This window comes from Desulfuromonas acetoxidans DSM 684 (genome assembly GCF_000167355.1).
In the GTDB taxonomy this organism is placed as follows: Bacteria; Desulfobacterota; Desulfuromonadia; order Desulfuromonadales; family Desulfuromonadaceae; genus Desulfuromonas; species Desulfuromonas acetoxidans.
The window spans coordinates 1-115,343 of sequence record NZ_AAEW02000004.1; the positions used below are offsets into that span (position 1 = coordinate 1).

A 115,343-nucleotide genomic window follows, 5' to 3' on the forward strand; every position below is an offset into this window, starting at 1 on the left:
CATTGTTTTCCCATTCGTGTGTTGTGGTTAAAAAAAGATGCTGGTGAGAGACCCGCCAGAGATCTCTTCTCATTCTTCAGGCTAATCTTGTGACCGTTGTAATCAGTATGTGATAAACCGTATGCACAGAGAGCACATCATACGCTGGCCTGCTTTGTTTGGCAATCCTAATAGTCTAAAACTAATTAATCTTATACATCCCTCTTGCACGGGCTTGAGCAGATAAACGAGTGAAATCATCTGGCTTTGTCCAAGACAATTAACGACATTTTTTGCCACGCACCGGCCAATAAATGTTAATCTCCATGCCATCATTTGATCTGAAAATAACCCTTTTTCAACGAGGATTTCATGTCGATAAAACCCATTGAATTCGAAAACGGCGTCTGCCGCATGATCGATCAACGCCTGCTTCCGGCGCAGGAGGTGTGGCTGGATTACCGGGATTACCGCAGCGTGGCAGAAGCCATTCAAACCATGGTGGTGCGCGGCGCTCCGGCCATTGGCGTGGCTGCTGCGTTTGGGGCGGCCTTCGCTGCGGCTGAGATTGAGGCGGAGGACTTCGCCATGTTTGAGTCGCAATTTGAGGAGTGCTGTGCGGTACTGGCCGCGACCCGGCCGACGGCGGTGAATCTGTTTTGGGCGTTGGATCGGATGAAATCCGTGGCGAAGGCCAACCAGAAATTGTCCTTGCCGGACCTGCGTCAGGTGCTGCTCGACGAAGCTCTGACCATTGCTGAAGACGATGATCAGATCAACCGCACCATGGGCGCGCATGGCCAGGTGCTGTTTCCCGACAAAGCCAATATTCTCACCCACTGCAATGCCGGGGCGTTGGCGACGGGTGGTTATGGCACGGCGCTGGGGGTGATCCGTGCGGCGGTGGAAGCGGGCAAGCAGATTGAGGTGTTTGCCGATGAGACGAGACCGTTTTGGCAGGGGGCGCGTTTGACCGCCTGGGAGCTGATGCAGGATGATATCCCGGTAACGGTGATCTGCGATAACATGGCCGGCTATCTGATGCAGCAGGGCCGCGTGGATGCGGTGATTGTTGGTGCTGACCGTATTACCGCCAACGGCGACGTGGCCAACAAGATCGGCACCTACACCGTGGCGGTGCTGGCCAAGGAGCATGGCATTCCGTTTTACGTGGCCGCACCCATGTCGACCATTGACCTGAGTTTGACGGACGGCTCGCAAATTCCCATTGAGGAGCGCGATCCGCGGGAGGTAACACATTGCGGTGATACCCAACTGGCTCCGGACGGCGTCAAAGTGTACAACCCGGCATTTGATGTGACGCCGTCGCATCTGGTGACGGCCATCATCACCGAACGCGGTGTGGTTCAAGGGGATTACCTTAACGGCTTGAAGGCGCTGGCACAGTAAAGGGGCTGATATGGACGAGCAGATGGAACGACTGACGACACTGTTGCAGCAGACTGATGAAGGAACCAAGGAACAACTGTGTGCCTGTATCACGGCCATGGGGTTTGCTGAACCGGAACGCAGCGTGACCAATCTGCAACTGCTGTTCGAGGTTTTGGACGATGCGCCGTTGGTGGCGCGTCAGGCTCAGGTGGCGTTGACCTGCGGTGATCCCGATCTGGCGCTGAACAATCTGGAGCGCTGCAGTAACACTGTTGATCCGCTGCAGTTGGCGCATTGTCTGTCCGATGAGATCAACAACCGCCAATTGATGGTGATGCTCGGAGCGTCGCCGTTTTTGACCGGTATTTTGTGCCGCGATGCCGAATATTTTATCGACCTGTTTATCCGTGGCGAAGTCGACCGTAAAAAAGACGTTGATCTCATGGTGGCCGAGCTGGGCCAGCGGCTTGATCCTGAAACGGATTTTGATGCGTTGCAACGCTGTCTGCGCCGTTACAAATATCGCGAAGTGCTGCGCATCAGTGCCCGTGATCTCAGTGAAACGGCTAATCTCGAAGAGGTGACAGCGGAACTCTCCAGCCTGGCCGCCGCCACACTACGCATTGCCTGCAATCATTGTGAACGGCTACTGCAACAGGAATTGGGGGCACCGCTCCTTGATGAACCGGATGAGCAGGGCCGCGAGCTGGCCACCTTTACTGTGCTCGGCATGGGTAAATTCGGTGGTTGGGAGCTCAATTTCTCATCTGACATCGATCTGATCTATTTCTATTCCGCCACCCAGGGCACAACCAGCGGCATCACCAATGAAAAAGGGGAAACCGAAAACCAGGTCACCCTGCATCAGTATTTCGTCAAACTGGCCGATATGGTGACCAAAGCCATTGGCCAGGTGACCGAAGATGGTTTTGTCTTTCGCGTTGATCTTGATTTGCGCCCCGAAGGACGTAGCGGCGAGATGGCCTGTTCTTTACTCGCGGCGGAGACCTATTATGAAAGCTGGGGGCAGAACTGGGAGCGCTCAGCCATGATGAAAGCACGGCCGGTGGCCGGTGATCTTGATCTTGGCGAACGTTTGTTGTGGGCTCTTGAGCCGTTTATCTATCGGCGCTACCTCGATTACGGCATGATCGAAGACCTCAAGGAGATGAAGCAGAAGATCGACTGCCGACAAGCTCAGCAGCGTGATTGCCAGAACAACCTCAAATTGGGGCGCGGCGGCATTCGTGAGATCGAATTCTTCATTCAGGCTTTGCAGTTGATCTTTGCCGGAAAAAATCCTCAAGTACGCCAGCGCAGCACCCTTAAGGCCATGGTGCTGTTGCGCGAAGCCGGACATTTGAGCGCTGAAGATGCGGCGACATTGCGCCAGGCGTATATCTTTTTGCGCACCGTAGAACATCGCATTCAGGTGGTGCAGGAGCGGCAGACCCATAATTTGCCCACGCACGATCATGACATGCTTTCTCTGGCACGTCGCAGTGGTTTTGACCGCCAGGATGCCTTTGAGGACCGCCTGCAACAACATCGTGACGACGTGGTGCGCATCTATCGCGAACTGTTTTACGCCGGAGAAGATCAGGCTGAAGATGTCATCAAACCGCAGGTGCGCGCGTTGCTCGATGATTCCGTTGACAGCGACTTTACCAAAGACTTGCTCGAGGAGGTCGGCTTTCAGGATGTGGAACAGGGCTTCGAAAGTTTGTGCCGGTTGCGTGAGGGCAAATACGGCTCGCCCATGACGCGGCGGGTACGGCGGTATTTTCAGCGGATTCTGCCAGTCTTGATTCAAGAGATTGTCGAATCGCCCGAACCGGATATGGCTCTGAACAATCTTGAAGAGTTTCTGATGCGGATTCGGGCTCACGGCACCTTTTATGCTCTGATGGCAGAGAACCACGCCATTGTCCGGTTGTTGATCTCACTGTTCAGCACCAGCAAATTTTTATCGCGGATTTTTATCCAGCGCCCGGAAATTCTCGATTCACTGGTGTCGAGTGGCTATGCTGTCGAATTCAAATCGCTTGAAGTGCTGCGCGATGAGCTGACCGAGCAATTGGAGCAGTCGCTGGATTATGAAGATCGCCTTGATCAGTTGCGCCGCTTCCGCAGTGAAGAGTTTTTGCGCATTGCCCTCAACGATCTGCGCGGCGACCAGTTGCAGGGGCGTACCACCATGCAGCTCAGTTGCCTGGCCGTCGTGTGCCTCGAAGCGGCGGTAGAGATGGCGCGCAATGAGCTGATCCCCCGCTTTGGTCTGCCCTATTGCCCTCTTGAACATGGCTGGAAAGAAGCCGAGTTTGCTGTGCTTGGCATGGGCAAATTGGGTGGTATGGAGATCAACTATCACTCCGATCTCGATATCATCTTTATCTACAGCGGACAGGGCAAGAATCGCCCGGCCAAAGGGACCGATCCCGATCGTTTTAAGGAGATCTCCAACCAGGAGTATTTCTCCAAGCTGGCCCAGCGGGTGATCTCCGTATTAACCCTGGCCACCCGTGAAGGGCGGGTCTATGAGATCGATACCCGGTTACGTCCTTCCGGCAATCAAGGACCGCTGGTCACCAGCTTGACCGCGTATCAGAACTACCATGAAGAATCGGCCCAATTGTGGGAGCGCCAGGCGTTGACCAAGGCACAGGTGGTGGTGGGGCCGCCGCGGATCACCGAACAGATCGAGGCGATTAACGACCAGGTGACCTGGGAAAAACCATTGCCCCAGGAGCTAAAAGCCGAAATTTACCGCCTGCGCAGTCGCATGGAGCGCGAAATCGCTAAGGAGGGGGAATCACAGTTCAATATCAAAACCGGCCGAGGCGGCATGGTTGATGTCGAGTTCCTCGTTCAGTACCTGCAGTTGGTGCATGGTAAAGATGTGCCGGAGATTCGCGTATGTAACACTTTGGCGGCTCTGCACGCCATTGGTGATAAGGGGTTGTTGCTCAAAGAGGTTGCTGATGAACTTGAGGACGGCTATAGATTCCTGAGGCGTTTGGAAAACAAACTGCGCCTGGTCCATGACCAGTCGTTTAATCAGATCTCAAAGGATAAAGTCAGCCTGCGTCGCCTGGCTCGGCGTCTTGGCTATACCAAAGAAACGGATTTGCCGGAGCGGCAGTTCCTGAGAGCCTATCGCAAGATGACCGAACAGATTCGTACCCATTTTGATCATTATCTTAAACCTGAAGCGGGTCAGTAAGCTCGGCTTGACTGACTGAAATAATAAGCCCTCTAACCGATGGAGATAACGCAATGAGTCGATTGAAAATTGTCGGCCTGATGCTGTTGGTAGCCTGTGTGCTCAGCGGCTGTGGTTGCCTGGATATTCCCTGCGTATAACACATGCAGATAAGAATGGCGCTGAAGAGGTTCAGCGCCGTTCTTGTTTTTATTTAGCGCTGCGGCTTTTTCGTTCAGCAGCACTGAACGTCAGCGCGTGAACCACTGAAGAGCAAGGTCAAGATCAAAGTCAAGGTCGCCGGGTTTCGTCCCGGCAGCCGACATATTTTTGACTGGCCGCTCAAAAGTATGGAAAAGCCGGCTTAAACTTCTCCTGAACCTGGATCAACCGACAATGTGTCAGTTTCACTGATTCGGCTTGCCGCCCTTTAGGTCGACGAATCGTGCAACTCATCATCTTTGGCGTAAAACGTTGATAACGGTTTGATGCAACTCCATATTCCTACCGTGGCACTGATCAAACGGGTGGGCAGTGCCCACCCTTCGACAGAGTGTTATTTAGCTCCCAAGCCCTCCCGTTCAGCAGCACCGAACGTAATGAACGTCAGCGCGATGGTTGTCGGCAACTTGTTTGAGCGCCAGCAAGTTTTGCCGACATCGCGATGTAAGTAAATGGAGTGAGGGAACCCGTAAGGGTGCAATGACGAGAGTCGATTTTGCCTCCCTTTTTTCGACGCAAAAGGGAGCCGACGGGCGGGCGCGGAAGCCCGCGTCATGTGCGTACCATCGTTGCGAACGGATGAAGTTTGCTAGAGCGATTAGTTTCGGATTGCGAACCACTTAAGGTCAAGATCAAAGTCAAGGTCGCCGGGTTTCGTCCCGGCAGCCGACATGCTTTTGACTGGCCGCTCAAAAGTATGCAAAAGCCGGCTTGAACTTCTCCTGAACCTGGATCAACCTATAATGGATTTGTTTCCGTTATGCCTCACTGATTCGGTTTTCCGCCCTTTAGGTCGGCAAATCGTGCGACTCATCACTATTGGCGTAAAACGTTGATAACATATTATGTCGCGTTCTATCTCTGGTGTGGCTCCGATCTAACGGGTGGGACGGAGCCCACCCTTGCAGTTGTGTGTTGTTTTGCACCTCTGCGCTCCCTTTCAGCAGCACCGACACCTACGTTGTGCATACTAACACTGTGAAAGAAAGAGGTTCGCCAGTGTGGTTTGTTCCAAATTTCTAACCACATAGACGGTCAAGCGCAGTCAAAAGTCCTTTAGGTTCTTATCCAGCAAATGACGCGGCTGCACATTGCGCATGGCATTGAGCAGACTGTTTTTGATCTGCGGAATCTCCCCCTGCAACTCTTCAATCAATACTTTCATCCGTTGGCGTTTTTGATCGCGGCGCACCAGCATCGGGCAGCTGCAGTCGACGCGGGGAATGTTGCGTAACGCCGTCCATTGGTCAATGAGGTGTTCTTCAACATACACCAGTGGCCGGATGACGGTTTGCTCGCCGTTGTCGGCCAGAAGCTTGGGACTCATGGCACTGATGGTGCCGGAGTAGAACTGATTGAGCAGCAGGGTTTCGATATGGTCGTCGAGATGGTGGCCGAGGGCGACCTTGTTGCAGCCGAGTTTTTGAGCCGTGGTGTAGAGTGCTCCACGACGCAACCGAGCACAGAACGCGCAGTACGACGAGCCGGGACGCAGGTGGGCGTTGATCACTTCTTCGCCATTGGTGGTTTCAAGATGGGCTGTGAAGCCCTGTTCGGTCAGATAGTGGGTGATGGTGGCGGTGTCAAAGCCATCAAAGCCGGGATTGATGGTTACCGGCACCAGCTCGTAGTGGATCGGCGCACGCCGACACAGCTCTTTGAGCACATGGAGCATGGTCCACGAGTCTTTACCGCCGGAGATGGCAACCAGAATGCGGTCGTTTTCCTCAATCAGGTTGAAATCGCCCACGGCCTTGCCGGCCAGGCGTTTGATTTTGTCAAAAAGTTTCTGTTCGTTCACTGGAGGATTCTTTTTGTGGAATAGGGGTCGTAGCGCTGACTATAGCGAGGTCGTGTCTCGGGATCAAGAGATGTCTTCAGGGAAATGCCTCATGAGTTAGCAAGATGCGATGCCGCGATTAAAAACGCGTGTTGCTTTTTCGGCTTGCGTCGTTAAAAAGCCCCCGGATGGGACTTTTTTCAACACCCTGTTAAGCAGCGTTCTTTTGTTTCTCCCGTTGGATCAGAGTGGCAGACAGGTTGGCTTTGGAGGGAAAATAGCGGTACACCATCTGCTTGGTTACGGTGGCCTGGCGGGCAACGGCATCCATGCTGGTGGCGTCGTAACCATGGGCAAGAAACAGTTGTTTCGCTGCGTTGAGGATTCCGACATTTTTTTTGTGTAGTTTTTATCCGCTTTTGCTTTAGGCGGAGGTTACTTCCTTGACCAAGCGGCTGTCAGGGTTTAGCCAGTCATGCTTGCCAGTATGAAGAAATAATACTTGCGGGTCTGATTTTGTGTGAGCTGTGAAAATGGTGTCAACGATGGAGAACTGTTTACGAATTATCAGCAGGCACAACGTATGGCCGAATCTCTTGGTGAGCAGGGACACGCAGAGTGGTGGATCGAGCCTAAGGTGCCTTTGTTAAAGGGATTCTTATCTTTCTAGCCACCAGAAAAAAGTAATTTCTCGGGTGAAAAAAAATCTACAATAGGATATTGTGATGAGAGTCATTTGGGTGGGTTATTTTTTTACCGTCGAGTTCTTATGGAAAAGCTGCCAGTAGAAAAAGCGATTGGTCGTTCTTTGGCCCATGATTTAACCGAAGTCAATCCGTGCTATCGACGGAAGTGTGTGGCCTTTTGCCGTGGGCATGTCATCCGCGAACAGGACTTGGATGTGCTCAAACAGATGGGCAAGCGCCATCTTTATGTCGGGCCCGTTGACACGGGACAGATTCATGAAGACCAGGTTGCTTTGGCTCTGGCACCTTATCTGGCTGGAGAGGGAATAGGGCACGACCGGGTCACCAAAGAGGGCAAGGTGAATTTTCGTGCATTGAATGCCGGGTTGTTCCGTGTCGATATCGAGCGATTGGCAGAGCTGAACCGGATGGCGGTTCCTTCCATGCCGACGATTCATGATCGTTTTCCTGTCGTCGAAGGAAAGGTTGTGGCGGCTTTTCGTATCATCCCACTGACGTGCAGTGAACGTGTTTTTGACCGGATGAAAGCCGTTGCCGAAACGCCGTTGATCTGGCTCGACCCGTACGTCATTCAGCGCGCGGCAATTGTTGTGACCGGGTCCGAGGTTTATTCGGGAGTTGTTGAGGATCGCTTTGTTCCACGGTTACGCTATAAGCTGCAGCAGTTGGGTGTTGAAACAACTTTTTCAGCCATTGTTCCTGATGACCGTCGCGCCATTGCCGAAGCCGTAACGAAGGCGGAACAGGCTGCAGAACTGGTGTTGGTGACTGGAGGAACATCGGTGGACCCGGATGATGTGACGTTTCAAGCCATGGCTGATGTGGGCGTCACGTTCCAACGCCGTGGTAATCCGGTGCAGCCGGGGAACCATATGAGCCTTGGCAGTAAATCGCAGCGCGTTTTTTGTTCCGTTCCTGCGGCAGCATTGCATTTTCAGACCACCGCATTGGATCTGTTTTTGCCGAGATTGCTGACCGGCGACATGCCAACAGATGAGGAGTTGGCCAGTGCCGGTCATGGTGGGCTGTGTCATTTTTGTGAACCCTGCGTTTATCCCGTGTGCCCCTTTGGCCGCTTTTAGGACCTGATCATGTCACCTGTCTCCTATCCTGATGCACTGCGTTCCCTGCTGACGGCTGTCTCACCGGTTGGTAAAGAAACGGTTTGCATTGGTGATGCGTTGCACCGCATTACGGCTGAAAGGGTGCTGGCACCACAGCCGTTACCCAACAGTCGGCGTAGTGCTGTGGATGGTTTTGCACTCGCTGACGTGACGCGTCGTCAGTGGCGGGTGGCTGGTAGCCGTGCTGCAGGCGAGTTAGCGACGGACCCTCTGGCCGAAGAAGATGCCTTAGCGGTGATGACCGGAGGCGGCGTTCCCGACAATGCCAAGGCTGTTGTGCGGGTCGAAGAGAGTCATCAGCTTGGCGATTCCCTGTGTTTGGCGGATGGTGTGGTTGCCAACGGGAATATCAATGAACTCGGTCATGAGCTGATGCCCGGATACTCGTTGTTGGATGCGGGGTGCCGGATGGATGCGATTCGTCATAGTACCTTGTGCTATGCCGGAGTGAGTGACCTTTGTGTCTATCGTCCACTACGGGTGGGGGTGATGTTGTCAGGGGGCGAATTGCTGACGCCCGGCACGCCACCGCGTCCTGGGAGCAGTTACGAATGTCATCGGGCCCTGTTGCAACCGACTCTGGAACAATTAGGCTGTCAGTGTACGTTTGCTGGTCCGGTCGCAGATGATCCTCAACGCATTCATGACACGGTTGAGCAATTGGCCGAGCATCATGACCTCATTGTCACCAGTGGCGGTGTATCGATGGGGAAGTATGATTTTGTTCGACCGTTGCTGAAACAGCAGGAGTTTGAGTTGGTGGTTGATCGGACAAAAATTAAACCGGGAAGCCCGTTGCTGGCGGCAAAGCGCGGTGAGCAGTTGTTTGTGGCTATGCCGGGGTATCCGGCAGCGTTCCTGATCAATTTGTTTTTATATCTGGTTCCGGTGATAAAACGACTGGCCGGTTGGCAACGTTATGCCCCCTTATGGCAACACGAAGTTTTAAATGCTCCGTTGCGTGGGCGAGTCGGGCGCAGCGATATGATTCGTATTCAAAAACGGGCCGAAAAAGTGGCTCCTCTGGCGGATCAACTCACCTCGCATTATTGCGGTTTTGCTCAAGCCGAGGGGCTGGCCTGGCTCGATGAAACCCGGTCACATGCCACTGCAGGTGAATCGGTGGCAGTGTGCTGGTTTGATGCGTTGGTCAATGATGGAGGGCAGTGATATGGCTCAACCGATTTTGTGTGCCCTGAGCGGCTGGTCCGGTAGCGGCAAAACCACGTTGGTCTGTGCCATTGTCCGTTACCTGGAGCGTCACCACCGGATGCGGGTCGGTGTGATTAAACATGATGGTCACAGGTTTCCTGCCGATGTCAGTGGTTCTGATACCTGTCGTTTGGCCGAAGCCGGAGCGGTGCGAACCGTATTGTGCGGCGAGGATGGTCTGGTGGTGCGCGAGACAGAAACCCCGCCGCCTTCCATGGAGGCGTTGATTGACCGGTTTGGCGCTGATCTGGATATCTTGCTGCTTGAGGGTTTCAAAAACGCCGATGTCGACAAAATTGAGGTCTACCGATCAAGTCAGGGGAAAACCCCTTTGTTTCTGCACCCGGATCGTTATCCCCGTGTCGTGGCTGTGGCCACCGATACCCCGCTTGATGATGGTACGGCACCGCAGCAATTGGATCTCAACTGTCCCGAGCAGATCGCCGAATTTATTCTTAAACGCAATAAAGCTGTTCTCAAGGTGAGCGCATGACTCTGATTGATCCGTACCAACGCACTATTAATTATCTGCGTCTGTCCATTACCGATCAGTGTAATTTGCGTTGCCGGTACTGCCAGCCGCATGGTCGGGCGGCAAATCGGACTCGCCGACTTTTGCGTGATCGGGAAATCATGTTTTTGGCTCAACAGGCGATTGATCTCGGGGTGGAGAAAATTCGTATCACCGGGGGCGAGCCGTTGGTACGCTCCGGGGTGATTCGTCTGCTGTCTGAATTGCGTGCTCTGGAAGGGTTGCAGCACCTGGTTTTGACCACCAATGGTCTGTTGTTGTCGCGTTATGCGCCCGATCTGGCTGCTGCCGGGGTCAAGCGGATCAATGTCAGTATTGATTCATTACGCCACGAGCGTTTTCGCGAGATAACCCGTGGTGGTTCGTTGGTGGAATGGTGTCGTGGCATCGATGCCGCAGAGAAAGCCGGGTTGACGGTTAAACTCAATGTGGTGGTCATGGCCGGTGTCAATGATGATGAAGTGGTCGATTTTGTTCGCTTTGCCAGTCAGCGGGACTGGACCGTGCGCTTTATTGAATATATGCCGTTTGCCGGCGACCACTATAAGGCGATGGATGAACAGGTGTTGCACGAACGTCTTGATCGGGCAGGTTTTTCACTGGCACCGCTGCCGTCCGGGAAAGTCGCCGGACCGGCGCGTGAATATGCTGTGGCTGGGCGAGCGGGAAAAGTTGGTTTTATCTCTGCGCGTTCCTGTCCGTTTTGCCAACAGTGCAACCGCTTACGCGTTACGGCTTACGGTGAAGGGCGCGGATGTCTGTTCAGCACTGAAGGAATCAATGTGAGACCGGCGCTGGAAGCGTTTGACTGTGAACTGTTGAAAGATCAGCTGATGCAACTGGCCTCTCAGAAGCCCCAGCAGTATGTGTCGCTGGATCGGGGAGAGCAGGTGGTTATGTCGGCCATTGGCGGGTAGGGAGCGATGTCAAAATCCGATGTCACCGGTATAATCCTTGCCGGAGGGAAAAGTCGCCGCATGGGACGGGAAAAATTGTTTCTCGATGTTGGTGGCCAGCCGTTGTTCGAGCGTGTTTTTTATCCCTTACGGATGGTGTTTGATGACATACTGATTGTTGCCAATGATCAGAAACGTTTTGAGCGCTATCAGGTTCCGCTGGTCAGCGATATTTATCCCGGTAGTGCTCTGGGGGGGCTCTACAGCGGTTTGATGCACGCTGCGACTCCTTGGGGCTTTGTCTGTGCTGCGGATATGCCGTTTGTCAATTTGAGTCTGATCCGTTATCTTTTAACACAGACGACGAATTACGATATTGTGGTGCCGGTCAGTGAGCAGGGTGTGGAACCACTGTTTGCCTGTTATTCGAAACGTTGCCTTCCCGCCATGGAGCAGGCGCTGGAAAACAGGCAGTATAAAATTATCGATGTTTGGGAAACACTGCGCGTATGCGAGGTCCCCATGACGAAATTTCGCCATCTTCCGGCAATAGAGACCGCGTTTATCAATCTCAACCGTGAAGAAGATGTCCATTACAGTCATCAATTGCTGACCCCGAAACGGGGATAAGAGGAAAGGAACTTACTATGTTCGGATTGGGGACGACGGAACTGCTGGTTATTCTCGGCATCGTTGTTGTTTTGTTCGGAGCGAAACGGCTACCTCAGCTGGGTTCGGGTCTGGGCAAGGGAATCAAAAATTTTAAACAGGGCATAAAAGAGAACGACACCGAAAGTCTTGAAGACAAACCGGATGACAAGTGAGATTATTGCCCAAAACTCAACTAATCTGTCATTCGTGTTAAAGGAGCTGCCATGTTTGGGATAGGAATGCCGGAACTGCTGGTGATTCTGGTCATCGCCCTGATTTTTATCGGTCCGGGCAAGCTACCCGAGGTTGCCCGATCTCTGGGCCGGGGGATGCGCGAATTTCGCCGCGCCACGCATGACATCAAACAGACCTTTGATGTTGAGGCTGAAGTGATCACGGAATCCCCTACACCGGAAAAAGTGACTGCTGCTGCCAAAAATACCGCTGACGAAGAACATCCGCGCAACGATAACGCCGAGAAAAAAGGTGACGCTCACCATGGCTGATCGTGAGCAATCTCTGGTCAGCCACCTCGAAGAGTTGCGCCGTCGCCTGGTTGTTGCCGTGTTGGCCTGGCTGATCGGTTTTGCTGCCTGTTATCACAAGGCTGAATGGTTGTTTGATCAGATTGCCCAACCGGTTCAGCAGGCGTTGCCCGATGGCAGTTCTCTGGTGTTTATCCACGCCACCGAGCCGTTTTTTGCCTATCTGAAAGTCGCGGCCCTGGCGGGTTTTATTGTCGCTTTGCCAATCATTCTCTGGCAATTGTGGATGTTTGTCTCGCCGGGGATGTACAGCCATGAACGACGGATGGCCATTCCCTTCGTGTTGCTCAGTTGTCTGTGCTTCGGCACCGGAACTTATTTCGGTTTTATCTATGTTTTCCCTGTCGTTTTTACCTTCCTGATCAACTTCGGTCTGGCCGCCGGTGATGTTAGTGCTATGCTGTCCATGGGCGCCTACCTGAGCATGGCCATCCATCTGCTGATGGCGTTCGGGGTGGTGTTTGAATTGCCCATTGTTCTCATGTTTCTCGCCCGCATCGGCTTGGTCGACTACCACTGGCTGGCTAAGCAGCGTCGTTACGCTCTGTTGCTGGGATTTATCGTCGGTGCCGTCCTCACGCCTCCTGACCTGTTTTCTCAGGTCTCCATTGCCCTGCCGTTTGTTGTGCTCTATGAACTGGGGATATGGGGGGCGCGTCTGGTGGGAAAGACACGGGACAGTGACGATGAAGATGCCGAGATTGATCAATAGAACGTTACGGTCGAGCTCTTATGTTTTACATCGTTCAATTTAAGCGGCACAGTCCTCACGTTCAGGCCATGTCACGTACGTACCAGGCTGTACTCACGAGAGTCAATGTGCTGATTGGTGTTGTCTCACCGGTAATGTGCGGTTGAGTGCCACTCGACTCTGATATCAGACGCAACAAAGCCGGTTCGGGGAGGCATCCGAACCGGCTTTGTTTATGTGTGTATCAAAACTAGGAAGAAAGGAGAACAAAACCTGCCTGCCACAACAAGCTTTGATGGTTATGACTCTACCAATGGATGTCAGCTTAAAACACCGCCAGACGCGTAAAAAATTGCACCCTGAGACACGAAACTGAACTGTGTATCTGCACAGCCTGTTTGCTGCTTTTTTCTTACATGACCGATCTTACTGCGATTTTTGAGTGGACCCTCCCTGCCTTCTTCATGCCTGATTTTTCTGCCCGCCTTGAGTAACGTTTTTTCTCTATTACGCTTTAAATAGCTTGCGTGGAAAAAGCCACGACTGCGTTCACGTTTTGATTATCAGAACAGGTGGGAAACAATGAAAACGACATTTTTTATTCTTGTGCTGAGCCTGATGCTGGTGCCAGCCGGCGCTTTTGCCGACAAAGCCATTTTCGCCGGCGGTTGTTTCTGGTGCATGGAATCCGATTTTGAAAAACTATCCGGTGTGACAGACGTTGTCAGCGGGTTTACCGGTGGAACCGTGGAAAACCCGACCTACAATGGCAGTCACGAAGGGCATTATGAAGCCGTTGAAATTGAGTACGATCCACGTGTTGTCAGTTATCAGGACTTGTTGGAGTATTACTGGGTCAATATCGACCCTTTTGACGCACGGGGCCAGTTCTGTGATAAAGGCACTAGTTACCGCAGTGCTATCTTTGTGGCAAATGACAAGCAGAGGACCTTGGCTGAGATATCCCGGCAGCGGGTTGTACAACAGTTCCCTGATCGGAAAATTGTGACGCCGGTACTTGATGCGACTACTTTTTATCCGATCCGTGGTGAGGAGAGCTATCATCAGGATTTTTACAAAAAGAGCCCGATAAAGTACAAATTTTACCGATGGAATTGTGGTCGCGACCAGCGCCTTAAAGAGATCTGGGGTGATAAAGCGACTGTACATTAAGTGATTGTCCTGCAAAGACACAATAAAGCCGGCTCGGGGAGGCATTCCGAACCGGCTTTATTGTGTGTATAACCAGGAAGAAAGGAGAACCAAAACCTGCCTGCCACAACAAGCTTTGATGGTTGCTACTCTAGCAAGGGGTGTCAGCTGATAACACCGCCAGACGCGTAAATGTTTGCATCTGGAGCCACGACAATAAACTGTGCAGTTGCACATGATTGTATGCGCATTGTTCTATGTTTTAGGTCGAATGGATGTTGCTTGTCTGCTGATTCCGATTGAGAATGCCCCATGGGCTGAAAAGTAGACACTTTGCCTGGTTGAAAAGCAAACTATTCAGTCTGTTAGCTCTCTGCGCGGTTGCCGCAACCCCGGAATGGTGATAGCATTTCACAACGATTAATATCTGGAATCTCCGATTAAAGTGCACCCTGAACCTGTAATGAGCCCGCGACGGCGTGGCGATGGATTTGGAGCCCTTCTATGAACCTTGCCGAACAGTTCCACGAAAACTGTGGTTTTGGCTTGCTTGCCCATATTCACAATCTTCCCTCTCACACGATGCTTGAAGATGCCATCAAGGCGTTGAGCCGTATGATGCACCGCGGCGCGATTGCTGCGGACGGCAAAACCGGTGACGGCAGTGGTCTGTTGTGCTCCATGCCGCATCGCTTTATGAACAATGTCTGCGAAGAGGCGGGTGTTTCCCTGCCGGAACAATATGCGGTGGCGACCTTGTTTCTCTCTGATGTTGAAGTGCAGAAAAATGCGTTTCGCGAACAGTGTGAAAGCAATGACCTGCAAGTGCTGTTGTTTCGTGAGGTGCCGCTGAATACCGAAGCACTGGGCGACTATGCTCTGTCGATGCTGCCGACCATTGTTCAGGCATTTGTTGTGCCGTCGGCATTGATTGCCACGCGTCGCTTTGATGCGCTGCTTTACCTGACCCGCAAGGAAGTGGAGAAGGCGTTTCGTGGTGACGAGGATTTTTATATTGCCTCGTTTTCACGCACGGTGGTGTCGTACAAAGGTCTGGTGATGCCGACCTATATTCGTATGCTGTTTCCTGATCTGCAGCGCGAGGATTTTGAGATCTCCTTTGCTCTGTTCCACCAGCGTTTTTCGACAAATACGTTACCCAAGTGGAAGCTGGCCCAGCCGTTGCGCACCATTGCTCACAATGGCGAAATCAACTCGATTCAGGGTAATCGTTTCAACGCGTCGTGCAAATTTGTAGATGCCCACAGCCCGGTATTTTCCGATGCCGAGCTGCAACGGCTGATGCCGATTCTGGAAGAAAAAGTCAGCGACAGCGGCAGCCTTGACAACATGATCGAGTTTCTGATGGTCAATGGTGTCGATTATTTCAAAGCGATCCGTTCGGTGGTGCCGCCGGCACGACACAATGTTGCTCACATGCCGGCCAAACTGCGTTCTTTCTATGAGTACACCTCAGCGGCGTTTGAGCCGTGGGACGGGCCAGCTGCGGTCAGTGTCACCAATGGTCGCTACATCGGTTGCGTGCTCGACCGGAACGGTCTGCGCCCGGCCAAGTATCAGATCACCACGGATGACCGGCTGATTATCTCCAGTGAGTACGGGGTTTTGGACCTTGATCCGCGTGAAGTGAAAGTGCGTGGTCGTTTGCAGAGTGGCCAGATGATTGCTGCCGATTTGCACCAGGGAGAGGTGTTTTTTACCGAGGACATTGATCGCTACCTGATGAATTCCCACCCCTATAACGAATGGCTGACCGAGCGTACCTTCTATCTGCAGGAATTTATCGAACGTCAGTTTGAGGATTTCTCCGATTGTGAGTGCAGCGAGCTGATTCGAAAGCAGCGTTATTTCAACGTGACCGGCGAAGTGGCTGATTTGGTGATCACGCCGATGCTTAAAGACGGCAAGGAACCGACCGGGTCCATGGGCGATGACACGCCGATGGCGGCGTTCTCCGAAAAACAGCGCAACTTTACCGATTTTTTCCGCCAGAAATTTGCCCAGGTGACCAATCCGCCCATTGATCCGTTGCGTGAAAAAGCGGTGATGTCCACCACCATCGGCGTCGGCGATGTCGGCAACCCGCTGATCGAAACGCCGGAGCGGGCTTTGCGCCTGAAGAGCATTTCGCCGGTGTTGTCACCGGATATCTTTCAGGCCTTGTTGTCGTTTGGAGATCCAGAGCGGCCCCGCTATGAATCGTGTTACCGCTACCAGAGCTTCAGCACCGGGTTTAAGGACGGTTTGCAGCGCAGCCTGACCGCCTTGTGTGATGACATTGTCGCAGCGGTGCGCGGCGGGGTCCATGTGATTGTGTTGGATGACCGTTGTATCGATGAGACGACGCGCATTATCCCCATGGCCATGGCTGTCGGTGCCGTCAATCAGCGCCTGGCCAGTGAAGGGCTGCGCCATAAGACCTCCATTGTCGCCTGCAGTGGTGAGGTGTTCGACTCCCATTCGGCCTGTGTGTTGCTCGGTTACGGGGCCGTGGCTATCTATCCCTGGCTGCTTTATGCCACCGGCTATGATATTTGCCGCCAGCACAGTGGCACCCCGCGTGAAATTCGCACCGGATTGCGCAATATGTACGATGCGGTGACCAAAGGGGTGCTGAAGATCATGTCGAAAATGGGTATCAGTACCGTGTCGAGTTATCGCAATGCCGCGCTGTTTGATGTGATCGGCCTGAGCCGCGACATGGTGGCGGATTGCTTTAACGGTTCCAGTGCCCTGTTGCCGGGGTTGAGTTACGATGACATTGAACAACGTATCGCCAAAGTCCATGACAAGGTGTTCCGCCGCAGCTACATGGAATCCGTCTACCCACTGGAGATCGGCGGGTTTTATCGCAACAACCCCGGTGGTGAATACCATGATTTTAACGCTCGGGTGATTACGACGCTGCACCAGTTTGCTGAACAGCGTACCCGGCAGGGCTATTTGGAATTCCGTGCGTTGATTGATAGCCGGGGACGCAAGTTTGTCCGTGATTTTCTCGAGTTTACCTCGCCCAATGCGGCGATCTCGCTGGATGAGGTGGAACCGGTAGAAGCTATCACCTGCCGCTTCGATTCTGCGGCCATGTCTCTGGGGGCGTTGTCCCCCGAGGCCCACGAAGCATTGGCTGAAGCGCTGAACCAGTTGGGTGGCCGCTCTAACTGCGGTGAGGGCGGGGAGGATGCCGCGCGTTTCCGTACCAACCGCAACAGCAAGATCAAACAGATTGCGTCAGGGCGTTTCGGTGTGACTCCGGCCTACCTGCGCAGTGCCAGTGAAATTCAAATCAAGCTGGCTCAGGGTGCCAAGCCGGGGGAAGGTGGGCAGCTACCGGGGGAAAAGGTGACGCCGTTGATCGCCGCGTTGCGTTTTACCGTACCCGGCGTTACGTTGATTTCACCGCCACCGCACCACGATATTTATTCTATTGAGGATCTGGCCCAGCTGATTTTTGACCTCAAGCAGATCAATCCGGAAGCCACCATCAGCGTCAAACTGGTCTCAACCGCCGGTGTCGGCACCATTGCCGCCGGGGTGGCCAAGGCGTACGCAGATAAAATTGTTATCTCCGGCAATGACGGCGGTACCGGTGCGGCTCAGCTCAATTCCATCAAGCATGCCGGGAATCCATGGGAGTTGGGTCTTTCCGAGGCGCACAACAGCCTCAAAGGTAACGGTTTGCGCGAGTTGGTGCAGTTGCAGACTGACGGCGGCTTGAAGATCGGTCGCGATATCGTCAAGGCCGCCATGCTCGGTGCGGAAAGCTACGGGTTCGGTACGCCGCTGCTGGTACTGCTCGGCTGCAAAATGTTGCGTGTCTGCCATCTCAATCGTTGCACCGTCGGTGTTGCCACCCAGGATGATTTCCTGCGCAGCCATTACCAGGGTACCGTCGACAAGGTGGTCAGTTATCTGACCAATGTCGCCGAAGATGTCCGCGAGATTCTCGCCGAACTCGGCTTCCGCAGTCTCAACGAGGTGATCGGTCGCAGTGATCTGCTCAAAGCTATTGACGATGAGGCTGTCGACAAATTTGATTTCTCTGCCGTGTTGCAGCACTGTAATGGTGTGGATATCAAACAGAAGGCCAACGATCCTTTCGATGACAACGCCTTTGAAAAAGATGTCCTCAAAGAGGTCTATTCCAGCCTGAAAAATCCCAAGGAAGAGATTGTCGTTGAGCGCGATATCATCAATACCTGCCGCAGCTTCGGCACTATGATCAGTGGTGAGATTGCCCGCTATTATGGCGATGAAGGACTGTCCAAAGATACCATCACCGTCAAGCTCACCGGTGTGGCTGGCCAATCCCTCGGGGCGTTTCTTGCCAATGGTCTGACGATTCATGTCGACGGCGTGGCCAATGACTATGTCGGTAAAGGGATGCACGCCGGCTTGATCAGCGTGGTGCCGCCCGAATACAAGCCGGGCATGTCGGCAGTTGGCAACACCTGCCTTTATGGTGCCACTGGCGGTAAGTTATTTGTCGCCGGAACTGCTGGCGAACGTTTTGGCGTGCGCAACTCCGGCGCTCTGGCCGTGGTGGAAGGCAGTGGTGACCATGCCTGTGAATACATGACCGGCGGTACCGTGGTGATTCTCGGTGAAACCGGCATCAATTTCGGTGCAGGGATGACCGGCGGCGCAGCCTTCGTCTACGATCGCAACAAGAACTTTATCGACAAGCTGAATCAGGAACTGGTTGAGGCACGGCGCATCGACGTTGATGATGACAATGAAGGCAAACTTTATCTCAAGCAGATTCTTACCAGTTACCACAATCGCACCCGTAGCCCTCTGGCGCGCTACGTGCTGGATAATTTCCGTGAAGAACTGGCGTATTTCTGGATGGTGGTGCCTAAAGATATGAAGGCACCCCTCAATCCGAAAGAGGGGGATTAGGAGCGGACTATGCAGAGTTTTATTCAGACATCACGAACCGAACCGGTCAAAAGCGAAGTCAGCGAGAGGATTCTGGATTTCGGCGAAATCTATACCCTCTATACCGCGAAAAAAGTGGCGTTGCAGGCTGAACGCTGTGTGCAATGCGGTGACCCGTTCTGCACTGTCATCGGCTGTCCGTTGAATAATGCCATCCCCCAATGGTTGCAGGCCATTGCTGAGCATGATCTGGAAAAGGCCTTTCGTTTGTCCAACGAAACCTCCCCGTTTCCCGAGGTGCTTGGTCGGGTGTGTCCCCAGGCCAACCTGTGTGAAGGGGCCTGTACTCTGGATGACGGCTACGGGGCGATCACCATTGGTGCTATTGAGGCCTCGATTACCGATCTGGCTTTGAAGGAAGGGCTGGAAATTCCGTTTCCCGGCGTCATCCGCGATAAAAAGGTAGCCGTGGTCGGCTCCGGTCCGGCGGGAATGTCCTGCGCCCATTTCCTGCTGCGTGCCGGTATTGAAGTCGAAATGTTCGAACGAGCTTCCAAGCCCGGCGGACTGCTGACCTATGGCATTCCCGGTTTCAAACTGGAAAAAGGCATTGTTGAGCGACGTTTCAAGATGCTCAAGAGGGCTGGATTGGTGCTCCGCCTCAACTGTGCGGTTGGCGAAGATATCACGTTGCAGGAGTTGCACGATCAGTACGATGCCGTGTTCCTCGGCACTGGTGCCACCGAAGGCAAAAGCGCCCGTCTCGACCACGAAAACAGCGATCAGGTGTTTTACGCCATGGATTACCTGACCCAGGTGCAACAGCGTCTTTACGGCCAGGAATGGGATGCGCGGTTCAATGTTGCCGAGCGCAATGTCATTGTTATCGGTGGCGGTGATACGGCCATGGACTGTGTGCGCACGGCCATTCGTGAGCAGGCCAAGAACGTCACTTGCCTCTACCGCCGTGACCAGGCCAACATGCCCGGCAGTGTCAAAGAGTATCGTAATGCCGTGGAGGAAGGGGTCGAGTTTTTATTCAATGAAACTCCTCACGCCATTGTTGTCGATGACAACGGCAAAATCATCGGCGTGGATGCCGTGCGCACTGAGTTGGGGGAACCCGGAGAAGACGGTCGCCAGCGGGTGCGGGAAATTGACGGCAGCGAGCACTGTGTGGCCGCAGATATTATCATTCTGGCTCTCGGCTTTGACGTGGCGGAAAACGATGCGCTGGAGACGTTAGGCGTCAAAGCCAATCAATGGCATGAGATTCAGACCGATGCCGAGAGCGGACAAACCGGTAACGGTAAAATTTTTGCCGGCGGCGATTGCTGTCGCGGTGCTGATTTGGTGGTGACGGCGGCGGCCGATGGCCGTAAGGCTGCCATGGCGATCATGGAGCAGTTGCTGGGGAAATAAAAATATAGTTATTTACCGCCAAGAGTTTCCTGGCGCGCGGGTGCGGAAGCCCGCGTCATGTGGGTACCACCATTGCGAGCGGATGAAGTTCGCTGGTGCGATTCGTTTCAAGTTGCAAACCACTGGAGGTCAAGATCACAGTCAACACCGCCGGGTTTCGTCCCGGCAGCCGACATCCTTTTGACTGGCCGCTCAAAAGTATGCAAAAACCAGCTGGAACACCTCCTGAACCTGGATCAACCGACAATGGGGCTATTTCCGTTTTGCTTCACGGATTCGGCTCGCCGCCCTTTAGCTCGGCAAATCATGCAACTCATCAGCTTTGGCGTAAAACGTTGATAACAATCTTAAGTCGCGCTCTATCTCTGGTGTGGCACCGATCAAACGGGCGGGCCGGTGCCCGCCCTGCAGTCGTGTGTTATTGAGCAGCCAAGCTCTCCCGTTCAGCAGCACCGAAAGCAATGAACGTCAGCGCAATGGTTGTCGGCAACCTGTTTGAGCGGTAGCGAGTTTTGCCGACATTGCGATGTAAGAGAATGGAGAGAGGGAACCCGATAGGGTGCAATGACGGGAGTCGATTTTGCGGTACTTTTGTCGACGCAAAAGTGCCCCGACGTGCGGGCGCGGAAGCCCGCGTCATGTGGGTACCACCTTCGCGAACGGATGAAGTTCGCCGGTACTGTCAGTTTCGAGTGACGAACCACTGAAGATCAAGATTAAAGTCAAGGTCGCCGGGATTCGCCCCGGCAGGCGACATCCTTTTGACTGGCCGCTCAAAAGTATGCAAAAACCAGCTGGAACACCTCCTGAACCTGGATCAACCGACAATGGGGCTATTTCCGTTTTGCTTCACGGATTCGGCTCGCCGCCCTTTAGCTCGGCAAATCATGCAACTCATCAGCTTTGGCGTAAAACGTTGATAACAATCTTAAGTCGCGCTCTATCTCTGGTGTGGCACCGATCAAACGGGCGGGCCGGTGCCCGCCCTGCAGTCGTGTGTTATTGAGCAGCCAAGCTCTCCCGTTCAGCAGCACCGAAAGCAATGAACGTCAGCGCAATGGTTGTCGGCAACCTGTTTGAGCGGTAGCGAGTTTTGCCGACATTGCGATGTAAGAGAATGGAGAGAGGGAACCCGATAGGGTGCAATGACGGGAGTCGATTTTGCGGTACTTTTGTCGACGCAAAAGTGCCCCGACGTGCGGGCGCGGAAGCCCGCGTCATGTGGGTACCAACATTGCGAACGGATGAAGTTCGCCGGTGCGATTCGTTTCAAATGACGAACCACTGAAGAGCAAAGTCAAAACCGCCGGGTTTCGTCCCGGCAGCCGACATCCTTTTGACTGGCCGCTCAAAAGGATGCAAAAACCAGCTGGAACACCTCCTGAACCTCAGATCAACCGACACTGTGTCTGTTTCCGTGATGCTTTGTAGATCCGGCTCGCCGCCCTTTAGGTCGGCGAAACGTGCAACTCATCATCTCTGGCGTAAAATGTTGATAACAATCTTAAGTCGCGCTCTATCTCTGGTGTGGCACCGATCAAACGGGCGGGACGGTGCTCGCCCTGCAATCGTGTGTTATTGAGCAGCCAAGCTCTCCCGTTCAGCAGCGCCGAACGGCAGTGCAATGCTCGTCGGCAACCTGTTTGAGTGATAGCCCGCGTCATGTGGGTACCACCATCGCGAATGGATGAAGTTCACTAGAGCGATCAGCTCCGAATGACGAACCACTGAAGTTCAAGATTATATAGGCAGGATTGCCGGGCTTTACCCACCCCATGGGTATTGAAATTAATCAGAGAGGATAACCGGTCAAGGTGTCGTTCTGTCGTATCGGACAACGGGTGACTGGCCTCTTGTTTTCTCCGTGTCTCACTGCTTCCGTTGAGATCCCTTTCCCTACAGCATCTCCGGCGTAAACGCCACCACCCCATCAATGGTTGTACTGTCCGTCAGCAGCATGGCCAAGCGGTCAATCCCTAAGGCAATCCCTGCCGATGGCGGCAGATGTTCCAGTTCCTGTAAAAACGGCTCTGGCAAAGGTGACGGCGCTTTGCCCATCTGCTCACGCAGCGCCTGCTCGGCAACGAATCGCTGGCGCTGTTCAGCCGGATCATTCAGTTCACTAAACGCATTGGCCAGCTCCATCCCGGCGATGTACAGCTCAAAGCGTTCGGCATGGTCGGGATCTTCGGGACACAGTCGGGCCAGGGCGGCCATGTCAGCCGGGTAATGGGTGATGAAGGTTGGCTGGTGCTTTCCGAGGTTGGGTTCGATGTGTTGAGTGTAAATTTCATCAAAGCACGTGTTGTCAATTGCTTCAGTCAGTGACATGGGGGCGTAACGGTCAAATGCGTCACTGAGTGTCAGACGTTCAAAAGGGTCTTGAAGCGTGATCGACATCCCTTGATAGCTGAGTGTCCCTTGTGGGCACAGCGCGCGCAGCAGTCCTTCACAGTCCTCCATCAGGTCGGTGTAATCGGCCTCGGCGCGATACCATTCCAGCATGGTGAATTCGCCAAGATGGCGTTGCCCACGCTCTTCGGCGCGCCAGCAATGGCAAAGTTGAAAAATGCGTTCATAGCCGGCGGCCAGGAGTCGTTTCATGCACAGTTCTGGGGATGTGTGCAAAACCTGGCCGCTGCTGGTGACCGGATCAATATGCGCTTCAGGAGCATTGCAGGGGATGCGGTACGGGGTGTCCACCTCAAGAAACTCCTGCGCGACGAAAAACGCCCGGATGGTTTGCATCATCCGGGCGCGTTCGTTTAAGCGGTGTTTCTTTTTCAGCAGACCCCAGTTTGGGTCGCTCATGATCTATTCCTTAACGCGGGTCACGTATTCACCGGTGCGTGTATCGATCTGAATCAGAATGCCTTCTTCAACAAAAGAGGGAACCTGCAGGTTGTATCCGGTTTCGACCGTGGCCGGTTTGTTGTTGCCAGCGGCTGTATCGCCTTTAACCCACGGCTCAGCCATGGTGACGCGCAGAGTAACAAAGTTGGGCAGCGTGATGCCGATGCCCAATTCGCCGAACATGAGAATTTTGACTTCCATGTTGTCGACCAGAAAGTAGCGATCGTCACCGAGAGTTTCCTCGCGAAGGGAGATCTGCTCGTAGGTTTTGTTATCCATAAACACGTAACCGGTCTCATCCTGATACAGGTACTGCATGTCGCGCTCTTCCAGGGGGGCGGGCTCAAAGTTCTCACCGCTGCGGTAGGTGCGGTCAAATAGAGCGCCGGTAATCATGTTGCGTAACTTGCATTTATACAGAGCCTGGCCTTTGCCGGGCTTGGTGAAGTCGAAACCGGCAATGACATGAGGCTCACCGTCGATCATCAATTTAAGACCTTTTTTCAGGTCAGAACAGGTATACATGTCAGTTGTACTCCTTGTATGTTTTTTTCTTCAATGAAAATGGCCCACATTTAACCATACCGGCTGCAAATTGTCATGGGAAAACCGCCCATTAGCAAATATCACCAAAGCAAAAAGCCACCCGGGCGGGGTGGCTTTTTGAAAATCCGGCGTTATGTGGTTTGGTATGGGTATGGGTTGTTTTGCAATAACGCCTGACGATGCCGATTGCTTTGGTAGAGCAATTCACGTTGTTCCCGGCGCGGTTGGTGTGGGTGCGGCGGGAGTGTGGGTAACGTGGGGGTACCGTCATGTTTTAATGATATTAGAATGCAGAGGATATGCCAAGAATTTCTTTTTGCAGCAAAAAACAAACAAGGTTCTGTTTTTTAAGAAGAATTTCCTTTAGCTGTGTTCGTTTCAGAGTGTCGTCGTCCGATAAGTGATTTGCACGCCTGCAAATAACTTGGAACACATTGTTCCTTTGTGGGGAACGGTGTGAGAAAAAGGCGCAACATTGAGTGGTTAAAACAGTTATGCCCGTTTTGCAATTTTGCAAAACGGGCATAACATAGTTCAGCATAATTGCAAGAATGAAAACGCTGTTATGTCTTTCACGCTTGCGGTACAGAACTACTTCTTGATGACAACGGCACCAAGAGGGGCAACTTCACGATCAAACACTTCGTTCATGACCTGAGCCAGACCGGTGTAGAAAGCAGACAGACCGCAGAAGATCCCTTCATAACCGGCAATCACTTTCAGGGCATGGTTTCCGGTGAAGTCGGCAGCGGCCAGCAGGGCAAACAGCAGAACCAGAGAACCAAAGACCACCTGAAGTGCACGGCTGAGACGGAAGGTGCCGAGGAACAGGAATGCGCTGAACAGGCCCCACATGCTCAGGTAGCAACCCATAGCAAAGGGAGAGGATGCTTCAACAACGCCGGTTTTCGGCAGCAGAATCAGGGCAACCAATGTCAGCCAGAACAGACCGTAAGAGGTGAATGCGGTGGCACCGAAGGTGTTGTTCTTTTTCCATTCCATAATGCCGACGAGGATTTGTCCAAGGCCGCCGTAGAAAATGCCCATGCCGAGAATCATGGCATCAAGGGGAAAGAAGCCTGCGTTGTGCAGATTCAGAAGGACAGTGGTCATGCCGAAGCCGAGCAGGCCCAGCGGTGCAGGGTTTGCAGTGGTGTCTTGCAGTGACAGATTTTGTGATTCGTTTGCCATGATCTTCTCCTTATTCATTCCATTGGTATGAGATTGAAAGGCTGCCTCTTTCGGCAGCATTCCGGGAAATCTCTCGCTTAGTTCGCCGTATTTGATGCACTGATCGTATTTGTCGGTGCAGTAAGTGATAATGGTTTTGATGTCGTGGTTCGACATGTATTCACAGCCCACATCGCAGATGTCTTCATCTTTTCTGAAAAATGGGCAAACGGTTTTATCGCGCATCACACGAATCCTGCAGAACGAGTTAACGTTGTGTATACGTTTAGCAAGCTGCGTGCCTTTTTTTTGATTTATTCTTTAAGTTACCGTTTTCTCAAGGATGTTTTGTTTTTCTCTGGAGGGAGCTGGTGGGCGTGGCGGTTTTTTTTTGCATTTTTGCAAAAATCTATCGAGGTAAATAGTCTTCTTTGCGAATCTGATATTTCTTCAGCTTGCGATAAATAGTGGCCATGTTCATGCCTGCCTGGCGGGCGGCTTCTTCGACATTGCCTCCGGTGGAGTTGAGCAGATTGATCAGATAGTTGGTTTCAAATTCCCCCAGTGCCTGGGCGTAGTCTTCCGAGGAGGTTGGGGCCGGAGTGGTCTGATTGGTGGCATCGACTGTGATGAACTGCGACAGTACCGATAAACTGATGAGGTCGGCACTCTCCAGCGTCATGCACGCTTCAACCACATTTTCCATCTGGCGGATATTGCCGGGCCAGTCGTAGGCGCACAAGAGCTGCATGGCCTCGGGGGTGAGCCCCTGGACGCTGGTGCCGAATTTCTTGTTTTGCTGGCGGATGAAATGGGCGGCCAGCAGAGGCAGATCTGCGGTGCGTTCGCGCAGCGGCGGCAAATGGATGTTGACGACATTGAGACGGTAGAACAGGTCCTCGCGATAGCGCCCTTCGTCCATCTCTTCCTGTAGGTCGGCGTTGGTGGCGGAGATCACCCGTACATCAACCTTGATCGGTTTGGTGTCGCCGATGCGCATGAACTCCTGTTCTTGAAGAAAACGCAGCAGGGTTTTCTGCACATTCATCGGCAGGTTGCCGATCTCATCGAGAAACAGGGTCCCGCCGTCGGCGGTTTCGAGAATGCCTTTGCGGTCACTGCCGGCACCGGTGAATGCTCCTTTTTTGTAGCCGAACAGTTCGCTTTCCAGTACCGATTCGGGTAGCGCGCCGCAGTTGATGGCCATGAAACGCTGGTTGCGGCGTGGCGAGTTATGATGGATGGCCTGGGCAATCAGCTCTTTGCCGGTCCCAGATTCGCCGGTGATCAGGACCGAGGTGTCGCGAACCGCAACCTTCTTGACCGTTTCCAGCACCGATTTGAGGCCGGAGGAGGCCCCGATGATATTGTCGAAGGAGAACTTGTCGGACAGTTCTTTCTTCAGTTCCTGATTCTCTTCTGCCAACAGGGTGTGATTAAGGGCGTTTTTGACCCGGTACAACAGCTCTTCGGGTTCGAACGGTTTGGTAAGCATGTCGTAGGCGCCTTTACGCAACGCCTGGATTGAGGTTTCCACCGTGGCATAAGCGGTGATCATGATAACGGGAACACGCTGGTCTTTGCTGCGAATCTTTTGCAGCACTTCCAAACCGTCCATACCGGGCATCTTAATGTCGCTGATTACCAGATCATAGGTTTCGGCTTCAAAATCTTCGACGGCTTCAAAGGAGCGGGTGTAGGATTTGACCTGATAGCCACTGTCCTTGAGGACCGCTTCCATCATGCGGCATAGCCCCTCTTCGTTGTCGATCAACAGGACACGTTGTCCTCCACTCATAACAGGTACTCCTCACTGTCCTGCGGCAGGCGCACTGTGACCGTCGTGCCCACGCCAGGGGTGCTGGTCATGTGAATGCTGCCGTGATGCTGTTCAATAATCTGTTTGGAGATCGCCAGGCCCAGTCCGGTTCCCTTCTCTTTGGTGGTGAAAAAGGGCTCAAAAATCCGCTCGAGGATCTCCTGCTCAATACCAACGCCGCTGTCGCGAAAAATGATCAGAATGTCTTCGTTGTCACGGCGTGTTTCTACCTCGAGGCGGCCATGGTCTTTGATGGCGCCACCGGCATTGAGAATCAGATTGATGGCCACCTGGCGCATCTGGTCGCCATCAATGTTCAGCTCAGGCAGGCCGGGGCTGAGATTTTTGACGATGGTGACGTGGTGCATATCAGTATGGTTGGCGGCGAAATCGACAATCTGATCAAGCAAGGCGTTGATGTCGGTTTTTTCCAGCACCGATTGCGGGGTGCGGGCATAGCTGAGCAGATCCTGAACGATTTTGCGGCAGCGTTTGCTCTCGCGCTTGATTTCGTGAATGTAATGGTAGTTTGGATCTTTTTCGCCGATCTTGTTTTCGATATAACCGGCATAGCCGAGGATGACACCAAGTGGGTTGTTGATCTCATGGGCGACGCCGGAGGACAACACACCGAGAGAGGCCATCTTGCCGTGCTGAGCCAGACTGGCCTGCATTTCCTGGTTCTGGGTGATGATTTCGGTCATGCGGTTGAAGGTGTGAGCCAGCTCTCCGAGTTCATCGTTGCTATCGATATCCATCTGTTCGTCAAGATGACCTTTTTTAACGCGGCGAATGACACGGATCATCTCGCGAATCGGATCAGTGAACACTTTGGAAGCGTAGCTGACCAGCAACACACAGATCAGGCTGGTGAGCAAGGTGACGGCCAACGTCAATTTGGCGCTGTTCCAACTGATGGTGTTGGCGGCTTCGTAAAATTCATCTTCATAGCAGCCGACGGCGACGATCCAATCCCACGGTTCAAAGTATTCGTAGCGGACAATTTTCATCCGTGCTGCGCCTTCGTCGCCCCACGGGTAGCGGATCCAACCCTGTTTTTTTTCACACATCTCGCGGATGAATTCGTGGCCGCTGCGGTCGCGGATGTCGATAAAGTTTTGCCCCTCATCCTGAGGATGAATGGTAAAGGTCCCCTTGCTGTTCATGCAGAAGATATAGCCGGTTAATCCGACTTTCTTTTGCTTGATTTTTTCTTTGAGGTCGTTGAGGGCCTGCTGCTCGAACATCATGTCGGTGTAGCTTTCCGAGATGTAACCGGCTGCGGCAATGACCCAGTCCCATTGGGGAAAATACAGATAAGCGGCGAGCTTTTCGCGGAACAATGTGTCGCCGAGAGCTTCATTGCGCCACGGATAGCGGATCAGGTTAAGTTCTCCCGGTTCCGTGGCCTTGGCGGTTTCGACCATCTGACGGATGAAAAAGCGACCGTCACCGTCCTGTTCGTTGAGAATGTTTTCCTGTTCGCGGGCTACATGTACCTGCAGAGTGCCGTCGCTGGTCAGGGCGTAAAGATAGCCTGTTTCGCCGATATTGACCTGTTTGAGTTGCTTGCGGACACGTTGTTGAGCAACTTTGAGGGTAATCTCGCCGTTTTCCACTAACCGCTGTTCGGCGGCCACCATGTTTTCTGCGATCTTGGCCAGGGTTTTTAAGTCGGTGATGAAGTCGTCTTTACGTTCCTTCTGGTAGACCTGAAACTGCTGATGATGGGATTCGAGCAAGTGGCGGGTAAAGGCCGCCATGTGTTCGAGATCGTCCATGCTGGCCTTGTTGATGCCCTGGCGGGCCAGATCGACAGAGGTGTAGCTGACAATGCCGCCGACAACGATCAACGGAATAAGTACCAGCGGCAGAACCACCACCAGCATTTTCCATCGCAAACGCAAACTTTTCATCAGCTTCATCACAGCCGTCCTATCCTCTTCGTGTTCTGATGCCGTCGCTACGGCGATGAATGGCGCTCACCGCCGGTTTCCGGCAGGGCAAAGGCGCGGCGGTAGTGACGGATCTCAATAAAGGCGATTTTAAAGGCGCTGGCAATGGGTACGCCGATGATCATACCGAGTACTCCGTAGAGCTTTCCGCCCATGACGATGGCTAGAATCACCAGCACCGGATGCAGGTTGGCCACGCGTGAGATCAAAATCGGAATCAGAATAAAGTTGTCGAGAATCACCTGGGCAATGAGGATGTAGAGGATAACGATCCACCAGAATTGTCCGCCGAGACCAAGGTCGACGGCGGCAATAAGGATGCCGGGGATCATGCCGACAATTGGGCCGATATAGGGGATCAGATTGGTGATTCCGGCAAACAGTCCAAGTAGTGGTGCATAGCGGATATCGGTCAGGCTGAGTCCGGTAGCCACGACAATGCCGATGATCGCTGCCTCGATAATGCGGCCACGAACAAAGTGGGCCATCTGGCGGCTGACCAGAAACGACAGGTCATGGGCCATCTCAAAATAGCGGTTGGGAGCCAGAGAGGTCAGCCCGCGCATGATGGTGGTGCCGTCGCGTAAAAAGAAAAAAGAGAAGATCGGCACTAGGATCATCAAGCTGCCCAGCTTTAAAGCGGATTTCGGCGTTTGCACCAGAATGAAGGATAGTACCTGCTCTGCCGTGGTCCGCACGGTCTGGGTCAGGTCGTATTGTTCCAAAAAGGGGAAACGACTCTGCCAGGACGCTTGTGCCTCGCGCAGATAGGTGATCAGTTGTGACGTGTAACGGGGAAAGTCGGACAGCAGGGAGTCCCACATGTTCTGCGTATAGGGAATCAGCCAACTGCCGAGCAATAGCAGTGTTGCCGAAATCATGAAAAATACACTGAAAATCGCCCGGGTGCGCGGGATGTGGCGTTTTTCCATGGCATTGACCAGCGGGTCGAGCAGGAAGGCGGCGATCAACGACAGCAGCAGGGGGACAAACAGTCCGGAGGCCGCAGAACGCAGCAGCACCGTGATGGTCGAAGCCGACGAAAAGATGGCCAGACCGCTGGCAATTGCTGCCGTCATGGTCAGATAAAACAGCAGAAAATGTGCTTTGTTGAGGCTCATAAACCCGACTCCGTCATGACGGTCATGACTGGGGAGATTCCTTCTCTTCAAGGCGCTGTTGCAGGTTGCGCAGTTGGAACGTTGCTGTTTGCAGACGTTCGCTGATCATTTTTGTCAGTCCGAACAGGATGCGGTTGGCGATCTCTGGATGCTTGTCCGACGTTGCCAACAGGTCCGAGCGAAACAGCCCCAGCAGTTCACAGGATTCCGTGGTTCGTGCTGAGACGGTCCGTGGTGCCGGAGAGGCCAGAGTGGTTTCGCCAAAAAAATCGCCGGGGCCGAGTAGTGCCAGTTCCTCTTCGCGGTCGTAATTATCGCGGGTGAAAATCGCCACATTCCCACTGCGGATGATATACAGACCGGAACCGGGATCGCCCTGCTCAAAAACCGTTTCGTGGGCTTTGTAGTTGCGGACGTGGACCAGGTTTTCCAGGTAGTTCAGGTCACGTTTACCCAGTTCGGTAAATACCGGGATTTTGGCTAGAAAACCGGCTAAGGTTTCCTCATCTGTCTTGGAACGGAAAATCGATTCCCACAGCCCGTTCATACGGTAACTCCTTGTATCTTCATGATTAACAGAGGGACAAAAGGTCTTCACTGTCGGAAAAAACTGAGTGGTGCTATTCCAACAGGTTGCGTCCAAACATCTGTTAATACAGAATCAATGTAAAACGTGATTATACCAACATGGCAAGTCAAGACCAGAAAAAACGTTTACATGTTTCGGGCCGGGTGAGCTGATCCCGCAGGTTGACAGCTTCAGACGGGGTTGCTAACGTCAGGACACCGTTTCTTTTCCCTGGAAGGCTCATGGACTCCATTCACGATCTTGATCTGTCTCTGGTTGCCACTCGCCCCGGCGTCTATCTGATGTTTGGCGAAGATGGCCGGGTACTTTATGTCGGTAAGGCGCGTAATTTGCGTGCTCGGTTGCGTAACTATGTGCGCGGTGAAGACACGCGCGCCCATGTTCAGTTTTTATTGCGCCGGGTGGTGCGGGTCGAAACGATTGTCACCGACACGGAAAAAGAGGCACTGATTCTTGAAAACACTCTGATCAAGAAACATAAACCCCGTTACAACATCAATTTGCGCGATGATAAAACCTATGTGTCGCTACGTATTGACATCACCGAGCCGTTTCCCGGTATTCAGATTGTCCGCCGGGTCAAGCGGGATGGAGCCCTGTATTTCGGGCCTTATTCCTCCGCCGGAGCCTTAAAGGAAACCCTCAAGGAGTTGTATCGGATCTTTCCGTTGCGTCATCACCGCTGGCAGCAGTGCCGACGTCGTGATCGGCCCTGCCTGTTTTATCAGATCGGTCAGTGCAGTGCGCCCTGTCATGGCAAGATCAGTCAGGAGGACTATCGCAAACTGGTCGATACAGTCATTGCCTTCCTCTCCGGGCGTCATGATGATGTGATTAACATGCTGCGCGACAAGATGGCTCAGGCCGCTCAAGAGATGAATTACGAAGAAGCCGCGCGGTTGCGTGACCAGATTCGGGCCATGGAGCAGACCATTGAGCAACAGAAAGTGGTCAGTGCCGACGGGACCGATAGCGATGTTGTCGGGCTGCATCGCGAAGGCGGCGAAGTGGAAGTGTGCCTGCTGTTTGTCCGTGCCGGTCGACTGGTGGGGCGGCGCAGTTATCTTTTAAGCTGGACCCTGGACGAAGATGAACTTCTGGCCGGATTTCTTCAGCAATACTACGGTCGCGATACGCTGATTCCGCCGAAGGTGCTGCTGCCGTTGTTGCCCAGCAGTGCCGAGACGTTACAGTTGTGGCTCAGTGAGCGGCGCGGCAGTAAAGTGCATCTGCAGGTGCCCAAGCGCGGGGCACGCAGTGAGTTGCTCGAACTGGCTAATAAAAATGCCACAGAAAGCTATCGTGAGCGAGGTGACCGCCGTGATGCCCGCACCGCAGTTCTTGAAGATATTCAGAAGTCGTTGGGGCTGTCCCGGCTGCCGCAACGGATGGAGTGTTACGATATCTCTAATGTTCAGGGTCAGTACAGTGTTGGTAGTATGGTGGTGACCACCGATGGTGAACCCGATAAAGCCGCGTACCGCCATTATCGCATTAAAACCGTGGAAGGCGCTGATGACTTTGCCTCATTGCATGAGGTCCTGACCCGCCGATTGTCGCGTGGCATCGAAGAGCAGGATCTGCCCGATATGGTGCTGATCGATGGCGGTAAAGGGCAACTGGCCATGGTGGACGATGTTTTGACCACACTCAACCTGCATTCCCGCATTGACCTGGTGTCTATTGCCAAGAGCCGTGTGAAACGCAATGTGCGTGGGCATGCCGTTGAACGCAGCGAGGAGCGATTCTTCCGCCCCGGGCGAAAAAATCCCGTTGTGTTACGCCAGGGGTCGCCAGCGCTGTTTATGCTTGAACGGCTGCGGGACGAAGCGCATCGTTTTGCTATTACTCACCATCGTAAGTTGCGCAATAAGGCGACCTTGGAATCGGAATTGGATAAAATTCCTGGGGTTGGACCGGGGCGGCGCAAAGCATTGCTCAAGCATTGCGGCAGTGTGACCAAGGTGAAAAAAGCGTCGTTGCAAGAGTTGCAACAGGTTCCAGGCGTGCCGGATAGTGTGGCACAGGCTGTGTACGATTATTTCCATTCTGCGCAATGATGGGAGTCGATTTTACGTCTCTTTTGTCGACACAAAAGGGGGCTGACGTGCGAGCGCGGCAGCCCGCGTCATGTGGGCGTCACCATCGCGGACAGATGAAGTTTGCCAGAGCTGTCCGTTTCGGATTTCGAACCACCGAAGAGCAAGATCAAAGTCAAAGTCAAAGTCAAAGTCAAAGTCAAGGTCGCCGGGTTTCGTCCCGGCAGCCGACATACTTTTGACTAGCCGCTCAAAAGTATGCAAAAGCCAGCTTGAACACCTCCTGAACCTGGACTCACCGACAATGCATCTGTTTCCGTGATGCTTCACGGATTCGGCTCGCCGCCCTTTAGGTCGGCAAATTCTGCAACGCATCACCTTTGACGTAAAACGTTGATAACAATATGATGTCTCGCTCCATTTCTTCCGTGGTACCGATAAAACGGGTGGGCAATGCCTACCCTGCCAGAGTTTGTTATTTAGCAGCCAAGCTCTCCCGTTCAGCAGCACCGAACGAAATGAACGTCAGCGCGATGTTTGTCGGCAACCTGTTTGAGCGCTAGCGAGTTTTGCCGACATCGCGGTGTAAGAGAATGGAGAGAGGGAACCCGTAGGGTGCAATGGTCGGGAGTCGATTTTGCGCCACTTTTGTCGACGCAAAATGTGGCCCGAGGTGTGGGCGCGGAAGCCCAAGTCACGTGGGTACCAACATTACGAGCGGATGAAGTTTGCCAGCGCGATCAGTTCCGTATAGCGAACCACTAAAGATCAAGATTAAAGTCAAGGTCGCCGGGTTTCGTCCCGGCAGCCGACATACTTTTGACAGGCCGCTCAAAAGTATGCAAAAGCCAGCTTGAACACCTCCTGAACCTGGATCAACCGACAATGCGTCTGTTTCCGTGATGCTTCACGGATTCGGCTCGCCGCCCTTTAGGTCGGCAAATTCTGCAACGCATCACCTTTGATGTAAAACGTTGATAACATGCTCATGTCTCTCTCTATTCCTTCCGTGGTACGTGTAAAGCGGGTGGGCAGTGCCCACCCTACTGAAGTGTGTTATTTAGCAACTAAGCTCTCCCGTTCAGCAGCACCGAACGCAATGAACGTCAGCGCGATGTTTGTCGGCAACCTGTCTGAGCGGTAGCGAGTTTTGCCGACATCGCGATGTAAGAGAATGGAGAGAGGGAACCCGCAAGGGTGCAATGGTCGGGAGTCGATTTTGCGCCACTTTTGTCGACGCAAAATGTGGCCCGAGGTGTGGGCGCGGAAGCCCAAGTCACGTGGGTACCAACATTACGAGCGGATGAAGTTTGCCAGCGCGATCAGTTCCGTATAGCGAACCACTAAAGATCAAGATTAAAGTCAAGGTCGCCGGGTTTCGTCCCGGCAGCCGACATACTTTTGACAGGCCGCTCAAAAGTATGCAAAAGCCAGCTTGAACACCTCCTGGACCTGGATTAACCGACAATGCATCTGTTTCCGTGATGCTTCACGGATTCGGCTCGCCGCCCTTTAGGTCGACGAATCGTGCAACGCATCATTTTTGGCGTAAAACGTTGATAACATGCTCATGTCTCTCTCTATTCCTTCCGTGGTACGTGTAAAGCGGGTGGGCAGTGCCCACCCTACAGAAGTGTGTTATTTAGCAACTAAGCTCTCCCGTTCAGCAGCACCGAACGCAATGAACGTCAGCGCGATGTTTGTCGGCAACCTGTCTGAGCGGTAGCGAGTTTTGCCGACATCGCGATGTAAGAGAATGGAGAGAGGGAACCCGCAAGGGTGCAATGGTCGGGAGTCGATTTTGCCTCCCTTTTGTCGACGCAAAAGGGAGCCGACGTGTGGGCGCGGAAGCCCACGTCATGTGGGTACCAACATTGCGAACGGAAGATGTCTGCCAGAGCAATTCGTTCAAGAACAGGAACCACAGATGGTCATAATCTCCGCCTCTGCCGCATCAAAGAGGCCCGTAAACAAAAAAGCCCCCGCAGAAATCTCTGCAGGGGCTTTTAAGTGTTGCTTTAGCGCCTTTTAGCGCGGGCTACCAAGACCATCTGACTTGATCGTGATAGTTTCTTCCCACTCTTTCCACAATTGAGCAGAAGTCCGCTTGTTGCCGAAAGGCAGGTACCACAGCTCAACGGTGACGTCCATCTCGCGCTCGAGAGTTTCTCGTACCATTTTGCCGGCAGCATTTTTTACGTCATCCGTGGGGAAGAAGATGTCGAAACGCTCTTCAACTTCTTTTCCTGGAGGAAGACAGGTGTCTTCGATGATGCCGCTCTTTTCGTAAGGTCCACGACCCATGATGTCGCTGCGACCGAACTGCTGAGGCGTCGGCATGTAGATGATGTCTTTGGTGAAAATTTCCCCTTCTTCTTCAGTTGTTGCACGTACCGACAGAACCAGTCGGTTAGGGGTCGGTCAGCCATCAGGGATTGCGTGGCCGGCACGGTTGGTCATTTTCACTTTCAGGACGGTTTTCGGAGTCAGCTTGCTGCCATCACGCCAGCGGGTGGCAAAGGCTTCGACGTCGAAGTCAACAGCCATTTCCTGCATGGTGGGATCGCTGTAGCTCAGGATCTTGTGACCCAGGCCGGATTTCTCCATGTGGCATTCCTGGCAACGCTCGTGGCCACCTTCAGCGGTGTAAGACCACAGGTAGCTGCCGTACAGGGTGGCGCACTGGGTGGGGTTTTCCAGCTCGAAGTTGGGGCCGAGACCGTGGCACTGACCACAGAAGATCGACTCGTTCATGATCGGGCTGACCTTCATTTTGGTGAAGTGCTCGTCTTCGTGCTCACCTTCGTTGAAGCCATAAACGGTATCGCTTTGCGGATAACCGTCGGTCCACTTGTGAGTGATGGCCATGCGGTTGTGACAGATCAGGCAGTTGATGTTGAGGGCCAGCAGAGTTTCCTCGTACTTGGCGCGCTCGTCAGCTTTGCCGGCTTTGGCGGCATCGTACCAGCTGTTGAGAGTTTCAACCAGCTCAACGGCAACGCTGTCTTCGGCGTCAGCCAGTTGCGGCAGGTGGCACTTGGCGCAGCCCATCAGGTGCTCAACCTTAACGTCTTCCGGACCATTAACACCGGAGTACGCCCAGGACATGAAACCGTTTTTCATAGCGGTGATCATGGTGGCAGCGGTGCGGCCGGTGCCGTACATGGGACGAGCGTGGGGAGATGCCGCCCAGTCGTCGTGAATCTCTTCGTGACAGTCGATGCAGGCGGTCGAGTCATACATCTCGATCAGCTCTGCCAGGGTCTTGGCTTTGCCTTTGGTGGCTGCGATGGTGCCGTCACGACCAACGCCGGCGCCAATGGCGAAGACGCAGGTGGCGCTGAGCAGCACGATCAGCAGCGAAAGGCTGATACTTCTAAGTCGATTCATTGTGATATCCTATGGATGTGCGTGTAAAAAAGACCCTCACTGGGGATGAGGGTCCCTAGATGCAAGCTAAGAGTATGAAATTCTTAGCAACCAGTCAGCATATCGTTGCCGCCGGAAGGTGCGGCAGCAGCGCCTTTTTCGATATCCATCTCAACTTTGTCGCCTTTGGAGATTTTTTTAGCGTCAGAGCGGGAAACTTCTACTGTTACTTTGCTACCGCGAACTTTAACAACTTCGCCATCGACGCTGGCGAAAGCAGCAGAGCACAGGCCACCGATAAATGCAGCAGTAGCCATCAGAACGATCATTTTTTTCATGTTGTTTCTCCTCTAGTTGAATTAAAAGTGACAACGAACTTCTACCTAAACTGCCCACAGGCAGAACAAATAATCATATATATTAATATAATAGAACTCTATTATCAAGCCAAAGAATGATCGTTCGACCTTTTCATCCTAACCATCCGGCATCATACGGATAATCAGAAAACGGCCAGCCAATTTTAAACAAAAAAGGTAAATAATACCTCTTGTTAGGCGGCGCGTATACATCCTGACTATCAAGAATTGTAAGCCGTGTCAAGAAAAGTCGGATTATAGAATGAGTTTTCATTTTAATGATACACGCACATCAAAGTTAGATCTGGTGCGGCTTTGAACAGGGTAGTACAACCGGGAATGACTGGATTTTTCATCGATCTGCGTTAGTATAGACATAGACGTTCTTTCTCTTAAGTCACGCGCCGCAAGGCGGGATGGATCATGGATAATAAACACCCCAGTACCGCAAGTGAAGCCACGTTCCAAGGTCACGTTGTTGCGATTCGCGGCAGTGTTGTCGATGTGTTTTTTCCCGAGCATCTTCCGGAGATCCACACGTTACTCCACTGCCCTGACCTGGAGAACATTATCCTCGAAGTCGCTTCGCAACTCGACGCTTCTCATGTGCGAGCCATGGCTTTAACCCCGACCCAGGGATTGGCCCGCCAGATGGTCGTCACTCACAACGGCACGCCCTTGCAGGCTCCGGTGGGCCACGCCATCCTGTCGCGCATGTTCGATGTGTTCGGCAACCCCATTGACCGTAAACCGCCTGCCGAGAATCTGCAATGGCGCTCGGTCCACCAACCGTCTCCGCCGTTGAGTCAACGTTCTACCGAACCTGAAGTTTTTGAAACCGGCATTAAGGTTATTGATGTGTTGACACCTTTGGAGCGCGGCGGAAAAACCGGCTTGTTCGGCGGCGCCGGTGTCGGAAAAACCGTGCTACTCACCGAAATGATTCACAACATGGTTCATCAGCATGAAGGGGTGAGCCTGTTCTGCGGCATTGGCGAACGCTGTCGTGAAGGGGAGGAACTGTATCGGGATATGCAACAAGCTGGCGTGCTCGACAACATGGCAATGATCTTCGGCCAGATGAACGAGCCGCCGGGCAGCCGCTTCCGCGTGGGTCACGCCGCCCTGACCATGGCCGAATATTTTCGCGATGATGAGCACCGCGACGTGTTGTTGCTCATCGACAACATCTTCCGCTTTATCCAAGCCGGTTCGGAGATCTCCGGGCTGATGGGCCAGATGCCGTCGCGTCTCGGTTACCAGCCGACTCTGAGCACCGAGCTGTCGCAACTGCAGGAACGCATTGCCAACACCGAGACCGGAGCGATCACCTCGATTCAGGCGGTGTATGTACCGGCGGATGATTTTACCGATCCGGCGGCAGTACATACCTTCTCGCACCTGTCCGCGTCTGTCGTCCTGTCGCGCAAGCGGGCCAGCGAAGGGCTGTACCCGGCCATCGACCCGCTGCAGTCCAATTCAAAAATGGCCAATCCATCGATTGTCGGCCACCATCACGACGCCATCGCCCGCCAGGTGCGTCAGACCCTGGCCCAGTATGAGGAGATGAAAGATATCATCGCCATGCTCGGCCTTGAACAGTTGTCACAAAAGGATCGGGCCATTGTCTCCAAGGCACGCCGCCTGGAACGCTTTCTCACTCAGCCGTTCTTCACCACCGAGCAGTTCAGCGGCATGAGCGGAAAACTGGTCAATCGTGAGCAGGCACTGGAGGGGTGTCAGCAGATTCTCGCCGGTGAGTTTGACGACTGCCCGGAGCAGGCCCTGTACATGGTCGGCACCATCGAGGAAGCGCGCGAAAAATGGCAGACCATTCAGGAGAAGCAACAGGGAGGTGACGATGAAACTTAGCATTTTACTGCCGTCTCGCATCTTCGCCAGCCATGACAACGTCGGCCACCTTGTTGTTGAGACTCCTAATGGCGCTCTGGGTTTTCTGCCGCGGCGGCGCGACTGTATCACACCGATCAGCGCGGGAATTCTCACCTATCGCCACGACGACGGCGTGGAACGGTATGTGGCCACGGATACCGGCATTCTGGTTAAAACCGGTCTGGAGGTATCGGTGTCGGTGCGCCATGCCGTGGCCAGTGATGATCTCGACGAACTGCAACAGATTGTCCGCGAAGAATTTTTACAACTCACGGAACGGGAGCAGAATGTGCGCATGTTGTTCGCTAAAATCGAAAGCGGTTTTATCCGTCGGCTGGCGGAGTATCGCCATGAGTGATCGCAAGCCACATCAGGAGCGCTTTCACGAAACCGTTGATCGCAAAGCCCAGCGCAAGCGCACGGAGCAGATCCGCAATCAACAACCACTGTGGAGCGGCTTCAGCCTGTTCGGCATTGTCGGCTGGTCCGTGGCAATACCGACATTGGTGGCCATTGCCGTGGGCATCTGGCTGGACCGCCATGTGCAAGGCGGCCCATCGTGGACGTTGACGCTGCTGCCCATCGGCATCGGCCTTGGCTGTCTGGCGGCCTGGCGCTGGGTCTCCCACGAAGAGCAGCAGATTCACCATCAGCCGGAGACGCAAGAGGAGGACAATGATGACCAGTGACTGGTTGGGTGGCGCATTAGCCGTCAGTGTCGGCTTTATCCTCGGCCTGATCTTCTTTGCCGGGTTGTGGTGGACCGTGAAACGGGCCGTCACTTCGCCGCATCCGGCACTGTGGTTTATCGGCAGCATGCTGATTCGGGTGGCTATCACCCTGGTGGGCTTTTACTGGGTCAGTGCTGATCAATGGTGGCGGTTGTTACTCTGCACCGCCGGGTTTATCGTGGCGCGGCCGGTGGTATCACGCACTGTCAACCAACCCGACACAGGCAGGAGGACACCATGCAATTAAGCTCCGATGCCGTCATTTTCTGGAGCCATGGCTGGTTTAATCTCAACCTGACCATTGTCACCACCTGGGTGCTGATGGTGGTACTGGTCGGGGGAAGCTGGCTGCTGACACGGCGTCTGGCCCAACAAGACCGTCATACCCGGCTGCAGGCATTACTGGAGATGATTATCATTGCCATGGTCGACCTGCTCAAGGACGCCGGGCTGAAACCGGCCCGCCACTATCTGCCGCTGATCGGGACCCTGTTCATCTTTATCGCCCTATCCAACCTGCTGGTGATCATTCCCGGCTATCAGGCGCCGACCGGCTCGCTGTCAACCACCACGGCTCTGGCGGTGATCGTGTTTGTCGCTGTGCCTTATTACGGCATTCGCTCCCAGGGCGTCAGGGACTATCTGGCCTCGTATCTCAAGCCGGTATGGATCATGTTGCCGTTTAACCTCATCGGTGAGCTGTCGCGCACTCTGGCTCTGGCGGTGCGCCTGTTCGGCAACATGATGAGCGGTGCCATGATCGGTGCGATTTTACTGATGATCGCACCGTTGATTTTTCCGTTATTAATGAATCTGCTCGGTCTGCTCACCGGCATGGTTCAAGCGTACATTTTCTCGGTTTTGGCCATCGTTTATATTGCTGCGGCCATCCGAATTCATCCTCAATAGGTGTTTCTTTCAGGAGGAGTTATGGAAGCGCAAACCTGGATCGCTATGATCTCCATTTTCACTGCCGGTATCACCATCGCCATCGGCTCCATCGGCTCGGCACTTGGCGAAGGACGCGCTGTGGCCTCGGCCTTGACATCCCTGGCCCAGCAGCCCGATTCCGCTTCGACCATTACCCGCACCCTGTTTGTCGGTTTGGCCATGGTTGAATCAACGGCTATTTACTGTTTTGTCGTGTCGATGATCGTGCTGTTCGCCAATCCGTTCTGGAACCATTTCCTGGAGGCGGCAGGAGGGTAACGCCATGCTATTGGATACCTTTACCATCATTGCCCAGCTGATCAATTTCCTGATCCTGGTCTGGCTGCTCAAGCGTTTTCTCTACAAACCGCTGCTGGACGCCATCGACAAACGTGAGCAACGGTTGCGTGACAAACAGCAGGAAGCCGAACAGCGTGAGCAACAGGCCCAAGAGCTGCAAAAACAACTCATCGCGCAGCGCGAAGAGCTGGAACAAAATCGTCAGCAGGCACTGGATGACATCCGCACCGAAGCGGCAACACTGAAGCAACACCTCAGTGAACAAGTGCGCCGCGACGTCGACAACAAGCGGCAGGTCTGGCATGACCAGTTATGCTCCGAACAGGAAGCGGAAAGCCTGCGCATCCACCAACGCATTGAAAATGAACTGCTGTCATCGTTGCAGCACATGCTCGAACAGCTTGCTGACCGCTCTCTGGAACAACAGAGTCTGCGGGTGTTCATGGACAAACTCCACCACCTCGACGACACAGAAAAGCAGGAACTGACAACGGCGCTGGCCAGCGCATCAAAACCACCTCGTCTGGTCACCAGCGCACCACTCGAGGATCAGGAGCAACAGTGGATCTCTGAACAACTGCACCAGGCCCTCGACTGTAAAAATGTGGTGTTTGAAACTCAGGCTGACTTGCTATGCGGTGCCGAACTGCTGACTGACGGCCATAAAGTCAGTTGGACGCTGGCCAGCCAATTGGCCGATCTGTCGGATCACTTGCGCCAGACCCATGCCTCGTCACAGCCTTGTGACGACAACACGGAGCAGGACAATGAGTGATCTTTTTCAGCAATGGATCGATTCGGCCTGCACCCACCTCAAACAGGGCGTGGATGCGTTACCGGATCACGTGGCCATCCGTGAATCGGGCCGCGTCACCACGGTTTCCACCGGCATTGCCAAAATCAACGGCTTGCCCGGTGTCGGTGCCGAGGAACGGGTTGAGTTTCCCCATGGTATTGAAGGAATTGCCTTCAATGTCGATGCCGACGAAGTCGGCGTGGTGCTGCTCGGTGATTATCAATATCTGCATACCGGCGATGAAGCACGACGCTCGGGGCGGGTCATGGATGTCCCCGTGGGCGAGACGCTGATCGGCCGGGTGATCAACCCACTGGGTGCGCCCCTCGACCAACAGGGGCCGGTCAACAATCAGCACCGCCTGCCCATTGAACGTCCGGCTCCGGCCATTATGGAACGGGCTCCGGTCACCACGCCGTTGCATACCGGCATCAAGGTGGTTGATGCCCTGGTACCCATCGGTCGCGGCCAGCGTGAGCTGATCCTCGGCGACCGCCAAACCGGCAAAACCGCCATCGCCATCGACACCATCCTCAACCAGAAGGGGAAAAATGTCCGCTGCGTCTACTGCGCCATCGGCCAGCGCTCCGCTGCCGTGGCACGGGTTATCGCCGAGCTGGAACGACGCGGCGCCATGGACTACACCGTGGTCATGGTGGCCGAGGGCAACGACCCTCCGGGCCTGTCATACATCGCCCCCTATGCCGCCACCACCATTGCTGAAGAGTTTATGCGCCAGGGCGATGATGTGCTGATTGTTTATGACGACCTGACCCACCACGCCCGCGCCTACCGCGAACTGTCACTATTGCTGCGCCGCCCGCCCGGCCGCGAGGCATTTCCCGGCGACATCTTCTATATCCACTCGCGGCTGCTTGAACGCGCCACCCACCTGCACCCGGACCACGGCGGCGGTTCGCTTACCGCCCTGCCGATTATCGAAACCGAAGCGCAGAACATGTCGGCGTATATCCCCACCAACCTGATCTCCATCACCGACGGACAACTGTATCTATCGCCCACCCTGTTTGAACTCGGCGCGCTGCCGGCCATTGATGTCGGCAAATCGGTGTCGCGGGTGGGCGGCAAAGCCCAACTCGAAGCGTACCGCAGGATTGCCGGTAACCTGAAACTCGCTTATGCCCAGTTTGAAGAACTGGAAACCTTTGCCCGCTTCGGCACCCGGCTCGATGAATCGACTCAGGCCACCATCAACCATGGCCGACGCATTCGCGCCTGCCTGAAACAACAGCAATACAGCCCGGTTTCGGTGATCGAACAGCTGGGCGTGCTGCAGGCTCTCAACAGTGGTCTGTTTGATCCGATTGATGAGGAGAGCATGGCGACCGCCGAACAAACCGTGCGCGATGCCATGAAGGGACTCGATGAGAAGCAACAGCAACAACTGACAGGGGAAGCAACCTTTGACACCGCGGTTATGGACGAGATCACAGCTCTGGCGCGCCGGGCACTGACGGAGAACGCATCATGAGCGACACCCTGCTCGGCCTGCAACGCAAAATCAACAGCGCCACCGATCTCGCCGGAGTAGTGCGCACCATGAAAGCGCTGGCCGCTTCCAGCATCAATCAATACGAAGAAGCTGTAGAATCGTTACGCCATTACGGCCACACGGTTGATCTGGGTCTGAGTGCTTGCCTGCGCGCCCTGCCGGCGAACTTCAAAAACAACCAACAAGACCCGCCACTGACCTTGGTGCTGATCTTCGGCTCAGATCAAGGACTGGTCGGCCAGTTCAATGAAAGTCTGGTGGCCTTTGCCCTGAAAAAACTTCCCAGAAACAAGCCCCGGCATTTGATTGCCATCGGCGAACGGATTGCCGGTCAGCTTGAGACGCACAACCATGCCGCCGATCAAGTGTATCGCATACCGACCAGCGTTGATTCAATCACTGAATTGGGCATTGATCTGCAGCTCGACAATGCCGATCTTAGCCTGACACCGCAACGTCATGGTATGCAGGTCTTTTACAATGCGCCCCATCTCGGCACCACCTATGTCCCGCGCATGCGGACCATCCTGCCGCTCGACCTCGCGTGGCAGGAGGAATTGAGTCGCCTCGACTGGCCATCTTCGGCACTGCCCGAGATCTGCGGCCGCCTTGACGATACCTTCATCGCCTTGCTCAAGGAGTATCTGTTCATCTCGTTTTTTCAGGCATGCGCCGAATCTCTGGCCAGTGAAAACATCTGCCGTTTGACGGCCATGCAACGGGCGGAAAAGAACATTCAGGACCAGCTCGACAGCCTGCAGCGCACCTATCACCGTCGCCGCCAGGACACCATTGACGCCGAGCTGTTCGATGTGACCTTTGGCTTTGAACAGCTCAACCATGAAGGTCGTTGACACCACCAAGGAGACTTCAGGGCTATGCTCTTTGCATTGACACACCGATTGCCGTGGCACCGTTTTGTCATCGTGACCCTGCTGCTGTGTCTGACCGCCTGCACCCCGAGAATCTTCTCCCTGCTAGAACGCAATCTACACGATATGGAAACCCATGGCGTAATTGCCGGAGTGCTTATTCGACCGAATGATAAGGCCCCAGTGTATCTGACCCTGATGGATTCAGACGGAGTCTGTGTCGACACCTTGCGTTTTGGCTCCGATCATTACGCCCTGTTTGCCCCGGTGGAACATGCTTACTGCCTGATGGCTTTTCAGGATCTCAATAACAACGGTCTCTTTGACCAGACCGAACCAGCGGTTTCCACCTGTGACGCCACTCCTCTGGCATTGAGCCGCAATCAACGCAACCTGCGGATCGATCTGACGTTGTCAACGGACCAACAGATCCCGCCACAGATGGCCAAGGTGTGCCCGGTCAAGGAGGCAACACCATCGAAATTGCGTCTGATCGTTGGTGACATCGCGGACTTCGACCGTCCGGAGTTTGGTCCCGAGTTTGCGCACAAAGGGATGTGGGCTCCGGTTGATTTTCTCCGCGAAGCCGGTATCGGCATCTACTTCCTTGAGCCTTATGATCCCCGTAAAATTCCGGTCCTGTTTATCAATGGTGCCGTCGGCTCACCACTGGACTGGCGCCATTTTTACCAGCGCATGGACACCTCCCGCTATCAGGCGTGGTTTTATTTCTATCCATCAGGATTACCTCTGAAACGGTTGACCGAAACACTGGCCGGGATGACGCGCAACCTGCATGACCGGTACAGCTTTAACCACATGGCGGTTGTCGCCCACAGTATGGGAGGACTGATCGGCCGGGGTATTCTGCTCGACCCGGCCATTGCCCAGCAAGATTTCGTCGATGTGTTTGTCTCTTTTTCAGCCCCCTGGGAAGGGCTCGACTCGGCAAAAATCGGCATCAAATACGCTCCGGCAGCGGTGCCCTCCTGGTACGATATAGCCACGGACAGTCCTTATCAGCAGGCCATTTTTAAGCACAAATTACCCGGCAACATTTCCTATTATCTGTTGTTCGGTTACAAAGATACCGCCATACCAATCAAAAGCCTGCTGTTTGATCCTGCCCAGCGTGAAGCGAAACGCATCTTCGGTTACGATGAAGGGCATGTTTCGATTCTTGCCAGCCCACAGGTGATTGATGATTTTTTCTCGATTTTGGATGAGGCGTGGTAGGACAGGGACCGACGTGCGGGCGGCAGCCCGCGTTATATGCGCACTATGCGGTGTGAACGGATGAAGTTTTCCCGCGCGATCTGTTCTAAATGATGAACCACTGAAGCTGAAGCTCAAGATCAAAGTCAAGACCGCCGGGTCTCGTCCCGGCAGCCGACATACTTTTGGCTTGCCGCCCAAAAGTACGCAAAAGCCAGCTTGAACACCTCCTGAACCTGGATTCACCTACACTGAGTCTGTTTCTGTTATGCGTCACAGATTCGGCTCGCCGCCCTTTAGGTCGACGAATCGTGCAACTCATCAGCTTTGGTGTAAAACATTGATAACAGGCTCACGCCTTGCTCTATTCTTTCCGTGGCACCGATCAAACGGGTGGGACGGTGCCCACCCTTGCGGCAAAGTTGTCATTTAGCAGCCAAGCCCTCCCGTTCAGCAGCGCCGAACGAAGAGAACGGTCAGCGCGATGGTTGTCGGCAACCTGTTTGAGCGTCAGCAAGTTTTGCCGACATCGCGGTGTTAGTGAACGTAGAGAGGTAACCCGTAAGGGCGCAATGACGGGAGTCGATTTTGTTCCCCTTTTGTCGACGCAAAAGGGGACCGACGGGCGGGCGCGGAAGCCCGCGTCATGTGGGTACCACCATTGCGGACGGATGAAGTTCGCCGGTGCGCTTCGTTTCAAATGACAAACCACTGAAGATCAAGATCAAAGTCAAGGTCGCCGGGTTTCGTCCCGGCAGCCGACACTGTATCTCTACCCACCCGTTCAGAAGCATCGAACGTCACGTGAGCATATAGCTCAACGTGGAACAGAGCCTTCTGTTACAGCAAAGAAAGATCCGTCCCACATTGGCCATCACACAACGGCTGTCGCTCACTTTTGCCGCAACTGCACAGATAGACCTTCTTCTTTTCCAGCACCTCAAACTGCAACGGCACACTCTTTCCACCCTGATGGTGGCCATCGCAAAACGGCAAGTTCTCGGATCTGCCACAGGTACAACGGTAGTAGGTACCGGGTTCCAAAGTCAGGGCAATGGGCATTCCGGCATCATTATTCATTTTTGACATAAATTCTCTCTTTATCCATAGAGGCAACAATGGGCTTCTGATCGGGTTGAGTATAGCAGCGGTTGATTGTCACCTCAACAACGCGTCATGTGTGCACTGATATCCGCCGGCTTGCCAAAATACATCCAGCTGGTGACCAGCAGATCAACTCCGGTTGCGGCATAGGCAGCAACATTGTCGCCATTAATGCCTCCGGCGGCAATCACCAGCAGGTCGGGAAAATCGCGTTTCAACACCGTCACCATTTCATTGAGCTCTTCGACACTGCATTTATCCAACTGCACACTGTCGGCACCACGGGCCGCCACTTGACGCGCCTGTTGGAGAGTGGTTACTTCCACGCCGATTTTCTTTTCCGGGGCAGCCGCTTTAAGGGCCGGTAAGCGGTCGACGAAACGCTCAAAGCCGATCAGGTCGTAGTGGTGGGCAAAAATCAGTACGCTCTCCCCCAACCCCAAACGATGAGGGATTCCGCCCCCGGCGATCAACGCCTGTTGTGAAAGCCGTCGTGCACCGGGAAATGCCTTACGCGTACCACAAATTCGCGCCACACCTTCCTTTTGTGCTTTGGACACCAGACCGGCGGTGCGCGTGGCAATGCCTCCGGCATATTCGAGCAGATTGAGAGCCACCCGCCAGCCCGCATGAAGGGCCTCGGCATTTCCAGACACCTCCATGAGGGTTTCCCCCGCAGCCAGAGCTTGTCCGCTCTGGGCATGCAACACCACCTCGGCCCCGAGACGACGAAAGACTCCGGCGGCTTCGGTCACGCCAGCCACAGTTGTCTCATGACGCGTGGCAAAGCACATCCGTGCATCAATGGCCGCCATCTCCAGTAAATGCGAGGTGAGGTCCAATCCCGGCACATCCTCTTCAATCCATTGATCCACCATGGTCTGGTTGATAAACACCGCGTCCTCCTCAGAAAAAACGCCCCGCAGTAAACCTGCAGGGCGTATGGTGGGGTTGTTAAGGCCAATCAGGCCAGGGTAAAACCAACAAGGGCTTCGGGAGCCACCACCCGGAAAGTAAATGACTCGGTAATAAACAGATGGATTTCACTGGCGGTATGGCTGTGATAGCCGACCGACAGATCCTGACCAACGGTCAACTCCACATCTCCGCCGCGGCTGGCAGCCAGCAGAGCATCTTTGACCAGTTCAGAATAGATCACCTGACCACCGATCTGTGTTTCGATGATGGAACGCAGAGTTCCGCCGGGAGTGCTGCGGGCAAGGAACTTCCAGATGGTCGGCGAAACGACCAGGTTGGCGCCGCCTTCCACCCCCTCTTTAAGCATACGGGTTTGCCCTTCGGACACAGCATCGACAATCACATCCATATCCAGAGACAGGTCAATCTCTTCCCCTTTGACAGTATCGTGCAGACCGGCAATGGCCGCCGGTTCAAATCCCTGGTAGATGGCCCTTTCCTCAAACAGGGCAATATCGCGACACGCCTGCACCAAAGCATCGAGCTGAATATCCTTGGCACCCCGCTCAATATTATCCAGCTCCCAAGTTTCGAGACTGAAGTTAACCCGCGCTTCCATCAACGGTTGCACTTGATGGAGTCCATAGCCGACATTGCCATCGCTGCTGTCTTTACTCACAGCCAGGCGTCCTAAGGTGACACAGGCATGGCCGATGCCGTGGGGGCCGTCCATATCAATAAATTTGCGCCCGGAAAGGTTAGCCACCAGGGTTTCTCGGGCCATGGTATCAATTTCACTCCACCCTTGCGGACTGATGGGAGCGAGTTCTCGACGTAGTAAATCCATGATTCTTTCTCCTGTCGCGTTAGGGCGCGTTCTCAATAGCGTGAGAACGGACCAAGTTAATGATCACTTTTTCAAACTGCCGATGCCAAGCCCCTGACCGGTAGTCGCGGCCTGTGGCGACGCTTGTTCAGCAGCAGCGCCGTTAAGGAATTCCTCCTCAACTTCCTGGGCGCCTTCCTGATAAAAACGCTCTTCATCAGGGTCCAGCTCCTTGAGCAGGCGAAGAAACTCTCCAGCATGCACTTTTTCCTCATCGGCAACGTCGATAAGAACCTGCTGGGCCAGCACATTGTCGGTGGACTCCGCCAACTGCTGGTAGAGTTGAATGGCTTCGTATTCGGCAGCCACCATAAAACGGATAGCACGCACCAACTCAGCGTGAGTCAGCATGCGATCCTGCTTTAAAACACTGAAAGGATTTCCAAATTCAGGCATCTGCTTCCTCCTTGGGGATTGTCGTTAACAGGGCACATAACTACGATCAGTCCTACGGAATTATCAGTATAACGAACAAACAACGAAGGTAAATCATCCTCACAACGTATAAAACAACACCATCCAGCACTCGTGATTCAGATCACACCGTACACCGTCACCACACGCTTTGTGTGAAAATGGCTCAGCAATCCTGCCATTTCGGCGGCCGTTTTTCGAAAAAGGCGTCCATCCCCTCCTGCTTGTCTTTGGTGGCAAAACACATGCCGAACAATTCAGCTTCGTACCGAATGGCCCTGTCCAAGTCCATCTGCATCCCGTGATAAATCGACTGTTTGATCATGCGGATGGCAGACTGCGGCTTTCCGGCGATGGTCACCGCCAGAGCATGGGCCGCTTCGAGCAATTCATCACCAGGCAGCACCTCATCTACCAGGCCAAATTCCATGGCCTGCTGTGCCGTGATCCGTTCACCGGTAAATATCAGTTTTTTCGCCCGACTGACACCAATCAGGCGCGGCAAGCGCTGGGTACCACCCCAACCGGGCAAAATCCCCAAGTTGATTTCCGGCTGCCCCAGCTGGGCCTTTTCAGCGGCCAGCCGCAGGTCGCAGGCCATGGCCAGTTCACAGCCACCGCCCAGGGCGTAGCCGTTAACGGCAGCAATCACGACCAATGGCGAGCTTTCAATGGTATGAAACAGTTCCGCCACGCCCAGAGCGACCTTACGCGCTTCAATCGGTCCCAGGGTGCGCATTAATGCCACATCACCTCCGGCGCAAAACGCTTTCGGTCCCTGCCCGGTAATGACAACGGCTTTGGCTTCCACTGATTTTTCCAGCTCTTTGATGGTGCGCTTCAGTTCGTCAGCCGTGGCTGGATTGAGGGCGTTCATGGCATCGGGACGATTAATGGTAATATGGGCAACCTGATCACGGCATTCCACCAGCAAATTTGATGTTGTCATAGCGGGTCGGTTTCCTCACTCCGGGAGTCCGTCCCGGTGTCGGGCCGTGGCACATCCAGGCGCACGGCATGGCTAAAAATAACGTGCTAACGGTTCGGGTCCGCCGATCAAGGTTCCACCATTGACCGGCTTCGACATAAACGGCCGTTACAGGTGCGGTTTTACCCATTGAGTGATCTGGGCCGCAGTCATGGCGCCACTGTGGCGGTTCACCTCTTTACCCTGCTTGAACAGCACCAGAGTCGGAATCGAACGGATCTGATAGCGGGCAGCCAGAGCCTGCTCCGCCTCGGTATTGACTTTGGCCAGGCGTAACGCGGGTTCAAGCTGACCGGCTGCACTGGCAAATTGCGGAGCCATGGCTTTGCACGGCCCGCACCACGGTGCCCAGAAATCCACCAACAACGGCAGATCATCCTTTTCCAGGTAGCGCTGAAAACTGCGTTCTCCCAGTGTCAGTGGCGCAGCTGAAAACAACGGTTTATGGCAGCGGCCACATTGCGGCTGCGCCGCAACGCGCTCGCCCGGAATTCGGTTGATCGCGCCACATGCAGCGCAAATTAGATGAATCAATTGTGACATTGTTCACTCCTGTTGTTGCAGCCTGCTATCTACACAGATAAACATGCCTGAGTGGAAAATCAACGATTGTCGGAAAATTGTAATTTTTTTGACACCAGACCTGCCCCAGGCGTATAGTAAAACCCTTTAATTTGTTTCCCATCCACAATGATAGTCATTCCTAAAAGTAATTATCAGGTTCAACTATGCCACTGCTGCCACTTGACGACAATCCCTTTAAAAACGTTAACCACACGGATATGGAACGTCGAAAACGGGCCGAGGTCATCATCAACATCCGCTGGTTGCTGTTAATTTTTGCTGCGGTGGGCAGCGCCCTGATAATTGCGGCTATCCCGTTTGGTGCCGACCTCAATGCGACCCATGTCGCGGTTCTATGCCTGGGTCTCATTGTTCTCACACTCTACAACTGCGGACTGCATCTCCTCAGCCGGACAAACCGTCATCCACTCTGGATCGATCGTGGCCAACTAACCGCCGACACCGTACTGGTCAGCACCCTGATCTTTTTCAGCGGGGCTGAACACAGTTGGCTGTGGCCGCTGTATGTCGTTATTGCCCTTGAGGCCACCTTTTTGTTACGACACCCACGCGAGGTGGTGGTCATAAGCAGTCTGGGCGCAGCTCTGTTTGCAGCGATCCTGTGTGCCGGCAGCTATGGCAATGTCCCGCAATTCAATTTGCATCTGCTCGACAACATCGGACCCCAGCATACGATTGATCGCGTTCTGTTGTGGTTGTGGGCTTGCTTTCTCGGCTGTTCCGCCACACTGATCGGCAGCTCGTTTAATTCCGCTCTGACCAATGAATCGCAGGAGACCCTGTCGCGCGAAAACCAACTTCAGCGTTTTATGGAGAGTGCTCAGGATCTGATCTTCGCCTTTGATGCCGACAACCGTATCCATTATCTCAACGGAGCGGCCCGACAGCGCCTTGATGTTGATATTTCCGGCCCAGCTCTGCACGTCGATCAGATCCTTGACGAGTCCGAGCTGCCGCGCTGGAACAGTAAAACCTGCCTGCTCACCGTAGGCACCCCGTTTGAACCAACTTCATTTCGTCTGCGCAGTGCAGCAGGACATGAGCTACCCGTTGATTGCCGCATCAGCACTGCGGCCGATGGCGGCACAATCCTGCACTGGGTAGTCTGCCGCGACCTTTCGACTCAACTTGAAAATGAAAAGCGCCTCTACAACTTGTCCAACTTTGATCAACTGACCGGACTGACCAACCGTCAGGAGTTTTCAGAACAAGCGACCAACGCCATGCGCCTGACCAAGCGCCTGCAACAACAGATGGCTGTGGCCTTGATCTCCATCGATCACCTCAAAGTGATCAATGAAACTCTGACCAGCGAAGTTGGCGACAGCCTGCTGCGCGAATTCAGCGTCCGCTTGAGTCAGGGCGTGCGAGAAACCGACCTGGTCGGTCGACTTTCCGGAAATCAGTTTGCTGTCGCTTTCACCAATATCGACGACATCCAGTCCATTGAGCAGGTGATGACGAAACTGCGCAAGAAACTCAGCCAGCCGATGACCATTGGTGATCAGGAAATGTTTGTCACCTCCAGCGCCGGTCTCAGCATTTATCCCGGCGACGCCCTGAGTGTTGAAGCTCTGCTCAAAAAAGCCAATAGCGCCCGGTATTATGTGCGCGCGCACGGTGGCAACAAGCACCAGTTTTATGCCCCGGAGATGGATGAAGACATTAAAAACCGTCTGGAAATGATCAACGGTCTGCACAACGCGCTGGTACGTGATGAACTGCAACTCTCCTACCAGCCCAAAGTTAATCTGGCCGAGGGAGAATTTCACTCCGTGGAAGTTTTGCTACGCTGGAGCCACCCCACTCTGGGACAGGTCTCACCAAGTGACTTTATCCCCATGGCCGAGGAATCGGGCATGATCGGCGAGTTGACGCTGTGGGTTCTGCGCCAGGCCTGCCTGCAGGTTCATGCCTGGCAAAAACAGGGGTTGCCGCCGATTCGGGTCGCGGTCAATGTGTCCGGCCATCAGTTGCAAAGCAGCGATTTCATCACCGCGCTTACGGATCTGCTCAATGAAACCGGCCTTGACCCGCAATGGCTGGAGATCGAGATCACTGAATCGGTGCTGATGCAAAGCCCGACAGCGGCTATTGCCACCCTGAACAAGCTGCGCAAACTCGGGATTCATCTGGCCATTGATGACTTTGGCACCGGCTATTCGTCGCTGGCTTATCTCAAACGGTTCCCGGTCCACTCCCTGAAAATTGATCGCTCGTTTATCAAAGATATCGAGCAGAGCGAGCGTTACGCCACCATCACATCGTCCATTATCGAAATGGGCAAATCACTGCACCTGACTGTGATTGCCGAAGGAGTGGAAACCCTTGGCCAAATGGCCTTTCTTAAAGAACAGAACTGCGATGAGATCCAAGGTTTTCTCTACAGCATGCCGGTCAATGCCGACGAGATCGTCCGCCTGAAAACCAATCTGCAGGATCAAACCTGCCCGCTGAGTGCCGTTGCCACCTCCTGATTTTTTCGCCACCGGCGAAGCTATTCGACAAATCAGCGCCAACGTGGCATGCTCAACCCACCCTCTTCAACACCAACCCGGAAGCCTGACCCACCATGAACGATCTTCTAAAATCCCACCTGATGGTTTTGCTCGCGACCTTTTTTATTGCCGGATCATTCCTGGCCTCAGCGCGGCTGGCCGGAGTGATCAACCCGTTTTCTCTGACCCTGATGCGCTTTGTTGCCTCGTTCGTACTCCTGTTGCCACTGGTGCTGTCACGGCGTGACTGGCGCCGCAAAATCGTTACGGTCTTGCCGCGAGCCACCGTAATAAGTTTTTTTTATGCCATGTTTTTTGCCTGCCTGTTTGAAGCGTTGAAAACAACCACGTCGCTCAATACCGGCACCCTTTACACCCTGGTACCATTCATGACCGCCCTGCTGTGCCTGGTTTTCCTGCGCCAACCCATTGGCGGCCAGACCTTTCTCATCTACATCCTCGGCGCTGCTTCCGCCTGCTGGGTGATTTTTGAGGGGCAATTGGATCGGCTGCTGGCCTTCAGTCTCAATCAGGGCGATTGGCTGTTTCTCGGTGGCTCGCTGCTGATCTGCGGCTACTCCCTAAGTATGAAACTGCTTTACCGGCGCAGCGACCCAATGCCGGTTCTGGTGTTCTGCATCCTGTTTACCGGCGCCCTGTGGATGGGAACAGCCCTGCTGGTTCTGGGCTACCCTCTGGACTGGCATAACATCCATGGCGAACATCTTGCCGCCATGAGCTATCTGGTCGTAGCCTCCACATTGATGACCGTCTATCTCTACCAGCGCAGTACCGTGGTCCTCGGCCCGCGCCGGGTCATGGCCTATATCTATCTCAACCCGGCCGCCATTGCCGTTTTACTGTGGTGGTTCGAAGGGGTCAAAATCCCCACCATTGTCCTGCCGGGAATCGTGGCATGCAGTCTGGCGACGGTCCTGTTGCAACGCGAACCCCGCTCCTGATCCAAATTTCCACCCCACGCCCTCGGCTAAAAACACGCGTGCCCACAATCGTCAAACCATCAGGTTATAACGATGTGGGCACAGTGCGTTCCGTTTATTTTTCTATTGTGTTATTGCGCCAGTTTTTTGGCAATTTCTGCCACATGTCGGCCCTGGAAGCGGGCAATGGTCCGTTCATTTTCCGAAGGCTGCCGCGAACCGTCGGAACCGGCCAGCGTGGTGGCGCCATAGGGAGTACCGCCGGTGATCTCAGCCATGTTGGTCAAGGCCGGTTCGGTGTACGGCACCCCAACCACCACCATGCCATGGTGAAACAGCGTGGTATGGAAACTGGTGATGGTAGTTTCCTGACCACCATGCTGGGTGCCGGTGGAGGCAAAGACACTGCCCACCTTACCGACCAGCCCGCCTTTGGCCCACAACCCACCGGTTTGATCGAGAAAGTTGCGCATCTGAGCGGCCATGTTGCCAAACCGGGTCGGCGTACCAAAGATAATGGCGTCTGCATCTTCCAGCACATCCGGGGTGGCAATAGGGATATCGGCCAAAGCGGCTTGCGCCTCACCAGCACCGATTCGTTCCAATGTTGCCTCATCCATCAGTTCCGCAACACGATAGATAGCGACCTCTGTCCCATCGACCGAACGGGCACCCTCAGCCACAGCTTTGGCCATTTCATACACATGCCCATAAGTACTGTAAAAAATGATCTGAATCTTGGTTGCCATGATAAATCTCCTTAAAAAAACGACGCAGTTAAAAGCATCTGCCTGTTATTGACGAATCAGTTCCATATCGATCTGCAACTCCACCTCATTGCCAATCATAGCATTGCCATTATCGAGAACTTCGTTCCACACCATGCCAAAGTGCCGACGATTGATGGTTGTGGTAGCTGACGCGCCGATACGGGTCATACCCCATGGATCTTTAATCGCTTCGCTCGGACCGGTCACGGCAAACACAGTGGAATGACTATAGCCATGGATGGTGAGTGTGCCGTAGAGGGCCAGCCCCTGATTCGTTTTATCAATCCGCGTTGAGACAAATGTCATAGTCGGAAAGTTATCGACATCGAAAAAATCACTGCCGAGCAAATGCGCATCGCGCTTGGCCACACCGGTATCGAGTGACGCAACCGCAACAGCCACCTCAATTGAAGAGTCGCTAACGTTATCGTCATTGAGGGTCAGCTTGCCTGTGATGGTGGGAAACATGCCGCCCACTTCACTGATCATCAGATGACGGATACGGAACTGGGCATTGGAGTGGTCCGGATCGATGCGCCACTCACTGGCAGCTCCATTGGCAATCGACACCGTCAGCATGATCAGGAGACATAATAGGGTCTTTTTCATAACGAACTCCTTACGGTTCGGGGTCTTTTTCAGTCGAGGCCATCCCAAACTTTTTACACAGCATGGCCAACTGCTCCTGCTCATCCGCCGACAAGACGCTGAACCGTTCGACAATACGCTCCACATGTTCGGGGAACACTTGGGCGATCAAGGTGCGTCCTTTTTCGGTCAAATGTACTTGGAAATAGCGGCGATCCGTTTCCAGTCGCCGTCGCTCAACGAGCTGTCGCTTTTCCAGATTGTCGATCACTGTGGTAATATTACCGCTGCTTTTAAGGATTTTCCGGCCAAGGTCTCTCTGGCACATGGGACCAAGATGATACAAGGTCTCCAAAACGCCAAACTGGCTGATCGACAATCCGGCACTGACCCGACCGCTCTGTAAAAAGGTAGACACAGATTCCGCAGCTCGCAACATTTTTATAAGTGTGTTCAGAGCCCGCTGTTCCTGTTCTGTCCCGTGATAGGCCGTTGGCATAACTAACTCCATATTTAATAGTTTAATATTAAACTATCATGCAACAGCCGCCTGTCAAGTTACGACGGGCACTTCCCTCTCAAGGAGGCAAAATCATGCAACTTGTTTTTTTACATGGTCTGGAAACCGGACCGCACGGCAGTAAGTATCAGGCCCTCAAGGCGATGTTTGGCGAGGTCATTTCGCCGGACTGCGAAGGGGTGTTTGACCCCCAGCAGCGCCTGACCATTATCCGCGACACCTTGCGTGATCAGCCCGGACCGTTCCTCGTTGTCGGTTCCAGCGCCGGTGGTCTCATGGCCCTGCTGCTGCAGCAGGTAGAACCGCGGGTTGCCGCCTTGGTGCTGTGCGCCCCGGCATTGCATACCGAGCACGCTGACGGGCTGAGCGCCGAAGGATTGCCACCGACAATAATAATCCACGGCCGCCAGGACGATGTGGTACCCATCGCCAGTTCGCGCCGTTTCGGTGCTCCGCTGATTGAGGTGGATGATGGTCATCGATTGAATGCCAGCATTGTGCTGATGCTCAAGCAGGTGTTTGAATTGAAATGTCGGCTGCTGTATCCGGACGCCGCCCCAGCGCAGTAGCAACACAAAGAACGGATTCCTGTTTCAACCCGGTACGCAGAGTGCGTTGGTCCACGGCAGACTGGCAGCCCTCCATCCTGCCCCACCTTAAAAAACTCCCTGTTATGCCGAACGCCGGGCGACCTCTTTGGCTAAATCCGTCCCCACCCGGCTGCGAAGTCCCGGTTTGTCGGCTACACTGATTAATAGACAGCAGACGAAAGGCAGCGGCACCGCCTGATCGTGTGTGGGAATTAATTTTTAGACGCGCATTACTCACTGTTTCCTAACATCACTGCAATACGATGAGTCGCTCTCATGATGAGGGCATGAATCATCACATGAATTACTTACAATGACATGGGGACATCGGTGATAAATCAACCATTTATCAGTAAAGAGATCAGCTGGTTACTCTTCAATGCCCGCGTATTGCAGGAGGCGGCCGACCCTCAGGTTCCCCTGCTGGAGCGCCTCAAGTTCCTCGGCATCTTCTCCTCCAATCTCGATGAATTTTTCCGTGTGCGCGTGGCCACCCTGCACCGGTTGCTGAAAATCCGCAAAAAAGCCATTACTCTGATCGGTCAGGATCCGAAAAAAATCCTCGACGAAATCCAGACCATGGTTCTCAAACAAACCAACAGATTTGAAACGCTCTACGAGGAATTGCTTGAACTGCTGGCTGCCGAACAGATATTTATTCGCAATGAAACCGAGCTCAGCGATGCACAAAAGGCGTTTGTCATGGAATACTTTCACGACAAGGTCCGCCCGTTTCTCGTTCCTCTGATGCTCAAACGCAAAACCGAACCGTTCGTCAAAGACCACCTGATCTATCTGGCCGTCACCTTGCACAACAGCACCAACGACAACACCGATTACGCATTGATTCAGGTTCCGGCAGACAAGGTGTCACGTTTTCTGCAACTCCCGGCCACTAACGGCACGGTGGAGATCATCCTGCTCGATGATATTATCCGCTTGGGTCTTGCCGATATCTTCTGCTACTTCGACTATGACAGTTTTAACGCCTACACCGTCAAAATGACCCGCGATTCCGAGTTGGATGTAGACGATGAGCTATTCAAAACCTTTCCGCAGAAAATTCAGGACGGCCTGACCCGGCGCAAGTCCGGCATCCCGGTCCGTTTTCTCTACGACCGCAACATGCCCGAAGCCTGCCTTGAGCAACTACGTAAAAATCTCGATATCACCAATAGCGACACCTGCATTCCCGGTGGCCGTTATCACAACTTTAAAGACTTTATCGGCTTTCCTAAACTGGACCGTCCACACGCGTATTATCCGGGGAATTTTGAGCCGCAGAGCCATCCGTGGATTGAACCCAACGCCTCCATGATGGATCAGATCAAACAACGTGAGGTACTGCTTTACTTCCCGTATCACGACTTCAGCCACATAATCGACCTGCTGCGTGAGGCGGCCATTGACCCGCGGGTCACCACCATCCGCATGACGGTCTACCGTTTGGCCAAGAACAGCCAGATCGTCAATGCTCTGGTCAACGCCGCACAAAACGGCAAAAAAGTCTTTGTCGTTGTTGAACTGCAGGCGCGCTTTGACGAAGAGGCCAATTTGTCGTGGTCGAGCCTGCTGCGTGAAGACGGCGTGCAGGTCGTTCACGGCCTGCCCGGCCTCAAAGTGCACGCCAAGTTGTGCCTGATCACTCGTCATGAGGGCAATGAAAAAGTGCGCTATGCCTGCATCGGCACCGGCAATTTTCACGAAGGCACGGCCAAGCTCTATACCGATCACATGCTGATGACCTCCAATCCTCACCTCACTGGCGAAGTGCACAAGGTGTTTGAGTTTTTCACCAACAAATACCGCATCCCCATCTTCCGTCATCTGGTGGTGTCGCCTTTTCAGACCCGCAATAAACTGCGCCGCCTGATCAACACTGAAATCCGCCAGGCCAAGGCGGGTAAACCGGCCTGGATCGACATCAAAATCAACAACCTGTCCGATCAGGATATCGCCAAGCTGCTCTACAAGGCCAGCAATGCCGGCGTCAAAATCCGCATCATCGCCCGCAGCATGTTTTCGCTGATGCCGGGTATTGAAAAATACAGTGAAAATATTGAGGCCATCAGCATTGTTGACCGGTTTTTAGAGCATTCGCGGTTTTTTATTTTTTGCAACGAGGACGATCCGAAGTATTTTATCTCTTCAGGCGACTGGTTACCGCGTAACTTTGACCGGCGTGTCGAAGTTGCGGCCCCCATCTACGACCCGCAACTGCGTCAACAATTGCGCGACTGTTTTGAATTGCAATGGAAAGACAACTGCAAGGCCCGAGTATGGGATGCCAAGATGAAAAACCAGTTTCGCAAACGGACCAAAAAACAACCAATCATTCGCTCACAGATAGCACTAATCGACCACTTGCAAAACACCATCCATCCTGTTGATTCATAGGACACTAGGAGGACACGTGGCTGTCGAAATCGAACGCAAATTTCTCGTTGTTGGTGATGACTGGCGCGAACAGGCCACCTCGCGCAGTCGCTTCAGTCAAGGATACCTGTCCACCCTGCCCGGCCGGTCTGTGCGGGTACGCGTTGCCGATAACAACGCCTGGTTGACCATTAAAGGGGCAACCGTCGGCGCGACCCGCAGTGAATTTGAATATGCCATTCCTGTCAACGAGGCTCAGGAGATGCTCGACAACCTGTGTCAGCGCCCGCTCATCGAAAAATGGCGTTACCTGATCCACATTGATGGCCTGACCTGGGAAGTTGATGAGTTTCTCGGTGAAAACCAGGGATTGATCGTGGCGGAACTTGAACTCGACTCCGAAGCACAAACCTTTACCCGCCCTGATTGGCTCGGTGTCGAAGTCACAGACGACCCGCGCTACTTCAACGCCAGCCTGAGTGTCACCCCCTATTCAAGTTGGGAGAAACACTGATGTCGAACAGAACAAAAAAGCTCACCCTGATCCGTCACGCCAAATCAAGCTGGGACGATGACGAACTCGACGACAAGCAACGCCCCCTCACCCGCCGCGGCGAAAAAGACGCCGCCTGCATCGGCAAATGGCTAAAAGATCAACATTGGCGGCCCGACGGCCTGTGGTCGAGCAATGCCCTGCGTGCCCTGATGACCAGCAAGATCATCGCCAGTACGGCAAAACTCAGCCTCAGCAGTCTGGAGAAAAAGAAAAAACTCTATCTGGCTGAAGCGGATAACCTGATGAGCCTAATCACCAACCTCGACGACCGCATTGACCATATCGCCCTGGTCGGTCACAACCCCGGCCTGCTTGACTTCGTCAATGCCCTTACCGGCGAGATGATCGAAACCCTGCCAACCTGCGCCGTGTATATCATAGAATTCCCCTGCCGCACCTGGCAGGAAGTCACCACAGGATTCGGCACCACCCAGGCTAAGATCACCCCCAAAAAACTACGCTGATCCAAGGGGCGTTCTCAATCAGCGATCATGCATGTCTCCACTGTGCGAATGACGGTTTTTTCTGGTGGCAGCCGGTGCTAGGATAACCCGCATCATCAGCATACTCACATCTGTGGAGACACATCATGCAGCTTGCGCCCCAACTAACGACCGTGCGCTTCTGGCGCTTAACGGTTCAATGGGTTTTCTTCGCCTGGATTCTGTTTATCGGTGTTCAATTCGGCCGTTTTGTCTATCACTTCACCAGTGGCGGACACGGCGCACTCGTCAACCGCCCTCCCGGCGTTGAAGGCTTCCTGCCCATCGGCGCATTGGCCAGCACCAAGTTCTGGGCCATGACCGGTACAATCCATCCGGTACACCCCGCAGCCGTGGTGCTGTTTGTCACCTTCATTGCCATGAGCCTGCTGGCCAAGAAATCATTCTGCTCCTGGCTGTGCCCAGTCGGCACCCTGTCTGAACTCACCTGGAAGCTCGGCAAAAATGTCTTCGGCGAAAACTTCCATCTGTGGCGTTGGCTCGACCTGCTGCTACGCAGCCTCAAATACCTGTTGCTGCTTTTTTTCGCCAAACTGATCCTGCTCGACATGCCGGCAAGTGCCCTGGGTGGCTTTCTCGGCTCCCCCTACTGGGCCATGAGCGACGTCAAAATGCTGCACTTCTTCACCGACCCCAGCTTTGACACCATTGCCGTCATCATCGTGCTGATCGGCTTTTCCCTGCTGTTTAAAAACGCCTGGTGCCGCTACCTGTGCCCCTACGGTGCCCTGCTCGGTCTGGTCAGCATGCTCAGCCTGTTCAAAATCCGCCGCCGCATCGACACCTGCACCTCCTGTGGCAAATGCGCCAAAGCCTGCCCATCACTGCTACCTGTCGATAGCAAGAAGACCATCCACAGCCCAGAATGTACCGGCTGCCTGAGCTGTGTCGAATCCTGCCCGCACCACTCCCTGCACATGGGACCACCGAAGGTCGCTGATACGCCGAAATGGGTGTTCCCAGTAGTCGCTATGGGGATTTATGTCGCAGGGGTTGGCCTAGGCATGGCGACAGGCCACTGGCACTCGGTGCTGACCTATGCCGATTACGCCCAATGGATACCGAGGTTATCGACCTTGGGGTTTTGACTCTCAGGGCTCCACCATGATCTGAAAAGTCCAGCGCATCATTTTTAATGCGTTGGACTTTTTTATTGCAAATAGCCACAAGTCAAAATTAAAAAAATAGATTAAACCACGAACATCGACTATCTTTACCTTGGCTAATTTAAAGTGATATCAGGGACAAAATCGAAATCTGCCTAGCATGGCTAAGCGATCTCAAAAGAGCAGATATCCTTCCATAGTTTTCTGCATTTCGTAATAGCTGCAGGCCGAGGCACATGCCACAGAGAAACTGTAACAAGCGAGAATAACAACTAAAAAATAGAAACGCTCTTAAATTACTTGAATGAAATCATTTACTAGGCAGAATCTGTCAATATGGTGATAGGCAGAAACATTTCTGCCTAATACACTGTTAGCCATCAAGGAAAGAATTTAAAAATGAGCAGCCCTACCGTTAATCAAATAGAAAATGCATTTCTTCCCGCAAAAGAAATATCAGATGCTGAAAGGTTTGCCGGACGGGAGAGTGCTGTAAAAGATGCTTATTATTCATTAATTGCGGAAGGTTCCAATATTGCCATTGTGGGTAATAGAGGCATTGGGAAAACCTCTTTATCTCGCCAAGTTGCTAATATCGGTCGTGGAGACAGTTCTCTTTTGAGCAAAATAGGGCTCAGAAATGACGGAAGCTTAGATTTTCTAACTGTTTATATGGCATGTGGAAATCAAGTTAGATCAACTGACGAACTGCTTGAACGAATACTTACATCCACTAGTTGCCTTGCTGAGTGGATATATGACATACCAAATGCAAAAAAAGTAATGTTGAACTATTCACCAAAGTTTGGTGCCAATTTATTTGGGGTAAGCGTTGAACTTGGTGCTAGCAAAGAAACTGAAACCACCGCAGCACCAGCAATTTCTAGCCATAGCACAGATGTAGTATTTACAAATGTCGTAGATGCTATAGCAAAAGAAGGCATAGCCAAAGATGGCGTGCTAATTGTTATAGATGAATTTGACCAAATTCCCGACCCTAAAGGCTTCGCTTCTTTCCTCAAAGCATTAGCAACAAATAGCCCTAACGTAAAGTTTTGCATTGTTGGTGTAGCCCGTGACATTCAAGCATTAATGAAAGAGCATGAGTCAACCGACAGGCTTTTCGCAGGCAGCATTATCCATTTGTCACCCATGGAACCTGAAGAGTTAACGGCTATCATTTCAAATGCAGAAACACACATTGGCAACCACATCACTTTTGAACAGTCCGCACGAGACAAGCTCGTTTCCTTAGCACAAGGCCACCCGTATATGGTGCACCTAATTGGCAAATTTGCACTCAGAGGCGCGTTCCATGAAGGCAAGACCACGATATCGGCAGAAGACATTGAAAGCACCCTTGCCGACATCGCGCAAAGAAAAGCTGATCCTATATTGGAAGGTAAATACAGAAAAGCCGTCGCGTCATCTTTCCAACGTGAAATAGTATTGAAAGCAATGGCTGGCGCAATAGACGAACAAGGCGAAATATGGACAACAAATGCATATAAAGCGGCATTAGACAAAGGGGTTGATAACTCAAGCCAATATGTTGGCCAATTGGTTACAGAAGAATACGGTGCCGAGGTGGAGAAATTAAGAGAGAGGTACTATCGTTTCAAAGACTCGCTATTTCAATCATATGTTCTAGCAAGGCCCTCTATGTACAAAGAAAATGGCTAACAAACTAATGTCTTTAGACAAATCAAGCGATCTTTCACAATAGAAGACATAGTTCTCCCTTTTTCTGAGCTATGGGTGCTTAAAACTGGCGATAATGTCTCTTCGGCTCTTCAGTTTGAGAGCAGGTCTACCTTATTGGCCATGTTGTAAGCGGTCCTCGCATCGAGTGGCGGTAACGATCAACCAGATCATCTGCGTTTGCAGTGACAATTAGTTTGCGGCCATCTCGACGCGAAGGGTGTTCTCTTAATTGCAGAATGCAGTTGTCATACTCAGGCAGCGCTCAGATATTGGCTTTCACAAGCAAAGACACGGTTGCGATCAAAGTGACCACCGGATTTGTACCAGCCGTAGAATAACTTCAGAAATTTCCTCATCACTGCTGTCATTGCCTTAGTGCCAGACATGCCGTGAGCTTTTTTATTGTGGTAATAAGCTCCGTAAAGTCCGGTTCTTTTCACCAGAGGAAGAACGATCAGGCCAAGAACCTTGCGTAGCAACCTGCGCCCTTTCTTACTTAGTTTGTTTTTGCCGCGATAGGTTCCGCTCTGTTTTTCCCGCAGGTTCAGACCAGCATAGCGCATGAATTTGCGTAGAGTCTCAAAATCTCTGACGGGACCCGTTTCAGCAACAATGCGCGCCAGATGGAAAGTGGAAATAACGCCTGGTTGCTGTTGAGGCAAATGCGGGTCAAACTGGCAAAGCTCCTGATAAAGGTTTTCCATTTGTTGTCTGGCTTCCTCTTTGCGAGCCTGGTGCCGCTGGCAATCGTCCCATAGTTGCCGGAACCGCCACTGTTGAATATCGACTAAACGCGAACCTCTCTGGTTTTTGACCGAACTCTGAGCTTGACTGAAAAGCTTGTCCAAGGTCCTTTGGCGCATTCGAGATACCGCCTGTTTCATCTGTTGACAAAAGCGATCCTTGCCGTCTTTAGTTATCTGTTGTGGATTGGCTCCATAAAGTTCGATTAAAGCTACTCCTGATCGCGTATAAAGAAAATCTTTCTGGAAGTCATAATCGGGAAACAGCACTTTCAGCTGGCTCGCGAGAAGACATTTGGTGCGCACAGATTCGATATCGGCCTGCTCGTAAAGAGCGTGCCACTGCCGCAACAGAGCATACGTTTCATCATAATGACGACAAATAAGGGTCTTCCCCATGCTCGCAAGCGTATGTATGACATGAGGGTCCTTGAGATCTGTTTTTCCTGAATCGTTGGTCTCGATAGCACGCATTTTAAAAACAGCCTCGCCAGAAACCCAGGCTGTCTTCAAGCCAAGGCGATGGGCCGTGGCCAGTAGGCTGATGTGATAACAGCCTGTCGGCTCACAAACGACAAGAATTTCAGAATATCCGGCCATATGTGCGCGTTGTGTCCATCTGTTGAGATGTTTCTCAATCTCCGGCGTCGAATTACGAAACTCGTGATCGGTTAGCTGACCGCTGATTCCGGTTGCCATGTTCAGATATTTTTTGCTGACATCAAAAGCCAAAATGGCAACAGGCTGATTCGTTTGTGCCGGTGATGTGATAGTCTTCATTGGGCTCCTCCTTGATCATGATAGAAATTAGCGGATCTGCCAGGATCACGCTCGTAGGTTCACTGTCCGAATTACAGTGATTATGACAGGGAGGAGTCCTCTTTGTTAAAGTGATTAGAATAATAGTAGATCAACCGGACGGAAAATGCTTCTGCTTTTGGCCAAAAGGCAAAATCTAAAATTGCGGTGGTGGCCCGAGCTTCACGTCGCCGCCGGTTATCATGAACCGTTAGCGCGCAAAAATTGAGGGGCATAAATGATTCCAGAGTTGGAATATGCAGACTACATAGTTTTTCTCTTTTCGATCCCAGCAGCACTATGTGTGTTACTGCCCTGTCTACCGGCAATAATAATTTCATTTTTAAAACACAAAAAAATCGAAAAAAAACTTAAATTTTCAATCACCTCCTGTGCTTTTGCATATGGCATCACCCTAATTATTCTAGGCATTTTTAGCGCCCCATTCATGCTCATAAACACCTTTTTAACGCCCAAGTGGCAAATGATTGGCGGGCAGCAATATGAAAACTTCGCTTATTTTTTATAAACTGTGAAAGATTTATTTCTGAACTATTATTTATTCCACTTGTTGTCGTTTTTTCTATCGTTGTTCCATTCAAAATGATCAAAGCTTGGCAGCAACTTGAAGAAAAAGCGTGCTACCAAACTAATCAACCGGACGGGGAATACGTCTGCGCTAAATTAAAAAACAAAATCTAAATTGCGGTGGTGGCCGAATCTTCGCGTCGCCGCCGGTTATCATGAACCGTTATCTTTTTGCGGTAAATAAACTTGGAAGGTTCAGACGGACAGAGGGTCCGGCCTTGAATTGCAATATTCTTAGAGAAAATGCTGTAATTCAACACCTGCCCCTATGGGAAACTCCTGCTGCCCATCATTATTTCAATGGCTGTTCCTGCCCATTCCGTTCTGCGCTGAGCGCGATCAGCATAGATAGGATTCAACGTGGATAATACCCTGTGGTTTCTCATGTGGCTGTTCATTTTCGTGCTGATCTGGTTGCTGCCCATCGTGTGGGCCGTGCGTGCGGACCATCCACAGCGCACCCTGATCATTGTTCTTGTACTGCTGCTCGGTCCGTTAGGATTTCTGGCGGCCTTGATCCTGCTGTCACACAAACCTGTTGCCCCATTGGACGAAAACGATCCAGGTGTTTATCACTGTGAGCATTGCCAAACGCCTTATCGACTTTCCGACTACTTAGACGATGTCGATATCTACTGTAGCCAATGTCATCAGCAGCTAAAACGACCCGAGCAACCATTGGACCAGGCAATTGACTCGACGGTGCCAGGAGCATAAGAAACCATGACGGTGACCCTTCAGCAAATTCCAGTGATTGTCATCATCGGCATCATCAGCCTTTACTTTCTTATTTCGGGTGTCATGGCCTTGGTCAAAAGGCGCATGACGGTTCACAACCCGCATCATGACTCTCCACCGACATCCGTTGACGGGTTGATTTTCAACCTTTTGAAGCGGAGGGCAAAACAGGACTACCCTGTGCCGGAGAATTTCGGTGATAGATCAAAATACGCGCAAATCAATGGCCCCGAGGCAACACTTAGAGCGCTGTTCCATCTGGCCATGGGACTCCTTTCTCTGGCGGTGCTGCTGTGTTTCCTCATGCCCGAACTGGCTGAGAAATGCATGGGTTTATTTCTGTAGAATGAGGAAATAAAAAGACAAAGTTTGCATCAGTGAGGACAGAGGGGCAAGTTTTGACTTGCCTTATTTTAAGGAATAATGCGTTCCCCAAAATCCTGACAGTGATAGAAAACAATGGCAGATAAAAATAACAAATTTTGGTTTCCGGCAAAGAAATACGGTTTCGGCTGGGGCTTTCCCATTACATGGCAAGGCTGGTTGGTTCTTCTGACGTATTTTATTCTGATCCTTCCTGGCGCGTTCTTTCTTGATCAGGCGCCGTGGCTGATTATGCCTTATATTCTTTACACTCTTGTCCTTTCTGGCATTCTGATTTTCATCTGTTGGAAAAAAGGGGAAAATCCGGACACGCACTGGAAACATCAGAAATAAAGTTCCACAGATGCTCGACTTCTTCAGGAGGACGTCTTGGACATTCTTATTCTGTTCACGCTGATTTTATTCAATGGTGTGTTTGCCATGGCGGAAATCGCTCTGGTTACCGCGCGAAAAACGCGCTTGAAACGGTTGGCCGAAGCTGGCGACGCCAAGGCGGCAGCAGCGTTGCTGCTGCGCCGCAACCCCACCCGGTTTCTCTCCACGGTTCAGATCGGAATTACCGCCATCAGCATTCTTAGCGGCATTGTCGGTGAATCGGCTTTGTCCGGCTACTTTGAAACCCTGCTGCAACGTATGGGATTTGACCAACAAGCCAGTACCGTTGGCGCAACGGCGATTGTCGTGGCCAGCATCACCTATTTTGCCATTGTCATCGGCGAACTGGTGCCGAAACGCCTGGCCCAGACCAACGCTGAGGGGATTGCCCGAGTCATGGCGCGACCTGTTGCTGTACTGGCCATGTTGTCGCGTCCTTTCGTCTATCTGCTGTCCGTTTCTACGGACGGCGTTTTACGGTTGCTCGGCAAAGAGGGGCACACCAGCGCCACCCTGACGGAAGAGGATATTCTGGCCATCCTGTTGGAGGGGTCTCAAACCGGTGTCATTGAAAAGCAGGAGCACACCCTGGCACGTAATGTCTTTCGCCTCGATGACCGCCTGGCCGTCTCTCTGATGACCCCCCGCAGCGACATTGTTTATCTGGACGTAGCCCGTCCGTTTGAACAAAGCCTCGACGCCCTCATGTCATCCCCTCACACCCGATTTCCCGTGTGCCGCGAGGGTATGGACGAGGTGTTGGGCGTTGTCAACGCCAGCCGTTTACTCAAATACCATCTTGGGAAAAATAGGGACACTCCCCCTATTAATAGCCTATAGGAAATCAAAAATAAGCCCCCCGCCCATACACGGCATGACTTACCGGGATCTCTCTTCAATCTAACCATTCTTCTATCACAGACAAATACCACTACTCTTCTCACCATCGGCTTAAGCCCTAAGGTCAAACACACGGCAACAGCCAATAAAATCTGTTATCCTGATGTTGCTCTCTCATCAGCCAAGCAACACGGTTACCCAATATTCAGCTCATGACACTTCACAGGAGGACGTCTTGGACATTCTCATTCTGTTCACGCTGATTGTATTCAATGGCGTGTTTGCCATGGCGGAAATCGCTCTGGTTACCGCGCGAAAAACGCGCTTGAAACGGTTGGCCGAAGCTGGCGACGCCAAGGCGGCAGCAGCGTTGCTGCTGCGCCGCAACCCCACCCGGTTTCTCTCCACGGTTCAGATCGGAATTACCGCCATCAGCATTCTTAGCGGCATTGTCGGTGAATCGGCTTTGTCCGGCTACTTTGAAACCCTGCTGCAACGTATGGGATTTGACCAACAAGCCAGTACCGTTGGCGCAACGGCGATTGTCGTGGCCAGCATCACCTATTTTGCCATTGTCATCGGCGAACTGGTGCCGAAGCGCCTGGCCCAGACCAACGCTGAGGGAATTGCCCGAGTCATGGCGCGACCTGTTGCTGTACTGGCCATGCTGTCGCGTCCTTTCGTCTATCTGCTGTCCGTTTCTACGGACGGCGTTTTACGGTTGCTCGGCAAAGAGGGGCACACCAGCGCCACACTGACGGAAGAGGATATTCTGGCCATCCTGTTGGAGGGGTCTCAAACCGGTGTCATTGAAAAGCAGGAGCACACCCTGGCACGTAATGTCTTTCGCCTCGATGACCGCCTGGCCGTCTCGCTGATGACCCCCCGCAGCGACATTGTTTATCTGGACGTAGCCCGTCCGTTTGAACAAAGCCTCGACGCCCTCATGTCATCCCCTCACACCCGATTTCCCGTGTGCCGCGAGGGTATGGACGAGGTGTTGGGCGTTGTCAACGCCAGCCGTTTACTCAAATACCATCTTGAGGGCAATCTGCAAAAGCCAACCAAAAGCGACCTGACTCCTGCGGTTTACGTGCCGGAATCTCTGACCGGGATGAAGTTGCTGCAACGCTTTCAAACGTCCGGGGTGCAGATGGTTTTTGTTATCGACGAATATGGCGCAATTGTCGGCCTGATTACCCTGCAGGATCTTTTTGAGGCGCTGTCCGGCGAATTTTCATCCTCTGACCCGCATGATGTCTGGGCGGTACGCCACAAGGATGGCGCCTGGATGCTGGATGGGCTGATCCCGATTCCGGAACTCAAGGATCGACTCGAACTCAAACAGGTGCCTGATGAGGAGAAAAGGCACTATCATACTTTGGGCGGCATGATGATGTGCCTGATCGGCAAGGTCCCGCGCAGCGGCGATGTGGCCAAATGGCAGGGCTGGAGCCTGCAAGTCACGGCTCTTGACGGTAACCGCATTGACAAAGTCAGGGCGGTTCGCCTGCCACGGCGCCACGACAGCACATCGCCGTGTCACTAAACCGGAAAATCCTGACCGGCAGCTGTTGAAATAGATGTCGCATTGATGGAACATGAGCACGCCCTTTCAACAAAACAATTACAGTTGACATAAAATGCGCCCTACAGTAGAGGATTATAGGCTCTCATTGGTTTTATGATTCCTATTAGCATGGAGATAAGTATGACTTTTGTGACCTGGAATGATGATTTTCTTTTGCATGTTGACCAGTTTGATGAACACCACAAACATCTCGTAGATCTGCTGAACGAAACCTATGAAAAATTTGTCAATAAAACCGTCGATCTCTCACTCGAAAAGCTCTTTGATGAATTGATCGACTACGCGACTTACCATTTCTCTGCGGAAGAATACTGGATGCAGGCGAAGCAATACCCTGGCTATGAAGAACACAAGAAAGAACATGCTTATTTTACGAAGCGGGTGGTGGAGATGCACCGCGATTTTGTCGCCGGCAACACTTCTCTGGGGCTGGAAGTACTTACATTCATCAAAAACTGGGTGGCCAATCACATCTTAAACTCCGATGCCGAGTATGGTCGCTTTATCAATAAGAGATGACGTTATTCGTGGCAACTGCCCCCTCCTGACCAGCTCTTTGGTTTCGCTTTAGACCAAACACGTGAAATTACCCCATTAACAGAACTGGAAGGCCACTGCACATCTTGTGCGGTGGCCTTTTCTTTGTCGAGGGTTTCGAGAGCATTTTTTCCATTTAAAAACAACGGATCAGGTGCTTGCCCCTCCCTGCGGGCAACGCTCTGTGGCAAAGGGGAAAAACCATGGCATACTTAATAAAATTCGCGGCAAGCATCGACATATTCAATAAGTTGCCAAGATACAGTTTGTTCACCATCATCATAAAGAGATCTGCGATGCGCTATTTCAGCAAACACATGCTACTCATTCTCACCACCTTTCTCCTCAGCGGTTGCGCCAAACAATGGCAACCCAGCTGGAACCAAGCGGTATCGTCCAACAACCAGCAACCTGTGGAGCACCTTCTCGAACAGGCGAGAGAGAAATATGCCAAATCCGACAATGGCGAGAAGCTCTCTTCATCGATCCAGGCGTACCAGTCGGTGTTAAAAGCCGACCCCAATAACTATGAAGCCCTGCAAACATTGAGCACGCAGTATATTTTACTCGGCACCGCCTACACGGAGAAAAGGGCGGAGAAAGCAGAGTATTTTAAACAGGCGATTGTGTACGCCGAATGGGCGATGTACACCAACCCACAGTTTCGTGAAAAAATTGAGCAAGGGATGAAGCCATGGCAGGCTGCGGATGCTCTCACCGCCCGCGAGAGTGAGGCAATGTTGTTTTGGGTCACCGCCATCCAGTATGAATTTAAGGAAGTGATGTCCCTCTACGCAAAGATCATCAATGTTGACCGACTGAACCACGCACTGACGATAATCAATCGAATTCAGGAGGTGAACCCACAGTTTGGCGGTGGTGCTGTTGAGTTTTGCAAAGCCATTTGCTATTACGCCCTACCTTCAAGTAAGGGCGGCGATAAACAGAAAGGTGACCTTGCCATGCAACAAGCCGTTACCCACGGTGAAAAGTGGCTACTGCCACGCTGGGCACTGGGGAAATATTATTACCCAATCCGCGGCGAAGATATCAAAGCACAACAGGAACTGGCATGGGTCGCCAGTCAGGATATCACTAAGTACAACGATCCCTTACCTTGGCGCGTTCATTTTAGAGAGAATGCGCAACAACTGCTGCAATGATCGAAACAGGGCTAAAGTCCTGCTGCTCACGAACATGCCCGCCCTAGCTCAAGAGCAAGAGCGGGCATCTGTTCTTCAATCCAATCGTTCCACCGTCACATACAAAAATCCATCGTTATTGCCGTACATGCGCTTCAGATCATTGGCAAACGGGCAGAATTCGCCGCTGATCTCAGGGGTGTATTGTGTGCCGGCCTGACCGATGACAAACAGCTCGTCGTCACTATCGCCAACGGCTCCAATAAGGGCAAACCATTGCGCCTCGGGGAAGCGTCGAAACGGTTCCATCATGGCCACGCCGACATCTTTAAACCAGCGGATGTCGGGATGGTCTCGGTTCCAGCCATCACCACCGCACTCAATGGAGGCATCGCGCCAGGTGCGCTCTGCGCTCACCGTAAATTGGTAGCACTTGCCTTTTTCCAACATCAGACCGGTGCGGTTGTAGAGTTGATGGGCAAACACCGGAACCGTGTATGGCGCAGCGACGGTCAGAGGGGTTAGAGGTCGCATGCCCACTTCGAGATGATGGGCAAGGTTATCAAAGTCGCTTAGGCTGCCATCGACATTGAGAATGGTGTGGGGACGTCGTAGTCCGACGGGGCGGTATTCGCTATCGCCGTAAATGCGCTCGGCCACGGTATAGTGAACCACCGGACGAGGATCGACAACCACCTGATCGTTTTTGATGCGGGTAACGTGACGATCATAGAGGGTAAACATGGAGATCGGCCACATGCGCGTCTGCTCATGGTTAATGCCGAAGGCATTGGGTTCGATCAGCACATCATCAAGCTGAAGATCCGCTTTATCCTCACCATCCGTCAGCGTGTCAAAACGAATCTGGTTAGCGGCCAGCTTCTTCACCCCTAGATCTCTGCATTCCATTTCATCGAGCAGAAATTGCAAGGTGATATCGGAAAGTCCATCGCGACGATAGCCACCGCCGACATCAGAATGGGCACCCGCAAACCACACTTCCGTCACCCTGTTTTCATCATTCATCAACGTTGGTTGAAAGGCTTTGCGACGGTCATTGATGCTGACCAGATGCAGGGCCTGATCGATATTGGGCGCAATGGTGCAGTCTTCAAACAGCACGTCGGAATTCGGCCGCCGCTCTTCACTGAGATCGGGCATGCCAAAGGAGGCAACGGTATCAAACACACCGAGCAGCGCGATTCTGACCGTGGAAAACTCGGCATCCTGACTGATCACCGAACAAAAGCGCCGGGCAATGGCGGCGCCGCGGCTGAAACCGAACACAAACACTTTATCGCCCTGATGATAGTGTTCCCGCAGATCTTCTCTAGCGCTTGTGATGATCCGCCCAACATCTGTCAGGGCCAGGGCGGCATTGAAAATACGTTTCAGCTTGCGCCCGTAGGTGCCGACACCGGGGTAATACAGACTCAACTGATCCTCAAAGTGCTGCTGTCCATCCTGTAAGTCACCGCCAAGCAGCAGGTGGAGTTTCAACACGTTGGTGATGTTATTGTCTTCGGTGCCGCCGCTGGGTGTTTCCCCCTGGGCAGCATCTTCAACATCGTTACAGGTGCCGTCAAAACAAAAAATCAGATTAGCCATAGGTCCCCCCTTGTGTTCACTTCAAAAAAAACACTCAATAAAACATCAATTATTGGTTACGGCGCTGGGCATGAGCGAGCAGCTTGGCCGAATAATCACGGATGGCATGATCACTCGCCGCGGCCTTGAAACGCGTGGCGATCAATCGGGGAAGCACAATGGAAATCCGCCAGAAAATATTCGGGCTGTTTATCACCTGTAAATCTTTGAAGTCGATCCCTTTGTTGTCTTTGATATTGGCCGCATCGGAAAGGAACACCAAGGTGCCGTAATGGGTGTAACCGAGAAAGTATTTGCGTAACCACTCGGCAATCTGCAAGGTGCCGTTGATGGGAATTAAACGCAGCAGACCAAGAGCAGATGAAAATCCGTAACCAAAAGGCACCTTGGCCACCCCATCCGCGGCATTGACCACCCGGTAAACCGGGGTCTTGATCCCCTTGAAAAAGTTATCGTCCGCCACCCGCGGACAGCCGTAGGTATAGCAAGCACCGATGGAGTCATTGCACAATAAACGGGTGGCCAGCAAGGCCAACGCCCCGCCAAGAGAGTGTCCGGTAATATAAAGCGGTATCCCTTGATGATGGGCCAGGGCATCGCTGATCCGCTTCTGCAACGGTTTAAATGCGTCCTGAAAACCACGGTGCACCCGACCATTACACGCTTCAGCATTGACCAGATCCGCTTTAACATCGGTGAGCACATCCTTGATGTTGGGTTGGGTGCCACGGAAAGCCAGAATCACCATGCCGGAAAAGTCATCATCGGGCTGCAGCTTCGCCAGCATGGCTTCGGTGCCGTTTTCAGCAAACGACTCAACCAGGTCAAACCGGCCTTTTTTCAAAACTTCAACCACACCATTATCCGGGTGAATACCCTGACGGCGCGCCCGACTGATCAGCGCTTCAAGCACCGTGTCTTCTTCGCCTTTGTCAATGGCGTCACGAATCGCCGGGATCAATGCGGCGCTCGATTCTTCGCAGGGTAGCGGTTCGTACACCAGCCGCGAAATCTCCGCTAGTAGCCAGGCGGTGCGGTCAGAATACGCCGCGCGTTTAATGGGTGGGGTTTTGATCAGAGCCGTGTCAGAAAAATAGCCGTCCATTGTCTCTCCCTCCTTGTTTGGCATCAGATACATAACAATTTAAAATGAATTTTTACCAATACAAAACATACCGGGCAGGACGGAGAGTGCAAGGGGATTAGACAAAAATCCATACGGTTTTTTCACGCCATACGCAAGAGTTGGCTTTTGGTGTTAAGAAGAAACAGTTTTGACCTGACCAGGGGGAAGTGACTCAAAACGAGGAAAGATGTAGGTAAGAATGTAGCAGGGATATACAAAGAGGGGTATTTAAGATAGTGAGCGATTTTTTGATGCTGACAGCGGCAAAGAGAGTTATAGGCTATTATTCTGAATGTCATCTTTGATTTTAGAGTCTATTGGCCCAGCCCTTCGTGCCCCCCCTGTTAAACTGTTAAAAAACGATCTTGAGTCCTCGCGAACGGAAAAGACTGTGAAGAACGGGGGAATGTCCCTAGTTTCGCACAGTTTGTAGATATCAGCAATTTGAGAATTGCCTTCGTCATCATCATCATAAAAGATCAGTCCGCCGCTACGGCGGGGCAGTTCATAGTCGGGATAGAGCCCTCCTTGAAATTCAACACCCTCGCCACACCAACTGAAAACAATCGCGGTAGGATAAACCTGCCAATCTTCATCACTGATGGCGTAGGTGCCGGCGTAGTCACCGTCCTGAATAACGATGCTATGGGCGACAGTGTCGATGGTCATGCCGGGGCCTGTGGCCTCAGTAAACGATTCCGTGGTGGTGCAGGTGTAAAAGGTCGGCTCGGACTGCTCGATGTCAATCAAAGCTGCCGGGGTATCGCCGTACCAGACCACAGCGCGTTGCAGAGTGCCATCACTGTCGGTTTCAGCGAGCAGACGGCCCTGGAGGTCGTAGTGGTAGTGGGTGATGACACCGTCATTATCTTTGACCACGCGAAGGCTGTTGCCGTCGTAGAGATAGTCGCTGACCGTGCCGCTATTGCTGAGAGATTTCAGACGATCACTCTGGTTGTAGGTCAACTGCAGATCATCGAATAGCGGCGTGGACAGTTGCAGGCTGTTGCCCTGGATGTCGTAGAGACGGCTTTCAGCGTTGGCACCGCTGACGGCAAGCAGCTGATTGCTGTCCGTGGCCAGGGTGGACGTGTCGATCTCGCCATCCTCATTGAGGGTGAGGCGGTTGCCGACCGGGTCGTAGCTGTAGGTGCGTAGGATGTCGTCTTTGTCGGCGGAGATCAATTGTCCGGTAACATCGTATTGATAGATGTCCTGACCGGTGGTCGGTACGGTACGTGTCAGGGCGGTGAGCTGACCGGCGCCGTCTCGGGTGTATGCTTCCGCCAGATGCGAAGACAGGGTCAGACTTTGCAGCAAACCGCCGCCATCGTAGCCGGCGCTGGCGAACAAACCGTTGCCATGCTGCCATTGGACGGGGCGGCCATGGGTATCGTAGCTGTAAATGCGGGCAGTGTCGTAAATTACGCAAGTTTTTACTCCTAGCTTCTCCCTATGAGCCTGTCACATAATTTTGCCCCCCCCAACTCAAAGACTAGCTCTAAAGAGTGCATCTAAAGACATCATTTCATCATAGCCCCTTCTCCTTTCTTTTGATTGCAAAATTACGCTTCTGGCTTCTTTATCTCTTGGTGAGGGATAAAAGTTTTGATATGTTCCAGCTTTATTTAAATAATTAACTTCTTCTCCTGTCAGCAAAAACAAGGATCTTGCTGCGTAATATCTATTTTTAGATTGTTTTTTATTCAATATTTTTTCCAGAAAAGGGATAACCTTATCGTCTCCAATTAGCCCGATACTTGTTATTATGCTAATATTTTTATACCTAAGCTTTTCCTTCTCCTGATTTTTAATATATATATTCATAAGCAAGGGTATTGCTCTATCATCACCAACGACACCAAGAACCCTTATAAAAACATCCTCTACAAACCCATATTTATCGTCGAGTACTAATTTATTTACCTCATTAAAAACCTTATTACGATTATCTTCCAAATATATCCTAGAAATTAAATATCCACCAAAAGAAGAATTACTTCCTAAAATCTCTGAAGAGACGCACAAAAACTTAATACTATTAATTGCAAAACAATAAAGAATAAAAAATGCTACAAATATTATTATGAAATATAATATTTTCTTCTTCATATTTTTTTATTTTCCAAAACCTATATTTTTATTCTCTGACCAAATATTCATAATAATTTTCTCTTGAAATATATTTCCTTCTGTTTCAAAAAGAAATTCCTTTGTTACTTTCCCAGTGCAATCATCTGTACATTCTTCATAATACCTGATCATTTTTCCCATATCTGCATACTCTTTATAGATAATTTTATATGTACCATGCCCCTCTGGCCAGTCTGGGAACAAATCAATTGAAGGCTTACTTGATAAATAGGCCTGTTTGAGAGCAAAGGCCAGTCGGGTTACGACAGCGCGTGTCATCCCATCTGTTTCAGAATCAACTCTAAAATTTGTGAAATATGCCCCCCCCTAGATCCCAAACGATTTTGCATTCTAGCCCAAAGGGGTCAATATAATTAACTGGCCGATTTTTAACATATCTGTAGCAATTAACATCTCCCCCATCCAACCCAATCGGATCCAAGGTAATATACCGCCCAGACCGTGGCTCATAGTAGCGATGCCAATTGTAATGCAGACTGGATTCCGCGTCAAAGTACTGCCCGTCACGATTCCGGGGACAGTATATGCTGTCCCCGAAATCTCCATTTTATTTTTTTCTTAGTCGTAATTAACCGTCTTTGAAATTGACCCATCATTGTTATAAAAAGTCCAAATTCCGACTTTTTTCCCATTGAAGAACTGTCCGTCAATTCTTTTGATATCACCTTCCCAAACTGAATATTTTCCATGATTTTTCTTACATGCCTTTACCCAACCACGTTCTCCCCATGGTGAGTATTCAACATGCGCATTGTCAGGACACTCTATTTTTTCAGAATGCATCTTATGAGACTGCTTTTTTCTTATTGTTGTCTCAGAATCACAGGACGTTAAAAAGAGCAGAATCATGCAACTTATTATTTTTTTATTCGAGAACATTCTTCTTATTTCGTTTTCTTTTTAGAGCACTTGTTGATTACTTCATTAGCAAAGGTTTGGCAATTATTGGTTGGCCCCCAAAAACCAAGACTGCGACCAATTTCTAATTCATTATTTACACATTCTTCATCGGCATGGGGATAGTACTCACAACTTGAATTATCAGCATCATATTGGCCCGTATGGTCAACCACTTGAACAGGCACTCCAGGCAAGTCTGAATTTCCATTTTGCCCAGGGATTTCGCCTGCGGCAGCCCCCATCCCAGCTTCTTTTGTGTCAGTCATTATCCACTCATGATTCACCATATTGAAAGGGAACGGTAAATTCGCTGGGCGTCCGCAAACATAAACCTCTAAGCCAGATGGATCAATCCCGTTGAATGGGCCATTTCCCACATAAGCATACATATTAACATCCCCTCCATCCAACCCAATCGGATCCAAGGTAATATACCGCCCAGACCGTGGTTCATAGTAGCGATGCCAATTGTAATGCAGACCGGATTCCGCGTCAAAGTACTGGCCGGGGAAGCGCAGGTTGCACACGACATCGGTGCCGTCGCCGTCGACATCGCTGTTGATTGTGGCTTGACCGAAGGGGCATACTGTGCGGACCAGACGGCCGTGCCTGTGGCGTCGGTGAGCAGCACCGGAGCGCCAATCTGGTCGGTGTGGACCTGGTACCGGGTGGCGATGGTGCTGCTGCCGCCTTCACTCTGTTTCCACACTTTATAGATATCAGCAATTTGAGAATTGCCTTCGTCATCATCCTCATAAAAGATCAGTCCGCCGCTACGGCGGGGCAGTTCATAGTCGGGATAGAGCCCTCCTTGAAATTCAACACCCCCGCCACGCCAACTGAAAACAATCGCGGTAGGATAAACCTGCCAATCTTCATCACTGATGGCGTAGGTGCCGGCGTAGTCACCGTCCTGGATAACGATGCTATGGGCGGCGGTGTCAATGGTCATGCCGGGGCCTACGGCGTCAGTAAACGATTCCGTGGTGGTGCAGGTGTAAAAGGTCGGCTCGGACTGCTCGATGTCAATCAAAGCGGCCGGGGTATCGCCATACCAGACCACAGCGCGTTGCAGAGTGCCATCACTGTCGGTTTCAGCGAGCAGGCGGCCCTGGAGGTCGTAGTGGTAGTGGGTGATGACACCGTCATTATCTTTGACCACGCGAAGGCTGTTGCCGTCGTAGAGATAGTCGCTGACCGTACCGCTGTTGCTGAGGGTTTTCAGACGACCACTCTGGTTGTAGGTCAACTGCAGATCATCGAATAGCGGCGTGGACAGTTGTAAACTGTTGCCCTGGATGTCGTAAAGGCGGCTTTCGGCATTGACCCCGCTGACGGCGAGCAGCTGATTGCTGTCCGTGGCCAGGGTGGACGTGTCGATCTCGCCATCTTCATTGAATGTCAGGCGGTTGCCGACCGGGTCGTAGCTGTAGGTGCGCAGGATGCTAGTTTTGCTTTTTAATTCTAGAGACCTATTTTTCTGCCAAGCCTTATGTTCATCTCCAAATTGCAACTTGCATAATTAAGCCAATAGTAAGAAAGCAGAATAAAATGAATATTGAATTTTTTAAACTTTTATATTTTACAATCTCACCAGTTGAAAGGTATTGAAAATTTAAAAAAGGTAAATATGAATAAAACAACATAGATAATTTTATTATTAAAAAAATCGTACTTCTATTAAAGAACAACCAAATAACAGATATAGGAAATAACATCTCGATATATTTGTTAAGATCGATACTTAATAATACGAACTTAAAAATAACTAAAATAGTTACAGCTGGAGCAATTGAAAATAATATAAATCTCACAAAATAATTATCAAACAAAAAATAACCAATAGGATCACTTCTAATTTTTTTATAAACACAACTTAGATCTTCTGTGCATATATTTGTGGAGCTTTTGCTATGAAAAGAGTCGATTTCTTTAAAATTCACGTCATTCATATTAGTGGGTTCCCCAAACTGCTCCCGGGGCAGCAGAGCTTGTTTCCGAGCATGGGCAGCCATTATCATCAACATCAGACACAAGGAAACATATTAACCTCGCACTCACCCCAACGGGTACACCAAAAATAGTTGGAACCCCATAGGATACCCCGACATTAAGAGACATGTTAGGCTTGGACCACCCTTTTTCACCATATATGCTAAACGGTTCCGTTGAGATTGATCCATACTTCCCCAAACCTCCAGTAATAGTCACTGGGCTAGTGTTTGCAGAAGACACTATAGGTGCCCCTCCCCCAATGCCAACAAGGTCAGTGGTCAAAGACCAGCAAAAATAAGTACACCCCCTATCATCTTCCACCCTGCTGAAGTCATTCAAAGCAATTGCAAACCCAACTGAATTTGCAGCGCATTCTTTAAATTTATCTTGCTCCCAATAATTTCTTGGCCCGCCACTAATCAGCCCCCAAGGATCTCTATAGTTGCTCGGGTTATTTTCAACATAAGCATAAAGATTAATCCCGCCATCCAAGCCAATCGGATCCAAGGTAATATACCGCCCAGACCGTGGCTCATAGTAGCGATGCCAATTGTAATGCAGACCGGATTCCGCGTCAAAGTACTGGCCGGGGAAGCGCAGGTTGCACACGACCTCAGTGCCGTCGCCGTCGACATCGCTGTTGATTGTGGCCTGACCGAAGGGGGCATACTGTGCGGACCAGACGGCCGTGCCTGTGGCGTCGGTGAGCAAAATCGGGGCGCCAATCTGGTCGGTGTGGACCTGGTACGGGGTGGCGATGGTGCTGCCGCCGCTTTCACTTTCTTTCCACAGCTTATATAAATCGGCGATCTCGAAGTTACCTTCGTCGTTCTTTTGATAAATGACCAAGCCGCCGCTGCGTGTGGGCAGTTCATAGTAGGGAGAGAACGAGCCTTGTAATTGGAACGTCTCGCCACTCCAGCTAAACACAACACCTGACGGGTAGACCAGCCAGTTTTCATCACTGATGGCGTAGGTGCCGGCATAGTCGCCATCCTGGATGATGACGCTGTGGGCAGCAGTATCGATAGCCATACCGGGCCCCGTGTCGCCGGTGAGGGATTCCGTGGTGGTGCAGGTGAAGAAGGTCGGCTCGGACTGCTCGATGTCAATGAGAGCTGCCGAGGTATCGCCATACCAGACCACGGCACGACGTAAGGTACCGTCACTGTCGGTTTCAGTGAGCAAACGGCCCTACGCTTTACCTATTTTCAACTTTAAGAGAGAACATACACAACCAAGAAATGCCAAGCCAACTAATAACTGTAAAATATTTTCTAAATTAAAGATTATCTCTGTTGGCTTAACATCTAATACAAAGAATATGATTATCCAACTAACAATTTTCAATATAAATAGCAAGAAAAACAAAAAACAATTCCAGATCAATGCGATCCTGCGAAAAGCAAACGGATTAACAAATAATCCAACTATCAATATTAAAGTAAACAATATAATTGAAATAATTATATATATTTTTATTCCATATTGACTTGCCAAGTATATATTTTCGCGAACAAGAAAGTTTACTCCCGCATAACAAACAAATAAATATAGAAAAATATTAATTATTATGGATGTTTTAAATTTTCCCCTCATTTGCCGACAGCCTCACCTACTTCGCCTCCCACTTTCCTTGCTGCTTTGCTCAAAAGACCACTCTTAGTATTAAAGCCAAGAAACTTTAAAAATTTTAGGCAGTTATCCGCACATTTTTCTAAGTTTCGTGCATGATCAGGATTCTCAAGATCGTTACAAGGGAATTTCTTAGAGCACTTATCGATGCAATCCACAGTGATATACACAACAACTGAAGTAAGTGCAGTTGTAATTATGGCAGCTGCCCCTGCGATGCCAATTTCACCGGTTGGATCCACCACATTAACTGGATTCCTATTTGCATAAGCATAAAGATTAATCCCACCAGCCAAACCAATCGGATCCAAAGTAATATAGCGTCCCGACCGTGGCTCATAGTAGCGATGCCAATTGTAATGCAGACCGGATTCCGCGTCAAAGTACTGGCCGGGGAAGCGCAGGTTGCACACGACTTCGGTGCCGTCGCCGTCGACATCGTTGTTGATTGTGGCCTGACCGAACGGGGCATACTGTGCGGACCAGACGGCCGTGCCTGTGGCGTCGGTGAGCAAAATCGGGGCGCCAATCTGGTCGGTGTGGACCTGGTACGGGGTGGCGATGGTGCTGCCGCCGCTTTCACTTTCTTTCCACAGCTTGTACACATCGATGACTTGAGAATTACCTTCGTCATCCTCCTGATAAACGAACAGGGCTCCGCTACGAGTGGGTAGTTCATAGTCGGGCGCAAATCCTCCCTCCAAACGGAAACTCTCACCACTCCAGATGAACACAATTCCTGAAGAATAGACCTGCCAGTTCTCATCGCTGATGGCGTAGGTGCCGGCGTAGTCGCCATCTTCGATAACAACCGTGTGAGTAACAGTGTCGAGGGTCATACCGGGACCAGCGGCGCCGGTGAGGGATTCCGTGGTGGTGCAGGTGTAAAAGGTCGGCCCAGACTGCTCGATGTCAATCAAAGCTGCCGGGGTATCGCCATACCAGACCACGGCACGACGTAAGGTGCCGTCACTGTCGGTTTCAGCGAGCAAACGGCCCTGGAGATCGTAATGGTAGTGGGTGACGACACCGTCACTGTCTTTGACCACGCGCAGATTGTTGCCGTCGTAGAGATAGTCGCTGACCGTACCGCTGTTGCTGAGGGTTTTCAGACGACCACTCTGGTTGTAGGTCAACTGCAGATCGTCAAACTGCGGCGTGGACAGTTGCAGGCTGTTGCCCTGGATGTCGTAGAGACGGCTTTCGGCGTTGACGCCGCTGACGGCGAGCAGCTGATTGCTGTCCGTGGCCAGGGTGGACGTGTCGATCTCGCCATCTTCATTGAGGGTGAGGCGGTTGCCGACCGGGTCGTAGCTGTAGGTGCGTAGGATGCTGTTTTTGTCGGCGGAGATCAATTGGCCAACAACATCGTATTGATAGATGTCCTGACCGGTGGTCGGTACGGTACGTGTCAGGGCGGTGAGCTGACCGGTGCCGTCACGGCTGTATTCTTCCGCCAGATGCGAAGACAGGGTCAGATTTTGCAGCAAACCGCCGCCATCGTAGCCGGCGCTGGTGAGCAAACCGTTGCCATGCTGCCATTGGACGGGGCGGCCATTGGTGTCGTAGCCGATCTGCGTCAGGATATCCAGGGTTTGGTCGCCCAGCTCAGCCTGTATGCTCAAGGGACGATGGTTGCCGTCATAGCTGGTTGTCACAGCGAACCCGCCGGGATAACTGAGAGTGACCAGATTGCCGGTAGCATCGTAGCTGTAGCCGGTGGCGTAAGCGGTGTTTTGTAACGTGTAGGTGTGACTGACGAGTCGCCCCAAGCTGTCGTAAGCGTAGCTGTGGCTGCCACCGGCATCTTGCATGCTGGTCAGTTGGCCACCACCCCAGGTACCGGCATCGTAGCCGTAAAGAACATCCTGACTGCTGTCGGCGGGAAAGTGAAGCTGGGTCAAACGACCGAGGCTGTCGTAACTGTATTCGGTGACGATGGCACGGGCGTCGGTACGTGTCGCCAGTTGCCCCAGGCTGTTATAGGTGTAGCTGGTGATGACGCCGTGTTGGTTGGTTTGGATAAGGCGCCCGGCACTGTCGTAACTGTAGGTCAGGCTGTTGCCGCGGCCGTCAATCACCTCGGCCAGGCTGAGACCGTCGTCCTGATACACCAGGTCGGTAACCGTGCCGAGCGGATCGGTGATGCGGGTGAGCTGGTCCATGAAGTTGCTGGTGTAATCAGTGCTGTTGCTGTTGCCGTCGGTACTGACGGTTCTCTGGCCGAGGTTGTTGTATTGATAGTGGGTACTCCGCCCAGCACCGTCGATAAGACTGAGCAGGCGACCGGCGTGGTCATAGGTCAAACTGGTCGTGGTTCCGTCGGGGTGAAGGACGCTGGTGAGGTGGCCCAAAACATTGTAGCCGTAACTGGTGGTGTCACCGCCGGGCATGGTTTTGCCAGCCAGGCGGCCGGCATTGTCATAGGTGTAACTGGTAACGTATCCGCCGGCATCGGTTTCGGTAAGCAGGCGACCGCCATTGTCAAAACTGTAGGTGGTGACGCTGCCGTCGGGGGCGATAACTTGGGCGGGAAAACCGTTCGCATCGTAGGTATAGCCGGTCACACCGCCGTTGACATCCTGGCGACTGACGAGTTGACCGAGGCTGTTGTAGGTGTTGATAATCTGCAGACCATTGGCCAGGGTGACGGTTATGGGATTGCCGTTGGCATCGTAGGCGATCTGGGTGGTGTTCCCCATGGCATCGGTGACGGCAGTCACATCGCCGTTGCTGTTGTAGGTGTAGCTGGTGGTAATCCCGGCGGCATCGGTTTCGGTGACCAGATCGCCTTGGGTGCTGTAGGTGGAAGTGCGGGAGCGCAACTCCTGATCGCTGGTGGAAGTCAGTTGGTTGCGGCTGTTGTACGTGTACAGGGTTTCTCCGCCCTGGGCGTCAATGGTGTAGATCGGCGTACGTTGATCAGCGTCATAGCCGTGGATGGTCTGGCTGCCGTCGCGGTCGGTGATGACGCTCTCATTGGTGGAGTCATCGTAGCTGATGGTGCGGGTGCCGTCCGGGGTAGTGCCTTGCACGACGCGACCGCTGCTGTCGTAAGCATAACTTTTTTCGTTCCCGGCGGGATCGCTGATTTGCGTCAGGCGGCCATCACTGTAGGTATAACTCCAGGTGCGACCATCGCTGGTGGTCATTGAAGCCACGTGCTCGCCACTGTAGGTCAGGCTGACGCTACGGCCGTCCGGAGCGGTGATGGTGGAAACGTGGCCATCGCCATCATGACTGAATACGGTGGTACGGCCGAAGCGATCAGTAATGCTTTGCAACTGGTCGTCGATATAACTGTACTGGGCGACAAGACCATTACGGTCACGGCGTTCAAGAATCTTCCCATCGTCATTAAAGGTCAATTGCGTGCCATTACGATAGGTAACGCTGTGATCTTCGTCCGACCAGGTGGCATACGAGCCGTTGACCGAGGCAAGATCGCTGCCGCTTGACGTGTCGGAAAAATACAGGTAGCCGCCATCGGCCTGACGAACGCGAATATAAGGAGCATCGGCAATGGAGCAACTGCCGACCATCAAATCCGTTCCGGTTTCAGTCCACTTAACCGGATAAACGACACCATTGTCGTTATTCTTATCACTGCTCAAGATGGCAGTCCAACTCGAAACACTTTGAGTACAGGTATAGGCTATGCCGGGAGCAGGAGCCCAGGTGGGTTCGTAATGGACATCCTGATTCAGCTGCCAGCCATTCCCCAAACTATTCCAGCTGAAGTAAAGCCCTCCGGGCAATCCGGTTTCTGCTTCAGAAAACAGGGATTGTGTCAAAGAGAGATTGCCGCTGGCGACATTGACTTGGGAGCCGAAAGACCTATTGCCGACTTCACATGCACCAATTACCGGCTCTGGTTCTTTTTCAACTTCCGGGGCGTCTCCACTGTCTGCGCAATCAGGATTGCCATTGCCATCCGCATCGGGAAACGCATTTGGCATGAAAATTTGATCGAAACCTTCGGTGTTGATGGTTCCAGAAGGGACACTTGTCATAGAAACACCGTCAATGGTGCCACGGAAATAGCGATGGACCATGACGATGTGGCCGTTGTCCTTGTTCCACATCACACGATAGTTATTAGAGGCGGCATAGGAGGCAATGGCTGCCGGGGTGTTTAATGAGTCTCCGTAATGAGCATAAAGGGTTACCTCGCCACCACTACATGTCAACATCGTGTCGACAAAGTGGGTGACTTCATTGTCTCCATATGGCGGACAGGTATCAGGAACGTATTCTACGCCAATAGTTGAAATCCCGCCGCCTGTCGAGCAGTCAACGGCAAGCACCTGAGCTGAAAAGATTAAGACCAGAAGAACCGTACAGAGAAAATAACGCAGAACGGGCATATCCGCCTCCTTGATGAAAACATTTTTAAGTCAAAATGTCCTCGAAGGCTAGCAGCTCGTTTTTGCCGCTGTCAATAGAATTTATTCATGTGCAAAAACATACACTATGTTAGACTTTGAGATTTTTAACTTTTTGCAAAATTTATCTCGTTGCTATATCACTGTTTTAACTGACATTTTCAGCATTCCAATATTTATCTATATTAATTTTATATTTACAGTTAGCTTCTTTTTATGTAATGTCTATTTTTTGCGGAAAGCATCGCGCTGCACTCAAAGTATTTTTTTAATTTTAATTTCATGCCTACTGGGGAACCTGCTTGAGAAAGGAAAAGCCATGAAAACCTTTTTTGCCACCTGCATTATGTTACTCGGCTTAACGGCAACGACAGCCGGGGCCATGTCATTCACTCTCTATGGCGACGCTGTCAGTAACATCGACTCCTATCCGGCAACCTCCGTCTCACTTACATCAGAGTTGAATGGTTTGGTGACGGACCTTAATGTCCAGATAGAACTGGGGGATGCAGATTCTGGAGAAACATTTTGGAAAAACATAAATCTTTGGATTGAACACAATGGTGTCAGTGCTTCTCTTATGTCACAAGGCGGCAGCAATTTTTTCGATGGCTTCTTTGATGTTATTTTTGACGATGCTGCACATTCTCTAATCTCCTATGACTTCACATCCATGAATGCTGAAGGATCCTTTCAGGCACCGGACTCCCTCTCGATTTTCAATGGATTGGACCTCGCGGGAGAATGGACACTTGTGTTTTTGGATACTTATTTACCTGGAGATGGAACAGATTTACTGTCCTGGTCGTTGACGGGGACAATGGCTGAATCCACAACTCAACCGGTGCCTGAGCCAGCTACCATGATCCTGATCGGCATTGGATTTTTAGGGTTGGTTACCTTTAAAAAAGCTAAAAATACTGGCAGTTGTTAGCTTTACGTATAAAACTTCTTTTAGAAACGAGATTAAAAATGCGAAAAATCGTGCTTTTACCCTTTGCAGTAATCATCTTTTCTTTACCATCCATGGCATTTGGCCTGGCGATGAATTTACAAAATTGGACCGCCTCTCCAGGAGGTAACTGGAACGTGAGCAACGATGGCTACAGCGTTCTGCAGACCATCAATGGACAACCTACTTATTTTGTCAGTGACACTGATTATTTTAATCGCTTGATCGAAGGGACATTGACTGTAAAGACAACAAGCGATGATGATTTTATTGGTTTTGTTTTTGGCCTGAACAGCTCAGATGACTACCTGCTTTTTGACTGGAAGCAAAACAATCAAACAGCAGGTCCAGGGACTGGATTGGAGGGCTTCACCCTGTCTCGAATCACAGGTTCTGATATTAATCTGTGGGAGCATACAGGGAACGACCTCGAGATCCTTGCCAGTTCATACTCTTCTTCCCTGGGATGGCGAGACCTGCAAAATTACGAATTCTCTCTCGACTATTCCGCTGCACGTACCATCATATCAATTGACGACGAAACCATTTTTGATATTGCAGGGGATTTTAATACCGGGCTATTCGGCTTTTATAATTATTCTCAGGCATATGTGAATTATTCAGGGTTTGTTGAAGAGCAAAGTGCTGTTGTTCCTGAACCTTCCACATTTGCCTTTATGTGCCTTGGAGTGATTGGGGTTGTCGCGCTAAGAAAAAAGCAACAGCGTTTCACAGCCTAGATTTCAAGACCTTTCTCTCTTCCAGACAAACCAACTCTAGAGGGGGACCGTTCTCAACGTAAATAACGAGAACGCCCCCCTAATCTCACAGCCCCCCCTAACGGTAGCGCAGCCGCGTGCCATGATTGAGAGACATAAGGATTTCATCCGGTGACAGTTCGTCTGGAAAGTAGGTGCCGGAAATCTTGGCGGAGCGCAGGCTCGCCCCCTCCAGATTGCAAGTACGCAGATCGAGGCCACGCAGATCGGTCTGGCGAAAGTAGCCGTCGGACAGATCAAAGCCCGTCAACTCGGCACCGCGCAGGTCAAGACCACGGAAATCCAACCCTTTTAACACGCTGAAATCGTCATGAGCTTCACGCTGCGTGTTAAAATCTTCAATCTCTTCACTATGCAACAACATGTACAGTGGATGTGCGCTGTTTTTCGGTTGGCTGTCGTTTTCCATCATCAAATCTCCTTGTTTCATCTGAAATAATACCGTCGCAGGATAGCGCACTTTGAACAGAATGTGGCGCATTATAATCAACAAACCGACACACTCTGCGCATCCTGAAATATCTGGCATACTGGTGGAGAAGCTCACAGCAAAAGGATTGGACGCTGTGGGCACCCTCTGTGAGATGAGTGATCTATGCTGTTTCCCGCGCTACAACCACTGACAATTCTCGGCCTGATTCTCGTCACCGGATATTTTTCCGGCAAGGCTGCCAACCGTCTGCGTTTGCCACGTATCAGCGGTTACATTGTTGCGGGTTTGCTTTTTTCCCCTTCGGTGAGCGGTATTATCCCGTATCAACAAATCAGTCACCTGTTTCTGTTCACCTCGGAACTGGCTCTGGCGTTTATCGCCTACTCCATCGGCGGTAGCCTGCGCATCTCACGAATCCGCGATCTGGGCAATGAGATTATCTGGATCAACCTGTCGGAAGGGACCGGGGCGTTTGTCTGCACCTGTGCCGCAGTTTATCTCTGCCGGCCTTTGCTTTCGCCGTTACTGCACGAAAGCGATGCGATCTTTCTGTCGGTGATTCTCATCCTCGGCGGTATATCCGTGGCCACAGCTCCGGCCGCAACCATGGCCGTCATGCATGAGCTGCGTGCCCGAGGCCCGTTAACCACCACTCTGCTGGGGGTCGTCGCTCTGGATGATGCCTTGAGCATTGTTCTGTTCTCCGCATCGATTACCATTGCCGGACAACTGCTGCTGAGCAACGCGGACAACCACCTGATCATACAGGGTGTGCTGACCATTGTCGGCTCGTTGCTGATGGGCGGGCTCGGCGGGTTGGTATTCGGCCATTTTTTTCAACCATCGAAGCGGCCGGAAAGCAATTTGATGCTCACGCTGGGTGCTATTTTCCTGATCAGCGGCATCTCCACCCACCTCGGTTTTTCACCGCTGTTGGCCAATATGACCATGGGCTTTGTTATCATCAATCGAGTGAAGCATGCCGACGACTTGTTTCATCAGATGGACATCATGGAGGAGACCATTTTCTGCCTGTTCTTCACTCTGGCTGCGGCCCATTTTGACCTGAAAGTATTTACAACCTCGGCCGTGCTGGGAATCATCATCCTGCTGGGACGGTTTGTCGGTAAACTCGGTGGCACCCTGGTTGGCGGCAAAATCGCCCACGCCTCACCGCAGATTTATCGCAACCTCGGTCTGGCACTGTTGCCGCAGGCGGGTTTGTCTCTGGGGCTGGTATTTCTGGCGGAACCGATTTTGCCGACGGAAATTTTCGACATGCTACTCAGCGCCATTTTGGTGTCGATCATCCTCAACGAAATGATTTCGCCGCCACTGGTGAAATGGGCGATCGGCAATGCCGGTGAAACGAATGTGGAGGAAACGGATGAAGATTAGCGAGATCATGCAACGCATCGAAGATCGAGATATTCCCTGCGTCCAGGAACACTGTGCCATCAGCGAGGTGGTTGAGGTGGCGGTACGCTTCCCCCATTCACGGCTGGTCTATGTGGTCGATAAGCAGTGTAAGCTGCTCGGTGCGATTACCATCGGTGCGCTGCTGCGCTTTCTCTACCCGTATCACTACGACGACAAGATCCATTCGCGCGACATCCTGCGGCGGCTTAGCGTCAAAAAAGCCGCCGACCTGATGAGTCACGGCAACGTCAAGGCGTCACCTGAGGAGAGCGTGGACACCATTCTCAAACGGATGGCCAAGACCGGGGTCAAAGAACTGGCCGTGGTCGATGACGAAGGACACATCCTCGCCGATATCACCGTGGTTGATCTGCTCGCTCACAGTAAGCCAGCTTAAAACACCACCTGACATTGGAGTCCGGCAGGCAGTTTCATCTTGGGGTTGGCCATCTCCAGACGCACACCAAAGGTGCCGCTGGCGGCATCAAGCACCTGGTCGACAATCATCACTGTGGCGGGGTAAGTACCGCCAACCGGTTGCTCCAGAGTCACCTGCGCTTTGGCACCTTCGCGAATCTGTCCGTAATAGGCAATCGGCACAACAAGCTCGATATTGAGCGGGTTGATCTGGGCCACCACCAGAAACGGTTCTTCACCGACATACTCGCCCGGTGCGCCCATCCGTTCCACGACGACTCCATCGATGGTACTGGTGATGGTGCGCAGCGCCAATTGTTCACGCGCTTCTTCCAGTTCAAGTTTGGCCAGTTGAATTTCTGTTTCCAACTCATCTTTTTCATGGATGGAGATGAGCTGTTTTTTGTACAGCTCACTGTTGCGTTGCGCCTTGCGCTGGCCAAACTCGACGCGTGCCTCCGCGACCTTAACAGCAGCTTCCTCCACGCCGCATTTGAGGCGTGCCACCACCTGCCCCTGGCAGATTCGGCTGCCGCGTTCAACGGTCACCTCCTGGAGAATTCCGGCAATCTGACTGCTAAACTCCACGGTTTCATGCGGTTCCACCAACCCCTCCAGGGGCGGTAACGCTTCAGCCGGCACCGGAGCCACACTGAGCAGCAACAGGGCCAGACATATTAGGTGTTTCTTCATGGTTTCCTCTCTTATTCCAGACGTCCGGAAAACGACAAAAGGCTGCCCTGAGCCTGGTCACGACGGAACAGCTCTTTACGAATCCGGGCATGATAATGTTCGACATGGGCTTGCGCCAGTTGGATGGACCACCGCGACAACCGTGGTCCGAGCAACGGCAGCACTATCGCCAATCGGCGCACCAGATGGGCGGCAAATCCGGCCCGATTTCCTTCGAGCAGGAGGTCTTCAAAACTTAAGAACGCCTGACAACTGCCGGGATCACCCTGGCGACCGCAGCGACCCGCCAGCTGGCGGTCAATGCGCGCAGCATCATGGCGCTCCGTGGCAATAACATGGAGCCCACCAAGCTTTTTAACTCCCGGTCCGAGCTTGATATCGGTGCCGCGTCCGGCCATGTTGGTGGCAATGGTGATGGCACCGGCCTGCCCGGCACGGCTGACAATATCAGCTTCCGTAGCATCCTGCTTGGCGTTGAGCACCTGATGAGGCAGACCGAATCTCGCCACCTGTTTCGCCAGATACTCAGACACGGCCACGGATCGCGTGCCCACCAACACCGGACGCCCCAACTGATGCTGGTCGCGGATCTGTTCCACCACCGCCTGCCACTTATCCTGTTCATGGGCAAAGACCCGATCAGGCCATAGCTGACGGATCACCGGCCGGTTGGTGGGTACCCTTTGGGTCTGCAGCCGGTAAACAGCCCACAACTCGGCGGTAACCTCCTTGGCTGTGCCGGTCATCCCGGATAGGTGCAGGTAGCGGCGAAAGAACTTCTGAAAGCTGATCTTGGCCAGAGTCTCGCGGCGCTGGCTGAGTTCACAGCCCTCCTTAAGTTCAATCATTTGATGGAGCCCCTGTTCCCAAGAGCGATCCGCCATCACCCGTCCGGTGAATTCATCGATGATCTGCACTTTGTCATCGCGCAACAGATACTGCTCGTCACGATGAAAAAAGTGCAATGCCGTCAAGGCTTGATACAGTGTAGACTCACGGCGAACCAGGCCATTCCACAACGGGCCAAGTGATTTGGTCTGCTCTTCAATGGTCTGCTTACCCTGATCGGTAAGCAATACCTGGCGTCGCGCCTCATCAAGGACAAAGTCCTTGCCCTGTTCCAGCGTGCGAGCCAGATCCAGAGCCTGTTCGAGAAACTCGCGCTCTTCATTCCCCCCTTCACCGCCGGAGATAATCAGCGGCGTGCGCGCTTCATCGATGAGAATACTGTCCGCCTCATCAACCAGGGCAAAATGCAGGCCGCGCATAAGTACCCGCTCACTGCGCGGTGCCGAACCATGCAGATATTCAGCCTGCAACAGCAGAGGGTCAAGGCGCTCGGCCAACGTCAAACGGTCACGCAGGTAGTCGAACACCAGCTCCTTGTTGGTGGCATAGGTGATGTCGCAATCATAGGCCTGTCGCCGCTCAGCGGGATTCTGACCATGCACGACCCGGCCAACACGCAACCCCAGCGCCTGATAAAGGGGCTCCATCAGGTCGGCGTCGCGACCGGTGAGGTAATCGTTGACACTGATCACATGTGCCGGGATACCGGCCAGAGCCACGGTGGCGGCCGGCAAGGTGGCGGTGAGGGTCTTGCCCTCGCCGGTTTCCATCTCGGCAACCATCCCCTGCAACATCACCAGACCACCGGTGAGCTGACTGGGATAATGACGCATCCCCAAAACCCGCTGCGACAACTCACGAATCAGGGCAAAGCTGGTGACAACCGTCTGCTCGGTGAGGCCATCCTCGTACAACGCCAGCCGCAACGGTTCAAGGCCACTGCATAGCTCGGCATCACTCAAGGGTTTGAGTTTTTCCCCTTGCTCATCAATCGCCCGCAGCATCCGCTGCACGGATGGTCCAGAGCGTTGCAGACGACGCAATTGTCCAACCAGACGATGTGCCAAACCTTCCAGACGCGACTCAACACGGTCCTGACGTTCCGGGCGCAAATCGTGACTTGCCGGTTGCACGTGGTGAGGAAAACGTAACGCCATGGGCCACCTAAACGGCAAACCGGCTGAGCAACACACGGCGCACGGCACGATAAGCGCGTCGAATCAGCGGTTCGGGTTGATGAACAAAGCGGACAAACACCCGCTCATCAATATTGCGGGTGGCACCTTTGGGCAAGGCCAACTCAAATTGAAACAACCGCTCGACAGCCATGGCTCTGTCCTTTTCGCGCGGATCAAGAGCAAACAATCCACCCCCTTCGAGACTCAGAGCCAAACTCGGCAGTTCACGACTGGCCGCCGGCACTTCACGCAACACCCTGGCTTCGACAACATCGCCGACATTCTGAGCAAGGCGACATTCGACACGCTGCGTATCAGCCCTCACCCGGTCGATATCCGCCTGGGCAACCAGAACCCGCACCTGCATCTGAGACTCGTCGACAAGGTAGCCAAGCGCGGCCCCTCGCCGGGCAAAGTGGCCGATAAGATTTTCCGGCTGCGGCACAACAAACACGCCGGCTTTGCGACTGTAGATGGTCAGAGCCTGCCGCCGCTCTTCCGCACGGTGCAGTTCGGCAGTCACCTGGGCCATGGCTTCTTTGAGTAGAGCCGCCTCGGTGCGATCTCCCAACAAACTGACATTGTAGCGGGCCTGGTATTCCTTCTGCCGCGCTTTGAGCAGACGCACATGGGCATCAAGCTGCGGATCTTCACAACGCAGCAGCGGTGTTCCTGCGGCAACATACTGACCGCTGGGGATCATAAATTCGCCGACAAAACCGTCCACAGCCGCATGGACCTGAGCGTCGTCCGGTGCCCAGGTCACCCCCTGACACACCGTGGAAAACGGCATCGGCACGAGACTGATAAAAGCAATGAGGGCCAGTGTCGGCACCACCACTGCGCCAACAATTCTCATCCGTTTTCGGCGCATTTCTCCATCCTTGATCAGATAACGCAACACTTTACCCACCGGCAATACCACCAGGCCAATGGCCGCCCACAGGGCCAACACCACCCCGAACATGAAAAAGTTACCGGCGACAAACAGAATAATCCGCAACGAAATAAAAATGCGGTAGACAAACGACGCCAGAGCATAGCCCGCCAGCCACCCCGCTTCGCCATCGGTGGATGCCGGCGAGGTCAAACTGCGCACACCGAGCAGATAGCGTTTGGCCAGGTACGACAGATAAGCGGTACTGCGCTGACCAAGATTGGGAATTTCCAGCGCATCGGCCAGGACATAATAGGCATCGAAACGCAGTAACGGGTTGCCATTAAACAGCACCGTGGACACGCCGGCAATCAGCATCACGTTAAACGTTGCCGCGCGCACTGCCCCCGGTTCCATCTCCAGCCACAACAAGACTGCCACAGCAGCGATGAACATCTCTACGAGAATGCCGGCAGCTCCGACCAGCATCCGCTTTTTCTTGTCGCGAAAAGCGAGAGACGATGAGGCTTCGACATAGGGGATCGGCATAAAAACTAATAGCATGATCCCCATCTCATGCACTTCGCCACCCCACTTCTTGACCATGTAGGCGTGACCGAATTCGTGAACCACCTTGAGCAACGGATAGATCAGGCTGATGAGAAACAGATTTTCCAGCCCGAACAATTTATCACTGAGATTGTTGGTCAGATCGGTCCAATGGCTGACGGCCATACCACCGCCAAACATCACCACCACCAACCACACCAGCAGGGCCGGCCAACTCAGCAACGGATTAACCAGAGGCATGGTGCGACTGAGAAACCGGTCCGGATCAAGAAGCGGAAAACGCACCGCCATGGGTGACAACAACGGTGTCAGCCAGCGATTACGCCGCCCCTGCATCAGCCGTTGTTTAAGATCAGCAAAGTCGGGCAGAGCACAGGTTTGCAACAGATCGCTGCGGTGCAGTTGCGAGACCAGTCCGATCACCTCATCCTGGGTCGGCATATGATCACCCAGTCGGCCACAGGCCGTGATCCAGATCTCGCCCAAGGTGCGGCGGCCATCCATCAGGCCGATCAACTGATACGCTTCCGGGGAAAACCGATGATGACGTCCGGTGAATTGATCCTGAATCACGTACCAGTCCTCGCCACGGTACTGATGACGATAAATCTGTACATGGCTGCGCAACCGAGGCTTGAGCGGTGCAACACGGTACCAGGACTGACTGAACAGGGACTCACTCATGATCGTACCATCCTCTGATCGACGATCAGGACGTCCACGTCCACAAGGTTAACTGCAACCATTCGACAAAGTCGCGCGCCCAGATCGCAATCAATTTACGCCGATCAATATCGATCTTGCCGACCCCCTCCATGCCGGGACGCAAGCTATCGTCAATCTGTTGCAGGTGCGCTTCGACACGAAAATAGTTGCGGCCATCTTCAGCTTTGGTGATCGGCGTAATTTTATCGACTGCAAAGGGGTAACGGTTGTCCGGCAGCGACGACAGCACCAGCGTGCCATGCTGCCCCACCGCAACATCGCCGATCCGCCGTTCATCAACTTTGAGAATAACCCGGTAGGCATCGAGCGGCGTTACCTCAAACAGCACTTCGCCCTGCTCCACCGCGCCTCCAAGACGCTGGCTGAGATCGCCACTCACCACCAGCCCGGAAAACGGTGCCGTCAATGAGGTGCGGGCAAGGCGGGCATCAAGCAGATCCATCTCAGCTTGTGATTGTTCCAGTTGCGCTCTGATGATCACCGCCTGAGAACGATCATGATTAGCCACGGCATCCTGATACTGCTGTTCCATCTGACGGTGCTGGCTGACTTTGGCCAGTTTCTGCAGATGCAAATCGCGGCTATCAAGGGAACAAAGCAACTGCCCCTGCTCAACCAGATCACCGGCGCGTCCTGGAGCCTGATCGATATAGCCGTCAAACGGCACCACGATGGCCCGACGAATCGCCCCTTCAAGCGAGGTATCTGCGGTAAGACGATAGTCACCGGTTGCCGTCGTAAAAAATATCACCACACCGAGAACAATGGTGGCAAACAACTTCCGCCCGACGTGTCCGGCACCAAACAGCGCTTCCAGTTGATAACACAGGGCTTGCCAGAGCACCACCGGCACAGGGCGGTCAAGACGATACTTTTCCTCCATTGCCGGGGCCACCAGCGACGATACCGAACGCATGAACTCCATATCACGTTGAGTAAACGGTTGATCCGCTGCCCGCTCACAGGTCAGTGCTCCGACATACTGATCGCGGCAAAACAGCGGAAACGTGGCAATGGATGCCATAGCCTGTTGCCGGGACAGCGCCTCATGCTCGCGGCAAATGAGCACTTCGCCGTCCTGGGCCGGATAGGTCACCTCACACCGTTGCAGTACCGCCTCTTCCATCACCTGTTCGATGGCTCGAGTCAGGTTCATTTTTTTGCCAACTTCAGCGCTATGCGACACCGACTCAAGCTTGATATGACCACCACGCATAAAACCGAGACTGACCCGCTCACAACCGCTGGCAGCAGCCAACTCGGTGGTGAAGGCAATAGCGGCCTCGTCAAATTGCTCTTTACCCAGGGTTTCGGCAAGCAGGTCCACTGCAGTCTTCAAACGAAACAGGGTGGCCTGATCCTCCTCCGCCTGCCGGCGACGCACCAGCAACTCCAGCCAGGCCGTGCCCCATTGCAACTGTTCCATGGCGTGCTGGAGTTGGGCCTCATCGTGAACCGTAAGTTCAACAGCAACAACAGCATGCAGCGCATCCTCAATAAACAACGGATAGGCCATGCCGTAATGACGTTCAGGCAATTCCACCAGTAAACCACACTGTTCTTCAACGACCCGTTCGATCACATCGGACAGACGCACCGGATCATTACCTTGCTGCGGCCACCCCGCCACCGGTGAAAGCTGCCCACCCGGCGCCGCCAGCACCAGCAGGGCCTGCACGCTGCCATCAATCCAGCCACTCTGCAGCCCCAGCCAGCTTTGATAATAGTCCTCTTCACTGCAGGCTGCGGTAAAGGCTTCCCACAGTTGCGGAGCGTCATCTTCCAGAGAGTGTGCGCTTACAGTTTCCATAGTGTGTCCATACACTTGGCAAAGAACCACTTCTATGCCAACGGTTTAAAGTATTCGGCGGGTTACGTTTTTCAAAGGTAATACCGCTGTCGCGATACGTTTCAGCTTCTCGCGACACGCTTTGTGACAAATCCAGGTTAACTCTTTGATTTAACCATGAATTGTTTGCCAACACAGGTATAAACGCCATTGCGACCTTTTTGTGACCACCTGGGCAGGTTTTCGCGGTAAATGCTAATAAAAACGGATTCATAGTAGCACAACAACGGCAGGCTCCGGATAAGATTCTGTGTCCCGGAAAATGTATTGAAGGAAAAAGAGGAGGAGAAAATAAAAAAGCCGGTTTACGAAAACGTAAACCGGCTTGATTTGTTTTGGTTGCGGGGGAAGGATTTGAACCTCCGACCTTCGGGTTATGAGCCCGACGAGCTACCAAACTGCTCCACCCCGCGTCATGATGTTGCGGCCTTGCTGCCAAGGCCTGCTATGTTTAACAAATCGAATCCTAACTGTCAAGGCCTCATCCCAGATTTGTGACACCCTGTCCTCCGTGGGAGGTTCCATGAGAAGATTTAAGGGGTATCAACAAAGCTGCGCAGGCGCTTGGCCCGGCTGGGATGACGCAGTTTACGCAGCGCCTTGGCTTCAATCTGGCGAATCCGCTCACGAGTAACATTGAAGTCCTGACCAACCTCTTCAAGAGTATGGTCGGATCTTTCACCGATACCGAAACGCATGCGCAACACCTTCTCCTCGCGCGGACTGAGGGTGGACAGCACTTCAGCAGTCTGGTCAGACAGGTTGCCCTTGATCACCGCTTCAAGCGGCGATACCGCGCCTTTGTCTTCGATAAAGTCGCCTAACGAGGAATCTTCCTCCTCACCGATCGGTGTTTCGAGACTGATCGGTTCCTTGGCGATCTTCAACACACGGCGTACTTTCTCCAGAGGCAGATCCATGCGCTCGGCGATCTCTTCAGGAATCGGCTCGCGGCCGAGCTCCTGAACCAACTGGCGGCTGGTGCGGATCAGCTTGTTGATGGTTTCGATCATGTGCACCGGAATGCGGATGGTGCGCGCCTGGTCGGCAATGGCCCGGGTGATGGCCTGACGAATCCACCAGGTAGCGTAGGTGGAAAACTTGTAACCCCGCTGGTATTCAAATTTATCCACCGCCTTCATCAGGCCGATGTTGCCTTCCTGAATCAGATCGAGGAATTGCAAACCGCGATTGGTGTATTTCTTAGCGATCGACACGACCAGACGCAGGTTGGCTTCAACCAATTCGGTTTTGGCCGCTTTAGCACGCCATTCGCCACGATGAACCTCTTTAAGGGAGTCGACCAGTTCTTCGGGAGAGAAACCGGTTTCCTCTTCAACCCGCTTGAACTTGCGTTGAGCGCCCTTAAGACGTTTTTCCGCCACCTGCAACTCGTCAGCACTTTTGCCCAGTTCCTCAACAACCTTGGCTGCTTCATCGTCACTTTTGTGGAAACGACGCAGATAGCGGCGAATGTCTTTGTGGGAGCAACCGAGGGCTTTTTCACAAGCCGTCACTTCACTGAGAGCTTTCTTAACCTGGGCGCTGAGTTCCTTGAGGCGTTGGGCAATTTTCGACACCGTCTGCTCTTTGAGGCGAATCTGGCGCATCAGATCACATAACTCGTCCTTCAATGTGGCAATGCGCTTTTGGGCGGCTTTTTTCTGAGCCTCATCACCTTCGTTGCTCAACTGACGTTGCTCGATCAGCTCGTCATTTTTCTGGCGGATCTCCGCAATCAGACCAAGAATACGCTCATACTGTTTCTCTTCAGCTTCAGCGCCTTCCTCTTCATCGTAGTCCTTAGTGATATCGGTGATCCCGATCAAGCCTTCGGAAAGCTGGTCGCCCAGAGTGATCACTTCCTGCAGAGCAATAGGGGTCTTGAGCACCACCTGAGTGATCAGGCCTTCCCCCTCTTCAATGCGCTTGGCAATCTCCACTTCACCTTCGCGGGTCAGTAGTGAGACCTGGCCCATTTCGCGCAAGTACATGCGCACCGGATCACTGGTACGACCGATGACGCCAGCTTCGAAGTTGTTGCCCTCTTCTTTGCTGTCGTCCTCGTCGTCATTGCTGTCGCCCTTGCTTTTTTCCTCTTTGGTCTCGTTATCGACAATTTCGATATCCAGTTCGCCGAACATGGTCATGACATCTTCGAGCTGGGTGCTTGACACCATATCTTCAGGAAGTGCGTCATTCACCTCATCGTAGGTCAGGTAGCCCTTTTCCTTCCCGGTTTCGATGAGTTGCTGAAATTCTTCCTCTTTCGTCTTTTTAGCCATAGGTGCATTTCTCCTGTCGACCACGCGTCCGTGGTCCGTATTTGTGGTGCTTATCCGCGGCGCTTGAGTTCGCGGTTGATCCGAGTCAGTTCCTGCAGACAGGCTGTCTGTTTTTCCGAGTCTCCATGTTGCTCGGCGGCACGCATCTGCGTATGCAGCTCTGCCCTGCGTTGTTTTAGCTGACTACGGACAACTGCCTGACGACAATCGCCGAAGATTTTTTCAATATCGTCACTGACAAGTTCTTGCTCGCGCACCAGAAGCTGCGTCAGCAGATCCTGTGCACGGGGATCCTCGCACTGGTCGAGCATCCATTCTCCGGGTTCACGCTGCTCCGCATGGGCCCGTTGTATCTGTTGTGCCACCTTCTGACAGACGGCATTGTCAAACAATGCGTCAATGCCCTGTTCTTCAACTGTACCGCTGACGCCGCCATCGGCAAGCATTAGAGTGAGTAACCACTTCTGCGCCTTAAAGTCACCCTGGATCTCCTCAGGCTCGACCGGGCGCGGAGCCACAGCCGGACGCGGCGCTGGCTGTGGGCGTGGCGCGGGTGGTTGATCCTCAACTTGGGTCCGCTCCAATTGCCGTTGCAGCAGCTCAACTGTCACACCACTGCGCTGGGCCAATTGGCCGAGATGCAGGTTACGCTGGATGTCATCCGGTACCCGCTGCATCATCTGCAGCACCGTATCAATGGCGCGCGCCTGCGCCTCAGCACGATCACCGGCCTGTTCCAGAGTCACCTCCATATGAACCTCTATGGCCGAGCGTGCCTCATTCAAACGTTGCAAAAAGGCTTCAGCTCCTTCGCGGCGCACACAGGAATCAGGATCATCCCCGGCCGGCAGACTCAGGGTCATCACTTCGAGCCCCTGTTGCAGCAAACTCGGCATGGCCCGGAAACACGCTTTTTGTCCGGCGGCGTCTTCATCAAACAACAGAACGACCCGCTCAACATACCGTTTGAGGATCTTGGCGTGGTCATCGGTCAACGCGGTGCCACAGGTCGCCACCACATGCTCAATGCCCGCCTGCACCAGCGCCAGGTGATCAAAATAACCTTCAACGACAATCACCGCCCGTTCACGGCGCATCGCCTGTTTCGCCTGATACAGACCGTAAAGCAGGCGGCTTTTATGATACAGCGCCGACTCAGGCGAGTTAATGTACTTCGGCAGGCTGTCGTCGAGTACCCGTCCGCCGAAGGCCACCACCTTGCCCGACAGATCTTCAATCGGAAACAGCAACCGCTGACGGAACATGTCAAAATCATTCCCGGTCTTGTCACTGCGCCGGATCAAGCCAAGTTGGCGTGCCTTATCGAGATCCGTGCCCTCAGACGTCAGGTGTTCGCACAACGCATCCCAACTGTCCGGCGAAAAGCCAAGGCGAAAGCGGCGCACCGCTTCGCTGTCAAAACCACGGCGACGGATATAACCTCGAGCCTGAGCACCACGCGGATCGGCAAGCAGGATATCGTGATAGAAGCGCGTCGCCTGCTCATAAACCTCGGCCAGCTCTTCACGCTCCAGACGCCGCCGGACCTCCTCAGGACTCGGCTCATCGTCGGGAATGACGACTCCAACCTGGTCAGCCAGCCGTTTCACCGCCTGGGGAAACGCCAGCCCTTCCATACGCATCAGAAAGCTGAACACATTGCCGCCGACGCCGCAGCCGAAGCAGTGAAAAATCTGGCGACTGCTGTTGACGTTGAACGACGGTGTCTTCTCACTATGAAACGGACATAAACCGAGGTGGTTATCACCGGAATGTTTCAACTTCACGTAGCCGGAAACAACGTCGACAATATCGACCCGTTCGCGCACCTGACTGATCAGATCTTCCGGTATCCGCGCCATCAGTCCCCCAGCTCAATTTCAGTCACTGCCGTACCACCATGGGCATTGTCCGCGGCATGAAACGACGTCACCGCCCGATGGTGCGCCAGCAGCTCCTGGATCGCCTGGCGCAACGCACCGGTTCCGCGACCGTGAACGACACTGATGTCTTTCCAATTATTCAGCAGCGCATCATCGATCAGCCGCTCCACCTGAGGCAGCGCCTCTTCGACCCGGCAACCCACCACGTCGAGACGCGGATTGAAACGGCTGCGGTCCACCTGACTTTTGGTGCCGCCCCGTTTCGTTTTTGCTTCGGCGAAGCGACGCGGGCTGAACGCCTCCAGTGCGCTCAGCGGTAGGCGCATCACCTTGCCGTTAACATTCAACTCGACTTCATCGCCAGACAACCGTTCCACCCGAGCTTCTGCATTGAGGGCAACCACCCGCACCAGCTCCCCTTCACTAAGCTGATCAGGGGCATGACGCTGACGTTTCACCTCCACCGGCGTCGGCAACTCTTCACGACTCTCACGCACTTGGCGCATCAGCTCGGCCTGCTGGCGGCCATCGCCACCTTGCATGTCACGCGCCTGCTTGAGCAGCTTTTTCATCTTGCCCTGGGTCTCATTGACCAGCTGTTCGGCGCGGCGACGAGCCTTATCGAGCAGTTTTTCGCGTTGGGCTTCAAAATCCTTCAACAGCTTAAGACGCTTACGCTGCTCAGCAGCCGCCTCGTTGCGGAGCTCTTCTGCCTCACGCAGTTGTTGTTCCAGGCGGTTCTGCACCTGATTGAGCTGCTCGACCATGGCCAAGCCGTCACGTTCCTCGCTGCCAAGATACTGATTGGCCCGATCGAGCACCTTGGCCGGTATGCCCATGTTGCGGGCGATGGTGAACGCACTGCTCGCCCCCGGCACCCCGTAATGGAGGCGGTAGGTCGGTGCCAACGTCTCGGGATCAAACTCCACCGCCGCATTCTCCACCCGCGATTCCAGGTAGGCACAGCTTTTGATCATATTCAAGTGGGTGGTCACCACCGTGCGTGCGCCAATCGCGCGCAGACGATCCATCACCGCCAGGGCCAGAGCACCGCCCTCGGCCGGATCGGTACCGGTCCCCGCTTCATCAAGCAGCACCAGAGAATCACCATCCACCTGTTCGAGAATGCGTCTCATCCGCAGCAGGTGGCCGGAAAACGTCGACAGATTCTCTTCAATACTCTGTTCATCGCCGATATCGGCAAACACCCGGCTGAACAGATACACCCTACTGTGCGGATGACACGGAATCGGCAACCCGGCCGACACCATCAGAAACAGCAGACCAACGGTCTTCAACGCCACGGTTTTACCGCCGGTGTTGGGACCGCTGATGATCAAAGTATCGTGCTTTTTGCCCAGACGCAGATCAATGGCCACGGTTTTCTGCGCGCGCGGTCGTCCATCGCTGCCCAACAACAGCAGCGGATGACGCACTTCACGCAGTTCCAACTGGCGCTTGGTCGTCAACTGCGGCGCACAAGCCTTGGTCAATTCGGCAAACCGGGCCACAGCGCAGGTAAAATCGAGTTGCGCCAGAATCTCCTGATTACGCCGCAACGGGCCGCGTGCCTCGCCGACCATGGCCGCCAGTTCAAGCAAAATCCGCTCAATCTCGCGCTGTTCTTCCCGACGCAGCGACTGCAACGTATTGTTGCGCTCCAGCACGGCCGCCGGTTCAATAAACAGTGTCTGGCCACTGGAAGATTCATCGTGGACAAACCCTTTAACCCGGCCACGGTAATCCGCCCGCACCGGCACCACGTAACGGCCGTTGCGGTCGGTAACAATCTGATCCTGAAACACGCCGTCATAATCACTGTTACTGAGCATGGATTCCAAGACGGCACGAATCCGGCCACGCAATACCTTGATCTGGCTGCGCAGATCGGACAGCCGCCACGACGCTTCATCCAGCACATCACCGGCCGGGCCGATACTGGCCTTGATCTGCTCACGCAACTCGGCCAGCAGTTGCAGCTCACCAACATCGGCGGCAAGCAACGGCGCCATCGCCTCATTGCCGAAATAGCCACGACAGGCGCGGGCGGCATCAAGGCTTTCGGCCACCTCCAACAACGCCGCAGCCGACAGCCACACCCCTTCGGTCTTGGCCCGATCAAGCGTCTCATGCAGATCGTGGCTTCCGCCCAGCGGCGGAGTGCCTTTATCTTCACGCACGGCGCGAGCCTCTTCCACCCGCTGCAAAGAAGCATGTACGGCTTCGCGCTCCTGCAACGGACGCAGCGCCAGGGTTAACGCCTTACCGGGCACCGTGACGGTAAACAGACCCAGCAGCGAGACAACCTTGTTAAATTCGAGAACGTGCAGGGTTTCCTGTAGCATTCACCTTCACACGGTTAGGCACGCCGCCGTGGCAACGCACCGGAAAAACAGTCAGGAGACCTTATCGAGGTAGCGCACACTCAGCTTGACCATCGACTCTCCCAATTCAACAAACGGCGGTCGCAATTGCGATTTTCTGAACTGCGGCTTCACTGCCGATGGCAAGTGCGCCAGTGACAGACCGTAAAGCACCAGGGCCAGGACAAAGGTTCCCTGAAGCAGACTGAACAGTGCACCCAGGACCCGGTTGAACCCACCGAGAAACAGCAGACGGATAAACCGTGACAACACGACACCGATCACTGTAAAGATAATCATTGTGGCGACAAATAAAAGGACCAGAGTGACAATCACACACAATTGCAACGGTAATTGACTCATATCGGCCAGTTTGTGCGCCAGGGGCGTATAAAAATGGAATGCGATACCGGCCGCCACCACCAGGCCGATGAGTGAGCAGAGCTCTTTGATCAAGCCGCGCAAGGCACCTTTGATCACGAACAACGCCAGGATGATCAGGATGGCGATATCGAGTCCATTCATGGTTAAAATCCCCTTTACTTTGCTGTAATCAGCGGTTCATCAAACAGGCCTTGACCAGTTCACTGACCTGACGGCCATCAGCACGGCCCACGGTCTGGGCAGTCACCTTTTTCATCACCGCACCCATCTCCTTCATGGAGGTGGCACCCACTTCGGCGATGGTTGCTTCGACCAACTGCTTGAGCTCCTCTTCGGTCAACGCCTGCGGCAGAAACTCCTGCAGCACTTCAATCTCGCGCTCCTCTTTTTCCGCCAGATCAAGCCGCTCATTGTCACGGTAGATCTGTGCCGACTCACGACGCTGCTTGAGCAGGGTCGACATCACGGCAATAATGGCAGCGTCGTCCATCTCTTTGCGCTGATCGATCTCGGCATTTTTAATGGCGGTACGGATCAGACGGATCACGCCGAGGCGCTCGGTCTGCTTGGCCTTCATGGCCTCTTTCATCGCCTCGTTAAGGCGTTGTTGTAAATCCATGGTCAACTCCTGGAAATTATTTTTTATACAAAAAGCCATCCATTGCTTTTTGTAAGCACGGTTTTGAAAATGTGATTTTCAAAACCTCACAAAATCGCCGAATTGTAAACAAATTCGACCATTTTGGTCGCCCATCCATGGGCTCCACAGCCTTTAGGAAAAAGGCTTATTTGCTACGCGACTCTTTTTCCTCAATGCCTGACAAGCCAAAACGACGGCGCAGCTCGGCGTAAATACGCTCGGGCGGCAGATCGTAGTAACCCAGCAGGATCAGGGTGTGGAAGAATAGGTCCGCGACTTCGTAGATCACTTCCTCGCGGTCGCCACCTTTACCGGCCACGGCCGTTTCAGTTGCTTCTTCACCAATTTTGCTGAGAATCTTGTCCAGCCCCTTGGTGAACAGCGAGTGGACGTAGGATTTTTCCGACGGATTACGACGGCGATCCTGGATGACATGGTAGACCGCATCGAGGATATCTTTCTCGCCATACACTTGTGCAGCGTTGACCTCGGGCTCACCGTCAATCACCAGTTTGCTGTCGTCCCAGACACTGTAGAAACAGGAACGGCGGCCGGTATGACAGGCCGCGCCCACCTGCTCAACCTTGATCAGCACCGTATCGCCGTCGCAGTCGTAGCGAATTTCGCGCACCTTCTGCACATGGCCGGAGGACTCGCCCTTCATCCACTGCTTGCCCCGTGACCGGCTATAATAGTGGACCTTGCCGGTGTTCAGGGTGTTTTCCACCGCTTCTTCGTTCATGTAAGCGAGCATCAGCACTTCGCCGCTGTCGACATCCTGGGTAATACACGGCACCAGGCCGTTATCATCAAATTTTAACTGCTCAACAAGACGCATGTTGTCTCCTGCTGTTCAGATCCGCACCGGGACCTGGTGTTGCTGTAAATACTCTTTGCACTCGGTAATGGTGTACTCGCGGAAGTGAAAAATGCTTGCGGCCAAAGCCGCACTGGCACCACCATCGGTCAGACCGTCTTTAATATGCTCCAGATTGCCGACACCGCCGGAGGCGATCACCGGGATGTGCACGGCATCACTGACCGCACGGGTCAGAGCGATATCGTAGCCGTCCTTGGTGCCGTCGCAATCCATGGAGGTGAGCAGGATCTCGCCCGCACCCAACTCTTCCATCTTGACCGCCCATTCAATGGCATCAATGCCGGTGGCATTGCGGCCGCCATGGGTGTAGACCTCCCAGCGTTGCGGATCGCTGTCGGGCACGCGCCGGGCGTCAATGGCCACGACGATACACTGGGTGCCGAAACGCTCGGCCGCCTCGCGAACAAATTCGGGACGGTGCACAGCGGCGGTATTGATACTCACTTTGTCCGCTCCGGCATTGAGCAGGTTGCGGATATCGGCAATCTCACGGATACCGCCACCAACGGTCAACGGCATGAACACCTGCTCAGCGGTACGCGCCACTACATCGAGAATGATGTTGCGCTTGTCGCTGGACGCGGTGATATCGAGAAACGTCAGCTCATCGGCGCCCTGGGCGTCATACGCCATGGCCGCTTCCACCGGGTCACCGGCATCAATCAAATCGACAAATTGCACCCCTTTGACCACCCGGCCGTCCTTGACATCGAGACAGGGAATAATGCGACGTGTCAGCATCGGCTTAACCCTTTCCTCGCGTCAGGGCCACGGCCTCACGCAGATCCAAGGCACCGCTGTAGATCGCCTTGCCGGTGATCACGCCGGCCAGCCCTTTGTCCTTGATGGTCAGCAGGTTTTCAATATCCTTGAGACTCGACACGCCACCGGAGGCGATCACCGGAATAGTGATGGCTTCGGCGAGATCGCCGGTCTCTTTGAGGTTGGGGCCCTGCATCATGCCGTCGCGAGCGATATCGGTGTAGATGATCGCCTCAACACCGAAATCTTCCATCTCACGCGCCAGATCAATGGCTTTCTTCTCGGTCACATCGGCCCAGCCGCGTACGGCAACCAGCCCCTGCTTGGCGTCGATGCCGACGACAATCTGGCCGGGGAATGCCTTACAGGCTTCCTTGACAAACTGGGGATTCTCCTTGGCAATGGTGCCGAGAATCACCCGACTGACGCCGAGCTTGAGATAGCATTCGATGGTTTCCATATCGCGGATACCGCCGCCGAGTTCCGTCGGGATATCCAACGCTTTGACGATCGCCTCAATGGCATGGCGATTTTTCGGCTCGCCGGCAAACGCGCCGTCGAGGTCGACAATATGCAGCATCTCGCCGCCCTGATCTTGCCAGATGCGCGCCTGGGCACCGGGATCATCGGAATAAACGGTATCACGTTCCATCAGCCCCTGCTCCAGTCGAACGCAGGCGCCGTTTTTCAAATCAATGGCCGGAATGACGATCATTTACAGTTCTCCAAAATTCTTCAGCATGGTCAAACCGACCTGCTGGCTTTTCTCCGGGTGAAACTGGGTAGCCATCACGTTGTCGCGACAGATGGCGCTGCAGAATTCGATGCCGTAGTCGGTGGTCGCGGCGACCACGGTGCTGTCCTCGGGCTGCACATAGTAGGAGTGGACAAAGTAAACGAAACTGTCCTGCGCTACGCCCTTGAACAGCGGGATATCGCGGTGTTGAATGCGGTTCCAGCCCATGTGAGGCACCTTGAGGGTTTCCCCGTCAAGCTGCATATCTTCGGCAAAGCGGGTCACCTTACCGGGGAAGATCCCCAGCCCCTGATGACTGCCGAACTCCTCGCTTTCACCGAGCAACACTTGAAAACCGAGGCAGATGCCGAGAAACGGCCGCCCGGTGGCAATAAACTGGTGGATCGGTTCGATAAAACCGCCGTCGCGCAAATTGTCCATACAATCGCGGAACGCTCCAACACCGGGTAACACCAGGCGTTCGGCTTTTTCCACCACACGCGGATCATCGGTCACCTGGGCGGTGTAACCTACTTTTTCAAAGCCTTTCTGCACGCTGCGCAGATTACCCATGCCGTAATCGATAATTGTAATCATGCTATTCCAATTTTCCTTTGGTCGACATGACGCCGCTGATACGCGGGTCGATCTGGGTCGCTTCATCAAGGGCGCGACCGAAGCCCTTAAAAATCGCTTCGATAATGTGGTGCAGATTGCTGCCGTACGCCAGGTTGATATGCAGGTTCACCCCAGCGTGGTTGCAAAACGCGACAAAAAACTCCTCCACCAGCTCGGTGTCAAACTGGCCGACCTTGGCCTTGGGCATATCGACGTTGAACACCAGATGCGGGCGGCCGGAAAAATCGAGAATCACCGAGGCCAGCGCCTCATGCATCGGCATGGTGAAACGGCCATAACGGCGGATGCCTTTTTTGTCGCCCAACGCCTGTTTGAACGCCTCGCCGAGGCAGATGCCCATATCTTCGACCGTGTGATGGTCGTCAATCTCAACATCGCCCTGCGCCTGAATGGTCAGGTCAAAGAATCCATGGCCTTTAAGCAAGATCAGCATGTGGTCGAGAAACGGCACCGAGGTGCTGATTTCGCCCTGGCCGCTGCCGTCCAAATCCAGTTTCAGGTCAATGGTGGTTTCAGCCGTGCGGCGTTCAATGCAAGCAGTTCGTGACATAGACACTCCTGACAGCAAAAAGGTGGTGCAACAAAAATTACGCGTCGTCATCCAGCCGGTGGCTGACCGAACGGGCATGGGCGTCCAACCCCTCCAGTTGAGCAATCTGTACCGTCTGCGGTCCCAGCCGTTTCAATCCGGCCGGTGAGCAGCAGATCAGGCTCGACTTCTTGACGAAATCATCCAGCGATAACGGCGAAAAGAACCGCGCCGTGCCACCGGTGGGCAGGGTGTGGTTCGGACCGGCCAGATAATCGCCGAGCGCTTCCGGGGTATGGTGGCCCATGAAAATCGCTCCGGCATGACGCACCTTCGGCAGCAGGTCAAAGGGGTTATCGACAGCCAGTTCCAAGTGCTCAGTAGCAATGCGGTTGCAAAACTCCAGCACCTGATCGAGATCGTCGGCGACAATGATGGCACCGTACTCATCAATGGAAGAGCGGGCAATGGCATTACGCGGCAACAGGGCCAGCTGTTTTTCCACCTCGGCGGCAACCTCTTTGGCCATGGTGTCGCAGCTGGTGACCAGCACGGCGGACGCCAGCTCATCGTGCTCGGCCTGCGACAGCAGGTCAGCGGCAATGTGGCGGGCACAGCCGCTGCCGTCGTTAACCACCAGAATCTCGCTGGGACCGGCGATCATGTCAATATCGACCTGACCAAACACCATCTTCTTGGCCGTGGCCACGTAGATGTTGCCGGGTCCGGTAATTTTATCCACCCGCGGAATGGTCTCAGTGCCGTAGGCCAATGCGGCCACAGCCTGAGCGCCGCCAACGCGGAAAATACGATCCACTCCGGCAATATGCGCAGCAGCCAGTACATGGGGATTGGCCTCGCCATTGGGCATCGGCACCACCATGATCACTTCCGGCACACCGGCCACTTTGGCGGGGATGGCGTTCATCAGCACCGACGACGGATAAGCGGCCTTACCTCCGGGAACATAGATGCCGACCCGATCCAGCGGGCGGATCATCTGGCCGAGCAAAATATCGCTCTCGTCGGTGGACAGCCATGTTTCCTGCTTCTGCCGACGGTGATAAGCACTGATCCGTTCAGCCGCCAGTTTCAGGGCGGCAAGATCGTCCGCGCTGACCTTGGCGACGGCTTCCGCCATCTCGTCAGCACTGACTTCCATGCCCTGGGCTGTCAGATCAAGACGGTCAAAACGCAGGGTATACTCCTGCAGCGCAGCGTCGCCGCGTTGCTGCACAGCGTCGATAATCGCCCGCACCGTGGTATCGATGTCGGCGGGAATCTCCTCGGCGCGATTTTCAATATGGGCGAAAGACTCAGCAAAATCCGGGTCGTCAAAACGGAGTAGCTTGATCATGGGTCACCTTTTATTGAGGTTCTTGCTCAAAACCGTCCCTGGTTTTCTCGCAAACACGCTTCTGAAAAAAATCATTTTCAGAAGCTCACAAAATCAACGAATTGTAAACAATTCGACTATTTCAGTCGCCCGTCCATGGGCTCCACGAGTCTCTCTGTAAGAAGCTCTATTGAGAGATTTTTGGTGTATCGGCAATCACCTTTTCCAGACCATCAATGATCTGGCGAATCCGCTCGTGTTTGGTTTTCATGCTGGCACGATTGACAATCAATCGCGTCGTGACCTCGGCGATGGTTTCCACTTCCACCATGCCGTTGTCGCGCAGCGTCGCTCCGGTGGACACCAGGTCGACAATCCGCTCCGACAAACCGACCAGCGGCGCCAGCTCAATGGAGCCATAAAGTTTAATCAGTTCCACCTGAACACCCTTACTGGCAAAATAGCGCTCGGTAACCTTGGGATACTTGGTGGCAACACGGATGTTCGACCAACTGGCCGGATCGTCCTGCTCACTCAACGCCTTGGGTTCAGCCACCACCAGGCGGCAATAGCCGAAATTCAGATCGAGCGGCTCGTAGAGATCCTTATCCTGCTCAAGCAGGGTATCCTTACCAACCACGCCGATATCGGCGCAGCCGTACTCGACATAGGTGGGCACGTCGGTAGCGCGAACCGCCATGAAACGCAGTTTATCCTCTTTATTTTCAAAAACCAGTTTGCGGTTTTTTTCTTTCATTTCCGGGCAGGTGATGCCGATCTTGGCAAACAACTCCATGGAATCTTCCAAGATGCGCCCTTTGGGCAGGGCAAAGGTGATGTAATCACTCATAGTGTCCTCTTTCGTGGCTTGACGTTATCGGTCAGGCGTCCTCCGCCACGCGGCGGATATCGGCGCCTAAGGCCAGCAGTTTCTCTTCCAGTCGTTCATAGCCGCGGTCCAGATGATAAATTCGCGACACTTCCGTGGTATTGTCCGCAGCCAGTCCGGCCAGCACCAGTGAGGCACTGGCGCGCAGATCCGTGGCCATCACCGGCGCACCGAGCAACTGTTCGACCCCTTCAACCATGGCCTGCTTGCCGTCAATACGGATTTTCGAACCGAGCCGCTGTAATTCACACACGTGCATAAAGCGGTTCTCAAACACGTTCTCGGCAATAACGCTGGTTCCTTTGGCCAACGTCAGCATGGCCATGAACTGGGCCTGCATATCCGTCGGGAAACCGGGATGCGGCCGGGTCTTGATCTGCAACGGCTGGATCTCTTCCGGGCCGCGTACGCGAATGCCATCATCACCGAGAATAACTTCGGCACCAGCTTCACGTAACTTGCTAATCACCGCTTCAAGACAGTCGGCATCGGCGTTACTGAGCAGCACATCACCACGCGTCATGGCCGCGGCAACCATAAAAGTGCCAGCCTCAATACGGTCCATCATCACCTGATGATCCATCGGCTGCAGGCTGTCCACCCCTTCAATGGTCACCGTGTCGCTGCCAGCCCCACGCACACAGGCGCCCATGGCATTGAGCGCATTGGCCAGATCAACAATTTCCGGCTCGCAAGCGGCGTTTTCCAGCACGGTGGTGCCTTCGGCAAGGGCGGCCGCCATCATCAAATTCTCGGTGCCCCCCACCGTCGGAGTATCAAAATAGATGGTCGCACCACGTAATTTTTCGGCCCGCGCTTCTACATAGCCGTGATCCAGGGTGATCTCGGCACCCATGGCTTCAAGCCCTTTAAGATGCAGGTCGATGGGGCGGGCACCAATCGCACAACCGCCGGGCAAACTGACCCGCGCCTGACCAAGTCGGGCGACCAGCGGACCGAGCACCAGCACCGAGGCGCGCATGGTTTTAACCAGATCGTAGGGCGCTTCGACATTGACCACACGATCGGCGTTGACGCGCACCTGGCCATTTTCAAAGACTGCCGTCGCACCGAGGGTCTCCAACAGTTTCACAACAGTTTGGATATCACGCAGGTCCGGCACATTGCCGAGGCGGTGCTCACCGGGGCACAACAGGGTTGCGCACAACAGCGGCAGCGCGGCGTTTTTCGCCCCGCTCACTTCAACAGTCCCCTGCAGACGGCGTCCGCCGTGGATGACAATCTTCTTCACGTTCGTTTATGACTCCTTATCCGTGTGAGCAGGTGCCTGACCTCCCACCACCCGGACAATTCCGTTGTAATCTTCGCGCTGAAAGGTTTCCGGCAAGCCGTGTCGAACCATCAACGCGGCCACATCATCAGCCTGTCCGGCCCCCACTTCCACCAGCAGCCAGCCACCGGGGATCAACAGATTGAGTGCCTGTTCACACAGCAGCCGATAACAGTCCAGGCCGTCACTACCAGCCTGCAAAGCCACAGCAGGCTCATGCTCGCGCACTTCCGGCATCAATCCGTCCATCTCATCCTCACGGATGTACGGCGGGTTGGACACCACCAGACGATAGGGGCCGCCACTTAACACGGCCATATCCTGCTGACGAAAGCTGAGCCGTTCGGCCACACCGTTGAGTTCGGCATTGGCTTGCGCCTGGGCCAGAGCTTCGGGCTGCAGGTCGACTGCTTCCACCTGCAGATCCGGGCAACTGTGGGCCAAGGCGACGGCAATCGCACCACTGCCAGTGCCGACATCCAGCACGGGCTGTTGCGATGTGGTGTTGTCTTCCAGCAGGCGCAATGCCTCTTCAACCAAAATTTCGGTGTCGCCACGCGGGATCAACACGCCGGGTGCCACCTTGAACGGCAACGACCAGAATTCGGTGTGGCCAACAATATACTGCAACGGCTCCCGCTTGGCGCGTCGGGCCACCAGTTGACGGATTTTGGTCAACTCTTGCGGCTGCAACGGCTGGTCGTAGCACAGGTACAGACCAACTCGATCTTTATTCAGAGCGTCGCCAATGAGCAGCTCCGCATCCAGACGCGGCGAATCAATGCCTTTTTCCTTCAGGTACTCGGCCGTCCAGCGCAGGACACTCAGCACCGTCCAGCGTTCGGTCACGCGTTCTCCTGTCCGGCCATCAGTTCCGCCTGATAATGGGTGGTCAAGGCGTCAAATACTTCATCGAGATCGCCCTGCATGATGGCATCCAGTTTATACAAGGTCAGACCGATACGGTGATCGGTGCAACGGCCTTGGGGAAAGTTGTAGGTACGAATCCGCTCACTGCGATCACCACTGCCGACCTGACTTTTACGATCTGCGGCCATCTCAGCGTGTTTTTCCGCTTCCATGGCGTCGAGAATCCGTGAGCGCAACACCTTCATGGCCCGCGCCTTGTTTTTGTGCTGGGACTTTTCATCCTGGCAAGCCACGACAACACCGGTGGGAATATGAGTGATGCGAACCGCCGACTCAGTTTTGTTAACATGCTGGCCACCAGCGCCGGACGCCCGATACAAGTCGATGCGCAGATCGCTGGGATTGATCTCCAAGTCCACCTCTTCGGCCTCGGGCAAGACAGCCACAGTACAGGCCGAGGTATGGATACGGCCCTGAGTTTCCGTTTCCGGAACCCGCTGCACGCGATGAGTGCCACTTTCGTATTTGAGTCGGGAATAGACGTTTTCACCACTGATCATGGCGATCACTTCCTTGAAACCGCCAACGCCGGATTCCGAAGAACTCATGATCTCCACCTTCCAGCGATGTTTTTCGGCATAGCGGCTGTAGGCACGAAACAGATCACCGGCAAACAACGCCGCTTCGTCGCCACCGGTTCCGGCACGGATTTCGAGGATGATATTCTTGCCGTCGTTAGGATCTTTCGGCAACATGAGCAGGGTCAGCTTTTCGGCCAGATGCTCACACTCATCCTCCAGAGCAGGCAGCTCTTCTCGCGCCATTTCGCGCATATCGGGATCGTCATCGCGCATCAATTCGCGATTGTCCTCGATCTCCTGCTGAATCTGGCGGTAGCGGCGATACACCTCCACCGGCTCGGACAGCTCGGCGTGTTCACGCGTCAGTTCGCGAAATTTATTCTGGTCGGAGAGCACAGTGGGGTCGGACAACAGCCCTTCCACCTCCTGAAAGCGATCGACGACTTCTTCGAGTTTGTCAAAAATAGCCACAAGCGTGTCTTTCTATTGACAGACGGAACCATGCGGTTCCTGTGTTTTGATCAGTTCTGGCCGTACTCCTGCCGCACAGCATCAGCTTCACCACAGCACATGGCCCCTTCGGGGCAGGCACCGCGCAGACAACCGGGCCCGGCCTGGGCAAATAATACCGGTGCCGCGTCACGACACAACAACAACATTTGTTTGGCCATGGCGCGAATTTCCCACTGAGCACGACGACAGCAGCGTAAGGAAAAAAAGTGATGCAACTCGCGGGCATTCATGGTCATCACCAGCTTGGTCTGGGCGGCATTGGGCAGCACAAAACGAGCGTCTTCCGCCGGGACCCCGGCTTCGAGCATGTCCTTGTACAGGTGATGTACCTGGTCAAACAGATCATGGTAACGTTGCTGTAATTCGGGATGATCGGCCAAAGACGGCGGCTCTACCGCAGCAAACGGGGTATCGTGTGCCACATAGCGCTGGCTCTGTTGCGAGTAGGACGCCACCCGGTGGCGCACCAGCTGATGGGAACAGGCACGACTGAGCCCTTCCAGACCAAAACTGAAGCTGACATGTTCCAACACCGAGAAATGGCCTAGCTTGAGGATTTTCTCAATCAGACGCAACTGTTGATCACGGTCGGCAGACAACAGGTCGTTGATACCAGCATCCGAGTAGCATAAGCGGGCGGCAGCGGCGACGATTTTTTCCGGCTCGGGAGTATGGCTCAGCAGCTGAACATCCATGGGCTCGGCCTTTAAAAAAGGGAATTATTTAACGAGAAACAGCCGCAAGAGGAAAATCTCCCTTGCGGCTGATCCAAATGACGCGGTTTACAGCGAAGCAAACAACTACTTCTTTGCATACCTTTTGCGGAAACGCTCGATACGACCAGCGGTATCCAGCAGCTTCTGGGTGCCGGTGTAGAACGGATGGCACGCAGAGCAGATTTCAGTGGTCAGCTCACCGCCCTTGTCGTAAGTGGAGCGGGTCTGGAACGAGTTGCCGCAGTGACACTTGACAGTCACTTCTTCGTACTTGGGATGGATCCCTTCTTTCATGGTAGTTCTCCTTTTAAGTGCCTGGCGTTGTACAGGCGAGAATCGCAACCCCCGTCAAGGGGTAATAGGAACAAATACACGCTTTCACGTCCTGATGCAACCCTTAATTTTCATTTTACTACCGGCCTTGTGTAAAAGAGTTTCGCCGCCCATGGGGAGACGCTCCTGATCGCCGGGCTTGCCAATGACCATCGTTGCGGCCCCAGCAAATTGCAACCGAGAGGGATCACTGATTCATGGAATCAAGGAACTCCTGGTTGTCCTTGGTCTCCACCAGCTTCTCACGCAAGAACTCCATGCTGTCAACAACATTCATGGTGGTCAGCACTTTGCGCAGCAGCCACATACGTTGCAGCGTTGTCGTATCCTGCAGCAGCTCTTCACGACGGGTTCCGGACTTGTTAACATCGATGGCCGGGAAGGTGCGCTTGTCAACCAGGCGACGATCCAGAACCAGCTCCATGTTACCGGTGCCTTTGAACTCTTCGAAAATAACCTCGTCCATCTTGCTGCCGGTATCGATCAGTGCCGTGGCAATGATGGTCAGGCTGCCGCCCTCTTCAACATTACGCGCCGCGCCAAAAAACCGCTTCGGCTTGTGCAAAGCGTTGGAGTCAACACCACCGGACAGGATCTTGCCGCTCGGCGGCACCACCGTATTATAAGCACGCGCCAGACGGGTGATGGAGTCGAGCAGAATGACCACATCACGTTTATGCTCAACCAGGCGCTTGGCTTTCTGAATCACCATCTCGGCCACTTGGACGTGGCGGGTTGCCGGCTCGTCAAAGGTCGACGACACCACCTCACCCTGTACCGAGCGCTGCATGTCGGTGACCTCTTCAGGACGTTCATCAATCAGCAGGACAATCAGGTACGCTTCAGGATGGTTGGTGGTGATAGAGTTGGCCAGATTTTGCAACAGAACCGTTTTACCTGTGCGCGGCGGGGCGACGATCAGGCCACGTTGGCCTTTACCGATGGGCGACACCAGATCAATGACGCGCATGGGAATATTATCGCTGGTAGTCTCCAGCACCAGACGCTCCTGAGGATGCAACGGCGTCAGGTTGTCAAACAGCGTCTTCTTACGGGCGACTGCCGGATCCTCGAAGTTGATCTCCGAGACCTTGAGCAAAGCGAAATAGCGCTCACCCTCTTTAGGCGGACGAATTTGCCCGGAGATCGTGTCGCCGGTGCGCAAACTGAAGCGACGGATCTGCGACGGGGAGACATAGATATCGTCCGGTCCCGGCAGGTAGTTGGCATCCGTGGCACGCAAGAAACCGAAACCATCGGGCAGGATCTCCAGAACCCCCTCCCCGAAAATCGCCCCTTTCTGGGCAGCTGTGGCACTGAGGATGGAAAAGATCACATCCTGCTTGCGCATCCCGGCGACCCCTTCGATCTTCAGATCGTTGGCAATCTCGGTCAGCTCAGTAATTTTTTTGGCCTTGAGGTCCTTCAGGTGCATGGAAGAACCGTCATTTTCGACGACTTTACGCGTGGTTCTGGTCTCGTTTTTTTTATTGTCTGTTTTTTTCATTAGTTTGTGGCTGCTCGACAGCGAAAGGAAGACGTACCGTTGCTGCGACAACAGGCCTCTCGGTTTAGAGTGACAGGGACAAGTGGGGTAGTTCCATTGGGGGTATTCAGGAATTGAATCTGTTGGTGTCAACTCGCCGCTGACACACACTGTCTCCCTGTCTACCTTCTTTCGTCGCTCTTGTCAATCGCTTAAATACGTTAAGCACCCGTTTTGCCACCAAGAGTTGATTTTTTTCGCGTAAACACCTTCTCCCCTGCGCGACCAGTGACACACGGGAAAACCAGCAGTCTTTATGAAAAATTACTCCCCCGCCTCACGTAGCAAGCCCTAGCCCCCTGAGCGATGACGGACGATCTGCCCTTCGATCATGTACACCACGTCTTCTGCGATATGCGCTGCCAGATCGGCAATGCGCTCCATATGGCGCGACACGGCCAGCCACAACAGCAACGCTTCAAGATTGTGACTGGAACCGACCAGCTCCTGCTTGACCAACCCATAGGTCTGGCGATGCAGTTCATCAATCTGGTCGTCATCGGCAATGACCTGTTGCGCCGTGGCGGCATCAAGATTGACCAGCGAGGTGAGGCTTTTGTCAAGCATGGCCAGAACGCGCTTAGCCATCAACGGAAAATCAAACGGCGCCTCAACCTTTTTCAGCTCAGCAAACGCCAGAGTGCGTTTGGCCACATTGACAGCCACATCACCAATCCGCTCCAGGTCGCTGTTGATTTTGATCACCGAAACGATAAAACGCAGATCCGTGGCCACCGGCTGGTGAAGGGCCAGCACCTTCAGACACTCCTCTTCCAGCTCCACCTCGTGATGGTTGATCCGGTTATCGAGGCTGATAACACTGTCAGCCAAGGCATTGTCTCCGCGCTCCAGTGCCTGCACTGCTTTCTGGACGCTCTCTTCAACCAGGGCGCTCTGCGCCAGGATCATCCGCTTTAACGTGTTAAGTTCTTCTTGCAAATGGATTGCCATCATCTCATAGGTCCTTCCCTGTCATTCATGGATTTGCCACCGGGCTGTTATCCCAGCGCTGATCCGTTATCCGTTTAAACCTGCAACGTGCCCTAACCGAACCGGCCGGTGATATAGTCTTCGGTCTGTTTATTTTTCGGCTTCATGAACAGATCACCGGTTTTACCGTATTCCACAAGCACCCCTTCAAAGAAAAACGCCGTATAATCGGAAACACGTGCGGCCTGCTGCATGTTATGGGTGACAATAATAATCGTGTAGTCATCACGCAGCTCTTTGATCAGGTCCTCAACTCGGGCCGTCGATTTTGGATCCAGAGCCGAACAGGGTTCATCCATCAGAATCACTTCGGGATTCACGGCAATGGCACGGGCAATACACAAACGCTGCATCTGTCCGCCGGACATGCCCAGAGCGGAATCCTGAAGACGATCTTTGACCTCGTCCCACAGACCGGCCCCCTTGAGGCTGCGCTCCACCGTTTCATCAAGGATCTTTTTATCGTTAATGCCGGCAATGCGCAGACCGTAGATGACGTTTTCATAGATCGATTTGGGAAACGGATTTGATTTCTGAAACACCATGCCAACGCGGCGGCGCAACTCAATCACATCGAGATCGCCGGAATTGATCTCGGTGTCATCAATTCGGATGCTGCCTTCCATACGCGAAATATCGACCAGATCGTTCATCCGGTTGATACAGCGCAAAAACGTCGACTTGCCGCAGCCGGATGGGCCGATCAGCGCCGTCACCTGGCGGCGCGGGAACACCATATTCAGGTCAAACAGCGCCTGCGAGGTGCCGTAGAAAAAATCAAGATGCTCAACTTCAATGACAGGATCTGCCAGAGGATTGGGGGTCGTCATAGTTTTTTATTCTCCAGAATGTCCTTATTGCTCCACCGTCGGTGCCACAACTCTAAAAGGTGCCGAAGGTATATTTCTTCTTCATGTGGTTGCGCAAGCGGATGGCGACACCACTCATTACGATAACGATCAAGACCAGCAACAGCGTGGTCACAAACACCATGGGTCGCGCCGCTTCGACATTCGGCGATTGAAAACCTATGTCGTAGATGTGAAAACCCAGATGCATAAATTTACGTTCCAGATGAAAGTAGGGAAACTGCCCGTCCAGAGGCAACGATGGCGCCAGCTTGACCACACCGGTGATCATCAACGGCGCAACCTCACCGGCCGCACGGGCCATGGACAGAATCAGTCCGGTCATAATCCCCGGCGAAGCCATGGGTAACAAGATGCGGGTCAAGGTCTGAAAGCGCGTTGAACCAAGGGCCAGCGAGCCTTCACGAATCCCACCGGGAATCGCGCCCAACGCCTCTTCCGTCGTCACAATGACAACCGGCACCGTCAGCAGTGCCAGGGTCAGACTGGCCCACAGCAACC

General features: G+C 53.3%; 100 protein-coding genes, 1 tRNA gene and 3 pseudogenes (1 of these 104 running past the window's edge). 44 read left to right on the top strand and 60 right to left on the bottom strand.

The window, feature by feature from the left end:
- The first annotated feature begins 351 nt into the window (after positions 1-351).
- Both mtnA and glnE read left to right on the top strand, forming a co-directional pair.
- Positions 352-1,389 carry an S-methyl-5-thioribose-1-phosphate isomerase gene (gene mtnA, locus DACE_RS03715; protein ID WP_005998427.1) on the top strand — a complete coding sequence of 346 codons (1,038 nt, stop codon included), beginning with the start codon at positions 352-354 and terminating at the stop codon, positions 1,387-1,389.
- 10 nt (positions 1,390-1,399) lie between these two features.
- Positions 1,400-4,594 carry a bifunctional [glutamate--ammonia ligase]-adenylyl-L-tyrosine phosphorylase/[glutamate--ammonia-ligase] adenylyltransferase gene (gene glnE / locus DACE_RS03720; RefSeq protein ID WP_005998428.1) on the top strand — a complete coding sequence of 1,065 codons (3,195 nt, stop codon included), beginning with the start codon at positions 1,400-1,402 and terminating at the stop codon, positions 4,592-4,594.
- Positions 4,595-5,840: 1,246 nt separating this feature from the next.
- On the opposite strand, the pseudogene ttcA reads toward glnE, so the two are convergent.
- A pseudogene (ttcA, locus tag DACE_RS03725) lies at positions 5,841-6,602 on the bottom strand (tRNA 2-thiocytidine(32) synthetase TtcA); the annotation flags it as partial.
- A 184-nt stretch (positions 6,603-6,786) separates the two neighbouring features.
- Entirely contained in the window at positions 6,787-6,960 is a 174-nt protein-coding gene (locus DACE_RS17785; protein ID WP_081449932.1) for a helix-turn-helix domain-containing protein, read from the bottom strand.
- A 384-nt stretch (positions 6,961-7,344) separates the two neighbouring features.
- Here DACE_RS17785 and DACE_RS03735 point away from each other — a divergent pair, with 384 nt between their 5' ends.
- The 11 genes from DACE_RS03735 to DACE_RS03785 all read left to right on the top strand — a co-directional run bounded on the left by DACE_RS03735 (position 7,345) and on the right by DACE_RS03785 (position 20,409).
- A complete protein-coding gene (locus tag DACE_RS03735) occupies positions 7,345-8,364 on the top strand; it encodes a molybdopterin-binding protein (RefSeq protein WP_005998432.1) in 1,020 nt (339 codons plus the stop codon).
- A 9-nt stretch (positions 8,365-8,373) separates the two neighbouring features.
- The gene (locus DACE_RS03740) at positions 8,374-9,576 is read left to right on the top strand and encodes a molybdopterin molybdotransferase MoeA (RefSeq protein WP_005998434.1); all 1,203 of its coding nucleotides are present in this window, start codon (positions 8,374-8,376) and stop codon (positions 9,574-9,576) included.
- A 1-nt stretch (position 9,577) separates the two neighbouring features.
- On the top strand, positions 9,578-10,111 hold the full coding sequence (mobB, locus tag DACE_RS03745; RefSeq protein ID WP_005998436.1) for a molybdopterin-guanine dinucleotide biosynthesis protein B: 534 nt from the start codon (positions 9,578-9,580) through the stop codon (positions 10,109-10,111).
- The gene (moaA, locus tag DACE_RS03750) at positions 10,108-11,067 is read left to right on the top strand and encodes a GTP 3',8-cyclase MoaA (protein ID WP_005998437.1); all 960 of its coding nucleotides are present in this window, start codon (positions 10,108-10,110) and stop codon (positions 11,065-11,067) included. Before mobB ends, moaA begins: the two co-directional genes overlap by 4 nt.
- Before the next feature lie 6 nt (positions 11,068-11,073).
- On the top strand, positions 11,074-11,676 hold the full coding sequence (gene mobA / locus DACE_RS03755) for a molybdenum cofactor guanylyltransferase (protein WP_005998439.1): 603 nt from the start codon (positions 11,074-11,076) through the stop codon (positions 11,674-11,676).
- Positions 11,677-11,693: 17 nt separating this feature from the next.
- Entirely contained in the window at positions 11,694-11,870 is a 177-nt protein-coding gene (locus DACE_RS03760; protein ID WP_005998440.1) for a twin-arginine translocase TatA/TatE family subunit, read from the top strand.
- Between the two features lie 51 nt (positions 11,871-11,921).
- Positions 11,922-12,203 (top strand): twin-arginine translocase TatA/TatE family subunit, encoded by a 282-nt coding sequence (locus tag DACE_RS03765; RefSeq protein WP_005998441.1) that lies wholly within the window; start codon positions 11,922-11,924, stop codon positions 12,201-12,203.
- A complete protein-coding gene (gene tatC / locus DACE_RS03770) occupies positions 12,196-12,954 on the top strand; it encodes a twin-arginine translocase subunit TatC (protein WP_005998443.1) in 759 nt (252 codons plus the stop codon). Before DACE_RS03765 ends, tatC begins: the two co-directional genes overlap by 8 nt.
- Positions 12,955-13,515: 561 nt before the next feature.
- The gene (gene msrA / locus DACE_RS03775) at positions 13,516-14,106 is read left to right on the top strand and encodes a peptide-methionine (S)-S-oxide reductase MsrA (RefSeq protein WP_005998446.1); all 591 of its coding nucleotides are present in this window, start codon (positions 13,516-13,518) and stop codon (positions 14,104-14,106) included.
- Between the two features lie 483 nt (positions 14,107-14,589).
- Positions 14,590-19,008 carry a glutamate synthase large subunit gene (gene gltB, locus DACE_RS03780; RefSeq protein WP_005998448.1) on the top strand — a complete coding sequence of 1,473 codons (4,419 nt, stop codon included), beginning with the start codon at positions 14,590-14,592 and terminating at the stop codon, positions 19,006-19,008.
- Positions 19,009-19,017: 9 nt separating this feature from the next.
- Complete coding sequence (locus DACE_RS03785) at positions 19,018-20,409, top strand: glutamate synthase subunit beta (RefSeq protein WP_005998450.1); 1,392 nt, start codon at positions 19,018-19,020, stop codon at positions 20,407-20,409.
- 1,896 nt (positions 20,410-22,305) lie between these two features.
- Here DACE_RS03785 and epmA read toward each other — a convergent pair.
- The 7 genes from epmA to DACE_RS17005 form a co-directional block, all read right to left on the bottom strand.
- On the bottom strand, positions 22,306-23,220 hold the full coding sequence (epmA, locus tag DACE_RS03790) for an EF-P lysine aminoacylase EpmA (protein WP_005998452.1): 915 nt from the start codon (positions 23,218-23,220) through the stop codon (positions 22,306-22,308).
- 3 nt (positions 23,221-23,223) lie between these two features.
- Positions 23,224-23,787 carry an elongation factor P gene (efp, locus tag DACE_RS03795; protein WP_005998454.1) on the bottom strand — a complete coding sequence of 188 codons (564 nt, stop codon included), beginning with the start codon at positions 23,785-23,787 and terminating at the stop codon, positions 23,224-23,226.
- Positions 23,788-24,399: 612 nt separating this feature from the next.
- On the bottom strand, positions 24,400-24,999 hold the full coding sequence (locus tag DACE_RS03805; RefSeq protein ID WP_040366200.1) for an acetate uptake transporter: 600 nt from the start codon (positions 24,997-24,999) through the stop codon (positions 24,400-24,402).
- A gap of 388 nt (positions 25,000-25,387) precedes the next feature.
- Positions 25,388-26,776, bottom strand: a complete 1,389-nt coding sequence (locus DACE_RS03810) for a sigma-54-dependent transcriptional regulator (protein WP_005998460.1) — start codon at positions 26,774-26,776, stop codon at positions 25,388-25,390.
- Entirely contained in the window at positions 26,773-28,722 is a 1,950-nt protein-coding gene (locus DACE_RS03815) for a cache domain-containing protein (protein ID WP_005998462.1), read from the bottom strand. Before DACE_RS03815 ends, DACE_RS03810 begins: the two co-directional genes overlap by 4 nt.
- A gap of 38 nt (positions 28,723-28,760) precedes the next feature.
- Entirely contained in the window at positions 28,761-29,873 is a 1,113-nt protein-coding gene (locus DACE_RS03820; protein ID WP_005998463.1) for an AI-2E family transporter, read from the bottom strand.
- A gap of 22 nt (positions 29,874-29,895) precedes the next feature.
- A complete protein-coding gene (locus tag DACE_RS17005; RefSeq protein ID WP_005998464.1) occupies positions 29,896-30,420 on the bottom strand; it encodes a cyclic nucleotide-binding domain-containing protein in 525 nt (174 codons plus the stop codon).
- 263 nt (positions 30,421-30,683) lie between these two features.
- Between DACE_RS17005 and uvrC the strand changes: the two genes are divergently transcribed.
- Complete coding sequence (gene uvrC, locus DACE_RS03830; RefSeq protein WP_005998465.1) at positions 30,684-32,522, top strand: excinuclease ABC subunit UvrC; 1,839 nt, start codon at positions 30,684-30,686, stop codon at positions 32,520-32,522.
- A gap of 2,007 nt (positions 32,523-34,529) precedes the next feature.
- Here uvrC and extKL read toward each other — a convergent pair.
- Positions 34,530-35,891 carry a multiheme c-type cytochrome (seleno)protein ExtKL gene (gene extKL, locus DACE_RS03845; RefSeq protein WP_272940847.1) on the bottom strand — a complete coding sequence of 454 codons (1,362 nt, stop codon included), beginning with the start codon at positions 35,889-35,891 and terminating at the stop codon, positions 34,530-34,532.
- A gap of 83 nt (positions 35,892-35,974) precedes the next feature.
- Positions 35,975-36,208 carry a selenite/tellurite reduction operon protein ExtJ gene (gene extJ / locus DACE_RS03850; RefSeq protein WP_005998468.1) on the bottom strand — a complete coding sequence of 78 codons (234 nt, stop codon included), beginning with the start codon at positions 36,206-36,208 and terminating at the stop codon, positions 35,975-35,977.
- Between the two features lie 444 nt (positions 36,209-36,652).
- On the opposite strand from extJ, the gene atpD reads away from it, so the two are divergent.
- From atpD to DACE_RS17010, 10 genes are read left to right on the top strand one after another with little or no spacing between them, the layout of a single operon-like run.
- Positions 36,653-38,101 (top strand): F0F1 ATP synthase subunit beta, encoded by a 1,449-nt coding sequence (gene atpD / locus DACE_RS03855; RefSeq protein ID WP_005998469.1) that lies wholly within the window; start codon positions 36,653-36,655, stop codon positions 38,099-38,101.
- Entirely contained in the window at positions 38,091-38,480 is a 390-nt protein-coding gene (locus DACE_RS03860; protein WP_005998470.1) for a F0F1 ATP synthase subunit epsilon, read from the top strand. The genes atpD and DACE_RS03860 overlap by 11 nt, the downstream gene beginning before the upstream one ends.
- Positions 38,473-38,811 (top strand): AtpZ/AtpI family protein, encoded by a 339-nt coding sequence (locus tag DACE_RS03865; protein ID WP_005998471.1) that lies wholly within the window; start codon positions 38,473-38,475, stop codon positions 38,809-38,811. Before DACE_RS03860 ends, DACE_RS03865 begins: the two co-directional genes overlap by 8 nt.
- Positions 38,798-39,100, top strand: a complete 303-nt coding sequence (locus tag DACE_RS03870; RefSeq protein ID WP_198912592.1) for an ATP synthase subunit I — start codon at positions 38,798-38,800, stop codon at positions 39,098-39,100. Before DACE_RS03865 ends, DACE_RS03870 begins: the two co-directional genes overlap by 14 nt.
- Positions 39,091-39,762, top strand: coding sequence for a F0F1 ATP synthase subunit A (locus DACE_RS03875; protein WP_005998474.1), 672 nt, complete (start codon positions 39,091-39,093; stop codon positions 39,760-39,762). The genes DACE_RS03870 and DACE_RS03875 overlap by 10 nt, the downstream gene beginning before the upstream one ends.
- Positions 39,763-39,783: 21 nt before the next feature.
- Positions 39,784-40,062 carry a F0F1 ATP synthase subunit C gene (locus tag DACE_RS03880; protein ID WP_005998476.1) on the top strand — a complete coding sequence of 93 codons (279 nt, stop codon included), beginning with the start codon at positions 39,784-39,786 and terminating at the stop codon, positions 40,060-40,062.
- Between the two features lie 4 nt (positions 40,063-40,066).
- Positions 40,067-40,858, top strand: coding sequence for a F0F1 ATP synthase subunit B family protein (locus DACE_RS03885; protein ID WP_005998478.1), 792 nt, complete (start codon positions 40,067-40,069; stop codon positions 40,856-40,858).
- A complete protein-coding gene (locus DACE_RS03890) occupies positions 40,851-42,371 on the top strand; it encodes an alternate F1F0 ATPase, F1 subunit alpha (protein WP_005998479.1) in 1,521 nt (506 codons plus the stop codon). Before DACE_RS03885 ends, DACE_RS03890 begins: the two co-directional genes overlap by 8 nt.
- Positions 42,368-43,246, top strand: a complete 879-nt coding sequence (locus DACE_RS03895; RefSeq protein WP_005998480.1) for a F0F1 ATP synthase subunit gamma — start codon at positions 42,368-42,370, stop codon at positions 43,244-43,246. Before DACE_RS03890 ends, DACE_RS03895 begins: the two co-directional genes overlap by 4 nt.
- 24 nt (positions 43,247-43,270) lie before the next feature.
- A complete protein-coding gene (locus DACE_RS17010) occupies positions 43,271-44,500 on the top strand; it encodes an alpha/beta hydrolase family protein (protein ID WP_005998481.1) in 1,230 nt (409 codons plus the stop codon).
- Between the two features lie 819 nt (positions 44,501-45,319).
- Here DACE_RS17010 and DACE_RS03905 read toward each other — a convergent pair.
- The 6 genes from DACE_RS03905 to trxC form a co-directional block, all read right to left on the bottom strand.
- The gene (locus tag DACE_RS03905) at positions 45,320-45,568 is read right to left on the bottom strand and encodes a CDGSH iron-sulfur domain-containing protein (protein WP_040366179.1); all 249 of its coding nucleotides are present in this window, start codon (positions 45,566-45,568) and stop codon (positions 45,320-45,322) included.
- Between the two features lie 74 nt (positions 45,569-45,642).
- Positions 45,643-46,479, bottom strand: a complete 837-nt coding sequence (gene modD, locus DACE_RS03910) for a ModD protein (protein ID WP_005998483.1) — start codon at positions 46,477-46,479, stop codon at positions 45,643-45,645.
- 68 nt (positions 46,480-46,547) lie between these two features.
- Positions 46,548-47,348: a family 1 encapsulin nanocompartment shell protein gene (locus DACE_RS03915; RefSeq protein ID WP_005998484.1), complete on the bottom strand. Its 801-nt coding sequence runs from the start codon at positions 47,346-47,348 to the stop codon at positions 46,548-46,550.
- A gap of 63 nt (positions 47,349-47,411) precedes the next feature.
- Positions 47,412-47,783 (bottom strand): ferritin family protein, encoded by a 372-nt coding sequence (locus DACE_RS03920; protein ID WP_005998485.1) that lies wholly within the window; start codon positions 47,781-47,783, stop codon positions 47,412-47,414.
- A 184-nt stretch (positions 47,784-47,967) separates the two neighbouring features.
- A complete protein-coding gene (locus DACE_RS03925; protein WP_005998486.1) occupies positions 47,968-48,750 on the bottom strand; it encodes an enoyl-CoA hydratase/isomerase family protein in 783 nt (260 codons plus the stop codon).
- A gap of 147 nt (positions 48,751-48,897) precedes the next feature.
- Positions 48,898-49,332, bottom strand: a complete 435-nt coding sequence (gene trxC / locus DACE_RS03930; protein ID WP_005998487.1) for a thioredoxin TrxC — start codon at positions 49,330-49,332, stop codon at positions 48,898-48,900.
- 185 nt (positions 49,333-49,517) lie between these two features.
- On the opposite strand from trxC, the gene DACE_RS17015 reads away from it, so the two are divergent.
- Positions 49,518-51,851 (top strand): putative bifunctional diguanylate cyclase/phosphodiesterase, encoded by a 2,334-nt coding sequence (locus DACE_RS17015; RefSeq protein ID WP_005998489.1) that lies wholly within the window; start codon positions 49,518-49,520, stop codon positions 51,849-51,851.
- Between the two features lie 95 nt (positions 51,852-51,946).
- Entirely contained in the window at positions 51,947-52,834 is an 888-nt protein-coding gene (locus DACE_RS03940; RefSeq protein ID WP_005998491.1) for a DMT family transporter, read from the top strand.
- Positions 52,835-52,944: 110 nt separating this feature from the next.
- Here the strand turns inward: DACE_RS03940 and wrbA are convergent, their stop codons facing one another.
- The 3 genes from wrbA to DACE_RS03955 are packed head-to-tail and all read right to left on the bottom strand — an operon-like array spanning position 52,945 to position 54,670.
- The gene (wrbA, locus tag DACE_RS03945) at positions 52,945-53,562 is read right to left on the bottom strand and encodes an NAD(P)H:quinone oxidoreductase (protein WP_005998493.1); all 618 of its coding nucleotides are present in this window, start codon (positions 53,560-53,562) and stop codon (positions 52,945-52,947) included.
- Between the two features lie 45 nt (positions 53,563-53,607).
- Positions 53,608-54,192 carry a YceI family protein gene (locus tag DACE_RS03950; protein ID WP_005998495.1) on the bottom strand — a complete coding sequence of 195 codons (585 nt, stop codon included), beginning with the start codon at positions 54,190-54,192 and terminating at the stop codon, positions 53,608-53,610.
- Positions 54,193-54,202: 10 nt separating this feature from the next.
- On the bottom strand, positions 54,203-54,670 hold the full coding sequence (locus tag DACE_RS03955) for a MarR family winged helix-turn-helix transcriptional regulator (protein ID WP_005998498.1): 468 nt from the start codon (positions 54,668-54,670) through the stop codon (positions 54,203-54,205).
- A 95-nt stretch (positions 54,671-54,765) separates the two neighbouring features.
- On the opposite strand from DACE_RS03955, the gene DACE_RS03960 reads away from it, so the two are divergent.
- The 6 genes from DACE_RS03960 to DACE_RS03985 all read left to right on the top strand — a co-directional run bounded on the left by DACE_RS03960 (position 54,766) and on the right by DACE_RS03985 (position 61,505).
- Positions 54,766-55,260 carry an alpha/beta hydrolase gene (locus tag DACE_RS03960; RefSeq protein ID WP_005998499.1) on the top strand — a complete coding sequence of 165 codons (495 nt, stop codon included), beginning with the start codon at positions 54,766-54,768 and terminating at the stop codon, positions 55,258-55,260.
- Positions 55,261-55,611: 351 nt separating this feature from the next.
- Positions 55,612-57,678: a polyphosphate kinase 1 gene (gene ppk1 / locus DACE_RS03965; RefSeq protein WP_005998501.1), complete on the top strand. Its 2,067-nt coding sequence runs from the start codon at positions 55,612-55,614 to the stop codon at positions 57,676-57,678.
- 16 nt (positions 57,679-57,694) lie between these two features.
- A complete protein-coding gene (locus DACE_RS03970) occupies positions 57,695-58,171 on the top strand; it encodes a CYTH domain-containing protein (protein ID WP_005998503.1) in 477 nt (158 codons plus the stop codon).
- Entirely contained in the window at positions 58,171-58,677 is a 507-nt protein-coding gene (locus DACE_RS03975) for a SixA phosphatase family protein (RefSeq protein WP_005998505.1), read from the top strand. The genes DACE_RS03970 and DACE_RS03975 overlap by 1 nt, the downstream gene beginning before the upstream one ends.
- Positions 58,678-58,802: 125 nt before the next feature.
- Positions 58,803-59,804, top strand: coding sequence for a 4Fe-4S binding protein (locus DACE_RS03980; protein WP_005998507.1), 1,002 nt, complete (start codon positions 58,803-58,805; stop codon positions 59,802-59,804).
- Between the two features lie 417 nt (positions 59,805-60,221).
- The gene (locus DACE_RS03985; protein WP_005998509.1) at positions 60,222-61,505 is read left to right on the top strand and encodes an ATP-binding protein; all 1,284 of its coding nucleotides are present in this window, start codon (positions 60,222-60,224) and stop codon (positions 61,503-61,505) included.
- A gap of 272 nt (positions 61,506-61,777) precedes the next feature.
- On the opposite strand, the gene DACE_RS03990 is transcribed toward DACE_RS03985, so the two are convergent.
- Positions 61,778-63,049 (bottom strand): IS110 family transposase, encoded by a 1,272-nt coding sequence (locus DACE_RS03990; protein ID WP_005998512.1) that lies wholly within the window; start codon positions 63,047-63,049, stop codon positions 61,778-61,780.
- 256 nt (positions 63,050-63,305) lie between these two features.
- Here DACE_RS03990 and DACE_RS03995 point away from each other — a divergent pair, with 256 nt between their 5' ends.
- The 8 genes from DACE_RS03995 (at position 63,306) to DACE_RS04030 (ending at position 69,283) form a co-directional block, all read left to right on the top strand.
- Positions 63,306-63,596: a hypothetical protein gene (locus tag DACE_RS03995; RefSeq protein WP_005998513.1), complete on the top strand. Its 291-nt coding sequence runs from the start codon at positions 63,306-63,308 to the stop codon at positions 63,594-63,596.
- A gap of 419 nt (positions 63,597-64,015) precedes the next feature.
- Complete coding sequence (locus DACE_RS04000; RefSeq protein ID WP_005998514.1) at positions 64,016-64,372, top strand: hypothetical protein; 357 nt, start codon at positions 64,016-64,018, stop codon at positions 64,370-64,372.
- A gap of 6 nt (positions 64,373-64,378) precedes the next feature.
- Entirely contained in the window at positions 64,379-64,738 is a 360-nt protein-coding gene (locus DACE_RS04005) for a hypothetical protein (protein WP_005998515.1), read from the top strand.
- 114 nt (positions 64,739-64,852) lie between these two features.
- Positions 64,853-65,110 (top strand): hypothetical protein, encoded by a 258-nt coding sequence (locus tag DACE_RS04010; protein WP_005998516.1) that lies wholly within the window; start codon positions 64,853-64,855, stop codon positions 65,108-65,110.
- A 36-nt stretch (positions 65,111-65,146) separates the two neighbouring features.
- The gene (locus DACE_RS04015; protein WP_005998517.1) at positions 65,147-65,992 is read left to right on the top strand and encodes a hemolysin family protein; all 846 of its coding nucleotides are present in this window, start codon (positions 65,147-65,149) and stop codon (positions 65,990-65,992) included.
- Between the two features lie 235 nt (positions 65,993-66,227).
- Entirely contained in the window at positions 66,228-67,541 is a 1,314-nt protein-coding gene (locus DACE_RS04020; RefSeq protein ID WP_040366181.1) for a hemolysin family protein, read from the top strand.
- Positions 67,542-67,703: 162 nt separating this feature from the next.
- The gene (locus DACE_RS04025) at positions 67,704-68,102 is read left to right on the top strand and encodes a bacteriohemerythrin (RefSeq protein ID WP_005998519.1); all 399 of its coding nucleotides are present in this window, start codon (positions 67,704-67,706) and stop codon (positions 68,100-68,102) included.
- A gap of 221 nt (positions 68,103-68,323) precedes the next feature.
- Positions 68,324-69,283: a TRAP transporter TatT component family protein gene (locus DACE_RS04030; protein ID WP_005998520.1), complete on the top strand. Its 960-nt coding sequence runs from the start codon at positions 68,324-68,326 to the stop codon at positions 69,281-69,283.
- Between the two features lie 75 nt (positions 69,284-69,358).
- Here DACE_RS04030 and DACE_RS04035 read toward each other — a convergent pair whose 3' ends face one another.
- The 11 genes and pseudogenes from DACE_RS04035 to DACE_RS04085 form a co-directional block, all read right to left on the bottom strand.
- Positions 69,359-70,870: a phospholipase effector Tle1 domain-containing protein gene (locus DACE_RS04035; RefSeq protein WP_005998521.1), complete on the bottom strand. Its 1,512-nt coding sequence runs from the start codon at positions 70,868-70,870 to the stop codon at positions 69,359-69,361.
- A 49-nt stretch (positions 70,871-70,919) separates the two neighbouring features.
- A complete protein-coding gene (locus DACE_RS04040) occupies positions 70,920-71,975 on the bottom strand; it encodes a lipase family protein (protein ID WP_005998522.1) in 1,056 nt (351 codons plus the stop codon).
- A 294-nt stretch (positions 71,976-72,269) separates the two neighbouring features.
- The gene (locus DACE_RS04045; RefSeq protein ID WP_005998523.1) at positions 72,270-73,349 is read right to left on the bottom strand and encodes an RHS repeat domain-containing protein; all 1,080 of its coding nucleotides are present in this window, start codon (positions 73,347-73,349) and stop codon (positions 72,270-72,272) included.
- A gap of 135 nt (positions 73,350-73,484) precedes the next feature.
- Entirely contained in the window at positions 73,485-74,108 is a 624-nt protein-coding gene (locus DACE_RS04050) for a HEAT repeat domain-containing protein (protein ID WP_005998524.1), read from the bottom strand.
- Between the two features lie 6 nt (positions 74,109-74,114).
- The gene (locus tag DACE_RS04055) at positions 74,115-74,408 is read right to left on the bottom strand and encodes a hypothetical protein (protein ID WP_005998525.1); all 294 of its coding nucleotides are present in this window, start codon (positions 74,406-74,408) and stop codon (positions 74,115-74,117) included.
- Between the two features lie 22 nt (positions 74,409-74,430).
- Positions 74,431-74,676, bottom strand: a complete 246-nt coding sequence (locus DACE_RS18945; protein WP_081449935.1) for an RHS repeat-associated core domain-containing protein — start codon at positions 74,674-74,676, stop codon at positions 74,431-74,433.
- A 32-nt stretch (positions 74,677-74,708) separates the two neighbouring features.
- Positions 74,709-74,933 carry a hypothetical protein gene (locus DACE_RS18055; RefSeq protein ID WP_155808984.1) on the bottom strand — a complete coding sequence of 75 codons (225 nt, stop codon included), beginning with the start codon at positions 74,931-74,933 and terminating at the stop codon, positions 74,709-74,711.
- Positions 74,934-75,034: 101 nt separating this feature from the next.
- A complete protein-coding gene (locus DACE_RS18415) occupies positions 75,035-75,316 on the bottom strand; it encodes a hypothetical protein (RefSeq protein ID WP_040366182.1) in 282 nt (93 codons plus the stop codon).
- 129 nt (positions 75,317-75,445) lie between these two features.
- A pseudogene (locus tag DACE_RS18950) lies at positions 75,446-75,577 on the bottom strand (RHS repeat-associated core domain-containing protein); the annotation flags it as partial.
- Positions 75,578-77,003: 1,426 nt separating this feature from the next.
- The gene (locus DACE_RS18785) at positions 77,004-78,233 is read right to left on the bottom strand and encodes an RHS repeat-associated core domain-containing protein (RefSeq protein ID WP_005998529.1); all 1,230 of its coding nucleotides are present in this window, start codon (positions 78,231-78,233) and stop codon (positions 77,004-77,006) included.
- A gap of 407 nt (positions 78,234-78,640) precedes the next feature.
- Positions 78,641-83,047 carry an RHS repeat-associated core domain-containing protein gene (locus tag DACE_RS04085; RefSeq protein WP_005998531.1) on the bottom strand — a complete coding sequence of 1,469 codons (4,407 nt, stop codon included), beginning with the start codon at positions 83,045-83,047 and terminating at the stop codon, positions 78,641-78,643.
- A 337-nt stretch (positions 83,048-83,384) separates the two neighbouring features.
- On the opposite strand from DACE_RS04085, the gene DACE_RS04090 reads away from it, so the two are divergent.
- Both DACE_RS04090 and DACE_RS04095 read left to right on the top strand, forming a co-directional pair.
- Positions 83,385-83,999 carry a PEP-CTERM sorting domain-containing protein gene (locus DACE_RS04090; RefSeq protein WP_040366184.1) on the top strand — a complete coding sequence of 205 codons (615 nt, stop codon included), beginning with the start codon at positions 83,385-83,387 and terminating at the stop codon, positions 83,997-83,999.
- A 38-nt stretch (positions 84,000-84,037) separates the two neighbouring features.
- A complete protein-coding gene (locus DACE_RS04095) occupies positions 84,038-84,757 on the top strand; it encodes a PEP-CTERM sorting domain-containing protein (RefSeq protein ID WP_081449937.1) in 720 nt (239 codons plus the stop codon).
- A gap of 97 nt (positions 84,758-84,854) precedes the next feature.
- On the opposite strand, the gene DACE_RS04100 is transcribed toward DACE_RS04095, so the two are convergent.
- On the bottom strand, positions 84,855-85,208 hold the full coding sequence (locus DACE_RS04100; protein WP_198912542.1) for a pentapeptide repeat-containing protein: 354 nt from the start codon (positions 85,206-85,208) through the stop codon (positions 84,855-84,857).
- Positions 85,209-85,391: 183 nt separating this feature from the next.
- On the opposite strand from DACE_RS04100, the gene DACE_RS04105 reads away from it, so the two are divergent.
- Both DACE_RS04105 and DACE_RS04110 read left to right on the top strand, forming a co-directional pair.
- Complete coding sequence (locus tag DACE_RS04105; protein WP_005998535.1) at positions 85,392-86,627, top strand: cation:proton antiporter; 1,236 nt, start codon at positions 85,392-85,394, stop codon at positions 86,625-86,627.
- The gene (locus DACE_RS04110; RefSeq protein ID WP_005998536.1) at positions 86,617-87,045 is read left to right on the top strand and encodes a CBS domain-containing protein; all 429 of its coding nucleotides are present in this window, start codon (positions 86,617-86,619) and stop codon (positions 87,043-87,045) included. The genes DACE_RS04105 and DACE_RS04110 overlap by 11 nt, the downstream gene beginning before the upstream one ends.
- Here DACE_RS04110 and DACE_RS04115 read toward each other — a convergent pair.
- From DACE_RS04115 to pstA, 27 genes and pseudogenes are all read right to left on the bottom strand, one after another.
- Complete coding sequence (locus tag DACE_RS04115; protein WP_005998537.1) at positions 87,042-87,758, bottom strand: efflux RND transporter periplasmic adaptor subunit; 717 nt, start codon at positions 87,756-87,758, stop codon at positions 87,042-87,044. The genes DACE_RS04110 and DACE_RS04115 overlap by 4 nt on opposite strands.
- Before the next feature lie 11 nt (positions 87,759-87,769).
- On the bottom strand, positions 87,770-89,764 hold the full coding sequence (locus DACE_RS04120) for a preprotein translocase subunit SecA (protein WP_005998538.1): 1,995 nt from the start codon (positions 89,762-89,764) through the stop codon (positions 87,770-87,772).
- 7 nt (positions 89,765-89,771) lie between these two features.
- The gene (locus DACE_RS04125) at positions 89,772-91,916 is read right to left on the bottom strand and encodes an efflux RND transporter periplasmic adaptor subunit (RefSeq protein WP_005998539.1); all 2,145 of its coding nucleotides are present in this window, start codon (positions 91,914-91,916) and stop codon (positions 89,772-89,774) included.
- A 25-nt stretch (positions 91,917-91,941) separates the two neighbouring features.
- The gene (locus tag DACE_RS04130; protein WP_005998540.1) at positions 91,942-93,768 is read right to left on the bottom strand and encodes a GAF domain-containing protein; all 1,827 of its coding nucleotides are present in this window, start codon (positions 93,766-93,768) and stop codon (positions 91,942-91,944) included.
- Positions 93,769-94,143: 375 nt separating this feature from the next.
- Positions 94,144-94,220: transfer RNA gene (locus DACE_RS04135), tRNA-Met, on the bottom strand.
- Positions 94,221-94,340: 120 nt separating this feature from the next.
- Positions 94,341-95,786: an RNA polymerase sigma factor RpoD gene (rpoD, locus tag DACE_RS04140; protein ID WP_474385548.1), complete on the bottom strand. Its 1,446-nt coding sequence runs from the start codon at positions 95,784-95,786 to the stop codon at positions 94,341-94,343.
- Positions 95,763-96,092: pseudogene (locus DACE_RS19040) on the bottom strand (RNA polymerase sigma factor region1.1 domain-containing protein); the annotation flags it as partial. The gene rpoD and the pseudogene DACE_RS19040, both read right to left, overlap by 24 nt.
- Positions 96,093-96,142: 50 nt before the next feature.
- Positions 96,143-97,954: a DNA primase gene (gene dnaG, locus DACE_RS04145; protein ID WP_005998542.1), complete on the bottom strand. Its 1,812-nt coding sequence runs from the start codon at positions 97,952-97,954 to the stop codon at positions 96,143-96,145.
- A complete protein-coding gene (locus DACE_RS04150) occupies positions 97,954-100,320 on the bottom strand; it encodes an endonuclease MutS2 (protein ID WP_005998543.1) in 2,367 nt (788 codons plus the stop codon). Before DACE_RS04150 ends, dnaG begins: the two co-directional genes overlap by 1 nt.
- 51 nt (positions 100,321-100,371) lie before the next feature.
- Complete coding sequence (locus tag DACE_RS04155; protein WP_005998544.1) at positions 100,372-100,863, bottom strand: CvpA family protein; 492 nt, start codon at positions 100,861-100,863, stop codon at positions 100,372-100,374.
- Between the two features lie 28 nt (positions 100,864-100,891).
- The gene (locus tag DACE_RS04160; RefSeq protein ID WP_005998545.1) at positions 100,892-101,341 is read right to left on the bottom strand and encodes a GatB/YqeY domain-containing protein; all 450 of its coding nucleotides are present in this window, start codon (positions 101,339-101,341) and stop codon (positions 100,892-100,894) included.
- Positions 101,342-101,507: 166 nt separating this feature from the next.
- The gene (hisIE, locus tag DACE_RS04165; protein ID WP_005998546.1) at positions 101,508-102,200 is read right to left on the bottom strand and encodes a bifunctional phosphoribosyl-AMP cyclohydrolase/phosphoribosyl-ATP diphosphatase HisIE; all 693 of its coding nucleotides are present in this window, start codon (positions 102,198-102,200) and stop codon (positions 101,508-101,510) included.
- Positions 102,201-102,215: 15 nt separating this feature from the next.
- Complete coding sequence (gene hisF, locus DACE_RS04170; protein WP_005998547.1) at positions 102,216-102,983, bottom strand: imidazole glycerol phosphate synthase subunit HisF; 768 nt, start codon at positions 102,981-102,983, stop codon at positions 102,216-102,218.
- A 4-nt stretch (positions 102,984-102,987) separates the two neighbouring features.
- Positions 102,988-103,719, bottom strand: a complete 732-nt coding sequence (hisA, locus tag DACE_RS04175) for a 1-(5-phosphoribosyl)-5-[(5-phosphoribosylamino)methylideneamino]imidazole-4-carboxamide isomerase (protein WP_005998548.1) — start codon at positions 103,717-103,719, stop codon at positions 102,988-102,990.
- Positions 103,720-104,337: an imidazole glycerol phosphate synthase subunit HisH gene (hisH, locus tag DACE_RS04180; RefSeq protein ID WP_005998549.1), complete on the bottom strand. Its 618-nt coding sequence runs from the start codon at positions 104,335-104,337 to the stop codon at positions 103,720-103,722. It lies immediately after the preceding gene.
- 1 nt (position 104,338) lies between these two features.
- Positions 104,339-104,929 (bottom strand): imidazoleglycerol-phosphate dehydratase HisB, encoded by a 591-nt coding sequence (hisB, locus tag DACE_RS04185; RefSeq protein WP_005998550.1) that lies wholly within the window; start codon positions 104,927-104,929, stop codon positions 104,339-104,341.
- 37 nt (positions 104,930-104,966) lie between these two features.
- Positions 104,967-106,262, bottom strand: coding sequence for a histidinol dehydrogenase (hisD, locus tag DACE_RS04190; RefSeq protein WP_040366213.1), 1,296 nt, complete (start codon positions 106,260-106,262; stop codon positions 104,967-104,969).
- A gap of 169 nt (positions 106,263-106,431) precedes the next feature.
- Complete coding sequence (gene hisG, locus DACE_RS04195; RefSeq protein WP_005998552.1) at positions 106,432-107,094, bottom strand: ATP phosphoribosyltransferase; 663 nt, start codon at positions 107,092-107,094, stop codon at positions 106,432-106,434.
- A 31-nt stretch (positions 107,095-107,125) separates the two neighbouring features.
- Complete coding sequence (gene murA, locus DACE_RS04200) at positions 107,126-108,385, bottom strand: UDP-N-acetylglucosamine 1-carboxyvinyltransferase (protein ID WP_005998555.1); 1,260 nt, start codon at positions 108,383-108,385, stop codon at positions 107,126-107,128.
- Between the two features lie 6 nt (positions 108,386-108,391).
- Positions 108,392-109,273, bottom strand: coding sequence for a peptide chain release factor N(5)-glutamine methyltransferase (gene prmC / locus DACE_RS04205; protein WP_005998556.1), 882 nt, complete (start codon positions 109,271-109,273; stop codon positions 108,392-108,394).
- On the bottom strand, positions 109,270-110,340 hold the full coding sequence (prfA, locus tag DACE_RS04210; RefSeq protein ID WP_040366214.1) for a peptide chain release factor 1: 1,071 nt from the start codon (positions 110,338-110,340) through the stop codon (positions 109,270-109,272). Before prfA ends, prmC begins: the two co-directional genes overlap by 4 nt.
- Before the next feature lie 56 nt (positions 110,341-110,396).
- On the bottom strand, positions 110,397-111,083 hold the full coding sequence (gene thyX / locus DACE_RS04215; protein WP_005998560.1) for an FAD-dependent thymidylate synthase: 687 nt from the start codon (positions 111,081-111,083) through the stop codon (positions 110,397-110,399).
- Between the two features lie 105 nt (positions 111,084-111,188).
- The gene (rpmE, locus tag DACE_RS04220; RefSeq protein WP_005998562.1) at positions 111,189-111,398 is read right to left on the bottom strand and encodes a 50S ribosomal protein L31; all 210 of its coding nucleotides are present in this window, start codon (positions 111,396-111,398) and stop codon (positions 111,189-111,191) included.
- 226 nt (positions 111,399-111,624) lie between these two features.
- Positions 111,625-112,872, bottom strand: a complete 1,248-nt coding sequence (gene rho / locus DACE_RS04225) for a transcription termination factor Rho (protein WP_040366216.1) — start codon at positions 112,870-112,872, stop codon at positions 111,625-111,627.
- Positions 112,873-113,274: 402 nt separating this feature from the next.
- Positions 113,275-113,937 (bottom strand): phosphate signaling complex protein PhoU, encoded by a 663-nt coding sequence (gene phoU / locus DACE_RS04230; RefSeq protein WP_005998566.1) that lies wholly within the window; start codon positions 113,935-113,937, stop codon positions 113,275-113,277.
- Between the two features lie 89 nt (positions 113,938-114,026).
- Entirely contained in the window at positions 114,027-114,803 is a 777-nt protein-coding gene (pstB, locus tag DACE_RS04235; RefSeq protein WP_005998568.1) for a phosphate ABC transporter ATP-binding protein PstB, read from the bottom strand.
- A gap of 52 nt (positions 114,804-114,855) precedes the next feature.
- A protein-coding gene (gene pstA / locus DACE_RS04240; RefSeq protein WP_005998569.1) for a phosphate ABC transporter permease PstA crosses the window boundary here: on the bottom strand, positions 114,856-115,343 show its 3' portion. 1,105 nt of this gene lie beyond the right edge of the window; 488 of the gene's 1,593 nt are visible here — the last part of the coding sequence; the start codon falls outside the window, past its right edge; the stop codon is at positions 114,856-114,858.

What these genes read in the sequence shown, in the direction of transcription:
- DACE_RS03980 (WP_005998507.1), top strand. Translation starts at nt 58,803, where the DNA reads ATGCAGCTTGCGCCCCAACTAACGACCGTGCGCTTCTGGCGCTTAACG.
- DACE_RS04130 (WP_005998540.1), bottom strand. Translation starts at nt 93,768, where the DNA reads ATGGAAACTGTAAGCGCACACTCTCTGGAAGATGACGCTCCGCAACTG.
- DACE_RS03905 (WP_040366179.1), bottom strand. Translation starts at nt 45,568, where the DNA reads ATGTCAAAAATGAATAATGATGCCGGAATGCCCATTGCCCTGACTTTG.
- DACE_RS04035 (WP_005998521.1), bottom strand. Translation starts at nt 70,870, where the DNA reads ATGGCTAATCTGATTTTTTGTTTTGACGGCACCTGTAACGATGTTGAA.
- DACE_RS03915 (WP_005998484.1), bottom strand. Translation starts at nt 47,348, where the DNA reads ATGGATTTACTACGTCGAGAACTCGCTCCCATCAGTCCGCAAGGGTGG.
- rpmE (WP_005998562.1), bottom strand. Translation starts at nt 111,398, where the DNA reads ATGAAAGAAGGGATCCATCCCAAGTACGAAGAAGTGACTGTCAAGTGT.
- hisF (WP_005998547.1), bottom strand. Translation starts at nt 102,983, where the DNA reads ATGCTGACACGTCGCATTATTCCCTGTCTCGATGTCAAGGACGGCCGG.
- msrA (WP_005998446.1), top strand. Translation starts at nt 13,516, where the DNA reads ATGAAAACGACATTTTTTATTCTTGTGCTGAGCCTGATGCTGGTGCCA.
- dnaG (WP_005998542.1), bottom strand. Translation starts at nt 97,954, where the DNA reads ATGGCGCGGATACCGGAAGATCTGATCAGTCAGGTGCGCGAACGGGTC.
- DACE_RS03880 (WP_005998476.1), top strand. Translation starts at nt 39,784, where the DNA reads ATGGAAGCGCAAACCTGGATCGCTATGATCTCCATTTTCACTGCCGGT.
- phoU (WP_005998566.1), bottom strand. Translation starts at nt 113,937, where the DNA reads ATGATGGCAATCCATTTGCAAGAAGAACTTAACACGTTAAAGCGGATG.
- DACE_RS03820 (WP_005998463.1), bottom strand. Translation starts at nt 29,873, where the DNA reads ATGAGCCTCAACAAAGCACATTTTCTGCTGTTTTATCTGACCATGACG.
- DACE_RS18055 (WP_155808984.1), bottom strand. Translation starts at nt 74,933, where the DNA reads ATGCATTCTGAAAAAATAGAGTGTCCTGACAATGCGCATGTTGAATAC.
- DACE_RS03950 (WP_005998495.1), bottom strand. Translation starts at nt 54,192, where the DNA reads ATGAAAAAGACCCTATTATGTCTCCTGATCATGCTGACGGTGTCGATT.
- DACE_RS18415 (WP_040366182.1), bottom strand. Translation starts at nt 75,316, where the DNA reads ATGACTGACACAAAAGAAGCTGGGATGGGGGCTGCCGCAGGCGAAATC.
- DACE_RS04005 (WP_005998515.1), top strand. Translation starts at nt 64,379, where the DNA reads ATGACGGTGACCCTTCAGCAAATTCCAGTGATTGTCATCATCGGCATC.
- DACE_RS04155 (WP_005998544.1), bottom strand. Translation starts at nt 100,863, where the DNA reads ATGAATGGACTCGATATCGCCATCCTGATCATCCTGGCGTTGTTCGTG.
- DACE_RS04105 (WP_005998535.1), top strand. Translation starts at nt 85,392, where the DNA reads ATGCTGTTTCCCGCGCTACAACCACTGACAATTCTCGGCCTGATTCTC.
- DACE_RS04050 (WP_005998524.1), bottom strand. Translation starts at nt 74,108, where the DNA reads ATGAAGAAGAAAATATTATATTTCATAATAATATTTGTAGCATTTTTT.
- rho (WP_040366216.1), bottom strand. Translation starts at nt 112,872, where the DNA reads ATGCACCTGAAGGACCTCAAGGCCAAAAAAATTACTGAGCTGACCGAG.
- DACE_RS04110 (WP_005998536.1), top strand. Translation starts at nt 86,617, where the DNA reads ATGAAGATTAGCGAGATCATGCAACGCATCGAAGATCGAGATATTCCC.
- DACE_RS03860 (WP_005998470.1), top strand. Translation starts at nt 38,091, where the DNA reads ATGAAACTTAGCATTTTACTGCCGTCTCGCATCTTCGCCAGCCATGAC.
- DACE_RS17015 (WP_005998489.1), top strand. Translation starts at nt 49,518, where the DNA reads ATGCCACTGCTGCCACTTGACGACAATCCCTTTAAAAACGTTAACCAC.
- DACE_RS03875 (WP_005998474.1), top strand. Translation starts at nt 39,091, where the DNA reads ATGCAATTAAGCTCCGATGCCGTCATTTTCTGGAGCCATGGCTGGTTT.
- DACE_RS03740 (WP_005998434.1), top strand. Translation starts at nt 8,374, where the DNA reads ATGTCACCTGTCTCCTATCCTGATGCACTGCGTTCCCTGCTGACGGCT.
- DACE_RS03995 (WP_005998513.1), top strand. Translation starts at nt 63,306, where the DNA reads ATGATTCCAGAGTTGGAATATGCAGACTACATAGTTTTTCTCTTTTCG.
- DACE_RS04100 (WP_198912542.1), bottom strand. Translation starts at nt 85,208, where the DNA reads ATGATGGAAAACGACAGCCAACCGAAAAACAGCGCACATCCACTGTAC.
- DACE_RS17010 (WP_005998481.1), top strand. Translation starts at nt 43,271, where the DNA reads ATGCTCTTTGCATTGACACACCGATTGCCGTGGCACCGTTTTGTCATC.
- DACE_RS03870 (WP_198912592.1), top strand. Translation starts at nt 38,798, where the DNA reads ATGATGACCAGTGACTGGTTGGGTGGCGCATTAGCCGTCAGTGTCGGC.
- DACE_RS03920 (WP_005998485.1), bottom strand. Translation starts at nt 47,783, where the DNA reads ATGCCTGAATTTGGAAATCCTTTCAGTGTTTTAAAGCAGGATCGCATG.
- DACE_RS04090 (WP_040366184.1), top strand. Translation starts at nt 83,385, where the DNA reads ATGAAAACCTTTTTTGCCACCTGCATTATGTTACTCGGCTTAACGGCA.
- DACE_RS04010 (WP_005998516.1), top strand. Translation starts at nt 64,853, where the DNA reads ATGGCAGATAAAAATAACAAATTTTGGTTTCCGGCAAAGAAATACGGT.
- DACE_RS04120 (WP_005998538.1), bottom strand. Translation starts at nt 89,764, where the DNA reads ATGGCGTTACGTTTTCCTCACCACGTGCAACCGGCAAGTCACGATTTG.
- glnE (WP_005998428.1), top strand. Translation starts at nt 1,400, where the DNA reads ATGGACGAGCAGATGGAACGACTGACGACACTGTTGCAGCAGACTGAT.
- pstB (WP_005998568.1), bottom strand. Translation starts at nt 114,803, where the DNA reads ATGACGACCCCCAATCCTCTGGCAGATCCTGTCATTGAAGTTGAGCAT.
- DACE_RS17005 (WP_005998464.1), bottom strand. Translation starts at nt 30,420, where the DNA reads ATGAACGGGCTGTGGGAATCGATTTTCCGTTCCAAGACAGATGAGGAA.
- DACE_RS03865 (WP_005998471.1), top strand. Translation starts at nt 38,473, where the DNA reads ATGAGTGATCGCAAGCCACATCAGGAGCGCTTTCACGAAACCGTTGAT.
- extJ (WP_005998468.1), bottom strand. Translation starts at nt 36,208, where the DNA reads ATGAAAAAAATGATCGTTCTGATGGCTACTGCTGCATTTATCGGTGGC.
- hisIE (WP_005998546.1), bottom strand. Translation starts at nt 102,200, where the DNA reads ATGCGTCTTGTTGAGCAGTTAAAATTTGATGATAACGGCCTGGTGCCG.
- gltB (WP_005998448.1), top strand. Translation starts at nt 14,590, where the DNA reads ATGAACCTTGCCGAACAGTTCCACGAAAACTGTGGTTTTGGCTTGCTT.
- DACE_RS03760 (WP_005998440.1), top strand. Translation starts at nt 11,694, where the DNA reads ATGTTCGGATTGGGGACGACGGAACTGCTGGTTATTCTCGGCATCGTT.
- DACE_RS03805 (WP_040366200.1), bottom strand. Translation starts at nt 24,999, where the DNA reads ATGGCAAACGAATCACAAAATCTGTCACTGCAAGACACCACTGCAAAC.
- DACE_RS04025 (WP_005998519.1), top strand. Translation starts at nt 67,704, where the DNA reads ATGACTTTTGTGACCTGGAATGATGATTTTCTTTTGCATGTTGACCAG.
- rpoD (WP_474385548.1), bottom strand. Translation starts at nt 95,786, where the DNA reads ATGGGCCAGGTCTCACTACTGACCCGCGAAGGTGAAGTGGAGATTGCC.
- DACE_RS04085 (WP_005998531.1), bottom strand. Translation starts at nt 83,047, where the DNA reads ATGCCCGTTCTGCGTTATTTTCTCTGTACGGTTCTTCTGGTCTTAATC.
- DACE_RS04115 (WP_005998537.1), bottom strand. Translation starts at nt 87,758, where the DNA reads ATGAAGAAACACCTAATATGTCTGGCCCTGTTGCTGCTCAGTGTGGCT.
- DACE_RS03890 (WP_005998479.1), top strand. Translation starts at nt 40,851, where the DNA reads ATGAGTGATCTTTTTCAGCAATGGATCGATTCGGCCTGCACCCACCTC.
- uvrC (WP_005998465.1), top strand. Translation starts at nt 30,684, where the DNA reads ATGGACTCCATTCACGATCTTGATCTGTCTCTGGTTGCCACTCGCCCC.
- DACE_RS03975 (WP_005998505.1), top strand. Translation starts at nt 58,171, where the DNA reads ATGTCGAACAGAACAAAAAAGCTCACCCTGATCCGTCACGCCAAATCA.
- DACE_RS03925 (WP_005998486.1), bottom strand. Translation starts at nt 48,750, where the DNA reads ATGACAACATCAAATTTGCTGGTGGAATGCCGTGATCAGGTTGCCCAT.
- DACE_RS03895 (WP_005998480.1), top strand. Translation starts at nt 42,368, where the DNA reads ATGAGCGACACCCTGCTCGGCCTGCAACGCAAAATCAACAGCGCCACC.
- DACE_RS04030 (WP_005998520.1), top strand. Translation starts at nt 68,324, where the DNA reads ATGGCATACTTAATAAAATTCGCGGCAAGCATCGACATATTCAATAAG.
- mobA (WP_005998439.1), top strand. Translation starts at nt 11,074, where the DNA reads ATGTCAAAATCCGATGTCACCGGTATAATCCTTGCCGGAGGGAAAAGT.
- DACE_RS04150 (WP_005998543.1), bottom strand. Translation starts at nt 100,320, where the DNA reads ATGCTACAGGAAACCCTGCACGTTCTCGAATTTAACAAGGTTGTCTCG.
- DACE_RS03990 (WP_005998512.1), bottom strand. Translation starts at nt 63,049, where the DNA reads ATGAAGACTATCACATCACCGGCACAAACGAATCAGCCTGTTGCCATT.
- DACE_RS03985 (WP_005998509.1), top strand. Translation starts at nt 60,222, where the DNA reads ATGAGCAGCCCTACCGTTAATCAAATAGAAAATGCATTTCTTCCCGCA.
- atpD (WP_005998469.1), top strand. Translation starts at nt 36,653, where the DNA reads ATGGATAATAAACACCCCAGTACCGCAAGTGAAGCCACGTTCCAAGGT.
- hisG (WP_005998552.1), bottom strand. Translation starts at nt 107,094, where the DNA reads ATGAGTGATTACATCACCTTTGCCCTGCCCAAAGGGCGCATCTTGGAA.
- DACE_RS04160 (WP_005998545.1), bottom strand. Translation starts at nt 101,341, where the DNA reads ATGGATTTACAACAACGCCTTAACGAGGCGATGAAAGAGGCCATGAAG.
- DACE_RS03765 (WP_005998441.1), top strand. Translation starts at nt 11,922, where the DNA reads ATGTTTGGGATAGGAATGCCGGAACTGCTGGTGATTCTGGTCATCGCC.
- hisB (WP_005998550.1), bottom strand. Translation starts at nt 104,929, where the DNA reads ATGTCACGAACTGCTTGCATTGAACGCCGCACGGCTGAAACCACCATT.
- mobB (WP_005998436.1), top strand. Translation starts at nt 9,578, where the DNA reads ATGGCTCAACCGATTTTGTGTGCCCTGAGCGGCTGGTCCGGTAGCGGC.
- DACE_RS03810 (WP_005998460.1), bottom strand. Translation starts at nt 26,776, where the DNA reads ATGAGTGGAGGACAACGTGTCCTGTTGATCGACAACGAAGAGGGGCTA.
- thyX (WP_005998560.1), bottom strand. Translation starts at nt 111,083, where the DNA reads ATGGATGTTCAGCTGCTGAGCCATACTCCCGAGCCGGAAAAAATCGTC.
- tatC (WP_005998443.1), top strand. Translation starts at nt 12,196, where the DNA reads ATGGCTGATCGTGAGCAATCTCTGGTCAGCCACCTCGAAGAGTTGCGC.
- hisH (WP_005998549.1), bottom strand. Translation starts at nt 104,337, where the DNA reads ATGATTACAATTATCGATTACGGCATGGGTAATCTGCGCAGCGTGCAG.
- DACE_RS03960 (WP_005998499.1), top strand. Translation starts at nt 54,766, where the DNA reads ATGCAACTTGTTTTTTTACATGGTCTGGAAACCGGACCGCACGGCAGT.
- DACE_RS03940 (WP_005998491.1), top strand. Translation starts at nt 51,947, where the DNA reads ATGAACGATCTTCTAAAATCCCACCTGATGGTTTTGCTCGCGACCTTT.
- DACE_RS04040 (WP_005998522.1), bottom strand. Translation starts at nt 71,975, where the DNA reads ATGGACGGCTATTTTTCTGACACGGCTCTGATCAAAACCCCACCCATT.
- moaA (WP_005998437.1), top strand. Translation starts at nt 10,108, where the DNA reads ATGACTCTGATTGATCCGTACCAACGCACTATTAATTATCTGCGTCTG.
- epmA (WP_005998452.1), bottom strand. Translation starts at nt 23,220, where the DNA reads ATGAGCGACCCAAACTGGGGTCTGCTGAAAAAGAAACACCGCTTAAAC.
- DACE_RS04125 (WP_005998539.1), bottom strand. Translation starts at nt 91,916, where the DNA reads ATGAGTGAGTCCCTGTTCAGTCAGTCCTGGTACCGTGTTGCACCGCTC.
- wrbA (WP_005998493.1), bottom strand. Translation starts at nt 53,562, where the DNA reads ATGGCAACCAAGATTCAGATCATTTTTTACAGTACTTATGGGCATGTG.
- DACE_RS03735 (WP_005998432.1), top strand. Translation starts at nt 7,345, where the DNA reads ATGGAAAAGCTGCCAGTAGAAAAAGCGATTGGTCGTTCTTTGGCCCAT.
- DACE_RS04095 (WP_081449937.1), top strand. Translation starts at nt 84,038, where the DNA reads ATGCGAAAAATCGTGCTTTTACCCTTTGCAGTAATCATCTTTTCTTTA.
- DACE_RS03955 (WP_005998498.1), bottom strand. Translation starts at nt 54,670, where the DNA reads ATGCCAACGGCCTATCACGGGACAGAACAGGAACAGCGGGCTCTGAAC.
- mtnA (WP_005998427.1), top strand. Translation starts at nt 352, where the DNA reads ATGTCGATAAAACCCATTGAATTCGAAAACGGCGTCTGCCGCATGATC.
- hisA (WP_005998548.1), bottom strand. Translation starts at nt 103,719, where the DNA reads ATGATCGTCATTCCGGCCATTGATTTGAAAAACGGCGCCTGCGTTCGA.
- DACE_RS04055 (WP_005998525.1), bottom strand. Translation starts at nt 74,408, where the DNA reads ATGACACGCGCTGTCGTAACCCGACTGGCCTTTGCTCTCAAACAGGCC.
- efp (WP_005998454.1), bottom strand. Translation starts at nt 23,787, where the DNA reads ATGTATACCTGTTCTGACCTGAAAAAAGGTCTTAAATTGATGATCGAC.
- DACE_RS03815 (WP_005998462.1), bottom strand. Translation starts at nt 28,722, where the DNA reads ATGAAGCTGATGAAAAGTTTGCGTTTGCGATGGAAAATGCTGGTGGTG.
- DACE_RS03885 (WP_005998478.1), top strand. Translation starts at nt 40,067, where the DNA reads ATGCTATTGGATACCTTTACCATCATTGCCCAGCTGATCAATTTCCTG.
- trxC (WP_005998487.1), bottom strand. Translation starts at nt 49,332, where the DNA reads ATGTCACAATTGATTCATCTAATTTGCGCTGCATGTGGCGCGATCAAC.
- DACE_RS03785 (WP_005998450.1), top strand. Translation starts at nt 19,018, where the DNA reads ATGCAGAGTTTTATTCAGACATCACGAACCGAACCGGTCAAAAGCGAA.